At 42.2% G+C, this 115,343-nt stretch carries 119 protein-coding genes and 1 pseudogene (2 of these 120 cut by a window edge); 61 read left to right on the top strand and 59 right to left on the bottom strand.

The genetic code is table 11. The features are described from left to right. The 15 genes from NFS18_RS02130 to NFS18_RS02060 form a co-directional block, all read left to right on the top strand. A protein-coding gene (locus tag NFS18_RS02130; RefSeq protein ID WP_251387230.1) for an RnfABCDGE type electron transport complex subunit G crosses the window boundary here: on the top strand, positions 1-80 show its final stretch. Its footprint begins 532 nt before the window's first position; 80 of the gene's 612 nt are visible here — the last part of the coding sequence; its start codon lies beyond the left edge, outside the window; the stop codon is at positions 78-80. Next, complete coding sequence (rsxE, locus tag NFS18_RS02125) at positions 73-759, top strand: electron transport complex subunit RsxE (protein ID WP_251387228.1); 687 nt, start codon at positions 73-75, stop codon at positions 757-759. Before NFS18_RS02130 ends, rsxE begins: the two co-directional genes overlap by 8 nt. 12 nt (positions 760-771) lie before the next feature. After that, positions 772-1,347 carry an electron transport complex protein RnfA gene (locus tag NFS18_RS02120; RefSeq protein ID WP_251387226.1) on the top strand — a complete coding sequence of 192 codons (576 nt, stop codon included), beginning with the start codon at positions 772-774 and terminating at the stop codon, positions 1,345-1,347. A 14-nt stretch (positions 1,348-1,361) separates the two neighbouring features. After that, positions 1,362-2,171, top strand: coding sequence for an RnfABCDGE type electron transport complex subunit B (locus tag NFS18_RS02115; protein WP_251387224.1), 810 nt, complete (start codon positions 1,362-1,364; stop codon positions 2,169-2,171). A 469-nt stretch (positions 2,172-2,640) separates the two neighbouring features. After that, positions 2,641-2,997, top strand: coding sequence for a NusG domain II-containing protein (locus NFS18_RS02110; protein WP_251387222.1), 357 nt, complete (start codon positions 2,641-2,643; stop codon positions 2,995-2,997). Positions 2,998-3,097: 100 nt separating this feature from the next. Continuing rightward, positions 3,098-3,592 (top strand): Gx transporter family protein, encoded by a 495-nt coding sequence (locus NFS18_RS02105; RefSeq protein ID WP_251387220.1) that lies wholly within the window; start codon positions 3,098-3,100, stop codon positions 3,590-3,592. Positions 3,593-3,651: 59 nt separating this feature from the next. Continuing rightward, positions 3,652-4,263 (top strand): Holliday junction branch migration protein RuvA, encoded by a 612-nt coding sequence (gene ruvA / locus NFS18_RS02100; RefSeq protein ID WP_251387218.1) that lies wholly within the window; start codon positions 3,652-3,654, stop codon positions 4,261-4,263. A 102-nt stretch (positions 4,264-4,365) separates the two neighbouring features. Next, complete coding sequence (ruvB, locus tag NFS18_RS02095; protein ID WP_251387210.1) at positions 4,366-5,361, top strand: Holliday junction branch migration DNA helicase RuvB; 996 nt, start codon at positions 4,366-4,368, stop codon at positions 5,359-5,361. A gap of 118 nt (positions 5,362-5,479) precedes the next feature. Next, positions 5,480-5,890, top strand: coding sequence for a cell division protein ZapA (gene zapA, locus NFS18_RS02090; RefSeq protein WP_122642868.1), 411 nt, complete (start codon positions 5,480-5,482; stop codon positions 5,888-5,890). Positions 5,891-6,015: 125 nt separating this feature from the next. Next, positions 6,016-8,415 carry a U32 family peptidase gene (locus tag NFS18_RS02085; protein ID WP_251387199.1) on the top strand — a complete coding sequence of 800 codons (2,400 nt, stop codon included), beginning with the start codon at positions 6,016-6,018 and terminating at the stop codon, positions 8,413-8,415. A gap of 25 nt (positions 8,416-8,440) precedes the next feature. Continuing rightward, positions 8,441-9,895 carry an FtsW/RodA/SpoVE family cell cycle protein gene (locus tag NFS18_RS02080; RefSeq protein ID WP_251387197.1) on the top strand — a complete coding sequence of 485 codons (1,455 nt, stop codon included), beginning with the start codon at positions 8,441-8,443 and terminating at the stop codon, positions 9,893-9,895. A gap of 37 nt (positions 9,896-9,932) precedes the next feature. Continuing rightward, the gene (locus NFS18_RS02075; protein ID WP_251387357.1) at positions 9,933-11,288 is read left to right on the top strand and encodes a peptidoglycan D,D-transpeptidase FtsI family protein; all 1,356 of its coding nucleotides are present in this window, start codon (positions 9,933-9,935) and stop codon (positions 11,286-11,288) included. 184 nt (positions 11,289-11,472) lie between these two features. Beyond that, positions 11,473-11,817, top strand: a complete 345-nt coding sequence (locus NFS18_RS02070; protein WP_251387195.1) for a hypothetical protein — start codon at positions 11,473-11,475, stop codon at positions 11,815-11,817. A gap of 3 nt (positions 11,818-11,820) precedes the next feature. Continuing rightward, the gene (locus tag NFS18_RS02065; protein ID WP_251387193.1) at positions 11,821-12,759 is read left to right on the top strand and encodes a DUF2953 domain-containing protein; all 939 of its coding nucleotides are present in this window, start codon (positions 11,821-11,823) and stop codon (positions 12,757-12,759) included. Positions 12,760-12,774: 15 nt separating this feature from the next. Continuing rightward, a complete protein-coding gene (locus NFS18_RS02060; RefSeq protein ID WP_251387191.1) occupies positions 12,775-13,158 on the top strand; it encodes a GerW family sporulation protein in 384 nt (127 codons plus the stop codon). Between the two features lie 410 nt (positions 13,159-13,568). Here the strand turns inward: NFS18_RS02060 and rpmB are convergent, their stop codons facing one another. Next, positions 13,569-13,754: a 50S ribosomal protein L28 gene (gene rpmB / locus NFS18_RS02055; protein WP_251387355.1), complete on the bottom strand. Its 186-nt coding sequence runs from the start codon at positions 13,752-13,754 to the stop codon at positions 13,569-13,571. Positions 13,755-14,029: 275 nt separating this feature from the next. Here rpmB and NFS18_RS02050 point away from each other — a divergent pair, with 275 nt between their 5' ends. The 7 genes from NFS18_RS02050 (at position 14,030) to NFS18_RS02020 (ending at position 20,477) form a co-directional block, all read left to right on the top strand. Next, positions 14,030-14,389 (top strand): Asp23/Gls24 family envelope stress response protein, encoded by a 360-nt coding sequence (locus NFS18_RS02050; RefSeq protein WP_251387353.1) that lies wholly within the window; start codon positions 14,030-14,032, stop codon positions 14,387-14,389. Positions 14,390-14,403: 14 nt separating this feature from the next. Then, positions 14,404-16,062 (top strand): DAK2 domain-containing protein, encoded by a 1,659-nt coding sequence (locus NFS18_RS02045; RefSeq protein ID WP_251387182.1) that lies wholly within the window; start codon positions 14,404-14,406, stop codon positions 16,060-16,062. Positions 16,063-16,240: 178 nt separating this feature from the next. Then, positions 16,241-18,301, top strand: coding sequence for an ATP-dependent DNA helicase RecG (gene recG / locus NFS18_RS02040; protein WP_251387180.1), 2,061 nt, complete (start codon positions 16,241-16,243; stop codon positions 18,299-18,301). A 204-nt stretch (positions 18,302-18,505) separates the two neighbouring features. After that, the gene (locus tag NFS18_RS02035) at positions 18,506-18,712 is read left to right on the top strand and encodes an alpha/beta-type small acid-soluble spore protein (protein ID WP_009242677.1); all 207 of its coding nucleotides are present in this window, start codon (positions 18,506-18,508) and stop codon (positions 18,710-18,712) included. Between the two features lie 123 nt (positions 18,713-18,835). Next, the gene (gene rsmD / locus NFS18_RS02030) at positions 18,836-19,405 is read left to right on the top strand and encodes a 16S rRNA (guanine(966)-N(2))-methyltransferase RsmD (protein ID WP_251387178.1); all 570 of its coding nucleotides are present in this window, start codon (positions 18,836-18,838) and stop codon (positions 19,403-19,405) included. Next, entirely contained in the window at positions 19,399-19,893 is a 495-nt protein-coding gene (gene coaD, locus NFS18_RS02025; RefSeq protein WP_251387168.1) for a pantetheine-phosphate adenylyltransferase, read from the top strand. The genes rsmD and coaD overlap by 7 nt, the downstream gene beginning before the upstream one ends. Continuing rightward, positions 19,893-20,477 carry an ATP synthase subunit B family protein gene (locus NFS18_RS02020; RefSeq protein WP_251387158.1) on the top strand — a complete coding sequence of 195 codons (585 nt, stop codon included), beginning with the start codon at positions 19,893-19,895 and terminating at the stop codon, positions 20,475-20,477. The genes coaD and NFS18_RS02020 overlap by 1 nt, the downstream gene beginning before the upstream one ends. A 17-nt stretch (positions 20,478-20,494) precedes the next feature. Here the strand turns inward: NFS18_RS02020 and NFS18_RS02015 are convergent, their stop codons facing one another. Beyond that, positions 20,495-21,445 (bottom strand): transporter, encoded by a 951-nt coding sequence (locus tag NFS18_RS02015; protein ID WP_251387156.1) that lies wholly within the window; start codon positions 21,443-21,445, stop codon positions 20,495-20,497. A 286-nt stretch (positions 21,446-21,731) separates the two neighbouring features. Here NFS18_RS02015 and NFS18_RS02010 point away from each other — a divergent pair, with 286 nt between their 5' ends. From NFS18_RS02010 to rsfS, 36 genes are all read left to right on the top strand, one after another. Further along, complete coding sequence (locus NFS18_RS02010) at positions 21,732-23,174, top strand: aminoacyl-histidine dipeptidase (protein WP_251387154.1); 1,443 nt, start codon at positions 21,732-21,734, stop codon at positions 23,172-23,174. 51 nt (positions 23,175-23,225) lie between these two features. After that, the gene (locus tag NFS18_RS02005; protein ID WP_251387152.1) at positions 23,226-24,068 is read left to right on the top strand and encodes a M23 family metallopeptidase; all 843 of its coding nucleotides are present in this window, start codon (positions 23,226-23,228) and stop codon (positions 24,066-24,068) included. Between the two features lie 46 nt (positions 24,069-24,114). After that, complete coding sequence (locus tag NFS18_RS02000; protein ID WP_251387351.1) at positions 24,115-25,506, top strand: RsmF rRNA methyltransferase first C-terminal domain-containing protein; 1,392 nt, start codon at positions 24,115-24,117, stop codon at positions 25,504-25,506. Positions 25,507-25,692: 186 nt separating this feature from the next. Beyond that, positions 25,693-26,400, top strand: a complete 708-nt coding sequence (locus NFS18_RS01995) for a pseudouridine synthase (protein WP_251387150.1) — start codon at positions 25,693-25,695, stop codon at positions 26,398-26,400. Continuing rightward, entirely contained in the window at positions 26,394-27,041 is a 648-nt protein-coding gene (locus NFS18_RS01990; RefSeq protein ID WP_251387148.1) for an HAD family hydrolase, read from the top strand. Before NFS18_RS01995 ends, NFS18_RS01990 begins: the two co-directional genes overlap by 7 nt. A gap of 23 nt (positions 27,042-27,064) precedes the next feature. Continuing rightward, positions 27,065-29,026 carry a YgiQ family radical SAM protein gene (locus NFS18_RS01985; RefSeq protein WP_251387146.1) on the top strand — a complete coding sequence of 654 codons (1,962 nt, stop codon included), beginning with the start codon at positions 27,065-27,067 and terminating at the stop codon, positions 29,024-29,026. A gap of 4 nt (positions 29,027-29,030) precedes the next feature. Then, positions 29,031-29,810: an SDR family NAD(P)-dependent oxidoreductase gene (locus NFS18_RS01980; RefSeq protein ID WP_251387144.1), complete on the top strand. Its 780-nt coding sequence runs from the start codon at positions 29,031-29,033 to the stop codon at positions 29,808-29,810. After that, positions 29,811-30,389: a hypothetical protein gene (locus NFS18_RS01975; protein WP_251387142.1), complete on the top strand. Its 579-nt coding sequence runs from the start codon at positions 29,811-29,813 to the stop codon at positions 30,387-30,389. It begins immediately after the preceding gene. An 18-nt stretch (positions 30,390-30,407) separates the two neighbouring features. Beyond that, entirely contained in the window at positions 30,408-31,382 is a 975-nt protein-coding gene (locus tag NFS18_RS01970; protein WP_251387140.1) for an RluA family pseudouridine synthase, read from the top strand. A 140-nt stretch (positions 31,383-31,522) separates the two neighbouring features. Next, entirely contained in the window at positions 31,523-32,077 is a 555-nt protein-coding gene (locus NFS18_RS01965; RefSeq protein WP_251387139.1) for a Holliday junction resolvase RecU, read from the top strand. 71 nt (positions 32,078-32,148) lie between these two features. Further along, positions 32,149-33,417: an ATP phosphoribosyltransferase regulatory subunit gene (gene hisZ / locus NFS18_RS01960; protein ID WP_251387137.1), complete on the top strand. Its 1,269-nt coding sequence runs from the start codon at positions 32,149-32,151 to the stop codon at positions 33,415-33,417. Then, positions 33,414-34,070, top strand: a complete 657-nt coding sequence (gene hisG, locus NFS18_RS01955) for an ATP phosphoribosyltransferase (RefSeq protein WP_251387128.1) — start codon at positions 33,414-33,416, stop codon at positions 34,068-34,070. The genes hisZ and hisG overlap by 4 nt, the downstream gene beginning before the upstream one ends. Next, positions 34,060-35,352 carry a histidinol dehydrogenase gene (gene hisD, locus NFS18_RS01950; RefSeq protein WP_251387126.1) on the top strand — a complete coding sequence of 431 codons (1,293 nt, stop codon included), beginning with the start codon at positions 34,060-34,062 and terminating at the stop codon, positions 35,350-35,352. The genes hisG and hisD overlap by 11 nt, the downstream gene beginning before the upstream one ends. A 21-nt stretch (positions 35,353-35,373) precedes the next feature. Continuing rightward, the gene (gene hisB, locus NFS18_RS01945; RefSeq protein WP_251387124.1) at positions 35,374-35,964 is read left to right on the top strand and encodes an imidazoleglycerol-phosphate dehydratase HisB; all 591 of its coding nucleotides are present in this window, start codon (positions 35,374-35,376) and stop codon (positions 35,962-35,964) included. Between the two features lie 15 nt (positions 35,965-35,979). After that, the gene (hisIE, locus tag NFS18_RS01940; RefSeq protein ID WP_251387122.1) at positions 35,980-37,263 is read left to right on the top strand and encodes a bifunctional phosphoribosyl-AMP cyclohydrolase/phosphoribosyl-ATP diphosphatase HisIE; all 1,284 of its coding nucleotides are present in this window, start codon (positions 35,980-35,982) and stop codon (positions 37,261-37,263) included. 128 nt (positions 37,264-37,391) lie between these two features. Beyond that, positions 37,392-37,703: a hypothetical protein gene (locus NFS18_RS01935; RefSeq protein WP_251387120.1), complete on the top strand. Its 312-nt coding sequence runs from the start codon at positions 37,392-37,394 to the stop codon at positions 37,701-37,703. A 487-nt stretch (positions 37,704-38,190) separates the two neighbouring features. Next, the gene (locus NFS18_RS01930) at positions 38,191-38,937 is read left to right on the top strand and encodes a biosynthetic peptidoglycan transglycosylase (protein WP_331477440.1); all 747 of its coding nucleotides are present in this window, start codon (positions 38,191-38,193) and stop codon (positions 38,935-38,937) included. Positions 38,938-39,053: 116 nt separating this feature from the next. After that, positions 39,054-39,275 carry a hypothetical protein gene (locus NFS18_RS01925; RefSeq protein WP_251387119.1) on the top strand — a complete coding sequence of 74 codons (222 nt, stop codon included), beginning with the start codon at positions 39,054-39,056 and terminating at the stop codon, positions 39,273-39,275. 211 nt (positions 39,276-39,486) lie between these two features. Further along, entirely contained in the window at positions 39,487-40,116 is a 630-nt protein-coding gene (locus NFS18_RS01920; protein ID WP_251387117.1) for a hypothetical protein, read from the top strand. 124 nt (positions 40,117-40,240) lie between these two features. Then, a complete protein-coding gene (locus NFS18_RS01915) occupies positions 40,241-40,660 on the top strand; it encodes a hypothetical protein (RefSeq protein WP_251387115.1) in 420 nt (139 codons plus the stop codon). A gap of 20 nt (positions 40,661-40,680) precedes the next feature. Next, positions 40,681-42,027 (top strand): M56 family metallopeptidase, encoded by a 1,347-nt coding sequence (locus NFS18_RS01910; RefSeq protein WP_251387113.1) that lies wholly within the window; start codon positions 40,681-40,683, stop codon positions 42,025-42,027. A 31-nt stretch (positions 42,028-42,058) separates the two neighbouring features. Beyond that, positions 42,059-42,427, top strand: a complete 369-nt coding sequence (locus NFS18_RS01905) for a BlaI/MecI/CopY family transcriptional regulator (RefSeq protein WP_251387111.1) — start codon at positions 42,059-42,061, stop codon at positions 42,425-42,427. A gap of 764 nt (positions 42,428-43,191) precedes the next feature. Continuing rightward, positions 43,192-45,051 (top strand): TIGR03960 family B12-binding radical SAM protein, encoded by a 1,860-nt coding sequence (locus NFS18_RS01900; RefSeq protein WP_251387109.1) that lies wholly within the window; start codon positions 43,192-43,194, stop codon positions 45,049-45,051. Beyond that, the gene (locus NFS18_RS01895) at positions 45,041-45,742 is read left to right on the top strand and encodes a TIGR03936 family radical SAM-associated protein (protein ID WP_251387107.1); all 702 of its coding nucleotides are present in this window, start codon (positions 45,041-45,043) and stop codon (positions 45,740-45,742) included. The genes NFS18_RS01900 and NFS18_RS01895 overlap by 11 nt, the downstream gene beginning before the upstream one ends. A 41-nt stretch (positions 45,743-45,783) precedes the next feature. After that, on the top strand, positions 45,784-46,974 hold the full coding sequence (locus NFS18_RS01890) for a ribonuclease E/G (RefSeq protein WP_251387105.1): 1,191 nt from the start codon (positions 45,784-45,786) through the stop codon (positions 46,972-46,974). A 91-nt stretch (positions 46,975-47,065) separates the two neighbouring features. Next, complete coding sequence (locus NFS18_RS01885) at positions 47,066-47,215, top strand: hypothetical protein (RefSeq protein WP_251387102.1); 150 nt, start codon at positions 47,066-47,068, stop codon at positions 47,213-47,215. Further along, on the top strand, positions 47,212-48,531 hold the full coding sequence (locus NFS18_RS01880) for an aspartate kinase (protein ID WP_251387100.1): 1,320 nt from the start codon (positions 47,212-47,214) through the stop codon (positions 48,529-48,531). The genes NFS18_RS01885 and NFS18_RS01880 overlap by 4 nt, the downstream gene beginning before the upstream one ends. A gap of 32 nt (positions 48,532-48,563) precedes the next feature. After that, positions 48,564-48,983, top strand: coding sequence for a CBS domain-containing protein (locus NFS18_RS01875; protein WP_251387098.1), 420 nt, complete (start codon positions 48,564-48,566; stop codon positions 48,981-48,983). Positions 48,984-49,206: 223 nt separating this feature from the next. Further along, positions 49,207-49,515, top strand: a complete 309-nt coding sequence (gene rplU / locus NFS18_RS01870; RefSeq protein ID WP_251387096.1) for a 50S ribosomal protein L21 — start codon at positions 49,207-49,209, stop codon at positions 49,513-49,515. A 6-nt stretch (positions 49,516-49,521) separates the two neighbouring features. After that, positions 49,522-49,854, top strand: a complete 333-nt coding sequence (locus NFS18_RS01865; RefSeq protein WP_251387094.1) for a ribosomal-processing cysteine protease Prp — start codon at positions 49,522-49,524, stop codon at positions 49,852-49,854. Between the two features lie 5 nt (positions 49,855-49,859). Next, complete coding sequence (rpmA, locus tag NFS18_RS01860; protein WP_251387092.1) at positions 49,860-50,144, top strand: 50S ribosomal protein L27; 285 nt, start codon at positions 49,860-49,862, stop codon at positions 50,142-50,144. A gap of 132 nt (positions 50,145-50,276) precedes the next feature. Continuing rightward, positions 50,277-51,560: a GTPase ObgE gene (gene obgE, locus NFS18_RS01855; protein ID WP_251387084.1), complete on the top strand. Its 1,284-nt coding sequence runs from the start codon at positions 50,277-50,279 to the stop codon at positions 51,558-51,560. Positions 51,561-51,646: 86 nt separating this feature from the next. After that, a complete protein-coding gene (gene yhbY, locus NFS18_RS01850) occupies positions 51,647-51,937 on the top strand; it encodes a ribosome assembly RNA-binding protein YhbY (protein ID WP_251387082.1) in 291 nt (96 codons plus the stop codon). A gap of 8 nt (positions 51,938-51,945) precedes the next feature. Next, on the top strand, positions 51,946-52,557 hold the full coding sequence (gene nadD, locus NFS18_RS01845; RefSeq protein ID WP_251387080.1) for a nicotinate-nucleotide adenylyltransferase: 612 nt from the start codon (positions 51,946-51,948) through the stop codon (positions 52,555-52,557). 4 nt (positions 52,558-52,561) lie between these two features. Beyond that, positions 52,562-53,122 (top strand): bis(5'-nucleosyl)-tetraphosphatase (symmetrical) YqeK, encoded by a 561-nt coding sequence (gene yqeK, locus NFS18_RS01840; RefSeq protein ID WP_251387078.1) that lies wholly within the window; start codon positions 52,562-52,564, stop codon positions 53,120-53,122. Between the two features lie 48 nt (positions 53,123-53,170). Continuing rightward, on the top strand, positions 53,171-53,521 hold the full coding sequence (gene rsfS / locus NFS18_RS01835; protein WP_251387076.1) for a ribosome silencing factor: 351 nt from the start codon (positions 53,171-53,173) through the stop codon (positions 53,519-53,521). Between the two features lie 107 nt (positions 53,522-53,628). On the opposite strand, the gene lexA is transcribed toward rsfS, so the two are convergent. Beyond that, positions 53,629-54,246 (bottom strand): transcriptional repressor LexA, encoded by a 618-nt coding sequence (gene lexA, locus NFS18_RS01830; RefSeq protein ID WP_251387074.1) that lies wholly within the window; start codon positions 54,244-54,246, stop codon positions 53,629-53,631. A gap of 263 nt (positions 54,247-54,509) precedes the next feature. Between lexA and NFS18_RS01825 the strand changes: the two genes are divergently transcribed. Together NFS18_RS01825 and NFS18_RS01820 are read left to right on the top strand one after the other, a co-directional pair. Continuing rightward, positions 54,510-55,589: a tyrosine-type recombinase/integrase gene (locus tag NFS18_RS01825; protein ID WP_251387072.1), complete on the top strand. Its 1,080-nt coding sequence runs from the start codon at positions 54,510-54,512 to the stop codon at positions 55,587-55,589. Positions 55,590-55,629: 40 nt separating this feature from the next. Continuing rightward, complete coding sequence (locus NFS18_RS01820; protein WP_251387064.1) at positions 55,630-56,364, top strand: tRNA 2-thiocytidine biosynthesis TtcA family protein; 735 nt, start codon at positions 55,630-55,632, stop codon at positions 56,362-56,364. 68 nt (positions 56,365-56,432) lie between these two features. Here the strand turns inward: NFS18_RS01820 and NFS18_RS01815 are convergent, their stop codons facing one another. The 7 genes from NFS18_RS01815 to NFS18_RS01785 all read right to left on the bottom strand — a co-directional run bounded on the left by NFS18_RS01815 (position 56,433) and on the right by NFS18_RS01785 (position 62,328). Next, complete coding sequence (locus tag NFS18_RS01815; RefSeq protein ID WP_251387062.1) at positions 56,433-57,092, bottom strand: cytidylate kinase-like family protein; 660 nt, start codon at positions 57,090-57,092, stop codon at positions 56,433-56,435. Between the two features lie 99 nt (positions 57,093-57,191). Continuing rightward, entirely contained in the window at positions 57,192-58,127 is a 936-nt protein-coding gene (locus NFS18_RS01810; protein WP_251387060.1) for an RluA family pseudouridine synthase, read from the bottom strand. 92 nt (positions 58,128-58,219) lie between these two features. Next, positions 58,220-58,732 carry a signal peptidase II gene (gene lspA / locus NFS18_RS01805; RefSeq protein WP_251387058.1) on the bottom strand — a complete coding sequence of 171 codons (513 nt, stop codon included), beginning with the start codon at positions 58,730-58,732 and terminating at the stop codon, positions 58,220-58,222. A 36-nt stretch (positions 58,733-58,768) separates the two neighbouring features. Beyond that, positions 58,769-59,548 carry a YlmH/Sll1252 family protein gene (locus NFS18_RS01800; RefSeq protein ID WP_251387056.1) on the bottom strand — a complete coding sequence of 260 codons (780 nt, stop codon included), beginning with the start codon at positions 59,546-59,548 and terminating at the stop codon, positions 58,769-58,771. Between the two features lie 18 nt (positions 59,549-59,566). Continuing rightward, positions 59,567-60,115: a cell division protein SepF gene (locus NFS18_RS01795; RefSeq protein ID WP_251387054.1), complete on the bottom strand. Its 549-nt coding sequence runs from the start codon at positions 60,113-60,115 to the stop codon at positions 59,567-59,569. A gap of 97 nt (positions 60,116-60,212) precedes the next feature. After that, complete coding sequence (locus NFS18_RS01790) at positions 60,213-60,905, bottom strand: YggS family pyridoxal phosphate-dependent enzyme (protein ID WP_251387052.1); 693 nt, start codon at positions 60,903-60,905, stop codon at positions 60,213-60,215. 22 nt (positions 60,906-60,927) lie between these two features. Then, positions 60,928-62,328 carry an HlyD family efflux transporter periplasmic adaptor subunit gene (locus NFS18_RS01785; RefSeq protein WP_251387050.1) on the bottom strand — a complete coding sequence of 467 codons (1,401 nt, stop codon included), beginning with the start codon at positions 62,326-62,328 and terminating at the stop codon, positions 60,928-60,930. 112 nt (positions 62,329-62,440) lie between these two features. Between NFS18_RS01785 and NFS18_RS01780 the strand changes: the two genes are divergently transcribed. Continuing rightward, the gene (locus NFS18_RS01780; protein WP_251387048.1) at positions 62,441-62,641 is read left to right on the top strand and encodes a DUF378 domain-containing protein; all 201 of its coding nucleotides are present in this window, start codon (positions 62,441-62,443) and stop codon (positions 62,639-62,641) included. 127 nt (positions 62,642-62,768) lie between these two features. On the opposite strand, the gene NFS18_RS01775 is transcribed toward NFS18_RS01780, so the two are convergent. From NFS18_RS01775 to NFS18_RS01535, 49 genes and pseudogenes are all read right to left on the bottom strand, one after another. Then, on the bottom strand, positions 62,769-63,755 hold the full coding sequence (locus NFS18_RS01775) for a D-alanyl-D-alanine carboxypeptidase family protein (protein ID WP_251387046.1): 987 nt from the start codon (positions 63,753-63,755) through the stop codon (positions 62,769-62,771). Further along, complete coding sequence (locus tag NFS18_RS01770; RefSeq protein ID WP_251387045.1) at positions 63,739-64,134, bottom strand: methylglyoxal synthase; 396 nt, start codon at positions 64,132-64,134, stop codon at positions 63,739-63,741. The genes NFS18_RS01775 and NFS18_RS01770 overlap by 17 nt, the downstream gene beginning before the upstream one ends. Before the next feature lie 16 nt (positions 64,135-64,150). Continuing rightward, positions 64,151-65,281, bottom strand: coding sequence for an FtsW/RodA/SpoVE family cell cycle protein (locus tag NFS18_RS01765; protein ID WP_251387346.1), 1,131 nt, complete (start codon positions 65,279-65,281; stop codon positions 64,151-64,153). Positions 65,282-65,298: 17 nt separating this feature from the next. Next, complete coding sequence (locus NFS18_RS01760) at positions 65,299-65,508, bottom strand: cell division topological specificity factor MinE (RefSeq protein ID WP_251387043.1); 210 nt, start codon at positions 65,506-65,508, stop codon at positions 65,299-65,301. A 12-nt stretch (positions 65,509-65,520) separates the two neighbouring features. Then, on the bottom strand, positions 65,521-66,312 hold the full coding sequence (minD, locus tag NFS18_RS01755) for a septum site-determining protein MinD (protein ID WP_251387041.1): 792 nt from the start codon (positions 66,310-66,312) through the stop codon (positions 65,521-65,523). A 25-nt stretch (positions 66,313-66,337) separates the two neighbouring features. After that, on the bottom strand, positions 66,338-66,994 hold the full coding sequence (locus tag NFS18_RS01750; RefSeq protein WP_251387039.1) for a septum site-determining protein MinC: 657 nt from the start codon (positions 66,992-66,994) through the stop codon (positions 66,338-66,340). An 18-nt stretch (positions 66,995-67,012) separates the two neighbouring features. After that, the gene (locus tag NFS18_RS01745; RefSeq protein ID WP_331477436.1) at positions 67,013-69,871 is read right to left on the bottom strand and encodes a penicillin-binding transpeptidase domain-containing protein; all 2,859 of its coding nucleotides are present in this window, start codon (positions 69,869-69,871) and stop codon (positions 67,013-67,015) included. After that, entirely contained in the window at positions 69,864-70,397 is a 534-nt protein-coding gene (mreD, locus tag NFS18_RS01740; RefSeq protein ID WP_251387037.1) for a rod shape-determining protein MreD, read from the bottom strand. Before mreD ends, NFS18_RS01745 begins: the two co-directional genes overlap by 8 nt. A 176-nt stretch (positions 70,398-70,573) precedes the next feature. After that, positions 70,574-71,431: pseudogene (mreC, locus tag NFS18_RS01735) on the bottom strand (rod shape-determining protein MreC); the annotation flags it as partial. 1 nt (position 71,432) lies between these two features. Beyond that, positions 71,433-72,119, bottom strand: a complete 687-nt coding sequence (radC, locus tag NFS18_RS01730; RefSeq protein WP_251387035.1) for a RadC family protein — start codon at positions 72,117-72,119, stop codon at positions 71,433-71,435. Positions 72,120-72,216: 97 nt separating this feature from the next. Continuing rightward, positions 72,217-73,818, bottom strand: a complete 1,602-nt coding sequence (locus NFS18_RS01725) for an NAD(P)/FAD-dependent oxidoreductase (protein WP_251387033.1) — start codon at positions 73,816-73,818, stop codon at positions 72,217-72,219. Next, positions 73,797-75,032 (bottom strand): BaiN/RdsA family NAD(P)/FAD-dependent oxidoreductase, encoded by a 1,236-nt coding sequence (locus tag NFS18_RS01720; protein ID WP_251387026.1) that lies wholly within the window; start codon positions 75,030-75,032, stop codon positions 73,797-73,799. Before NFS18_RS01720 ends, NFS18_RS01725 begins: the two co-directional genes overlap by 22 nt. A 15-nt stretch (positions 75,033-75,047) precedes the next feature. Further along, complete coding sequence (locus NFS18_RS01715; RefSeq protein WP_251387024.1) at positions 75,048-76,352, bottom strand: methionine gamma-lyase family protein; 1,305 nt, start codon at positions 76,350-76,352, stop codon at positions 75,048-75,050. Between the two features lie 37 nt (positions 76,353-76,389). After that, positions 76,390-77,334: a tRNA (adenosine(37)-N6)-dimethylallyltransferase MiaA gene (miaA, locus tag NFS18_RS01710; protein ID WP_251387022.1), complete on the bottom strand. Its 945-nt coding sequence runs from the start codon at positions 77,332-77,334 to the stop codon at positions 76,390-76,392. Next, on the bottom strand, positions 77,335-79,407 hold the full coding sequence (mutL, locus tag NFS18_RS01705; RefSeq protein WP_251387020.1) for a DNA mismatch repair endonuclease MutL: 2,073 nt from the start codon (positions 79,405-79,407) through the stop codon (positions 77,335-77,337). A gap of 82 nt (positions 79,408-79,489) precedes the next feature. Further along, complete coding sequence (mutS, locus tag NFS18_RS01700; RefSeq protein ID WP_331477434.1) at positions 79,490-82,144, bottom strand: DNA mismatch repair protein MutS; 2,655 nt, start codon at positions 82,142-82,144, stop codon at positions 79,490-79,492. A 133-nt stretch (positions 82,145-82,277) separates the two neighbouring features. After that, complete coding sequence (locus NFS18_RS01695) at positions 82,278-82,694, bottom strand: putative ABC transporter permease (RefSeq protein ID WP_251387018.1); 417 nt, start codon at positions 82,692-82,694, stop codon at positions 82,278-82,280. Positions 82,695-82,779: 85 nt separating this feature from the next. After that, entirely contained in the window at positions 82,780-84,219 is a 1,440-nt protein-coding gene (gene miaB, locus NFS18_RS01690; RefSeq protein ID WP_251387016.1) for a tRNA (N6-isopentenyl adenosine(37)-C2)-methylthiotransferase MiaB, read from the bottom strand. 18 nt (positions 84,220-84,237) lie between these two features. Continuing rightward, entirely contained in the window at positions 84,238-84,420 is a 183-nt protein-coding gene (locus NFS18_RS01685) for a DUF4250 domain-containing protein (protein ID WP_251387014.1), read from the bottom strand. Continuing rightward, on the bottom strand, positions 84,398-85,030 hold the full coding sequence (locus tag NFS18_RS01680; RefSeq protein ID WP_251387006.1) for a 5-formyltetrahydrofolate cyclo-ligase: 633 nt from the start codon (positions 85,028-85,030) through the stop codon (positions 84,398-84,400). Before NFS18_RS01680 ends, NFS18_RS01685 begins: the two co-directional genes overlap by 23 nt. Next, on the bottom strand, positions 85,008-85,229 hold the full coding sequence (locus NFS18_RS01675) for a DUF896 domain-containing protein (protein WP_251387005.1): 222 nt from the start codon (positions 85,227-85,229) through the stop codon (positions 85,008-85,010). The genes NFS18_RS01680 and NFS18_RS01675 overlap by 23 nt, the downstream gene beginning before the upstream one ends. 363 nt (positions 85,230-85,592) lie before the next feature. After that, positions 85,593-85,952, bottom strand: coding sequence for a hypothetical protein (locus NFS18_RS01670; protein WP_251387004.1), 360 nt, complete (start codon positions 85,950-85,952; stop codon positions 85,593-85,595). Positions 85,953-86,046: 94 nt separating this feature from the next. After that, complete coding sequence (locus NFS18_RS01665; protein WP_251387003.1) at positions 86,047-87,723, bottom strand: putative polysaccharide biosynthesis protein; 1,677 nt, start codon at positions 87,721-87,723, stop codon at positions 86,047-86,049. 13 nt (positions 87,724-87,736) lie between these two features. Then, positions 87,737-88,243 (bottom strand): rRNA maturation RNase YbeY, encoded by a 507-nt coding sequence (gene ybeY, locus NFS18_RS01660; RefSeq protein ID WP_251387002.1) that lies wholly within the window; start codon positions 88,241-88,243, stop codon positions 87,737-87,739. 2 nt (positions 88,244-88,245) lie between these two features. Then, complete coding sequence (locus tag NFS18_RS01655) at positions 88,246-89,235, bottom strand: PhoH family protein (protein WP_251387001.1); 990 nt, start codon at positions 89,233-89,235, stop codon at positions 88,246-88,248. Then, the gene (locus NFS18_RS01650) at positions 89,232-90,539 is read right to left on the bottom strand and encodes a sporulation protein YqfD (protein WP_251387000.1); all 1,308 of its coding nucleotides are present in this window, start codon (positions 90,537-90,539) and stop codon (positions 89,232-89,234) included. The genes NFS18_RS01655 and NFS18_RS01650 overlap by 4 nt, the downstream gene beginning before the upstream one ends. Before the next feature lie 52 nt (positions 90,540-90,591). Then, positions 90,592-90,873: a YabP/YqfC family sporulation protein gene (locus NFS18_RS01645; protein WP_331477433.1), complete on the bottom strand. Its 282-nt coding sequence runs from the start codon at positions 90,871-90,873 to the stop codon at positions 90,592-90,594. Between the two features lie 81 nt (positions 90,874-90,954). Then, complete coding sequence (gene carB / locus NFS18_RS01640; RefSeq protein WP_251386997.1) at positions 90,955-94,179, bottom strand: carbamoyl-phosphate synthase large subunit; 3,225 nt, start codon at positions 94,177-94,179, stop codon at positions 90,955-90,957. Positions 94,180-94,407: 228 nt separating this feature from the next. Continuing rightward, positions 94,408-95,139 carry a DNA alkylation repair protein gene (locus tag NFS18_RS01635; RefSeq protein ID WP_251386995.1) on the bottom strand — a complete coding sequence of 244 codons (732 nt, stop codon included), beginning with the start codon at positions 95,137-95,139 and terminating at the stop codon, positions 94,408-94,410. Positions 95,140-95,193: 54 nt separating this feature from the next. Then, the gene (locus tag NFS18_RS01630; RefSeq protein WP_331477432.1) at positions 95,194-95,649 is read right to left on the bottom strand and encodes a threonine/serine exporter family protein; all 456 of its coding nucleotides are present in this window, start codon (positions 95,647-95,649) and stop codon (positions 95,194-95,196) included. Then, entirely contained in the window at positions 95,646-96,419 is a 774-nt protein-coding gene (locus NFS18_RS01625) for a threonine/serine exporter family protein (RefSeq protein ID WP_251386994.1), read from the bottom strand. The genes NFS18_RS01630 and NFS18_RS01625 overlap by 4 nt, the downstream gene beginning before the upstream one ends. Positions 96,420-96,525: 106 nt before the next feature. Continuing rightward, positions 96,526-98,499 carry a DUF2207 domain-containing protein gene (locus NFS18_RS01620; RefSeq protein ID WP_251386993.1) on the bottom strand — a complete coding sequence of 658 codons (1,974 nt, stop codon included), beginning with the start codon at positions 98,497-98,499 and terminating at the stop codon, positions 96,526-96,528. Between the two features lie 115 nt (positions 98,500-98,614). Then, positions 98,615-99,166, bottom strand: coding sequence for a LemA family protein (locus NFS18_RS01615; protein ID WP_331477431.1), 552 nt, complete (start codon positions 99,164-99,166; stop codon positions 98,615-98,617). A gap of 67 nt (positions 99,167-99,233) precedes the next feature. Continuing rightward, the gene (locus NFS18_RS01610; RefSeq protein WP_251386992.1) at positions 99,234-99,530 is read right to left on the bottom strand and encodes a Dabb family protein; all 297 of its coding nucleotides are present in this window, start codon (positions 99,528-99,530) and stop codon (positions 99,234-99,236) included. Between the two features lie 84 nt (positions 99,531-99,614). Further along, positions 99,615-100,496, bottom strand: coding sequence for a LysR family transcriptional regulator (locus NFS18_RS01605; protein ID WP_251386991.1), 882 nt, complete (start codon positions 100,494-100,496; stop codon positions 99,615-99,617). Positions 100,497-100,563: 67 nt separating this feature from the next. Next, entirely contained in the window at positions 100,564-101,139 is a 576-nt protein-coding gene (locus NFS18_RS01600; RefSeq protein WP_251386990.1) for a chromate transporter, read from the bottom strand. Beyond that, positions 101,139-101,726, bottom strand: a complete 588-nt coding sequence (locus tag NFS18_RS01595) for a chromate transporter (protein ID WP_251386989.1) — start codon at positions 101,724-101,726, stop codon at positions 101,139-101,141. The genes NFS18_RS01600 and NFS18_RS01595 overlap by 1 nt, the downstream gene beginning before the upstream one ends. A 196-nt stretch (positions 101,727-101,922) precedes the next feature. After that, positions 101,923-102,168 carry a DUF6718 family protein gene (locus NFS18_RS01590; protein WP_251386987.1) on the bottom strand — a complete coding sequence of 82 codons (246 nt, stop codon included), beginning with the start codon at positions 102,166-102,168 and terminating at the stop codon, positions 101,923-101,925. Continuing rightward, on the bottom strand, positions 102,158-102,754 hold the full coding sequence (locus NFS18_RS01585) for a nucleotidyltransferase family protein (protein ID WP_251386985.1): 597 nt from the start codon (positions 102,752-102,754) through the stop codon (positions 102,158-102,160). Before NFS18_RS01585 ends, NFS18_RS01590 begins: the two co-directional genes overlap by 11 nt. Before the next feature lie 135 nt (positions 102,755-102,889). Next, entirely contained in the window at positions 102,890-103,369 is a 480-nt protein-coding gene (gene rlmH, locus NFS18_RS01580; protein WP_251386983.1) for a 23S rRNA (pseudouridine(1915)-N(3))-methyltransferase RlmH, read from the bottom strand. Positions 103,370-103,454: 85 nt separating this feature from the next. Continuing rightward, positions 103,455-104,843: an NADPH-dependent glutamate synthase gene (gltA, locus tag NFS18_RS01575; protein ID WP_251386981.1), complete on the bottom strand. Its 1,389-nt coding sequence runs from the start codon at positions 104,841-104,843 to the stop codon at positions 103,455-103,457. After that, the gene (locus NFS18_RS01570; protein ID WP_251386979.1) at positions 104,843-105,733 is read right to left on the bottom strand and encodes a sulfide/dihydroorotate dehydrogenase-like FAD/NAD-binding protein; all 891 of its coding nucleotides are present in this window, start codon (positions 105,731-105,733) and stop codon (positions 104,843-104,845) included. Before NFS18_RS01570 ends, gltA begins: the two co-directional genes overlap by 1 nt. A gap of 166 nt (positions 105,734-105,899) precedes the next feature. Further along, a complete protein-coding gene (locus tag NFS18_RS01565) occupies positions 105,900-107,081 on the bottom strand; it encodes an iron-containing alcohol dehydrogenase (protein WP_251386977.1) in 1,182 nt (393 codons plus the stop codon). A 156-nt stretch (positions 107,082-107,237) separates the two neighbouring features. Beyond that, positions 107,238-108,686 carry a chitobiase/beta-hexosaminidase C-terminal domain-containing protein gene (locus NFS18_RS01560; RefSeq protein ID WP_251386975.1) on the bottom strand — a complete coding sequence of 483 codons (1,449 nt, stop codon included), beginning with the start codon at positions 108,684-108,686 and terminating at the stop codon, positions 107,238-107,240. 16 nt (positions 108,687-108,702) lie between these two features. Continuing rightward, positions 108,703-109,539, bottom strand: coding sequence for a bifunctional methylenetetrahydrofolate dehydrogenase/methenyltetrahydrofolate cyclohydrolase FolD (gene folD / locus NFS18_RS01555; RefSeq protein WP_251386973.1), 837 nt, complete (start codon positions 109,537-109,539; stop codon positions 108,703-108,705). Between the two features lie 22 nt (positions 109,540-109,561). Further along, positions 109,562-111,232, bottom strand: a complete 1,671-nt coding sequence (locus tag NFS18_RS01550; protein WP_251386971.1) for a formate--tetrahydrofolate ligase — start codon at positions 111,230-111,232, stop codon at positions 109,562-109,564. An 11-nt stretch (positions 111,233-111,243) separates the two neighbouring features. After that, positions 111,244-113,772, bottom strand: coding sequence for an FtsK/SpoIIIE family DNA translocase (locus NFS18_RS01545; RefSeq protein ID WP_251386969.1), 2,529 nt, complete (start codon positions 113,770-113,772; stop codon positions 111,244-111,246). Positions 113,773-113,871: 99 nt separating this feature from the next. Continuing rightward, positions 113,872-114,663, bottom strand: coding sequence for a ClpP family protease (locus NFS18_RS01540; RefSeq protein WP_251387327.1), 792 nt, complete (start codon positions 114,661-114,663; stop codon positions 113,872-113,874). A gap of 220 nt (positions 114,664-114,883) precedes the next feature. Then, positions 114,884-115,343, bottom strand: the final stretch of a protein-coding gene (locus NFS18_RS01535) for an O-acetylhomoserine aminocarboxypropyltransferase/cysteine synthase family protein (RefSeq protein ID WP_251386967.1). 815 nt of this gene lie beyond the right edge of the window; only the last 460 of its 1,275 coding nucleotides appear in the window; its start codon lies off the right edge, out of view — the gene reads right to left on this strand; the stop codon is at positions 114,884-114,886.

Raw genomic sequence — 115,343 nt, 5'->3', positions numbered from 1 at the left:
CAACAAACGCTGTTACCAATGCGGTGGATTCAGCTCTTGTATATTTTCAGAATGTGTTAGGAGGTAGTGTCAATGAATAAGTGTGTTGAAAGACTGTACAATGGTCTGATAAAAGAGAACCCTACCTTCGTGTTAATGCTTGGCATGTGTCCGACTCTGGCGGTTACAACATCTGCAATCAATGGTGTGGGCATGGGACTTTCTACAACAGTCGTTTTAGTATTGTCCAACGTGATAATTTCCTTGATGCGTAAAATCATTCCGGATTCTGTACGTATTCCGGTATTTATTGTAGTTGTTGCTTCTTTTGTAACGATGGTACAGTTTTTAATGGAAGGTTTTGTACCAGATCTGTATGATTCACTCGGAATTTATATTCCGCTGATCGTAGTAAACTGTATTATTCTTGGAAGAGCAGAGAGCTATGCATCTAAAAATCCTGTGATCCCATCGCTGTTTGACGGTCTTGGCATGGGACTTGGATTTACCGTAGGTCTGACAGCGATCGGTCTGGTGCGTGAGCTTCTTGGTTCCGGCAAAGCATTTAATATGCAGGTACTTCCGGTATCCTATGAGCCGATCACGATCTTTATTCTGGCTCCGGGAGCGTTTTTCGTCCTTGCAGGACTGACTGCGCTGCAGAATGTGGCAAAGAAGAAAGCCATGCAGAAGGGCGATACAAAGGCTGCTGCAAAGATTGGCTGCGGAACAGATTGTTCGGAATGCGGCAAAAAAGAAACTTGTGGAAATATGAAATAGGAGGGATAGAAGATGAAAGAATTGTTATTGATCGCAGTTGGTTCAGCATTCGTGAATAACGTTGTGCTCAGCCAGTTCCTCGGAATCTGTCCGTTCCTGGGCGTTTCCAAAAATGTAAAGACGGCAAGCGGTATGGGCGGAGCAGTTATCTTCGTTATTACTATTGCGTCTTTTGTAACCAGTCTGATCTACAAATTCATTCTTGTTCCATCAGGATTTGAATATTTACAGACGATCGTGTTCATTCTCGTAATTGCTGCTCTTGTGCAGTTCGTAGAGATGTTCTTAAAGAAAATGATGCCACCGCTTTATAATTCACTGGGAGTATTTCTTCCTTTGATCACAACAAACTGTGCGGTGCTTGGTGTAGCTTTGACAAATGTACAGAAATCTTATACCATCCTTGAGGGTTTGGTAAACGGTATTGCAACGGCGTTCGGTTTCTTCGTAGCGATCGTGTTGATGGCAGGTATCCGTGAGAAGATTGAGTATAACGATGTTCCGGAAGCATTCAAGGGAACGCCGATCGTGCTTGTGACCGCAGGTCTGATGGCAATCGCATTCTTTGGATTCTCCGGTTTGATTTAAGGAGGGCGTGAGAAATGATGACAGGTATGTTAATTGCCGCGGCGATCGTCGGCGGTGTCGGATTGTTTATCGGCGTGTTCCTTGGAATCTCCGGCAAGAAGTTTGCCGTTGAGGTCGATGAAAGAGAAGAAGCAATCACAGGCGTACTGCCGGGAAATAACTGCGGCGGTTGCGGTTATGCGGGATGTTCCGGTCTGGCTGCCGCGATTGTTGCAGGTGAAGCAGAAATAGGGGCATGCCCGGTAGGCGGCGCTCCGGTTGCGGCTCAAATCGGTAAGATTATGGGACAGGAGGCTGGAGATCAGGCGCGGCAGGTAGCATTTGTAAAATGTGCCGGAACTTGTGAAAAGGCACAGACAGAGTACAATTATTATGGGATTCAGGATTGTACCATGGTAAATATGATGCAGGATGCAGGTCCAAAGGGATGTGATTATGGCTGTCTCGGATATGGAAGCTGTGTAAAGGCATGTCCGTTTGACGCAATTCATATCGTTGACGGAGTAGCTGTTGTAGATAAAGAAAAATGCAAAGCTTGTAAGAAATGTATTGCCGCATGTCCGAAGAAGCTGATCGAGCTTGTACCTTATGAGCAGAAGACATTTGTACAATGTAATTCCAATGACAAAGGAAAAGCTCTGATGGATGTCTGTCTTGTAGGATGTATCGGATGTAAGTTGTGTGAGAAGAACTGTGAAGCAGGAGCGATTACGGTAACAAACTTCCTTGCACACATTGACTACTCCAAATGTACAAATTGCGGTGTCTGTGCGGATAAATGCCCTAGAAAGGTAATTATTCCGAGAGTAGTTCCAGTAGAATAGGCGAAAAAGAAAAGTAATCAGAATGGAAAGACAGGTTGTATGAACTTGTCTTTTCTTTTATTTTATTGTAAATAATCGTTATTGTTCACAGTCGAACTGCGCATAAACTGCGCATTTACGACCCAATACAATGAAGTTTCCAAGCATTTGTGCCTCGCCGCAGGCGATTTTAAATGCACAAACGCAGTTACTTTGCACAGCAGCAGGCTGTGCAAAGGTAACAGTTCAACCCAGGACTTTGCACTGGCTGCAAAGTCCGTGAAATAACGTACAGGTAGAGAAGCATCAAGCCACCACGAAGTGGTTTTGCATGGCTTGATGCCTGTAACAGGAAGCCGAAGGCTGAACTGTTACGTATAATCGAACATAAGGTTGCATTCATAGAAATGATATGATATTATGATTACGGTTTGAATGGAGAGATTTCATCTGTGAGATTCCATTATAATAAAGAACAGAGAGTGTTTCAATGAAGAAAAATGATTGGATTATGGTTGCCGCGGTCATTGTGATCGCCTCGGCATTTATAGGATTTCATTTCTTTGGTAAGAATAGCGGAAATGGATGGGTAGAAGTGCAGGTAGACGGAGAAGTCTATGGTTCTTACCCGCTGCATAGAGAACAGACAATAGAGATTAATGACACGAACCTGCTGACGGTTGTAAATGGTGCTGCTGAGATGAAGCGGGCATCCTGCCCTGACCAGGTGTGTGTACACCACAAGGAGATTTCCAGAAATGGAGAGAGTATTATCTGCCTGCCTAATAAAGTAGTTATATCAATTGTGGATGGTGAAGAACCGGAATTAGATGCTGTTGCGAATTAGATCTTCTATTTAAAAAGATAATAAGATGACATGCAAAAAGCTGTGTTACAGAATCTGTTCTGCATATATTATGAAAGAAAGAAGCGGAGGAAGCAAAAGATTGAAGAATAAAGCGGCATATTTTGGTGTGTTTACAGCGCTTGCACTGATTTTCAGTTATGTGGAAATGCTGATTCCGATTCAGTTCGGCATACCGGGAATTAAACTTGGACTTGCCAATTTGCTGATCGTGATTTTTTTGTATAAGAGAAACGCAATAGAAGCACTTCTCTTATCAGTTGTACGGATCGTACTTGCAGGGTTTATGTTTACAAATCTGTTCAGTATATTATATAGTCTGGCAGGCGGTATTTTAAGTTTGGCAGTAATGGCACTTCTAAAGAATAGAGGAACATTCAGTGTGATGGGAGTCAGTATTGCAGGAGGGATCAGCCACAATATGGGGCAGTTGGTTGTCGCAATGTTGGTTGTAGAGACTTACAGAGTCGGATATTATTTCCCGGTGCTTCTGATTGCAGGTATGCTGACAGGAATGGTGATCGGTGTTGCGGCTAATGAGGTATTAAAGCGGCTGCATAATGTGGTGTTTTATTGAAAGTGCCGTTAACAGAACGGTATCAGCGGACAAAATTTTATAACTATGGGAGGAATGGTATGATTTCATATATCAGAGGTGAACTTGCGGCAGTTGAAAAAGAAAAGGTCATTATAGATGTAGGCGGCATAGGCTATGGAATCTTCATGCCTGAGGCATCCATGGGACTTTTGCCGCAGATGGGAAATGAAGTGAAGCTGCATACATATTTAAATGTAAGAGAAGACGCTATGCAGTTGTTTGGTTTTCTGACAAGGGACGATCTGGAAGTGTTCAGATTATTGATCGGAGTCAGCGGGATCGGTCCAAAGGGCGGACTTAGTATTTTATCAAGATTGACATCAGATGACCTGCGGTTTGCAGTGTTGTCAGGAGATGCAAAAGCGATTTCTGCTGCACCGGGAATCGGCAAGAAGACAGCCGAAAAGGTTATTATTGAATTGAAGGATAAGCTGGATATTGAGGATGTGCTGAATCATTCCGCAGATGGAGGCGCAGAGATTGCAGCAACAATGGATTCGGGAGCGAATGAGATTCAGTCTGAGGCGGTACAGGCATTGGTGGCGCTTGGTTATGGAAGTACAGAGAGTCTGAAAGCTGTTAAGAAAGTCAGTCTTGAGAATGCAACAGTGGAAGAGGTGTTAAAGCAGGCGCTAAAAAACCTATTTTAATACTGTCATTAAATTATATATGAAAATAAGTATTATATGAGGAATCATCGGCTGGAATCCGGCGGTGAAATCAAATAAGCAGTATAGAATACGAGGGAAGCAATGGCAAAGAGAATCATTACAACAGAAAATCTGGAAGAAGATATCAAAATCGAGAATCATCTCCGGCCGCAATATTTGAAGGATTACATTGGTCAGGAGAAGGCAAAGCATACACTGGATATTTACATCCGTGCGGCAAAGGAACGAGGGGATGCATTGGACCATGTGCTATTCTATGGCCCTCCGGGACTTGGAAAAACTACACTGGCAGGTATCATTGCCAACGAGATGGGGGTTAATATTAAGATCACTTCTGGTCCGGCGATTGAGAAACCGGGAGAGATGGCGGCAATTCTGAATAATTTACAGGAAAATGATATATTGTTTGTAGATGAGATCCACCGTCTGAACCGTCAGGTGGAAGAGGTTCTTTATCCGGCAATGGAAGATTATGCTATTGATATTATGATCGGGAAAGGGGCGACAGCCCGCTCTATCCGTCTAGATCTGCCGAAGTTCACGCTGGTAGGTGCTACGACCCGTGCGGGAATGCTGACAGCGCCGCTGCGTGACCGGTTTGGTGTGATTCATCATTTGGAATTCTATACAGAAGCGGAACTGACTACGATCATCATACGCTCTGCACAGGTTTTAGATGTAGAAATTGAAGAAAGCGGAGCGGTGGAACTGGCAAAGCGTTCCAGAGGAACTCCGCGGCTGGCAAACCGTCTGCTGAAGCGCGTGCGTGATTTTGCACAGGTAAAATATGATGGCGTGATTACAAAGGATGTGGCGAATTACGCGCTGGATCTGCTGGATGTAGACAAGTATGGTCTGGATCACATCGACAGAAATATTTTATTGACAATGATCGAGCGGTTTCAAGGAGGACCGGTGGGACTGGATACTCTGGCAGCGTCTATTTCTGAGGATGCGGGAACCTTGGAAGATGTGTATGAACCGTATCTTTTAAAGAATGGATTTATCCAGAGAACACCGAGAGGCCGTGTAGTAACTGAGCTTGCTTATGTACATCTTGGAATACCAACGGATTAAATGATTGTATCCGTGTATACAATTTGATTAAAAGAAATTGGAAAACACTGAAAAAACAGTTGGTTTTTGCTTCTGAATGGTTTATAATAGCATGTAAGAAATACATGGGGAGGAAGCTATGAGTTCAGCGAAACATTTTACAGAAGTTTTAATCGGCGGGAAAGTGTATACCTTGAGTGGGTTTGAAGGAGAAGAATATTTGCAGAAGGTCTCTTCCTATCTGAATCATAAGATCACAGAATGCACGAACAGCGAGGGATACCGCAAACAGAGTGCTGACACGCGCAATGTGCTTCTTGCCCTGAATATTGCCGATGATTACTTCAAAGCAAAGAAGCAGGGGGATTCTCTGGAGAACGACATTGAGTTGAAGGACAAAGAAATGTACGATTTGAAGCATGAGCTGATTTCCGTACAGATTAAGCTGGAGAATGCAGAAAAAGAACTGGCGAAGATGAAAGAAGAAAATAATGATTTACAGATGCAGATTGTGAAGCTTGAGACCGAGATGAAGAATCGCAGAAAGTAAAGAATAGCAGGCTGTCTTCCACATGACAGCCTCTTTTACTATTATCGTTCGCAGCTTGCTGCTGTGCACAGAAATAGCATTAAAAATGAATGTATATACAATCTGTTTTTATATAAGGAGTATAAATGATTTATAAAGAGGGCAAGGGTCAAAAGGTGGAAATACTTGCGCCGGCTGGAAACTATGAAAGTTTTCGGGCAGCGATCGCAGCAGGGGCGGATGCAGTGTATGCAGGCGGTCCTTGTTTTGGTGCAAGAGCCTATGCAGAGAATTTTACAGAAGAAAAACTGCTTCAGGCGATTGATTATGCACATCTGCATGAACGCAGATTTTATCTGACTGTGAATACGTTACTGAAAGATTCAGAAATGGACGGACTTTACGGCTATCTTGAGCCTTTGTATATGGGAGGACTGGATGCAGTTATCGTACAGGATATGGGAGTATTCGATTATGTCAGGACACATTTTCCGAAGATGGATATTCATGTGAGCACACAGATGACAGTAACGGCTGCTGAAGGAGCGAAGTTCTTACAAGAAGAAGGAGCAGTGCGCATTGTTCCAGCGAGAGAACTGTCGCTGGAAGAGATCCGGCAAATGAAAAATCTGACCGGAATGGAAATAGAATGCTTTGTACATGGAGCGCTTTGTTATTGTTATTCCGGTCAGTGCCTGATGAGTAGTCTGATCGGAGGACGCAGCGGCAACAGAGGTCAGTGTGCTCAGCCGTGCCGTCTGCCTTATACGGTAAACGGAGAGAAAAAATACTGGTTAAGTCCGAAGGATATCTGTACACTGGAATTGATACCGGATCTGGTTGAAGCGGGGATAGATTCTTTTAAGATTGAAGGCAGAATGAAACGTCCGGAATATGTTGCCGGAGTTACCGCCATGTACCGAAAGTACGCAGATTTATATTTACAAAAAGGCCGGAAGGGTTTTGCTGTCAGTGAAACGGACAAAGAAGCTCTGATGGATCTATATAACAGGGGAGGTTTTAGTAAAGGATATTATACCCAGCACAACGGCAGAAATATGATGAGTATACAGCGTCCTAACCATGCCGGGGTCGCTGCTGTATCGGTGATTTCCCAAAAGGGAAGGGAAGTAGCCGGAAAGGCGCTGACAGGGATTGGTAAAGGAGATGTGTTAGAACTTGGAAACAGGCAGGAGAACTATACGTTTGGCAAAGAATATGAAAAAGGTTCGGCTGTGATGTTTCTTGCACCGAAAGGACAGCGATTTGAAAAAGGAAGAATCCTATACCGGACTAAAAATGAGAAACTGCTAAATGATCTGGAAGGAGCGTATGTGTTTGGAAAAATAAAAGAAAAAATTTATGGGATCTTAACACTTACTGCTGGCAAACCTGTTACACTGATAGTGGGGCTTGGAGAGATTACGGTAGAGGTGTGCTCGGAACAGGCGGCAGAAGAGGCAGCGAAAAGTCCTCTTGATGAAGAACGTATCCGCAGGCAGATATTAAAGACAGGCAATACAGAATTTGAATTTGAACAGTTGGAGATTCAGATAAAAGGAAATGTCTTTTTCCCCATGCAGCAGTTAAATGAGCTGCGTAGACTGGGATTAGATGCATTAGAAAAAGCAGTGTGTAAAAGCAGACACAGAGACAGGCCGCAGGAAAGCAAAGCAGAAATACAGAGTCCTAAGTCTGACTATGAAAGTATGCAGTATTGTAAAATAAAATTGTGTGTTCTCGTAGAAACGGCGGAGCAGTTAAAGGCAGTTTTTGAATTTCCCGAAGCCAGTCGTGTTTATGTGGACAGTGCGATGAACGGAAATCTGTCAGAATGTACAGAAGTGCTTGAACTGTGTCAGGAAATACGCAGACAGGGGCGGGAGTTATTTCTTGCCATGCCGCATATTTTCCGGGGCAAGACGGAGGAATTGTTTTTAAAGCAGTATGCACAGATTCTGAACAAGGAGTTTGACGGCGTGCTTGTGCGTAATCTGGAAACACTTTGTTTTTTGAAAAAGTGTGCATTTGACAGAACTGTGATTTTGGACCATAATCTATATGTATTTAATCGTTATGCAAAGAATTTTTGGAGACATTACGGCATAGAAGAATTTACGTGTCCATTGGAAATGAACAGCCGGGAAATGAAACATCTGGGAGCTAAGGAAAGTGAGCTGATCATCTATGGGTATCCTCCGGTCATGGTATCGGCGCAGTGTGTGACAAATACCGTTTACGGATGTAATAAAAAGGAAGAACTTGTCATTATGACAGACCGTTTGAATAATTCTTTTACAGTACAAAACCGCTGCCGGGAATGTTACAATGTGATTTATAATCCAATACCTATATATCTGCTGGATCAGTATGAAGAAATCCGGGCATTGGGATGTGATTCGGTTCGGCTGCAGTTTTCAAAGGAAAATAAAAAAGAAACGGAACAGATTCTTCAGGAATATAACTGTACATTTATGGAAGACCTTATATCGGAGCAATTACCGGATAAATATACAAGGGGACATTTCAGGCGGGGGATCTTGTAAGTGAAAATATAAAGCAGGTGGAAATGTGGTTAATATTATTGTAGAGATTTCTAAATATCTCATTATTATATTGATGGCAGTTTATACCTTCTCATGTTTTTCAATATTTACAAAGGAATATGAGGAGGAAGAACGGTCCATATTGGCGCGTCAGGATATTGTAATGTTTTTGATGCAATTTCTTGCGTACCTGGTAATGTATCTGAAAACAGGAGAATTGAAAATGCTTTTTTTCTACGCAGCACAGGTTGTTTTACTGCTTGCGGTGATTCTGCTGTATTCTGTGATTTATCCGACAGTGTCAAAGTTGATCGTCAACAATATGTGCATGTTGATCAGCGTCGGATTGATCATGATTACACGGCTTTCCTATGACAATGCCGTGAAACAGTTTGTATTTGCGGCTGTGGGTGGGATAATCGGTCTGGTTGTTCCTGTGATCATCCGCAAAATGAAGGTACTGGTAGACATGACATATATATATGCAGGCGTGGGGCTTGCGGCGCTGGCGCTTGTTGCGGTGTTTGCTGCAACCTCAGGCGGAGCGAAGCTGGGATTTACTATTGCGGGAATCGGAATCCAGCCTTCAGAGTTTGTGAAAATCCTTTTTGTATTTTTTGTGGCCTCCAGTCTTAAGAAATCTGTGGATTTTAGAACTGTAGTGATCACAACGGCGATTGCAGCTGCACACGTATTGGTTCTTGTATTGTCCACAGACCTTGGCGCTGCATTGATTATGTTTGTTGTGTATCTGGTTATGCTCTATGTTGCAACACAGCAGCCGTTGTATGCAATTACAGGTCTGGGTGCGGGAAGCGCTGCGGCAGTTGTGGGTTATCATTTATTTGCACATATTAAGGTGCGTGTGGCAGCATGGCAGGATCCTTTTGCAACATACAGTGATGGCGGATATCAGGTTGCGCAATCATTATTTGCAATCGGAACCGGAAGCTGGTTCGGTATGGGACTGTGTCAGGGGAGTCCGGATTTAATTCCGGTGGCAGAGACAGACTTCATTTTTTCTGCAATCGCAGAGGAGCTTGGATTGATTTTTGCGCTTTGTCTTATATTGATTTGTGTCAGCTGCTATGTGATGTTTTTAAATATTGCGATGGAAATCCGCAATCGTTTTTATAAACTGATTGCACTTGGACTTGGAACCTGCTATGTTTTCCAGGTGTTTTTGACTATCGGCGGTGTGACGAAATTTATTCCATCTACAGGTGTGACGCTGCCTCTTGTAAGCTACGGCGGAAGTTCCATGCTTAGTACGATGATTATGTTCGGTATCATTCAGGGACTTTACATCATCCGAGAAGATGAAGAAGAGATTATCGAAAAGAGAAGAGAGAGAGCGATTAGAAATGAAGCGGCGAGAAGAGAAAGTAAAAAATCAAGACAGACAAAGGCGCAGCCGGGACAAAAGAACGGAAAACAAAAGCCGCGGTTCGAGGAAGTCCCTAAACAAAGAGTTCGCTAGAATCACATACTTTTTTGTGCTGCTCTTTGTAGCGTTGATGGGATATCTGGTTTATTTTAATGTTGTGCGGGCGAAAGAAATTGTCAACAGTCCGTACAATGAACGTCAAAATAATTTTGCAGAGAGGGTTGTACGTGGAAATATTACAGACCGAAACGGAAATATACTGGCGGAGACTCAGCTTGCAGAAGATGGAAGTGAGTACCGTGTGTATCCATATGGAGATATATTTGCACATGTAGTTGGTTACAGCGATACAGATTATGGTAAAGCAGGACTGGAATCGATGGAAAACTTTGATCTGCTGACATCCAATGCCTTTTTCCTTGAAAAACTGCGAAATGAATTCCAGGATGTAAAGGATATGGGAGATACGGTTGTCACTACACTGGATGCAGATTTACAGCAGACAGCGTACAATGCGCTGGGCGCCAACAAAGGGGCAATTGTTGTGATGGAAGCTTCTACCGGAAAAATACTTGTTATGTTGTCAAAACCGTCCTATGATCCAAATCAGATTGCGGTGCAGTGGGAATATTTGAATGGGGATGCAGAAAACAGTCCGCTTTTGAACCGGGCGACACAAGGAGCATACGCGCCGGGTTCCACGTTCAAAGTGGTAACAGCGTTGGAATTTATGCGGGAACACAGCGATTATGCAAATTATACCTATGACTGCTATGGGGAAATCACTCAGGATGGAACCACGATCCGCTGCTTTGACAACACGGTGCATGGCTTTCAGGATTTGAAAGGTTCTGTTGTCACTTCCTGTAATGCGTCTTTTTCTAATATCGGACTGACTCTGAATCGGACAGCTTACCGGAAGACTGCAGAGGAGCTCTTGTTTAACAAAAAACTCCCATGTTCACTGGATTATACGAAGCCATCTTTTGCAGTGAATGAAAATACAAGCGATGCAGAAATGATGATGACGGCAATGGGCCAGGGAAATACAATGACAAATCCGTACCATATGGCGCTGATCACTGCATCTATTGCAAACGGCGGTACATTAATGGAGCCGTATCTGGTGGAAAAGGTGACAAACTATACAGGGACAGAAATCAGCAAAAATGTGCCGAAAAGCTATAAGCGTCTGATGGCGTCGGAGGAAGCGGCACAGTTAAAAGAATATATGGCTGCTGTTGTAAATGAAGGAACCGGGATGCTTCTTTCAGGTCAGTCCTATTCTGCCGCAGGTAAAACAGGAACAGCAGAGTACAGTATGGTGGATGGAGAGAAGACACACTCTTGGTATATGGGATTTACTAATGTGGATAATCCGGAGCTGGTAATCAGTGTGATTGTTGAAGGATCTGACGGACAGGACGGCGCTAAGGCGGTTCCGATCGCCAAACAGGTACTTGATGCATATTATTACGGCGGCTGATAGTTACTGCTCACTCCCGTTCACGGCAATGTGCAAAAATCCATGCAAAATCGCCTTTGACGATGGATTATTGTCTATAGTGATAGGTTTTCTTACGATCAGCACAGAAAATGCACAGATCTGAGTGAACAGTAATGTTAATGATACTAAATTTTATGAAATTATGATAATTAGGGTGGCAGAAATGCGGATAAAGTGTTACAGTAATTTATATGTAAGTGAATTGTTAAAGAAGCGGAAGAATAAAGTGCTGATGGGGCTGATGGGAAGAAAGCCCCAGCCGGGGGTTACGGTTATCACACTGGCGTCGGGTGAACAGAACCATCTGGAATTCTTTTCTGCTCTTGTGCTGCAGCAGCATTTCTATGATGAAAAGGATTTGTTTGTAGTCGGTCTTGCAGAAGGATATGAGGATGCAGCGGAACTGATCGGACAAATTGTGCAGGAAGTCCTTGATAAAACCAAAGGCACGGACGTTCGCAGTTATATATTGAAAGAGCAGACAAATTTTGAAGAAAGCAGAGCATAAAATATGTTGCATATCATCTTAGCGGTTTTGAGAATTATAGGCTGGATATTATTGGCGGTACTTGGACTCGTGGTATTGCTTTCTTGTATTGTACTTTTTACGCCGCTTCGTTACGAAATCAAAGCAAAATGTGACGGTGATCTGGACTCTTTGGATGGAAGGGTGAAGTTTTCATATTTTCTGCATCTGATAAGCGGCAGTATACGATATGCAGATAAAAGGCTGGTCTGGAAGCTTCGGATTGCGTGGAAGAAACTGAGCAGTGAAGAAGATGCAGCAGAAGCAGTAAAAGAGGCAGCGGATGAAGCTGGAGATGTTTTGGAAGCTGGTCTGGAAAGTGTAGATGAAGCTGTAGATGAAGCAGTGAAGCATTCTGCAGAAGAAAAGTACGGTAAGCCAGCGGAAATCCTGGATATGAAGACAAATGCTGCAGGCGGCATAACGGATCAAAACCGGAATATCTCTCATTTGAAATCTGAAAATGTAACAGAAACTATCAAAGAAGAAAATGCTCCGCAGGAGAAAGTTTCATGTAAATTTGAATCTATTTGTGATAAAATAAAAGAACTGATAAGAAAAAAAGATATTGTCATGGATTTTCTCACGAATGAGATTCACAAAGCGGCATTTGTAAAAGTAATTTCTGAAATAAAACGGCTGTTGAGAAAGCTGATACCGAAGCGGATAAATGGAAATCTGGAATTTGGCTTTGAGGATCCATCGCTGACAGGCAAGGTGTTGGCGGGATTAAGCATATTGTATCCTTATACAGCGGATTATGTGCATGTGACTCCGCAATTTGAGGATAAGGTTTTAAAAGGCGATATATATGTGAAAGGAAGTGTGGCGGCAAGGCTGTTTGTTTCTGTGGGAATGCGTCTGCTGCTGAATAGGAATATTAGAACAACAATAAAACATGCAAAAAGATTCAGATTAGATTAACAAGGAGGAAGAGCTATGTCTGACAACAATATTAGAAATACGGTAGAATCCCTTTTGAGTGGAATGGACGGACTGATTTCGTCTAAAACAGTTGTGGGGGACGCAATTCAGGTGAAGGATACGACAATCATTCCTCTGGTAGATGTATCTTTTGGTATCGGGGCAGGTTCTGCACTAGGAGACAAGAAGGGCAAAGGAATGGGAGGCATGAGCGGAAAAGTGACTCCAAGTTCTGTACTGGTCATCAAAGACGGCGCAGTCCGTCTGGTCAATATTAAGAATCAGGATACGATTACGAAAATTCTGGACATGGCGCCGGAGATTCTGGATCGCTTTACAACAAGGAAAGAAGATAAGATGACAGAAGAGGATGTAGCTGATATCCTTGATGAAGCGTAATGAGTCTTATAACAGGACAGTGTAAAAAACCAGGCAGAATTAATCGATGGAAGTATCAACTCCTGTTTTTGTGCATAGAGTATTAGTAGTATTATGTACAATGACAGGAGTTTTTTGATGAAACGTTTGATTGGATTTGCTTTTATATGTATGGCTATAGGAATGTTCATAATTCTTTTAATGCCTACAACCTCTTTACTGCGCTTTTTTATTTTTATCGGTTGCCTGGTTACAGGATATTTTCTTTTTTGTAAGTAAACGTAAGAGTTCAGTCTTCCGCCAGCACTGTTGCGAGGAGACATTACGGGAATTCTCTGTATTTAAAAAAGACTTAAACCCTACTGGATTTAAGCCTTTTTATTCCGTGTCATCAAAGTATTACATTTGAAAAAATCGATGTCTGTTATATATTAGGCACGCTCAACACGTCCGGACTTCAGACAGGAAGTACATACGTACATCTTCTTAGAACCGCCTTCAGTTTTCACACGAACAGACTTTACGTTTGATTTCCACATTTTTGGTGATTTTCTATGAGAGTGACTTACACTATTACCGAAATGAGCACCCTTTTCACAAATAGCACATTTAGCCATCATTGCACCTCCTAACAATATGAAATAGTCTCACGGACTCACAACACTAATTATCTTAGCAGAAAGAATCTGTGATTGCAAGTCTTTTTTTGAAATAAAACATAGTAATATAATAAAAACATACTTAAAACCGATGAGAAATTCATTTTATGGATTCACATAACCTGGAAAACGTGGTAAAATGTTTCTGGTTATCTTGTAATGAGGAACGAAAAAGCGTATAATAAAATTGTTATTTATGCAAAAATCCAATTAAGAACTGGAGGTAATATATGATGAAAGGTAGTATGAGCACGGATCTGGGCATTATAACGATCAATCCGGAAGTAATTGCAAAATATGCAGGCTCTGTAGCAGTAGAATGTTTCGGCATTGTGGGAATGGCGGCTGTCAGTGTAAAGGACGGCATGGCAAGACTGTTGAAAAAAGAAAGTCTGACGCATGGAATTCAGTTGGATATTTCCGATGACAATCACATCACATTAAGTTTTCATGTGATTGTTTCTTATGGGGTAAATATTCTTTCCGTTTCCGACAACCTTATTAGTAATGTAAAATATAAGGTTGAGGAGTTTACCGGAATGACGGTAGAAAAGATTAACATCTTTGTTGAAGGTGTTCGAGTGATTGATTAAGGAGGATACTTGTCGTGGCAACTAATACGATAAATGCAGAACTGCTCATGAAGATGTTTCTTGCGGGAGCGGCAAATCTGGAAGCAAAGAAGGAATTTATCAATGAATTAAATGTATTCCCCGTACCAGACGGTGATACAGGAACAAATATGACACTGACGATTATGTCGGCAGCAGCGGAAGTAAGTGCACTGGAGCAAAAAGATATGGTCTCTGTTTCAAAAGCAATTTCTTCCGGTTCTCTGCGTGGTGCAAGAGGAAATTCAGGAGTTATCCTTTCCCAGCTTCTGCGTGGTTTTACAAAGGAAATCCGCGAGCATAAAGAGATTAATGTACAGGTTCTGGCAACTGCCTGTGAGCGTGCGACAACAACTGCATATAAGGCAGTTATGAAGCCGAAGGAAGGCACAATTCTGACAGTAGCAAAGGGAATTTCTGAAAAAGCGAGGGAGCTTTCTGAGATAACAGAAGATTTGGAAGAATTTATCCCGGCTGTGATCGAAGAAGCAAAGGCTGTTCTTGCCAGGACACCGGACATGCTTCCGGTTTTGAAGGAGGCAGGTGTTGTGGATTCAGGCGGACAGGGGCTTTTAGAAGTGCTGAACGGCGCTTATGACGCGTTTCTTGGAAAAGAAATTGACTACAGTGCAATCGGGGCAGGCTCCGGTACCACAATGGTAAAACCAGGTACGCAGGCTGAGGCGGATATTAAGTTTGGGTACTGTACTGAATTTATTATTATGCTTGATAAAGAATTTACAGTGAAAGACGAGACAGAATTCAAGGCTTATCTGGAGTCGATCGGAGATTCTATTGTATGTGTGGCAGATGATGATATTGTAAAGATTCATGTGCATACTAATGATCCGGGGCTGGCGATCCAGAAGGCGCTTACTTTCGGTCAGCTATCCAGAATGAAGATTGACAATATGCGTGAGGAACATCAGGAGAAGCTGATCCGTGAGGCTGAAAAGCTTGCAAAGGAGCAGCAGAAAGCGAAAAAGGAGCCCAGAAAATCTGTTGGCTTTATTGCAGTTTCCATTGGTTCCGGTATGAATACCATCTTTAAAGAGCTTGGTGTGGATTATATTATCGAAGGCGGACAGACGATGAACCCGAGCACGGAGGATATGCTGACTGCAATCGATAATGTAAATGCAGATCACATTTTCATTTTTCCTAATAACAAGAATATTATTCTTGCGGCAAATCAGGCGCAGTCTTTGACGGATGACAAAGATATCATTGTTATTCCGACGAAGACGGTTCCACAGGGAATTACAGCGATTATTAATTATATGCCCGAAGAAGACGTGGATACGAATGAAGAAACAATGCTGGAAGAAATCAAGAATGTGAAAACAGGACAGATTACTTATGCAGTACGCGACACTCACATTGATGATAAGGAAATCCATGAAGGCGATATTATGGGAATCGGTGATGCAGGAATCCTTTCCGTAGGTCAGTCTGTAGGAGAAACTGCCAAAGAGATGCTTGCACTTATGGCTGACGAGGACACAGAACTGATCAGCCTGTATTATGGAGAAGACATCCAAGAAGAAGAAGCGGAAAAGTTCGCAGAGGAAGTTGCAGAATTGTATCCGGATGCGGACGTGGATCTGCAGCTTGGAGGACAGCCGATTTATTATTATGTAATATCTGTAGAATAAACAGGCGGAACAGTAAGGTGTAACAGTTTAGCATAGGACTTTGCATTTACTGCAAAGTCCCTAAAAACGTGTGATGAAGAAAGCGAATCATCCCTTGAAAGATAAGGAGATTCGCTTTCAGTTTTTATTTGATAAAATGGGCATTTGTATATGATATATGTGAGTAGTGGGGTAAACTATGAATGAACGTACAAAAATCAGTGAGTTAAAAGGAATTGGAGAAAAAACAGAAAAGATTTTTCAGAAAGCCGGAATTTCTACAATAGGAGAATTATTTCACTATTATCCCCGTGGCTATGAGGTGTATGAAGAGCCCGTGACTGTCACTGAAGCAGTGGAAGGACAAACAGTAACGGTAACTGGAGCGATTTATGGGAAAGTGAAGGTGGGAGGTAATCCGCGTATGCAGATTACAACCTTGTATGTCAAGGATCTTACAGGAACGTTGAAGGTAATCTGGTTTTGCATGCCTTTTTTGCGTAATACGCTGGCAAAGGGCGGTGTGATCACATTGCGTGGGCGTATGGTACAGAAAAAAGACGGTCTGGTCATGGAGCATCCTGAGATTTTTTATCCCAGCTCTAAATATGAAGAAAAAAGAAACTCTTTGCAGCCTGTATATCCGCTGACCGCAGGATTGACAAATAATATGGTGGTGAAAGCTGTAAAGCAGGCGTTTTCGTCCTGTTCTATGGAAAACGGAATACTGCCAGGACATTTACAGGCAGATTATCATTTTCTCCCTTATAAACAGGCTCTGCTGGGAGTCCATTTTCCAGAGAAAAAAGAAGAATTTTATGAGGCACGAAGAAGGCTCGTATTTGAGGAGTTCTTACTTTTTATTCTTTCATTGCGAAAACTGAAGGTGAGAGAGGATAAAGTGCTCAATCATTGCTGCTTTCGGGAGCAGCCGGAAATTGCAAGATTTCTGGAGGCGCTGCCATATGAACTGACCAATGCGCAGAAAAATGTCTGGCGGGAGATTCAGCAAGATATGTCAGGGATCCATGTAATGTCCAGACTGGTACAGGGAGATGTGGGATCAGGGAAAACAATCGTCGCTTTGTTGGGAATGATATATGCCGGACTGAATGGATATCAGGCGGCGATTATGGCTCCCACGGAAGTACTTGCCAGACAGCACTATGAGAATATCAGCAGAATGCTTACAGAATATGGGATTGATTTAAATACAGAGCTTCTTACCGGCTCTATGACAGCAAAAGAAAAGCGGTTAGCTTATGAACGGATCGCATCAGGAGAAGTACAGTTAGTTGTAGGAACCCATGCGCTGATTCAGGAAAAGGTACAGTATCAGAATCTGGCGCTTGTTGTGACTGATGAACAGCACCGCTTCGGCGTGCATCAACGGGAAACTCTTGCTATGAAAGGACTTTATCCGCATATTCTGGTAATGAGCGCGACACCAATTCCAAGAACATTGGCAATCATTCTTTATGGGGATCTGGATATTTCAGTGATTAATGAAGTGCCGAAGAACCGGCTTCCGATTAAGAATTGTGTAGTAGATACAGGATATCGCAACACTGCTTATCATTTTATGAAAAAGCAGATTGCCGGGGGCAGACAGTGTTATGTGATTTGTCCGATGGTGGAAGAAAGTGAAAGTCTGGAAGTGGAAAATGTTACAGACTATACAGAGTCGCTCCAGGAGATAATGGGTGCGGAAATAAAGGTACAGTGTCTGCATGGAAAAATGAAACAGATGCAAAAGGATGAGATTATGGAAGCATTCAGTAGAAATGAAATCCAGATTCTTGTTTCTACGACAGTTATCGAAGTGGGGATTGATGTGCCGAATGCTACGGTGATGCTGATTGAAAATGCAGAACGCTTTGGGCTTGCACAGCTTCATCAGCTGCGCGGCCGTGTAGGAAGAGGAAAATATCAGTCCTATTGCATCTTTATGAGTGCCTCCAGATCAAAAGAAACAAAGGAACGTCTGGAAATATTGAATAAATCCAATGATGGATTTTATATAGCAAGTGAAGACTTGCGTCTGCGCGGACCGGGAGATTTGTTTGGAATCCGGCAGAGCGGCAGTCTGGATTTTAAACTGGCAGATGTATTTCAGGATTCGGAAGTATTAAAGCAGGCAAGTGATGCTGCGGATGAAATTCTTGCAGATGACCCGGAGCTTCTTAAAACGGAACATCGGTTTTTAAAAACTGCTCTGGAACATACATTATCTGATATGGATCTGGAAAAAACGTTATAAAATTATGAATTAAAAAAGCCAGTAATTTCCAGAGTAAAAGAACATTTCTTTCATATACTATCAGTGTAACATAATAAACCGAAAGCAGATGTGTGATAACCGGCTGCATAGAAGCGGCAGATTACATACAAATGCAGCCGGGGAATTTGTTACAACACAAGAAAACAGTGAATACTGTTAAAATGCAAAAGGAGGAAATGCAAAATGGCAAATCGTTCATCAAACCGCGCAGCCGTACCTGAGGCAAAGGGCGCACTGGACAAATTCAAATACGAGGTAGCAAGTGAGTTGGGAGTACCGCTTACAGATGGCTACAACGGAGACCTGACATCCAAACAGAATGGTTCTGTTGGCGGATATATGGTTAAGAAGATGATTGAACAGCAGGAGAAACAGATGGCTGGTAAGTAAGCCAATTGTTTTTTCTAAGATTCAAAACTCAGAAAAAGACACTTGGGAATTGACCCAGGTGTCTTTTTCTGCTAAAATTTTTGATTATGGACAGTAGATTAAATAAATAAGGTGAGGCATTTTATGAGAGTAATTGCGGGAAGTGCAAAAAGATTACAATTGAAAACACTGGACGGATTGGATACGAGACCGACTACAGACAGGATTAAAGAAACACTGTTTAATATGATCGCTCCTTCCATCTTCGGAAGTATGTTTTTGGACTTGTTCAGCGGAAGCGGCGGTATTGGTATTGAAGCTTTGAGCCGCGGGGCAAAGGAAGCCGTTTTCGTGGAGAAGAATCCAAAGGCGATGGAGTGTGTAAGAGAGAATCTAAAATATACAAAGCTATCTCATAAAGCGGTCACGCTGACGAAGGATGTACTGACGGCATTATACCAGCTGGAAGGTGAGAAGAGCTTCGATTTTATTTTTATGGATCCGCCCTATAATCAGGAACTTGAAAAGAAGGTATTGGAGTATCTGTCGGGTTCCGGACTAGTATATGAGGATACGGTTATGATTGTGGAAGCGGCAAAGGAAACCGATTTTTCTTATCTGCCGGATCTTGGCTTCTATATGATAAAGGAAAAGTTATATAAGACAAATAAGCATATTTTTATCGGAAAAGAAGGGAAAGAAGAGATATGTTAAGAGCAATTTATCCGGGCAGTTTCGATCCGGTTACGTATGGTCACATGGATATTATCAAACGGGCATCGGCAATTACCGATGAATTAATTGTCGGAGTATTAAATAATAATGCAAAAATGCCGTTGTTTTCTGTAGAGGAACGTGTTAAAATGTTAAAAGAAGTGGCTAGTAGTCTGACAAATGTGGAGATTGTTCCATTTGATGGATTATTAGTTGATTTTGCGAGACAGATGAATGCAGCATTTATTGTCAGAGGACTTCGGGCAATTACCGACTTTGAATATGAGCTTCAGATGTCTCAGACAAATCATAAGCTGGAGCCAAAAGTGGAAACTATCTTCCTGACAACTAATATTGAATATTCTTATTTGAGTTCCACTACAGTGAAAGAAATCGCGGCTTTCGGGGGAGATATCTCTCAATTTGTGCCGGAAGCGGTTATAAGGAAATTAACAGAAAAGATGAATTTAAAAGGAGAGTGTGACTAATGAGCAGTCGTATTGAACAGATTATTGAAGAAATCGAAGAGTATATCGACAGAGACTGTAAGTATCAGCCGCTGTCGACAACAAAGATTATTGTAAATAAAGAGCATTTGGATGAATTATTAAGAGAGCTTCGGATGAAGACACCGGATGAGATTAAGAGATACCAGAAGATCATCAGTAATCGTGACGCAATTCTGGCTGATGCCCAGGCAAAAGCGGATGCATTGCTGGAAGAGGCTCAGGTACAGACAAATGAACTGGTAAGTGAGCACGAGATCATGCAGCAGGCTTATGCCCAGGCAAATGAGATCGTGACACAGGCAACTGCCCAGGCACAGGAAATTCTGGACAATGCAACACTGGATGCCAATGCAATCCGTACAGGAGCGATCCAGTATACAGATGATCTGCTGGCAAATGCTGAAAGTATCATCGGACATACACTGGACAGCTATACAACCAAGTATGACGGACTGATCAATTCTTTACAGGAGTGTTATGATGTTGTTCGTACAAACCGTGCTGAGCTGGAGATTCCGACAGAGAATACGGGAGCATATGTACAGGAAGATGGAATGGCATAATTACCGGTTCACTTTTTCTAAAAAAATAGTAAATACAGAGTACCTAGTATACTGGCAGTCAAAGCAGCTGCCAGTTTTTCTTTTATATAAGGCAGTATCGGCAAACCTGCCTTTTGCACCATGCACTGTGTCTGGGCGACAGAACATAAACCGCCGAAGGCAGTCAGCCCTAAGATCAGCGGATAGGACAGAGTGACAGGCAGGGGAGAAACAGCAAGCATAACAATTCCATTTGTAACTTCCAGAAATGGAAGAACATAGGAAAGTCCCGGTAGGTTAAATGGCAGACTTTGAAACAGAGTTAAAATAACGGAAAAGAGCATAATATATCCGCCGACTTTTATAAGGGTCTCAAAGCTGTTCATAATAGAGCTGTCAATTTCACGGAAATGAAAGCTCTGCCTGGAAACAGACATCTGGCAGGCGGAAGCGCCGGATGACGCTGAGAAAGAATGCTTGTGCTTCAGATATTTTTTTCTTGTAAAAAAACTGACGATAACAGGAGAAAGCATCAGGATACACAAAGTAGGAAGCATCAGGCGCTCATCCTGCAATGTTTTCCAGACAAGAAAATTGAGGATGAAGACAGGGCTTGTGTTATTGCAGAATGACAGCAGATATTGACCTTCTTCCCGGGAAATGTAACCGGATACGGTTAAATCCGCGGCAGTTTTAGCTCCCATTGGATAGCCGCATAAGAATCCTGTGAGTACTGCAAAGCTGCCGTTTTGTGATACTTTGAAGATACGGGAAAGAATTCCCCCGAAGGCAGAAGAGATATACCGGATACTTCCTGTTGCCAGAAGCAGATTGGTCACAAGTAAAAAGGGAAACAGGGTTGGCAGAATGATCTGAAACCATAGAAGAAGCCCTTCGCTTGCCCCGGTAAACACAGCTTTTGGGCAGATGAGCATAATTAAAAATAAGCATACAATTCCGAAACCAGGATGCAGCTGATACGTTTTCATAATACCGATATACCTCCCGTGTATTTGTAACAGTTCAGCCTTCTGGCTGCACTGTTACTGAATCCGCCCTATTTTAAATTCACCTTCGGTGAAAGGGCGGATTCTATTCTCCATCACGCATTCTTACGGACTTTGCAGCAAGTGCTAAGTCCTGCGCTGAACTGTTACGTGTATTTATTAAAGATATATGAAATAGGTTGATTTTTTATGTACATTGTGACAAAATATACAGTGGTGCTGTTTTATTTTTAGCAGATATATGAAAAATGAAAGGAGCTGTAAGATTATGGCAGTTTTTGAAAATATTGAACCAAAAAAAGTATTTCATTTTTTTGAAGAAATCAGTCGCATTCCGAGAGGAACCTATAACACAAAGGAGATCAGTGACTACTGTGTGAATTTTGCAAAAGAGCGCGGACTTTTTGTGATTCAGGATGAGTGGAATAATGTAATCATCAAGAAGCCGGGAACAGCCGGATATGAGATGAGTGAACCGGTGATCTTGCAGGGACATTTAGATATGGTCTGTGAGAAGACAGCGGATTCCGGTCATGATTTTATGAAGGATCCTATTGAAATCTATGTGGAAGACGGATGGGTAAAGGCAAGGGATACCACATTAGGAGCAGACAACGGAATTGCAGTAGCAATGGCACTGACAATTTTGGACAGTAAGGATATTCCTCATCCGCCGCTTGAAGTTATCTTTACAATTGACGAAGAAGTAGGAATGACCGGCGCCCTGAATATTGATCTGTCCCAGCTTAAGGGAACAATGCTTATGAATCTGGACTCTGAGGAGGAAGATGTTTTGATCGCAGGATGTGCAGGTGGTTTTCGTTTTGTATGTTCTCTTCCGATTGAAAAGACTTCTGCAAACGGGGTAAAAATGGAACTGGAAATCTGCGGGTTAAGAGGCGGACATTCTGGAGTAGAGATTCACCAGCAGCGGGGCAATGCCAATAAGCTGGCAGGCCGTCTTCTCTATCATCTGACAAGACAGATAAAGATCGCCCTTATAGAGATAAATGGCGGAAGCAAGGACAATGTCATTACATCTGCAAATAAATCTGTGATTGTAGCAGAGGATGCAAAAGCAGTTGAAGAGACAGCTGCAAAGCTGTTGGCAAAATGGCGGGATGAATTCGGTAAGGATGAGCCTGACCTGGATATCAAGGTTCATGTTCTGGAGGAAGGTTCTTTTGAGGCTATGTCCGATACGTCTATGAAGAAAGTACTGCAGTTTATCGTAAATTGTCCGAATGGCGTAGATGAGTACAGCCGTCATCTTGCAGGTATGGTTGGGACATCTGACAATCTTGGAGTGATTACAACAGAAAAAGAACGTGTGGATTTTATCGTTCTGACAAGAAGCGGTATCGCTTCTAAGATTGATGAATTTAAAGAGCGTTTCATGTGTCTGGCAGAATCACTGGGAGGCACTTACGAGTTTAACTCAGAATACCCGGCATGGACTTTCAATGCAGAGTCCAGAATCCGGGAGATTGCACTAGATGCATTTGAACATGTATATGGAAAGCGTCCGGAGGTAACAGAGATACATGCAGGTCTGGAGTGTGGGCTGCTGAGTGGCAAGAAACCAGAGCTGGACTGTATTTCTTTCGGTCCTAATATGATGGACGTACATTCTTTTAATGAACGTCTGGAAATTGCTTCTGCGGCAAAAATCTGGGAAGCATTAAAAGAAATTTTAAAACGGTGTAAATAAGACATTCCCCGGTTCATATACTTTAGAAATGTGAACCGGGGATTCAAATTGATGTATAAAAAAATATCACGGCAGCTGATTGCTGTATTCCTTGCAGCAATATTTATTTCTATCGGACTTCATGAAATACGGGCACTGAGCCGTTACAGTCTGTTAAATAAAACAATTGTGGAAACATCAGAATTCCGAAGTCAACCAGTGGCGCAGGAGATGACAGAATTTGTGCAGCAGCAGGAAGAACCAGGAGAGCTTCTAGGTATATACTGGCTGGAAACAAATTTTGGACAGCAGAGATGGCGGGGAAATTACTCAAAAGAGATATTTTACAGCAGAAAGCAGAAATGGTGTAAGAAAAAAGAATGGCAGATGTATGCAAATGCCTGCCGGGCTGTTTGGGATGACCTGAAATATTTTCCGGTTCCGGAACCGGAAGGCAGAATCAGTGCAAAGGTGAGTTTTGTAGATTCATGGATGTATGAACGCAATTATGGCGGAAAACGGGGACATGAAGGATGTGACATCATGGCAGAGAAGAATATCCGCGGATTCTATCCCGTTGTCAGTATGACTGATGGTGTCGTACTGCATAAGGGGTGGCTTGAGCAGGGCGGTTACCGTATTGGGATCACTGCGCCCGGAGGTGCATATTTTTATTATGCACATTTGGATTCTTATGCTGGTCTGAATGTAGGAGATACCGTGAAGGCAGGAGATCTGCTGGGATTTATGGGAGATACGGGATACAGCAGGATAGAAGGAACAACGGGGAATTTTCCAGTGCATTTGCATTTAGGAATCTATCTGACGGATACGGGAGAGGAGATCAGCGTAAATCCTTATCCGGTGCTGAAATACCTGGAATCCCGGAAACTGAAATGTATATATAATGAATAAGTGATCAACAGATGACAAAGGTGTTATTCGATGAAAGAGGAAGATGATGAATTTACCAATTGCTTTTGAAGAAAAAATGAAAGCACTTCTTGGAGAGGAATATGAAGACTACCTCCGTTGCTATGAAGAACCGAGGCATTATGGTCTGCGTGTGAATACAAAGAAGATTTCTGTTGAAGAATTTTTAAAAATCGCGCCCTGGCCTCTGGAACCCGTTCCGTGGATTCCAAACGGATTCTACTATGACGGCAGTGTGTACCAGCCTGCGAAGCACCCCTATTATTTTGCGGGATTGTATTATCTGCAGGAGCCAAGCGCTATGACACCTGCCAGCAGACTTCCTGTAGAACCGGGAGATAAGGTACTGGATGTGTGCGCGGCGCCGGGCGGCAAGGCAACTGAACTGGGGGCAAAGCTTGGCGGTAAAGGCGTGCTGATCGCCAATGATATCAGCAATTCCAGAGCCAGAGGGCTACTGAAGAATCTGGAACTCTTCGGCATCGGCAATATGATGGTGGTCAGTGAAGAGCCGGGAAAACTGATAGAGTTCTTCCCGGAGTATTTTGATAAAATACTGATTGATGCGCCATGTTCCGGGGAAGGAATGTTCCGTAAGGAAAAGAAGATGGTGAAAGCGTGGGAAGAGCACGGACCGGAATTTTTCTCTAAGCTGCAGCGCAGTATTATCACACAGGCTGCGGCAATGTTAAAACCTGGAGGAATGCTTTTGTATTCCACCTGTACCTTTGATTCTCTTGAAAATGAGCAGACAGTCGAATATTTACTGGAGCAGTTTCCAGAATTTGAAATTTGCGAGATGGAAGGTTATGAAGGTTTCTCCAAGGGAAGACCAAAAGAAACTAAGACAGGCATGCAGGAGATGGATAAAACAGTCCGTATTTTTCCGCATCGCATGCGGGGAGAAGGACATTATCTGGCATTACTGAAAAAGGAAGATGCGGAACATTCCACAGAAACTGTCATTGATGTAAAGGCATCAAAACCGATAAAAAGGGCGCCGGAAGAGTTGGAAGAATTTTTTCATGATCTGACGTGGAAGATAGATCTTTGCCGTCTTGATATCCGCGATGAGCGTGTCTACTATATGCCGGAAGGACTGCCGGAATTAAAAGGCGTCCGGTTCCTGCGTTCCGGGCTTTTGCTGGGAGAATTAAAAAAGAAACGGTTTGAGCCAAGTCAGGCGCTGGCAATGTGTCTTGGCAAAGAGACATACAAAAAGATATTAAGTTTGTCAGTGGAAGATGACCGCGTGATCAAGTATTTAAAAGGTGAGACACTGGATGTAGATGACCTGACCGGAAGGAAGGACAAGGGATGGTATCTGGTCTGCGTGGATGGATATCCTCTGGGATTTGGAAAACTTGCGAACCAGACGCTGAAGAATAAATATCTGCCCGGCTGGCGCTGGCAGTCATAAACAGAACTGTCTGGCGTGTAAAAGGGTTACTTTTCACACCTACGGTGCTCAAAGCAACGAATCCGGTCTATTTAAAGTTGCCTTACGGCAAGAGACCGGATTCCAGCCCCGATACTGTACTGGTCCGGGCCGTGCAGCGTAGTGCCTGGCCCGGGTGTGAAAAGTAACGTAAAAGGAGCATATTTTATGAAGCTAAGATTAGACAAATATCTGACAGAAATGGGGCAGGGAACCAGAAGTGAAGTAAAAAAGGCAGTTGGGAAAGGGCTTGTGCAGGTTAATGGCGTCATCATAAAAAAACCGGAGTTTAAACTGGAGACAGAGACAGATGAAGTTCTGTATCAGGGGAATCCGGTGTTTTATGCAAAATACGAATACTATATGCTGAATAAACCAGCGGGAGTTATTTCTGCGTCTGAGGATTCAAGAGAAACAACGGTTGTGGATTTGATCACAAGGAAGCAGCGGCAGGATTTATTTCCTGTGGGAAGACTTGATAAGGACACCGAAGGACTTCTTTTGATTACCAATGACGGGGCGCTGGCTCATCGGCTCCTGTCACCCAAAAAGCATGTGGACAAGACTTATTATGCAAGAATTGACGGAAAGGTTACACAGGAAGACGCGGAGGCATTTGCAGAGGGAATAGACATTGGAGATGAGAAGCTAACGATGCCGGCAATGCTTGTGATCTTACAGAGCAGATGTCAATCTGAAGTTGAGCTGACTATCCGTGAAGGACGTTTCCATCAGATAAAACGGATGTTTCATGCCCGTGGCAAGGAAGTTGTATATTTGAAACGTCTGCGTATGGGAAGTCTTGTGCTGGATGAGAAACTAAAAACCGGAGAATACAGAGAACTGACAAAGAAAGAGATTGAAGAGTTATGCTGACAGGAAAAAAAGCAGTTATTTTTGATATGGACGGCTCACTGGTAGATTCCATGTGGCTGTGGCCTGAAGTAGATGATATTTATATGAAAAAATATAACCTGACGATGCCGGAAAATTTTCACAAGGAGATTGAAGGGATGAGTTTCACGGAAACTGCCCAGTATTTTCTGGACACCTTCCCACAGCTTACTTGTACTGTTGAAGATGTGAAACAAGAGTGGCAGGAAATGACTATGGAACTATACTGTACAAAGGTGCCGTTAAAACCTGGAGCTGGTGAATTTTTACAGCGGATGAAACAGGTGGGAATCCGTATGGGAATTGCCACCAGTAATGCAAGAGAATTGGCAGAGGCGGTACTGGACGCGTTACACATCCGGGATTATTTTGATACAGTGAGGACTTCCTGCGAGGTGAAGAGGGGAAAGCCTGCGCCGGATGTATATCTGAAGGCGGCGGAAGATTTACAGGTGGAACCGTCGGAATGTCTTGTATTTGAAGATATCCCAAGCGGAATTATGGCGGGAAAGAATGCCGGAATGACAGTCTGTGCTGTGGAAGATGAATTTTCCAGACCGCAGGAAGAGGAAAAACGCGCTCTTGCTGATTATTACATCTGTCATTATTCCGAAGTTGTTTAAGAATGAAATAATTGGAGAGAAAGATGAAACAAGATTTTTTGCCCGTTTGCAGGGAGGATATGGAAAAACGTGGATGGAATCAGGTGGATTTCGTTTATGTGATCGGAGATGCTTATGTGGATCATCCCTCTTTTGGGCATGCCATTATCAGCCGACTGTTAGAATCACGCGGATATCAAGTGGGAATCATTTCCCAACCGGACTGGAAAGATAAAAGCAGTGTGACAGTGTACGGCGAACCGAGACTGGGATTTCTCGTTAGTGCGGGTAATATGGACTCTATGGTCAATCATTATTCAGTATCCAAAAAACACCGAAAAAATGATGCCTACACCCCTGGAGGTGTGATGGGAAAGCGTCCCGATTATGCGGCTGTTGTCTATGGTAATCTGATTCGCCAGACTTACAAACAGGTCCCTGTGATCTTGGGAGGAATTGAGGCCAGTCTGCGCCGTATGGCACATTATGACTACTGGTCCAATAAAATAAAACGCTCCATATTACTGGATTCCGGAGCAGATATCATTTCCTACGGAATGGGAGAACATTCTATTTTGGAGATTGCGGAAGCGCTGGATGCGGGAATAGCTGTTTCAGATATTACTTATATCGACGGAACCGTAGTAAAGGTAAAGGACAGAGAAGCTGTTTACGATGCAATAGAATTGCCGTCTTTTGAGGAAATAAAAAAAGATAAACGAAAATATGCAGAGAGTTTTTATACCCAGTACTGCAACACAGATCCGTTTTCAGGAAAACGGATGGCAGAAAGTTATTCGGAGCATTTGTATGTGGTACAAAATCCGCCTGCAAAACCATTGACAACAATGGAAATGGATGATATCTATGCATTACCCTATATGCGGACGTTTCATCCGTCTTATAAAAAGTCAGGCGGTGTTCCGGCAATAGCGGAAATCAAATTCAGTCTGACAAGCAGCAGAGGATGTTTTGGCGGTTGCAACTTCTGTGCCCTGACCTTTCATCAGGGGCGGATCGTACAGTCAAGAAGCCATGAATCTCTGATAAGGGAAGCAGAAGGAATGACAAATGAAAAGGATTTCAAGGGATTTATTCACGATGTAGGAGGACCAACTGCAAACTTTCGTCAACCCTCCTGCAAAAAGCAGCTGGAAAAGGGTGTCTGCACGGCAAAGCAATGCTTATTCCCAAAACCTTGCAGAAATCTGAATGCAGACCATAGTGACTATGTGCGGCTGCTTAAGAAATTACGGGAGCTTCCGAAAGTCAAAAAGGTCTTTATCCGTTCAGGAATCCGGTTTGATTATCTGCTGGCTGAGAATGACTCTGTTTTCCTGAGAGATTTGTGTACTTATCATGTCAGCGGTCAGCTCAAAGTAGCGCCCGAGCATGTGTCTGATGTGGTTCTGGAAAAGATGGGAAAACCGGAAAACCGAGTATATGAAACATTTGTAAAACAGTTTTTTAAAATGACGGAAAAAATTGGGAAGGAACAGTATCTGGTTCCTTATCTGATGTCTTCCCACCCTGGTTCTACTTTAAAGGAAGCAGCGGAACTGGCGGAATATTGCCGGGATATGGGATATATGCCGGAACAGGTGCAGGACTTTTATCCGACCCCGTCTACTATTTCTACCTGTATGTACTATACAGGTTTAGATCCGAGGACAATGACCGAGGTGTATGTGCCGAAGAATCCTCATGAAAAAGCAATGCAGCGTGCTCTCATTCAATATCGTAATCCGGCAAATTACGAACTGGTAAAGGAAGCCCTTCTCAAAGCAGGACGCAGGGACTTGATCGGATTTGATGAAAAGTGCCTGATTCATCCGCGGCAGTTTGTAAGTGAGAAACGTGCGGTACAGGAGAAAGGGAAAAAGAAGACAAACAAAAAGATTCCTGTGCCGCAGAATAAAAACAGAAAAAATGTTAAAAATCAGAGCATGAAGAGTAGTTCAAAAAAACAGATGATCAACAATTGTAATAATAAAAAAAGAAGGTGAAAAAGTGAAAATTGCCATAGTAACAGGGGCTTCTTCAGGTATGGGAAGAGAGTTTGTAAAACAGATCGGATATTTTTACCGCACGCTGGATGAAATATGGGTCATAGCAAGAAGAGGGGAGCGGTTACAGGAATTGCAGTATGTGTCTATTGTCCCTCTCCGTATTTTTGAAGGAGACTTATTGAAACGGCCGGTAAATGCTGCTTTAAAAGAGGCACTTTCAAAGGAACAGCCAGATATCCGTATGCTGGTGAATGCTGCGGGTTTTGGAAAGTGTGGAAGTGTGGAAGAGATTCTCGGAGAAGATAAGAATATACAGCTCGAAATGATCGATCTGAATTGTATTGCTTTATCCCGTATGACATTTTATTGTATGCCTTTTATGTCAAAGGGAAGCAGAATCATCAATCTGGCTTCAGCTGCGGCTTTTTGCCCGCAGCCCTTATTTACAGTTTATGCAGCAACCAAGTCTTATGTATTGAGCTTTAGCAGGGCGCTGGGAGAAGAAGTGAGACAAAAGGGTATTGTTGTAACGGCTGTTTGTCCCGGACCTGTGGATACAGAGTTTTTTGATGTTTCCGGCAGAATTGAGAATGTCTGGAAGCAGATGGTTATGGCAAAGTCTCCGGACGTGGTACGAAAAGCACTGATCGACAGCCGCAGGGGTAAAGGAATGTCTGTATACGGAACTGCCATGAAAGGGGCAAGAATTGCCTCAAAATTCGTTCCTCATAGTCTGATTTTGAAACTGGAGACGATGGGCTGCAAAGGAGACAGACAATAAATGAAAAAATGTGAAAAGGGTACGCCGGGATATCTGGAGTATAAGCTGAAAGCCGAAATACTCCGTACAATTATATATTTTATGCTGGTTGCGGCAGTATATTTTCTGGGTTACAGCCAGACCGGTTCTAACAAGAATCTACTGACGGTCGCTGCGATTGTGGGCTGCCTTCCGGCATGTACGGCACTTGTTGGTGTGATCACACGTCTGCCACATCGTTCTGTTAAACCGGAACTTGCAGCAGAGGTGGAAGAAAAATGCCCTCATCTGTATCTGCTGTTTGAATTGGTTGTTACAAGCACTGAGAAAATCATGCCTATAGATGCAATTGTAATTTCAGGGGACAAGGTGTTTGGCTATACGTCTGATACAAAAGTGGATTTAGATTATGCCGCAAAACATATAAAAAATATATTGGTACAAAACCATTTTCAGAATGTGTCGGTAAAGCTGATGAATCAATATAAAGGTTTTCTTGCCAGGGCAGAAGGGCTGGAGAATATTGCAGCGGTAGAAAAAGAAGACAGAAAAGCCCATGAAATGAAAGTCGCAAACGTAATTATGAATATTTCATTATAACAGGATTGGACAGATACAATGCAGGAATTGAAAGTTACGGAAAATGAATCCGGTCAGCGTCTGGATAAATTTCTCGGAAAGTTTTTACGGGAAGCGCCGAAAGGCTTTCTCTATAAAATGCTTCGCAAGAAAAATATTGTGCTGAACGGGAAAAAAGCAACGGGTCAGGAAAAACTGAATATAGGCGACAGCATAAAGCTTTTTCTGTCAGATGAAACGATTGAGAAATTTTCCGAAAAAGCAGTACAGACTATTTCTGATGTGAAAATAGAAAAATTGGATATCATCTATGAGGATGATCATATTCTTCTTTTTAATAAACCTGTCGGAATGCTCTCACAGAAGGCAAAAGAAACAGATGTCTCCGCGGTAGAGTACCTGATCGGATATCTGCTTCATTCGGGACAGCTTTGTGAGGAAGAACTGCGGACCTTCCGTCCGTCCGTCTGCAACCGTCTGGACCGGAATACAAGCGGACTTTTAGCGGCAGGAAAAAGTCTTGCCGGTTTGCAGGAACTGAGCCGTCTTTTTAAGGAGAGAGCTCTGGCAAAATATTATCTCTGTCCGGTTGCGGGGAAAGTAGAAAAGGGAAAGCATATCTGCGGATTTTTACATAAAGACGAGAAGACAAATAAAGTGGAGATCCTAAGCAGAGAGGTTCCGGGAAGTACCGCCATTGAAACAGAATACCGACCCCTTGCTGTCGGGAAATCCGCGACACTTCTAAAGGTACATCTGATTACGGGAAAAACTCACCAAATTCGTGCTCATCTGGCAAGCATCGGGCATCCGATACTTGGGGATTACAAGTATGGCAATCGTGCGGTAAATGATGTTTATCAACAACAATACGGGCTGAACTATCAGCTTTTGCATGCATATTGTCTGGAAATGCCGAAGCTTAGCGGTTCACTCGGAACTGTATCGGAAAAAATATTTTTTGCGGAACCACCGGAAATGTTTAAACGGATTTGTAAGGAAGAAGGATTGTAACTGTTCAATGTTGAAATGCACAAATTCTGTTACTGTGCACAGCAGCAAGCTGTGAACAATAACGAAGGGGTGAAGTTCATTTTATACAGAAATAGTCTGTTATATGATAGAATAAATATATAATATATGAGGATCTGAAAATGGCAACATGGAGTTCAAGAGGGTTACGAGGTTCCACGCTGGAGGAATTTATCAATCATACAAATGACCGATATGATGAATTGGGGCTTGCTCTGATCCAGAAAATTCCCACACCGATTACGCCAGTGAAAATTGATAAAGAAAGACGGCATATTACGCTGGCATATTTTGACAAAATAAGCACCGTGGATTACATCGGAACAGTACAGGGGATTCCTGTCTGCTTTGATGCAAAAGAATGCAGCGCAGATACGTTTCCGCTGCAAAATATCCATGAACATCAGATGACATTCATGGAAAAATTTGAAAAACAGGGTGGGATTTCTTTTTTGATTCTTTACTACAGCGCCAGAAATACACTTTATTATATGAGGTTTCAGGAAATTAAAGCCTTTTGGGAGAGGGCACGCCAGGGTGGGCGGAAGAGCTTCCGTATAGAAGAGTTGGCAGAGGCATACTTTATGCCTTTCAAAAACAATTGTTATGTCCCTTATCTGGACTACATACAAAAGGATTTGGATGATAGAGAAAAGTCATTAATACTTCCTTCTTGACAATGCCGTAAAAACTTCGTATAATTGTGTATGATTTAGCGATTTACTACGATAAAGTGAAGGTGTTTTTTATGGAACAGAAATTACATACTCCCGAAGGGGTCCGGGATATCTATAATACAGAATGCAGAAAGAAGCTGACGGTGCAGGAAAAGCTCCATAATACGTTACATTTATACGGATATCAGGATATCCAGACACCGACATTTGAATATTTTGATGTGTTCCGCGAAGAGATTGGAACAATTTCTTCGCGGGAACTGTATAAGTTTTTTGACAGAGAGGGCAATACACTTTCTCTGCGCCCTGATATTACGCCGTCTATCGCGAGAGCAGCAGCAACCTTATTTGAAGATGAAGATTTTCCGGTTCGTTTGTGTTACATCGGGAATACCTTTATCAATCATTTCAGTTATCAAGGAAGACTAAAGGAAAATACCCAGCTTGGCGCTGAACTGATCGGTGAGGACTCTATTGAAGCTGATGCAGAGATGATCGCCATGCTTGTAGACGGATTGAAAAAGGTCGGACTGAAGGAATTTCAAGTAAATATCGGTCATGTAGATTTTATCCGTACACTGTTATGTGAGAGTGGTCTTAACGATGAACGGATTACAGAGGTTTATTCTTTGATCGGTAACCGGAATTATTTTGGTGTAGAAGAGGTGCTGGACAGTGAGCGGGTCAGTGAATCTGTGAAAGAGGCATTTCGTGTACTGCCGGAATTGATTGGCGGTGCAGAAGTCTTAAAAAAGGCGGCATTGACCGTATCCGCAAGGGAAGCTCTGGCGGCTATTGACCGTCTGCAGAAGATTTATGTACTGCTTAAGCATTACGGTGTTGAGGAACATGTCACCTTTGATATGAGCATGTGCGGCAGCTATGGGTATTATTCGGGAATTATTTTCCGTGCTTATACATATGGAACCGGAGATGCCATAGTCCGCGGCGGACGTTATGACCACTTACTGGAGAAGTTCGGGAAAAGTATTCCGTCTATTGGTTTTGCGATTATTGTGGATGAGCTGATGAGCGCCTTAAGCCGTCAGAAAATCGCTGTTGACGCAGGACATCGGGATCTTATTGTGTATACAGAGGATATACAGCAATGGGCTTTTACACTGGCAAAAGACTACCGTTCAAATGGAACATGTATTGTGTTAAAAAAGTGTAGGGCAGAGGAAAGCTTATCCTGTTATGAGGACTACGGAAAACGGATTCAGGCAGACAATCTTTTGTTTTTGAAAGAAGATCATGACATTGAAGTCATAAATCTGAAAAGTGGAGAGAAACATCTGCTTCATGCCGAGGAAAAGAAGCCGGAGGGGGAGACGGTATGAGATATTTGACATTTGCACTTACCAAAGGCCGCCTGGCAAACAAAACACTGGAAAGGCTGGAGCGTCTTGGAATTACCTGTGAGGAAATGAAAGATAAAAAATCCAGAAAGCTGATTTTTGTCAATGAAGAACTGAAACTGAAATTCTTTCTTGCAAAAGGACCTGACGTGCCGACTTATGTAGAGTATGGTGCGGCAGATATCGGTGTTGCTGGAAAAGATACGATTGTTGAAGAAGGACGTAAAGTTCATGAAGTTCTGGATCTTGGCTTTGGAAAATGCCGGATGTGCGTCTGCGGTTATGAAGATGAAGCAGAGCTTTTAAAGCATCGTGAATTGATTCGTGTTGCAACAAAATATCCAAACATTGCAAAAGACTATTTTTATAATAAGAAGCATCAGACTGTGGAAATCATCAAAATGAACGGTTCTATTGAGCTTGCGCCGATCGTAGGGCTTTCGGAAGTGATTGTAGACATTGTTGAAACGGGATCTACATTAAAAGAAAACGGACTGATGGTACTAGAAGAAGTATGTCCTCTGTCTGCACGGATGATTGTCAACCCTGTCAGTATGCGGATGGAAAATGACAGGATCAAAGAACTGATTCACAATTTGCGGAATCTGTTACAGGAGGATAACCATGCGGATTGAAAAGCTGAATGAGACGACAAAAAAAAATCTGCTGGAGGATTTGCTGAAACGCAGTCCTAACAGCTATGAGCAATATGAAAAAAGTGTGAGGAAGATTTTGGATACAGTCAAAGAACAGAAAGACAAGGCACTCTTTGACTATACAGCCCGGTTTGACGGAGCGCAGATAAGTGCTTCTACCATTCAGGTTACGGAGGAAGAAATCAAAGAAGCCTATGAAATGATAGATGAGAATTTGCTTTGTATTGTGCGTAAAGCTTTGAAAAACATTGAATCTTATCATGCCAAACAAATGCAGTACAGTTGGTTTGACAGTAAGCCGGATGGTACAATGCTGGGGCAAAAGGTGACGGCTCTTCAGAGAGTCGGTGTTTATGTACCAGGAGGGAAAGCAGTATATCCATCTTCTGTGCTGATGAATATTATGCCTGCCAAAGTTGCCGGTGTAGAGGAAATCATCATGGTAACCCCGCCGGGAAAAGATGGAAAAGTCAATCCGACAACACTGGTTGCAGCAAAAGAAGCAGGTGCCGATAAAGTTTATAAGGTTGGAGGCGCCCAGGCAATCGCAGCTCTTGCCTACGGAACAGAGAGTATTCCAAAGGTGGACAAGATCGTAGGACCAGGCAATATCTATGTAGCACTGGCAAAAAAAGCTGTTTACGGTCATGTGAGTATTGATTCCATTGCCGGTCCAAGTGAAATTCTTGTGCTTGCTGACGAAACTGCAAATCCCCGTTATGTGGCAGCCGATTTATTGTCACAGGCAGAGCATGATGAACTGGCATCAGCCATACTTGTAACGACAAGTATGGAACTGGCAGAAAAAGTGTCAAAAGAGACAGACATATTTACCGCTGAATTGTCCCGTGGGGAGATTATGCGGAAATCATTGGACAATTACGGACATATTCTTGTTGCAGATACCTTGGAAGATGCCATTGGCGCAGCAAATGAGATAGCCTCTGAGCATTTGGAAATCATGACGAGAGATCCGCATCAGGTAATGACAAAAATACGCAATGCGGGAGCGATTTTTATAGGAGAATACAGCAGTGAACCACTGGGAGATTATTTTGCGGGACCGAACCATGTCTTACCAACTAATGGAACCGCGAAATTCTTTTCGCCCTTATCGGTGGATGATTTCTTAAAGAAATCCAGCATTATTTCTTATTCAAGAGAGGCTTTGGAAGCAATTCATACAGATATTGAACAGTTTGCAGAGGCGGAACAGTTGACGGCTCATGCAAACTCAATAAAAGTCCGTTTTGAGGAATAAAGGAAAGAGGGAGAAAGACCGATGGAAAACCGAATCGGAAGTTGTACACGAAAGACAAAAGAGACCGACATTACATTAAGTATCAATCTGGACGGAAGCGGGAGGAATCAGATTGATACTGGAATACCGTTTTTTGATCATATGCTGGATGGCTTTGCACGGCATGGACTCTTTGATCTGAATGTTAAGGCAAAAGGCGATCTGGATGTAGACTGTCATCATACCATAGAAGATACAGGAATTGTATTGGGAGAGGCAGTTGCAAAGGCACTGGGAAATAAGGCGGGAATTAAACGCTATGGCAGTTTCCTCCTTCCTATGGATGAAGTACTTGCATTGTGTGCCATAGACTTATCGGGACGTCCATATTTGAAATATGATGCAGAATTTACAGTACCATATCTTGGTGCAATGGATACGGAAATGATACAAGAATTCTTTTATGCCGTATCATACAGTGCAGCTATGAATCTGCATCTGAAAATCATGGATCAGGGTAATAACCACCACATGGCGGAGGCACTGTTTAAAGCATTTGGCAAGGCGCTTGATATGGCAACGCAGGAAGAACCACGTATAAAAGAAGTTTGGTCTACAAAGGGCAGCTTGTAAAAGGAGTGTAAAAAAATGAGTTATAAAAGATTAACACCATGTATTTTGATTAATGCCGGGAAAGCAGTTCAATGGTTCGATGACCGCACGGTGATTTCAGAAGATGTGGTGTCCCTTGCAAAGCACTATAGCGAGCAGGGAGCAGATGAATTGATTGTTTTCGATTTGTCCAATTCTGAAGAAGAACACGAAGAAGCAATTAATCTGATGCGGAAAATAAACCGTGTAATCAGCATTCCGATGGTAGCAGGCGGGAATATCCGCCGCCTGGAGGATGTAAAAAAATATCTGTATGCAGGGGCAAAAAGGGCTATACTGAATTTTTCCAAGGCAGTGTCGCAGGATATGCTGGAAGATGTGTCAAAGCGGTTTGGAAAAGGGAAAATTGCTGTATCACTGAATGATTTTGACGGACTTTTTAAACGGCAGCATCAGATTTCAGAGTATTCTTCCGAGGTAATTTTCATGCATCGGCTGGATTTGAATTCGGTATTGAATGTGACGGATATTCCGTGTGTGGTTCTGACTGATACCATGGAACAGGCGGAGATATTGAAAATTCTGAAATCTGACGGTGTCAAAGGTGTGTCCGGGCTTTTGGTAAGTCAACTGGATATGGATTTTAACGCATTTAAACAAATTTGTACAGATGAGGGCATTAAGATGACCTCTTTTGAAAGTATGATGGAATTCTCTGAATTCAAGCTGAATCCAGACGGACTGCTTCCGGTTGTGGTACAGGATTACAAGACAAATGAAGTACTAATGATGGCATACATGAATGAAGATGCCTTCAATCATACGGTGAAATCTGGAAGGATGACGTATTTCAGCAGAAGTCGTCAGGAACGCTGGATCAAGGGAGAAACCTCAGGGCATTTTCAGTATGTTAAGTCGTTGACTGCGGACTGTGATAAGGACACATTGCTTGCGAAGGTGGAACAAATTGGTGCTGCTTGTCATACGGGCAATCGAACCTGTTTTTACCAGCCGATTGCGGGGACGGATTATGATTCTAAGAATCCACTTCAGGTATTCGAGAGTGTGTATGATACTATTGCGGACAGAAAGGAACATCCGAAGGATGGCTCTTATACAAATTACCTTTTTGAAAAGGGAATTGACAAAATTTTAAAAAAAGTCGGTGAAGAGGCAACGGAAATTGTCATTGCAGCAAAGAATCCAAGTGCCGAAGAAATTAAGTATGAGATTTCAGATTTTCTTTATCATGTAATGGTACTGATGGTAGAGCGGGGCGTAACATGGGAAGATATTACAAAAGAGATGGCAGACCGATAAAAAGAAAATGAAAGTTCTTTAGACAGACAAAGGGGCATAAAATGTGGTAGACAGACCATGCTTTATGCCCCTTATTACATACAGATCATATAAAAAGGGGTTCTTTTTGGAAAGGGGGACTATTTATTATGAATGATTCTGAAGAAAGAAGACGGGAACTTTTAAGGCAGACACGAAGACTTTATGATGACAGCTGGATTCCGGCGGTACATCCGCGGTATGGGAATCTGTACCGGGAATTATACAAAGGAGCAGAAGAAGAGCCGGAAGGGGGGAGCTTTGTATTCCGTCTGGCACTCGGGATTCTGTTGTTCGTCTGTTATGTGTGGATGGATTATTCACAGGTCCCGGTGATGAATGTAAACAGCGACCAGATTGTCACACAGATAGAAAAACAGATGGATGTGGAAGAACTACAGGAGGTATGGAAAAATCTGTAGTCCGTTTAACATATCTTTCAAAAGAGTAAGATAAGTGTTAGACTGCTGCAAGGGATTTTTACAGTTAGTATGATAGAATGTAACTATTCAGTCCTTCGGCTTCATAGTCACAAAATCCGCCCTATTTTAGGTTCACCTGCGGTGAAAGGGCAGATTCTATTCTCAGTCATGCGTTTTTACGGACTTTGCAGCAATTGCAAAGTCCTGCGCTGAACTGTTGCGATAGAATTCTACGTGTACGTTAAATCTGTAAAAAGTGGGGAATACATTATGTCTGGAAGAGGTAAAATGTTTTATGCAGTCATTACTATAGCAGTGGGGATTACAGGGGTTATCTGTTTTACATTAGCAGCTTTTATTTATTTGTTTATTAGTATTTTCTCGTGGATTTCACTTGTCTTCAGAAAGAATTAAGGAAAAGATAAGTGATAGAAGTGTTCAGATGTGGTAAACTATAAATATACATATTACTTAAGAGGAAATGAATATGAAATGGATAAAGCGCCTGCTTACAGTGCTTCTCATCTGTCTGGCGGTGCTGATAGTTCCGATTGGTATAATCGCCTATAAGGGATATCAGAGATATGAAGCTGTCATGACAGATGAGCCGCTGGAGATAAAAATTAATGAAATACAATCAAATCCTGACTACACGACTTTAGATAAGCTGCCAAAAATTTATCTGGATGCGGTAGTTGCTGTGGAAGATAAACGTTTTTATTCCCATCCGGGAATTGACGCGATTTCTCTGGTAAGAGCGGTACGAAATAATATCCGTGCCAGAGCGCTGATCGAGGGAGGCAGTACGATTACCCAGCAGCTTGCTAAGAATCTGTATTTTGAAGATGACAATGATATTGTGCGGAAAGCTGCTGAGGCAATGCTGACATTAGTGTTGGAAAAACGGTATACAAAGGATGAGATTTTAGAACTCTATGTAAATTGTATTTACTTTGGGGAATCTTATTATTGTATTTATGATGCCAGTATGGGATATTTCGGGAAGGTTCCTGCTGAAATGTCCGATTACGAAAGTACGATGCTGGCAGGTACCCCCAATGCACCATCTGCTTATGCACCGACGGTTAGTATGGAACTTGCAGTAAAACGGCAGGAGAAAGTACTGGAAAGTATGGTAAGGGAAGGATATCTGACACAGGAGGAAGCGGATACCATTACAGAAAATGCAGACGATATTATAAAGGTGGAAGCCTTCTGGCTTCATAGTCACTGAATCCGCCCTATTTTAAGTTCACCTGTTTTTCAAAAGCATGTGATGCACAGGATATTTTTCGGTCGCTTTATAAAGAATATAGATTCATAGATTTTTTGGAAAACATGGCTTCGGAAATGGGTCATGTTTTTCGTTATCTAAGCGCTTTAAAACTTTATGGAAAGGCTTATGTACCTTGTCCGGATGGTTCTGTCATTTATGAAGGCAGCTATGGGGGGATATGGGATGTTTGGCATGATGATATTTATGAACTGGTGGCAGAATGGAACAGGACCTACATTTCAGAAGATAACATAAAGAAACTGGTAAAAGAGTCTTACCTTGGGGGTAGTGATTAGAGTAACCTCCGTCTTCTTCTGGTGTAAAAACAGCAGGACAAGCATATTTAGCTAACATCTATTGACATATATTCGACAATGTAGTATTCTTAGACTAAAGCTATATAGTCCTAATAATAAAAACAAATTGTGAATTGGAAGGTGGGAGGGATATTAGATATTCAAGTTTTTTAATATTAAGATTATAAAACTATTTAGGAGGATTCAATATATGAAAAACAAAATCAAAAAAATTTTATGTATTGTTTTGGGGGGCGCTTTGGTATTTGGGAGTTCAACTATGTCAATGGCAGCATCAACAACTCAGGATGTAGAAAGCAATTCTATTGACAGTAGTTCATTTTCTAGGGCTAAATCGGAAATGTCATCAGAGCAGGCAGAACATTATGAAAAAGTTATGTCAGGGCAAGATATGGAACTCCCTACAGAAATCGGCGAATCAAAAATAGTAAGCCAAGATGAAAATGGAACAATGACTGTCACTCTTGTTGAAGCCAATGATAGTGATAATAATTTGTCAAGAGCTGCGACTACTTCCAGCAGAACTTTTGTATATAATTATACATCTTTAGGTGTTACTAGAGAGGCTTTTAGAGTTGCTCTTGTGTGCAGTTGGAATCGTAATGGAAAGAATAGCTATATTACCAATTTAAAAGGTACATATACCGTTAAAGATTCTTCTTTTAGCTGTTCATGGGATAAGGACTCTTATTCATCTCAGGCTTATCATGCATTATACTTAAATGTATACCATGGAGGATCTAGTACATATTATATTTTTAGTGCAACAGTAGTTCCTACAGATTCACCATACATTTCTTTTGCGGGTACAGCCTATTAAAAAGAGCTTGCAGATTAGTCAGTAGTCTTATATAATTGTAGTATGAACTGTGATGTTTTTAACAAAACATTGCAGTTTTACTATAACTATATGTTTTAATATATGAGAGAAAAATGGAGAAAAAATGGAGAAAAAATACAGAAAAAGAGTCTATTTATGTATTAGTCTATTTGTTATTTTCGTTTTGGCAGGATTTATAGCAAATAATCTTATATTTGCAGATGATGATATCGAATATGAAAGTTTTAATACAGAACATGAAACTGATATGAATAAAAAGGAAGATTACCAAAAAGCTGATTTAGAAAGGATGTTACAGGATACTATCCAAGAGATGGCTGAAGGAAACGCTCCTTTGGTCAGCATACATAATTATGATTTAACAGATCATTCAGAAACTACTGTGAATGTAACATTACATACAGAGCCGTATAATGAAATTTCAGAAGAATCACGAATAGCAATCGTAAATCTGATAATAGGAAGTTTCAATGGAATCTTGAAAGATAATATTTCTATAGATATTGAATACACTGAAGGATAAAACAGATTGGGAAGAGGCTTATGAGAAATAGCGTATTGTTTATGATGTCTTTATCGGGTTCTGCTGTTTATATCCTTTATATATTAATATGCCCGATTGCAAAAAGATTTTTTACTGTAAAATGGCGGTATAATATTTTAAAGCTGGCCTTACTATTTTTCTTGTTTCCGTTCCCTTGCTTTAAATATAAAATCAAGGAATATATCACTGCTATCCCTTTGTTGGAGCTTACGTCAGATCTTTCTACAAAAAGATATTATTTTTCTAATTTGATTATACATTTAGGAAACGATATCTATGTATCTCATAATATTAAAAAAAGAATTGTTTATCTTATTTTTGCAGGATGTGTTGCTGCTGTTATTTTGTGCATACAGTTCTATCAATACTTTAAACTTAGAAAGGTTCTGAATCGGTTAAGCGCTGATAATAATGTTGAAACTCCAGAATATATTTTAGGGTATATTGATAATCTGAGAGCAGTTTTAAACTTACACACGAAAATATCACTTATATTTTCACCGTACATAGAAGTTCCAAGTGTGATTGGATTAGCCAGACCTGTCATTTATATACCTGAACCTTATCTTGACAGATTTTCTCCGGAAAGTATTAAAATTATTATTATGCATGAAATGATTCATGTAAAGAATAGGGATTTGCTTATTAAATTTCTTGCTCTTTTTGCGATTGCATTAAATTGGTTTAATCCATTGTGTTACTTTTTATTCTATGAAATTTGCAATATTAGTGAGATTTACTGTGATGAAACGGTGATACGTAACAAAGAAAAAGATTTCATAAGTAGTTATGGAAATCTGCTTATTAATATATCTGAAGAAGGTTCAATAATGAAAAACAGATTTGTATCAGGAATAATTGATAATGGAGGACGTATTTTGAAAAAGCGAATTTTGGAAATGAAGGCAAAAAGAAAAAGAACTTTGAAAAAAATATCTGTTTTCGTTGGAATACTTATCTGTACATTGGGTACATCAACAGTTTTTGCCTATGATAACGCCCCGAGAATGGAAATACATGGAGAAGGATCGTTAGAAGATTTACAACTAAATGCCTCCGAGTGGTCAGACTTTAATCCAGGAGAGACTTTTGAAGTACTGGAAGATGCACCTTTTGATACATTTTTTACAGATGAGAACGGAAATATTTTCGAAATAGATGATGGCATCTCAAATGATAAAGCTTATTGTACCCACAAGTATGTTTCCGGAACACAATCCTATCATACGACTATTGGAAAAGGATGTAGAATGGATGTTTACAGCGCAGGAAGATGTACTTTATGCGGAAATGTTATCCTAAAAGAACAGTTACATACAACAACATATAAAATTTGTCCACATTAATAGAAAAAAATAATAAGGGGAGGTACATTAGATGAAGAAAAAATATGATTTAACCAATACGGAAATGGAAATCATGGATTTTTTATGGATTCAGGAAAAGGATGTGTCATTTAAGGAAATACTGACTTATGCGAATGAAAAACTTCATAAGGATTGGAAAAGACAGACATTGAGTACTTATTTAAAAAATCTTCAGATGGCTGGTCTTGTAAAAGCGATAGACAGTAAAAAAAATTATAGTTATTATGCAGCATGCACGAAAGAAGAGCATATACATAAATGGACAAAAGATTTGGTAAAAAAATCCTATGGTAATTCGATTGAAAGATTTATGGTTGCATTTTCTGGGGGAAAGAAACTTGATAAGGAAGTTGCAGATCAGTTACGCAAGCTTTTGTAAGAGCGGAAATTTTATGATACAATTCTTAAAGTAAATCTTAAATTGCAGTATACTGTCTCTAGAGATATTAGGGGATGTGTGCAATCAATGAAGAATATCAATGAACAGATAAAGACAGGGCAATTTAAGAAAGTATATCTTCATAACTTCTCGGAATCTCAATGAATGAGATTCTACCTGAAAATTGACAACTGAATATCGTGCAGTAAAATATCATTATTAGGCAGAGAATCCCTTTGGACAGTGATATGTATGCGCTGGACAGAGGGATTTTTTGTGTTCGATTTTAACTGATAACTCAGATCATACAAAAGGGAAGTTGTGCCGGCAGCTTCTTTTTTGTATGGTCTGGGCAAGGTGTCCGGCCAATGAAGTGATGGCAGCGATATATCCAGCCCCTCGCCGAAGGCGGCTTAAAATGGGCTGGATTGGATACTGTTCCTGGAGCACCCGTAGGGTGTGAATAGTAGGCTTTGTATTTGACATTCAGATATCTGAGAAAGATTTTCTTGAACTCCTTCCGCAAAAAGTATATAATACAGTGGGTTAACGTGCTATTTCATATCAAACAATATCATATTCTCATATAGGGTATTAAATGATAGGAAAAGCAGGACAGAATTTTTAAGAATTTGATAATAAAATAAGTGATTTATAGTATCAAATCATGTTATGCAGTGCTATGTATTTTATGCAAGACCATGAAAATGATGTATAAATAATTATGCATAGTGCTGCACAGTAGAAAAAATAAAAGGAGAAACATGAGAAAACTAGCTTTAAATGATGAAATATTACTAAAAATTGAGAAACCTGCCCGTTACATCGGGAATGAGGTCAATAGTGTAATGAAAGACCTTGAAAAAGTAGATGTGCGGTTCGCTATGTGCTTCCCGGACGTTTATGAGATTGGTATGTCCCATCTTGGCATTCAGATTCTGTATGCGTTGTTTAACAAGCGTGAGGATGTATGGTGCGAGCGCGTCTACTCCCCGTGGCTGGATCTGGACAAGGTGATGAGAGAGCAGAGCATTCCGCTATTCGCACTGGAATCTCAGGATCCAATCAAAGAGTTTGATTTTCTTGGGATTACGATCCAGTATGAAATGTGTTATACGAACATTCTTCAAGTATTGGAACTGAGTCAGATTCCGGTTCATGCGGCGGATCGGACTGAGGAACATCCAATCGTTATCGGAGGGGGACCGTGTACTTATAATCCTGAACCTCTGGCGGATTTCTTCGACTTATTTTATATCGGTGAAGGTGAAACTGTTTATAATGAACTGCTGGATACATATAAGCAATGTAAAGCAGAAGGAAAGACCCGTCTGGAATTTTTGGAGGCTGCCGCAGACATTGAAGGAATCTATGTGCCTCAGTTTTATGAAGCTTCTTATAATGCAGACGGTACATTACAGACATTTTCTGTAATCAACAACCATGCGCCGGAGAAGATCAAGAAGCAGGTTGTGATGGATGTAACAGAGTCTGTCTATCCGTCTGCGCCTGTCGTGCCGTATATCAAGGCAACTCAAGACCGGGTGGTACTGGAAATTCAGAGAGGATGTATCCGCGGATGCCGGTTCTGCCAGGCGGGAATGATCTACCGCCCTACAAGGGAACGGGATATTGAGAAGTTAAAAAGTTATGCAAGAGAAATGATAAAAAATACCGGACATGAAGAAATTTCTTTAAGTTCTCTTAGTTCCAGTGATTACTCTCAACTGGAAGAGTTAGTGACCTTTTTGATTGAAGAATATCAGGGACAAGGAATCAATATCTCTCTGCCGTCTCTTAGAATTGACGCTTTTTCGCTGGATGTAATGAGCAAGGTACAGGATATCCGAAAAAGCAGCCTGACATTTGCGCCGGAAGCGGGATCACAGAGAATGAGAAATGTGATCAATAAAGGATTGACTGAAGAGGATATTATAAATGGTGCGGGACAGGCTTTCGAGGGCGGCTGGTCCAAGGTGAAATTATACTTTATGCTTGGACTTCCTACGGAAACGGAGGAAGATATGAAGGAAATTGCCCGTTTGTCAGATCGTGTTGCACGCAGATATTATGAGATTCCAAAGGAGCAGCGAAACGGAAAATGCCAGATTACCGCAAGTTCCTCCTTCTTTGTGCCGAAACCATTTACACCGTTCCAATGGGCGCCTATGTGCACCAGTGAAGAATATGTACACAGGGCTTCTGTTGTGAAGCATGAATTTCAACAACAGCTCAATCGCAAGAGCCTCAAGTATAACTGGCACGAAGCGGATGTGACAGTGCTGGAAGGCGTATTTGCACGGGGAGACAGACGGACCGCAGCTGTGATCGAGGAAGCCTATCGTCTGGGATGTCTTTATGACTCATGGACAGAAAGCTTTAACAATGATCTGTGGATGAAAGCATTTGAGAATACAGGTACAGATATTGAATTTTATACTCTAAGAGAGCGGGATACAAAAGAACTGCTTCCGTGGGATTTCATCGAAATCGGCGTCAGCAAAGCATTTTTAAAGAAAGAATGGGAACGTGCAAAAGAAGGAATCATTACGCCGAACTGCAGGGAGAATTGTTCTGGCTGCGGCGCTGCAAAATTTGGAGGAGGTGTCTGTTATGAAGGTTAGAATTAAATTCCGTAAATACGGTGTTCTCAAGTTTATCGGACATCTGGACGTAATGCGTTTTTTTCAGAAGGCAATGCGAAGGGCGGAGATTCCGATCGCATTTACAGGAGGATACAGTCCGCATATGATCATGTCATTTGCAAGTCCTCTTGGAATCGGACTGACAAGTGACGGCGAATATGTAGATATTGAACTGGGAGAACCAGTTTCAAGCGCCGAGGCAGTAAAACGAATGAATGCCGTTATGACCGAGGGAATGGAAATCGTAAGTTTCCGTCAGATTTCTGAGGAAAAGAAGGCAACAGGGATGGCAATCGTTGCGGCGGCTGATTATCTTGTAAGGGTAAGGAAGGGCTGCCTTCCCGCTAACTGGAAAAATCTTTTCACAGCATTTTATGAACAGCCGGAAATCCGAATTATAAAACAGACGAAGCGCAGTCAGCAGGAAGTAGATATTCGTCCGATGATTTATGAAGCGGAAATCCGCGAAAATGAGTTGTTCTTAAAGCTGGCATCAGGAAGTGTGCAGAATTTAAAACCAGATCTGGTGATGGAAGCATTTCTGAAGTATGCCGGAATTGAAGAAGAGCCAGTCTTTTCATATCACCGTCTGGAGATGTATGCAAATACAGGAACCGAAAAAGAACAGACGCTTGTGACGCTGGAATCATTGGGCAATGAAATTATATAAAATATAGAATCGATATAAAACTGAGGAGTGTTGAAATTGACATGACACGTAAAATTCTGATTACGAAGGAAGACAATTGGATATGGACATGGGAGCTGGAGGATGATGAAATTGCAGAAATCCATTGCAGTCCGCAGGAGAATCCTGACCATCAGAAACCGGCATTAAACAGTATTTACATTGGTAAGGTTCAGAATATTGTGGCAAATATCGGCGCTGCCTTTATCAATATCGGCGGTACCAATTGCTACTATGATATGAGTCAGGCAAAGAATGCATTTTTTACGCAAAAAACCGGCAAAAAACCTCTTTGCATCGGAGATGAATTGGTTGTCCAGATTACAAAGGAGGCTGCAAAGACAAAGGTTCCCACAGTAAGCAGTAATATCAGCTTTACAGGATGGTATGCCGTACTCACTTCCGGAAATACGAGAATCGGCGCGTCTGCAAAGATTCCAAAGGTTCAACGGGAAGAATTAAAAGAACAGCTTCAGAATTTGAAAAATGAAGAATATGGTATTATTTTGCGGACAAATGCAAAGGATGCGCCTTTTGAAACAGTAACAAAAGAAATTAAACAGCTTCAGAACCGGTATAAGCATCTAAAAGAAACAGCCATGCACCGCACCTGTTATTCCTGTCTGGAAACTGCAGTAAAGCCTTACATAGCAGATTTAAAAAATGTGTACCTGGATGGATTGAAAGAAATTATCATTGAAGATATAGAACTTTTTGAAGAGGTACAGACATATTTTGAGACAGAACAGCCGGAATATCTGTCCATGCTTCGGAAATATGAGGATCAAATGCTTTCTCTGTCAGCCCTTTATAATCTGAAAAAGGTACTTGAACGTGCCATGAATGAGCGTGTCTGGCTGAAACATGGCGGCTATCTTGTGATACAGCCGACAGAAGCGCTGACCGTTGTGGATGTTAATTCTGGGAAAGATATTTCCGGGAAAAATACAGCGGCAAGCTATTTGAAGATTAATCTGGAGGCGGCACGGGAGATCGCACATCAGATGAGGCTTCGGAACCTGTCCGGTATTATTCTGGTGGATTTTATTAATCTGAATGATGAAAAGGCAATGCAGACATTGTTAAAAGAATTTCGTTACCATCTGTCGAAAGATCCGATTCAGGCAACACTTGTGGACGTGACTGGTCTGCAGCTTGTGGAAGTAACAAGAAAAAAAGTACGGAAGCCGCTGTATGAATATCATACGAAGTAAATGAAAAGAAAGACATAACAATTATGAGTAATTGAGATTTCTGCGAAAGAACAGGAGTTTATTTATGTAAGCGGAGGGAGACTGGGATATTTTGAAAAAGAAGAGATTTACAACAGATTTAGATGGTTGTATAATAAGAAACCGTAAAATAAAAGCTATTTATGGGAAAAGATTTGCCGCTTTGGCAAAACAGTTATCATTAAAGACTGACAGAGAAAATATTGGAGGATACGAATTATGAAGAAGGTCGTGAAGTTCGGAGGAAGTTCACTTGCGAGCGCTGAACAGTTCATGAAGGTAGGCAGTATTATCCGTGCAGATAAATCCAGAAAGTACGTTGTGCCGTCTGCTCCGGGAAAGCGTTCATCCGGAGATACTAAAGTGACAGATATGCTGTACAGCTGTTACGGTGCAGCGATCCGTGAGAAGAAATTTAAAGAACAGTTAGACGCAATCAAAGCTCGTTATCAGGAGATTATTGACGGTTTGGAACTGACTATTTCTCTGGATGGGGAATTTGATGTGATCTGTGAGAATTTTGGAAAAAAAATTGGAAGAGACTATGCTGCTTCCAGAGGAGAATACTTGAATGGAAAAATCATGGCTGCCTATCTGGGCTTTGAATTTATCGATGCTGCAGAAGTGATTCGTTTCCGTAAAGATGGAAGTTTTGATGAAGCTACAACGAATACATTATTGAGCACACGCCTGGAAGCATCGGAAGGTGCTGTTATCCCGGGCTTCTATGGAGCAAAAGAGGATGGAACTGTTGTAACATTTTCCAGAGGCGGTTCTGATGTAACAGGTTCACTTGTAGCTCTTGCCGCAGGAGCAGACCTGTATGAGAACTGGACAGATGTATCCGGTTTTCTGATCGCAGACCCGCGTATTGTTAAGAATCCAAAATCGATTGAAACCATTACATACAAAGAATTACGTGAGCTTTCCTACATGGGAGCAAGCGTGCTTCATGAAGACGCTATTTTTCCGGTACGAAAAGCAGGTATTCCAATTAATATCCGCAATACCAACGCGCCGGAGAACAAGGGAACTTTGATTGTAGAAGGAACTTGCAGACAGCCGAAGTACACAATTACCGGAATTGCCGGAACAGATGGTTTTGCATCAATTACCATTGAAAAGGCGATGATGAATTCTGAGATCGGTTTTTGCCGTAAAGTGCTGGAAGTATTTGAGAAAAATGATATTTCTATCGAGCATATGCCGTCAGGAATTGATACAATGACTATTTTCGTACATAAAGATGAATTTGAAGAGAAAGAGCAGCAGGTGCTTGCAGGCATTCACAAAGCAGTACAGCCAGATCATATCGAACTGGAATCTGATCTGGCGCTGATCGCCATTGTAGGACGGGGAATGCGCGCTACAAGAGGAACAGCAGGCAGAATTTTCTCTGCACTGGCACATGCCCATATCAATGTGAAAATGATCGACCAGGGCTCCAGCGAGCTGAACATCATTGTAGGTGTACGCCATGATGATTTTAAAAGTGCAATACGTGCACTCTATGACATTTTTGTAGTGACACAAATTTAACAACAGAAGAGACTTGCAGGAGGGTGTTGGCTATGAATATCTTGTTTTTTTTGAAGCCAAAGAGTGACGTTGCTTATATTCATGACTATTGTACCTTAAGACAGGTGTTAGAGACGATGGAATATCACAGATACAGCTGTATTCCGATGCTGAACAGGGAAGGAAAATACACAGGAACCCTGACAGAAGGAGACTTACTTTGGTATATCAAGGCACAGCAGGCAATGGATTTAAAAAAAGCGGAGAATATATTTATTTCAGATTTTCCGCGAAGAACAAATTATACTGCTGTTTCTGCCGATGCTGATATGGAGGATCTGCTGCAGAAAGCAATGAATCAGAACTTTGTTCCAGTAGTGGACGATACGGAGAATTTTATCGGAATCATCACAAGAAAAAGCATTTTGGAATACTGTTATCAACAGCTTCAGACTTTGAAAAAACAGGAGTAGAAGAATGGTCATACAGTAGCAGTGCAGCATAGGAGTTTGCACTTGCTGCAAACTCCGTAAAAATGTGTGATGGGAAAATACTTTTACAATATTTTCCCGGAAAACTGTTGACTTTACAATGTTCATATGCTATTCTTTAGAAGTATGCCGCACAATGAGGTTTAAAAGTTCTGTAGTTTTACAGACACCATAATTGGCGAGTAATGATAATAGGAGGTGCCCCATGTACGCGATTATAGCAACAGGTGGTAAACAGTACAAAGTAGCCGAAGGCGATATCATTAAAGTAGAAAAGCTTGGTGTAGAAGCTGGAGAAGCTTATACGTTTGACCAGGTCCTTGCAGTAGGCGGTGACAAGTTCGTTGCAGGATGTCCGACAGTTGACGGAGCAACAGTTACAGCTTCCGTGATCGGAGACGGTAAGGCGAAGAAAGTCATTGTATATAAGTATAAGAGAAAATCCGGATACCACAAGAAAAACGGACACAGACAGCAGTACACAGCTGTCAAGATCGAAAAGATCAACGCATGATCAACCATGATCCATGCAACAGTTTATGTGAATGAAAATCATGCATATACAGGGTTTGATTTTATCGGTCACGCAGAATATTCAAAAGCGGGAACTGATATTGTCTGCGCAGCAGCCTCTATGCTGGTGATCAATACACTGAATGCGATCGAACGCTATACGAGTGATGAGACAAGCTGTGTTTCCAATGAAGATGAGGGGATGATCGAATTCCGATTCAGGGAAGAACCCACGCATGACGCACAGTTGTTGGTCAAGACCATGCTTCTCGGGTTAGAGAGTCTGGAAGACAACAACGAATACGAACCATACATTGATATTATTTTCGAGGAGGTGTAACTACCATGATGAAATTGAACCTTCAGTTTTTCGCTCATAAAAAGGGAGTTGGTTCCACAAAAAACGGACGTGACTCTGAGGCAAAGAGATTGGGTGCCAAAAGAGCAGACGGACAGTTTGTTAAAGCTGGTAACATCCTTTACAGACAGCGCGGAACAAAGATTCATCCGGGTCTGAATGTAGGACGCGGCGGAGACGATACTTTGTTTGCACTGGTTGACGGTGTTGTAAGATTTGAAAGAAAAGGAAGAGATAAGAAACAGGTTTCTATCTATCCGATAGCTGAATAATCGACCGTTATAGAAGGCAGGAATATTTTTCCTGCCTTTTTTTAAGATATTAACTGTTATCATCAGGCTTTGAAAATGGAATGATAAAGATACGAGAATATCTGTTTTATATAGATTACAGGAGGATGTTTTATGTTTGCAGACAGAGCAAAAATATGGATTCGTTCCGGGAATGGTGGAAACGGTCATTGCAGCTTCCGCCGGGAATTATATGTTGCCAACGGCGGTCCTGACGGCGGAGACGGCGGAGACGGCGGAGATCTGATATTTGAAGTGGACAAGGGCTTGAATACACTTGTGGATTACCGTCATAAGAGAAAATATGCTGCAGGCGACGGTGAAGAGGGCGGTAAACGACGCTGCCACGGAAAGAATGGGAAGGACCGTGTCCTAAAAGTACCGGAAGGAACAATCATTAAAGAAGCAAAGAGCGGTAAAGTTATCGCCGATATGTCCGGTGATAACCAGCGCCAGGTTGTTTTAAAAGGCGGCAGAGGCGGTTTGGGAAACCAGCATTTTGCAACTGCAACGATGCAGGTGCCGAAGTATGCACAGCCCGGAAAGCCGGCTATGGAACTGGAAGTAACATTGGAATTAAAGGTAATCGCCGATGTAGGGCTGATTGGATTTCCAAATGTAGGAAAATCCACACTGTTATCCAGAGTGACTAATGCAGAACCGAAGATTGCCAATTATCATTTCACAACTCTGAGCCCGAATCTTGGTGTAGTAGATCTGGACAACGGCCGGGGATTTGTTATGGCAGATATTCCAGGGCTGATCGAGGGGGCTTCTGAAGGTGTAGGACTTGGACATGAGTTCCTGCGCCATATTGAACGTACGAAGATGATGATTCATGTAGTTGATGCAGCCGGAATTGAAGGAAGAGATCCTGTCGATGACATTTATAAGATCAACAAAGAGCTGGAAGCCTATAATCCAGAAATCGCAAAGCGTCCGCAAGTGATCGCGGCAAATAAGACGGATTTGATTTATATGGAGGATGAAGACCCGGCAGAATATCTTCGTAAGGAATTTGAACCAAAGGGAGTCAAAGTATTTCCGATTTCCGGTGCTACAGGAAAAGGCATCTCCGAACTGTTGTATTATGTAAGTGAACAGCTGCAGCTGATGGATTCTAAGCCAATTGTATTTGAGCAGGAGTATTTCCCGGAGGATGAGCTTATTTACGAAGAACTGCCGTACGAGGTGACAAAGGAAGACGGTATGTACATTGTAGAAGGTCCGAAGATTGAGAAAATGCTTGGTTATACGAACCTGGATTCTGAAAAAGGATTTGCCTTCTTCCAGCGTTTCTTAAAAGAAACTGGGATTTTAAAAGATCTGGAAGCAGCCGGAATTCAGGAAGGGGATACTGTTAAAATGTATGGATTACAGTTTGATTATTATAAATAATGCAGCAGAAAAAGTGAGTATTGAAAGAAACTGTACCGCAATGAAGAACGGTTTGTATTAATTTTTATTTAAAAGGAGAAACGTAAATGACAACAAAACAGAGAGCATATTTGAAAAGTCTTGCAATGACTATGGTTCCAATTTTTCAGATTGGAAAATCAAGTATGACGCCTGGATTGACGCAGGCGATCACAGAGGCTCTGGATGCACGTGAACTGATTAAAATCAGTGTACTGAAGAACTGTGCCGATGATCCTTGCGAGTTGGCAGAACTGGTGGCTGAGCGTACCCGTTCACAGGTGGTTCAGGTCATTGGTAAGAAAATTGTCCTTTACAAAGAAGGAAAAGACAACAAGAAAAAGATTATATTACCGTAGGTGAGACTATGAAAATAGGAATTATGGGAGGCACCTTTGATCCTATACACATCGGGCATCTGCTGCTCGGGCAGTTTGCTTATGAGGACTTCGGACTGGACCAGATCTGGTATCTGCCAAATGGGAATCCGCCCCACAAACAGACAGAAGAGGGGACCAAAGCACTGAGGCACCGGATTGAGATGGTGCGTCTTGCTATTCAGGACATGCCTTATTTTAAGCTTTGTCTGCTCGAAGCAAAGGAAACTGAACATTCTTACACATATAAAACAATGAGAGAATTGAATGCACAGTACCCGGAGCACAAATTTTATTTTATTCTGGGTGCTGATTCACTGTTTGAAATTGAGAATTGGAAGTATTTCCGAGAGATTTTCCCAACCTGTACAATTCTGGCTGCAATGCGGGATGACAAGAATGTGGAAAAGATGCTTGCACAGATGACTCATCTTGTAGAACAGTACGGCGCTGAAATTGAGCTTTTAAGAGCTCCTCTTTTGGAAATTTCTTCTACAGCTATCCGAAGCCGGGCGCGTAATAATCTAAGTGTATATTATATGGTTCCAGATACTGTGGCGGAGTATATCGTGAAAAATGAATTATACCAAATGCGAGGATGAACAGATGGCAGACTTAGAAGCAATCCAGAAAAAACTGGATAAAATATTGAAAAAAGAACGTTATGCACATACACTGGGTGTAATGTATACTGCGGGGGCTCTCGCCATGTGCCATGGCGAAGACATTGAAACCGCAATGACAGCAGGGCTTTTGCACGATTGTGGTAAGCTTTCGCCGGTTGAAAAACAGATGGAAATGTGCAGAAAATATCAAATTAGTCTGACAGAAACAGAATTCATGATACCTGCACTGATTCATGCGAAACTGGGGGCTTATCTGGCAGAAGAGAAATATAATATTCATGACAAACGGATTTTGGATGCAATCTTGTATCATACAACAGGAAAGCCGAATATGAATTTGTTGGAGAAAATCATCTATCTGGCAGATTATATTGAGCCGGGCAGGAAAATGATACCGGGACTTCCAGAAGTGCGGAAGCTCAGTTTTACAGATATCGACCGTGCCGTGTGCAGATGTTCAGAACTGACATTAGGATTCTTAGAACGTATGGGACGTACAATTGATCCAATGACAAGACAGACCTACGAATATTACAGATAAACAAATTGCATTATGTAGTGGAAAGATAGAAGAGAAGGAGAGAAGCAGATGAATCAGGCAAAAGAAATGGCGAAAATTGCTTATGAAGCATTGAATGATAAAAAAGGCGAAGATATCAAGATTATTGATATTGCCGAAATTTCCGTAATGGCAGACTATTTCCTGATTGCAAATGGTAACAGTGACAGTCAGGTACGTGCTTTGGTAGATAATGTAGAAGAAGAAATGCATAAGGCTGGATATAGCGTGAAACAGCGAGAAGGCTATGGAAGCGGAAGCTGGGTACTGATGGACTTCGGTGATATCATTGTGCATATCTTTGATAAAGAAAACCGTCTGTTCTATGATCTGGAAAGAATCTGGAGAGATGGAAAGCTTGTAGATGTAGAAAGTTTGTAGCTGTAGGTGGAACTAATAAATATTAACATATGATATATAGTAAGCCTGAATGATTCATCCATACGGAATGTATTGAAGTATGAATCGTTCAGGCTTAAGTTTCTTTATCATCGAAAAAATCTCATCACACCGATAACTTTTCCCAGAATCGTAACATCAGGTACAATGATCGGATCCATGAAATCATTCTCTGGCTGAAGACGGAAAACACCTTCCTCTTTGTAAAATGTCTTAACGGTTGCTCCGTCTCCGATCATGGCAACAACCAGATCACCGTTATCAGCAGTATTCTGTTCCTGTACAAGTACATAATCCCCGCTGAAAATACCAACATTGATCATGCTGTCACCTTTAACAGTCAATAAGAAAGTCGGCTTGTTCGGAAGCATCTCCACCGGAAATGGAAAATAGTCCTCAATATGCTCCTGTGCAAGCAAAGGCTGACCGGCAGCCACATATCCAAGCATTGGAACATTCGTCATCTCACGGCGTGTGAGATTAAATGTATCATCCAAAATCTCAATAGCACGCGGTTTTGTCGGATCACGTCTGATATAACCGTTCTTCTCCAGTGTCTCAAGATGAGAGTGGACAGAAGAAGTAGACTTCAGATTCACTGCCTCACAAATCTCACGTACAGCTGGCGGGAATCCACGCTCCAGGATCTGTGACTTAATATACTGAAGAATCTCTTCCTGCTTTTTGCTTATCTTACCATATGACATAATATGTAACACCTCCTGTTGTAATTACAAATACTTATCCTTATATTACCACAATGCATCTGGAAAAGCAAACACTTGTTGCGAAAATATGTTCGTATCAGTGCAAGGCGCCGTGTGAACAGTAACGGCTATTTCACATAATTCAGTATTATATATCTATACGACAAATACCGATTTTTCCAAAAGATGTAGACAGAAAAACAAGGATATGATATACTAAATCATGAATTTTATATGATAATAAATAAATTGAGGTATTAATTATGTCCAACGAATCCACACAACAACATCAAAAAACATATCATGAACAGACCTATATTGATAATACATTACGCCTTCGTGAAATATTAAAGACGCTGCCGGCTTTTGCAAAGGATTATTTCCGTGCAGTTGAACCTACAACTTCTGCAAAAACCAGAATTTCCTATGCATATGATATACGTGTCTTTTTTCACTTTTTAATGGAGTGTAATCCTGTGTATAAGAATTATAAGATTGAAGACTTTAAAGTGTCAGATTTGGAGCGTTTAGAGCCTGTTGACATTGAGGAATACCAGGAATATCTGAAAGTATACAGAAATCCTGATGAAAAACAGATTACAAACACAGAAAAAGGGCTTTCCCGAAAAATGTCTGCACTGAGAAGCTTTTATGGATATTATTTTAAACGGCAGATCATCAGCAAGAATCCTACACTACTTGTGGATATGCCTAAATTACATGAAAAAGCAATTATTCGTCTCGATACAGATGAAACTGCATCTTTATTGGATTTTGTTGAGCATGGCGGGGATGAACTGACAGGACAGAAAAAGGTATATTATGAAAAAATGAAAAACCGGGACCTTGCTATCATTACTCTCCTGTTAGGAACAGGCATCCGGGTGTCTGAATGTGTAGGGTTGGATATACAGGATGTGGATTTTAAAAATAACGGTATTAAGGTCACCCGAAAAGGCGGTAATGAGATGGTTGTATATTTTGGCGAGGAAGTAGAATATGCGCTGAAGCAATATCTCTATACGACACGTAAGACTACTGTTCCGCTCTCCGGCCATGAAAATGCTCTTTTCCTCTCTACTCAAAGAAAGCGTATGGGTGTGCAGGCAGTTGAAAACATGGTTAAGAAATATGCCCGTCAAGTGACTCCAAACAAAAAAATTACCCCTCACAAGCTCCGCAGTACATATGGTACGGCGCTTTATAGGGAAACAGGTGATATTTATCTTGTAGCAGACGTACTCGGACACAAGGATGTTAATACAACAAAGAAACATTATGCAGCCATTGATGAAAACAGACGCCGCCAGGCTGCAGGAGCGGTTAAGCTGCGGGAACCTTGATTATATAAAAAAATTTATTACAATTTCAGGAGGAATGACCATGCAATTACAGCGATTATTGAGTTATACAAGAAAAGCCGTTGATGAATACCAAATGATTGAAGAAGGTGACCATATTGCAGTCGGTATTTCCGGCGGTAAAGACAGTCTGACTTTACTCTATGCCCTTCATGGTTTGAAACGATTTTATCCGAAACACTTTGATCTGAGCGCAATTACAATAGATTTGGGATATGAAGGTTTCAACTTATCTCCCATTCAGGAACTTTGTAAAGAAATGGAGGTTCCCTATACAATTGTAAAATCCGACATTTATAATATACTTTTTAATATCAGAAAAGAATCTAATCCCTGCTCATTGTGCGCTAAAATGAGGAAAGGAGCTTTAAATGAAGCTATTAAGGCTCTGGGATGTAACAAAGTGGCATATGCTCATCATAAGGATGATATCATAGAGACTATGCTGCTTTCACTTATTTTTGAAGGCCGCTTTCACAGTTTTTCTCCAAGAACCTATCTGGACCGTATGGATTTGACGGTCATTCGCCCGATTATGTTTGTAGATGAGATGGATGTCATCGGTTTTCAGCATAAGTATAATCTTCCGGTCGTAAAGAGCAAGTGTCCGGTAGACGGTTATACAAAACGCCAGTATGCGAAAGAACTGGTCCGCCAGCTAAATACAGAACATCCCGGTGCAAAAGAAAGGATGTTCCATGCAATCTTAAGCGGAGAAATCCCAGGCTGGCCGGAGCGGGTGCCGCATATTCGTTAAATACAAATTAGTAGAAAAACCACTATACAGCAGCTGCAGCAAAAGCTGTTACTGTATAGTGGTTTCTATTAGAATATCTTGAAATTATGATTTTTATCGTTCTGGAAAGATTCTTTCATCTCGACATATTTCTCAATCATCTTTGCAGTGCCCTCAATCCCTAAATCTGAACTGCTTACACAAAGTTCATAGCTGTCTGTATCACCCCAGCGCTTGTTTGTGTAGTAGTTATAGTAGCTTGCACGTTTTTTATCTGTCTTGATGATCATATCCTTTGCTTTATTATCCGGCAGATCGTAGTGCTTGGCGACACGGCGGATTCTGTCGTTTAGATCAGCACGGATAAATATGCTTACTACATTATCATAGTTTTCCAGTGCGTAATCTGCACATCTTCCGACCAAAACACAGGGACCTTCTTCGGCAATCTTCTTAATTGCATCAAACTGAGCAAGGAAAACCTTATGGTTGATAGGCATATCTGTGTATGTACTTCCTGTATATCCCATAGAATAAGTGTCCATTACAAGCGAATAAAGAAAGCTGTTTGTCGGCTTCTCATCATGAGTCTCAAAAATTTCCTCACAAATACCGCTCTCTTTTGCTGCTCTTGCAAGCATCTCTTTATCGTAGATCTTGATTCCCAAGTCTTTTGCGATGATTTCACCGATATCCTGTCCGCCGCTTGCAAATTGTCTTCCGATTGTAATAATTGTGTTTGTTTTCATAGCAGTCACTCTCCTTCATGTGGGACACCTATCTATATATAGATGGTTCATGCACAAAAATAATTATGTAATATTTATTATATAGCAAAATCCGTATATTTACAAGTCCTGCAATTTCTTTAATAAATTCTCAAAGTATTCTGGCAAAGGAGCATCAAATTCCATATACTCTCTGGAAGATGGGTGGCGGATTCCAAGAATTTTTGCGTGCAATGTCTGCCCATTCAACTTATATGAAGATTTCGCCGGACCGTAAACATCGTCCCCAAGAATCGGATGTCCGATACTGGCCATATGTACACGAATCTGATGTGTACGCCCAGTTTCCAATTGACATTCGATATATGTAAACTTTCCAAAGCGTTCCAGCACCTTATAGTGTGTTACCGCTCTTCTGCCGTTTGGCGCTTTGGTACTCATTTTTTTACGATCTGTAGGATGTCGTCCGATTGCAGCAACAATCGTTCCGGTATTTTCTTTCATATTCCCATAGATGATCGCATGATATTTCCGTGTGATAGAATGTTCTTTTAATTGTTCTGCAAGAATTCTGTGAGCTTTGTCATTTTTGCAGATGAGAAGCGAACCAGTTGTATCCCTGTCAATCCGGTGGACAATTCCCGGACGAAGTATGCCATTAATTCCGGATAACTGTCCTTTACAGTGATACATGACCGCATTGACTAATGTACCGCTGTAGTGTCCCGGAGCAGGATGAACCACCATTCCCTTAGGTTTATTTACTACAAGTATATCTTCGTCCTCATATAAGATATTCAAAGGAATGTCTTCCGGAAGAATATCCGGCTCTTCCGGTTCGGGAACGGCAATTTCAATTATATCTCCGGCTGAAGTCTTATAATTGGATTTTACCTGTTTTTGATTGACAGTCACATTTCCGTCAAGAATCAATTTTTGAAGATAAGAACGCGACAAGTCAGGCAGTTGCTCCGCCAGATATTTATCCAGGCGTACCGCAGCCAGTTCCTTCGCTGGTATTAATTTAATTGTTTCAGATAAATCTTCATAATACATTTTGCTTACACTCTCTTCATATCTAAGCTTCATAATCAATAAACAAAAGTGTGCTTCATATACACTTATACCACTGCCTTAAAAAGTCTGATTTATCTGTCAAACTTCAAAGAAAAACTGCTCAGCTCATCATCCTTATAAATAAAAAGAATCAGTATTGCAAATAAAAAGCATGCAATAACAACATAACAGTCTGCCACATTGAAAATCGGAAAATCAATCAGACTAAAGTAGAAAAAATCAATTACATAATTCAGAAAGATCCGGTCTATCATATTACCAATTGCTCCTGCACAGATTAATACCGCGCAGAACTTCAAAGGAAAGAAACGCTTTCCAGAAGGGATCTTTCTATAAAAGAAAAGTATTACAAAGGAGACAAAAACTGCCCCGATCGTAAATAAAAACTGTTTTCCCTGAAACATGCCAAATGCTGCTCCACGGTTTTCCAGATATTGAAGTTCAAATATATCTGGAATCAGAATAAATGAATCCTGATTCTTTAGATTTACAACTGCAAGCCACTTGGTAAACTGGTCTGCTGCAACGAGTACAACAATCCAGACAAAGGCATACAGATATGATTTTAATATTTTTACTTTCATAACAAGTTCCCTTTCTTTTGCAATATTCAGATTACATCAGATATATTTCAATATGCTGACACAGATGCGATTCTTCCGGGTAATATTTCCTGTTCCGCAGAACTTAAACTTTCCCATCCCGCGCACGGAAATTATATCCTGCTCTTTTACCTGATATCCATTTGAGGTGACAAGTTTCCCGTTTACAAATACTTTTGCACCTTCAATTAATCCCAGAAGCCTGCTGCGCGACGAGGCAAAAGCCAGTGCGAGCAGGCTGTCCAGACGAACCGAAGCAACAGTGCCGTTAATTGTTTCATATCGCGGCTCATAACGAAAATCTTGAAACTCCACTTCCGCAGTCATGACTGTTGTATGACGGATCCGGGTTAGTTCATCTATCAGGAAATCTTTCATTTTAAAATTTACAAACACAAAAGCATTTTTACCGTCAATTAAAATATCCCCTGTTTTGCTTCGGTCAATTCCAAGGTTTAGCATTGCGCCGAGATAATCCCTGTGACTTAGCTCCTCCGCAAATTTCTCATATAAAGGACTGATACGAAGAACGCATATTTCTCTGCTAAAGAAAGAACGAATATCTAGTTCTCCACGCAAAGAAAGAGCATCAGGTAGAAATGCCGCCATCTGACGCTCTGCTAAATCGTATCCGCCGAAAAGGACATACCCTGCACAAAGGGTATTTTTCGGAATGGAATGCAAAATATTCAATTCGTTCAGATTAAGAAAATCTGAATAAGTGATAATGTCCCGGTTATACGCAAGTCTTGATAACTCCAGCAGACGCTTTTCCAATATCTGTTCTTCTTTCATCATTGTCATATATCTATGTAATTAAAATCTGCCGCGCACAGTCGGCTGTTCCATGGAACCGCTTAAAAGATCCTGCAAATCACCAGTTATATCTACATTAGTCGGTGTTACAAGAAAAATATAATTGGAAATTTTCTGCAGATTACCACTGATTGCAAAAGTAGCGCCGGAAATAAAGTCTATGATACGCTGTGCGATCTCTAAATCCATACCTTCCAGATTCAGGATAACTGTACGTCCCGCCAGAAGTGTCTCTGTAATCTCTCTGGAATCATCTACAGATGTCGGTTTTACAACACAGACCTCCATACTTGCATTGTTGGTTCGTCTTGATGCCGGCTGGCGCATTGGTGTTACCTTACTGCTGTTTGCAGGTGCAAACCGGTTTCCGCTCTCTTCTACATCAAAATCATCATAGTCATCACGGCTGCTCTTCTTCATTCCGCCAAAAAGAGGCTTATGCGGCTTCTCTTCTTCATATTCATCATCATAAAATTCATCATCATAGAAATCATCGTCATAATCATCATTTAATTTCATGATATCTAGAAATTTATCAAACACACCCATGTTATACTCCTATCTTGTGTTACCTAAATCAACACGTTATTTTATAAAAGTACTTTCGTACCAAAGTATCCGTTACAAACTGAACGTACAATCGAAATTATATTGAATATTCTCTTATTCCAAAAATACCGGTTCCTACCCGTACCATGGAAGCCCCCTCTTCAATTGCAACTTCGTAATCATTGGTCATCCCCATCGAAAGTATACTCGCATTAACATTATCAATGTTTTTGCTCATAATGTCAACAGATAAATTGTGTAAATTTTTAAAAATTGTCCGGTTTTCTTCTGCATTTTCTACAAAAGGAGCAACTGTCATCAGTCCTTGAATACAAATATGCGGGAATGTAGAGACTTTTTTTACAAATGGAAGTACATCTTTCATAGAGATTCCAAATTTGCTATTCTCCTGTGCAACATTTACTTCAATCAGAATATTGACTTTGCAGTCCTTTTTGGCTGCCTCCCTTTCAATGACCTCTGCCAGCTTCAGGGAATCTACAGAATGGATGCAGGCAACCTTATCTACAATATATTTTACTTTATTTGTCTGTAAATGCCCGATCATATGCCATTGAATATCTTTTGGAAGCACTTCATATTTATCTGTAAGCTCTTGTACTTTATTCTCGCCAAAAATACGCACTCCTGCATCATACGCCTCTTGCAGCGCCTCTACAGGCTTTGTCTTACTGACCGCAATCAGAGTCACGTCTTCCCGTCTCCGGCCGGAACGGTCACAGGCCGCCTGAATATGCTGTTCTACTTCTGCAAGCTGTTTTCTTATCATTATCCGTCATTCCTTTCAATATTTATTGAAATACTACTTCCTCTTCTTTCACGGTTGTTCCATCCTGTACGATATGGTCATACGCAGAAAGACCATAGGAAGTCCCTTCCTGTACAATATAGTAATCGTCATTGTCACAGAGGATATCTACCACTTTGAATACGGCGTATCCCTGATTGATATTGTATACACCCTGAAGCTTTCTTTCTTCTTTTAATTCTAAAGTATCATTAGATTCCGGTTTCACCAGTACAGTATGTTCTTCAAAATCTTTTGGATTCAAATATGCATAGCCGTCATCAGAAGTATAATACACTTCCGCAGACACATATTTAGCTTCATTTTTATACTTGACCATAACTCCCTGGGAACTGCCTGATCCGCTTGTCGTCAGATAATCTTCAGGAACTGTATAAAATGATTTTTCAATCACGGAACTCTTCGGTATCTTCAAACCGCTCTGATCTTTCAGAATTAGTTCCACATTCAAAAAACGGTCTTCACAATAACGGATCATGGAATCCTTAAACTGTAAATGCCCATAATACTGTTTCCCTTTTTTCAAAACAGAAAAATCTGCCCATGCCGTTTCACTGTCTTTATCTATTCGCACTTTGACCATAGAAATGTCAGATAATTGTTTTGCCGTGTCCTTATCTAATTTGACATACACATCCCAGTTCTCAGAAGTTACAAGTCTGTATGCCGGACTTCCGGCTTTCACTTCCATCTGGTCTGACAACTGGACGGCTTCATAGCTGCCTTTGTCAAAAACGGATTCATTTAAGTCTTCTTCAGTCAGGCTTTCATATCCATCGTATGTAAGCACCATAATACCATCCTGGGTACTTGGATAAGATGTGGCTGTGATACCACTTGATGCGATCAATGCGTCCATTTGTATATTACGGGAGTGATTCATCGCATTATGCAAAGTATTCACATATTCATTTTTCATTGTATATACAGTAGAAAATTTGTCTGTAGTAAAATTCTCATTAAAATTCTGTACCTGCAGATTTAATGCTTTTTCTACTTCTGCGCTTAGGGTTATATCTTCTGCTTTTGTTTGTTCCGGACTGTGAAGCTTCTCAGAAGAAACAGCATAAATATTACTTCCCGCTTTTACCTTGCTGTTTTCATTCTGATAATAACTGATATAACCGTTACTTTCTGCATTGACAACTGTTTCCTGACGGATAACCAGTCCGGTATAAGAATAATCTTTAACAATACTTCCCTGACGTACTTCATAAACAGAAATCCGCTTTGAAGTCGCATATGTAAAAATGGTAACAATGAGATATATAAACACGATCGTAAAGATTAGAATTCCGATATTCATTTCACGTTTTGTCTTATATTGATTTATATTAATTGTTTTTTTCCTGGTGTTTTCTGCCTTTGTCTTTTGATGTCCCAAAGTATCTACCTCCAGAATATTAATTTAAACATAAGTAAGTATAGCATTTTCATATGTATATTTCCAGTTTTTCGTGAAATAATAATGATAGCATAAAAAAGGAGGAAATAACATGAAGTGGTTTGACAACACAGCTCTTACAATTGTGATCATCGGAGCGGTTAATTGGCTCCTGGTCGGTATCTTCCGTTTTGACCTTGTAGCATTCCTTTTTGGAAACTTAAGCTGGCTTTCCAGAATTATTTATACAATCGTAGGACTTTGCGGATTGTATCTCATCAGTCTCTATGGAAGAATCAACAGACTAGATTAATCAAAAATGATCTGTTTGATAATAAAAACAGAAAAACCGCTGCAGATTGAATGCTCCAATCTGTCTCAGCGGTTTTTTGTTGCCAAGCAGACTCAAAATAGTCCGGTCGGACTGTTTTGAGTCTGCTTTAAACTTTTGGAATTCCCGCACTTAAAAGCTGGGACATGTTGTCGTACAGCATCGCCTTGTCAGAAGCTCCCATAAGGACAGAAATATAAGGATTACCTGACAAATCTTCATCGTAGAGAATGACACAATTGCCCGCCTGATCTGTTGTTCCGGTTTTTCCGCCCAGTACCCGTATTCCCTCAGGAGCCGCTGCTGCTCCCGATGAATAAAAATTGCTGGCCCTCCATTCTATGTTTCGCACAACACCGTCAGCGCCGATAAGTGTTCCCGTATAAGACTTCATGGCCAGAATATCCAGATAGCGCTGATCCAGGATTGCCGCATTGAAAAACAAATACAAATCATATGCGGTCGTATAATGATTTTCATCATGGAGTCCATGAGCATTTGTAAAATGGCTGTTTGTTGCGCCAAGCGCCCATGCCTCTTCATTCATCTTTTGCGCAAAAGCCTCTTCACTGCCGAATAAATGCTCTGCAATTGCCACACCTGCATCATTGCCGGAGGCAAGCGTCAATCCGCAGATCAGATCATAAAGAGAAACCTGATCTCCTGCCTGCAGCCAGCAGAGAGAGGCATCATCGTCAAAAGTGACTGCATTCTCACTGACTGTTACAATATCATCCATATTCCCATACTTCAAGGCAACATAGGCTGTCAGAACCTTTGTTGTGCTTGCCGGAAACAATCTCTGATGAATTCGGTCTGCATAAAGCACCTTTCTCTGGTTCAGATCAAATAATCCGGCAGCATGTGCCTCAGGATATCCCTGATATGCTTCCAGAGGAATATCCTGTGAGGTTACACATAAGTTCTGTGCGAAAAAATCACCCCGGTAAATATTTTGATTAAATTCTGTTGTTTCATAAATGGAGGCATACGAAATCTGTTGTTTTTCTGCACTGCATCCTTCCAGCATCATACCCGAAAACACAAAAATACAGACAATAAATGCTGCTTTTTTTAATTTATTTATACATTTCACGCCAGTCCAAATCTCCTCTGTCTAATGCAAGTATCAATGCTTCAGCTGTGGCAATATTAGTTGCCATCGGAATATTATACATGTCACAAAGTTTTACAATATCATTTACATTCGGTTCATGAGAACGCGGGGTAAGCGGATCACGGAAGAAAATCAGCAGATCCATGTCATTGTGCTCAATCTGTGATCCCAGCATCTGCTGTCCTCCTAAATGTCCGGGAAGATATTTGTAAATGCTTAAGTTCGTAACAGATTCTACAAGCATGCCCGTTGTCTCTGTCGCAAAGAGATTGTGTTTGCACAGAATTCCTCTGTATGCAATACAGAAATTCTGCATCAGTTTCTTTTTGGCATCATGTGCAACCAGTCCAATATTCATAAAAAGCCACTCTCCTCTATTGATATTTATTCGGCTGAAGTCCAACATTTAATACGAATCCGATTCCAATGAAAAGACAGATAACAGAGGTCTTTCCATAACTCACAAAAGGCAGGGAAATACCTGTATTCGGAAGAGTCATCGTCGCCACACCGATATTGATGAAGCTTTGAATACCAATCAGTCCCCCTACTCCGGAACAAATAATCCTGCCAGCAGTATCTCTGGCCCTCATACCAACGATTATACAATCTACCACTATTAATAATATCAGAATTATGATGACACAACAACCCACAAATCCCAATTCTTCTCCGATAATTGCAAAAATAAAATCTGTCTGAGGCTCAGAAATAAAATTTCCATTTTTTACAGATACGGTAGAGTCTGTTTTGTATCCTTTTCCGGTCAGTTGTCCTGAACCGATTGCCATGATCGAATTGAGCTGCTGATAGGCTTCTTCCGACTCATATTCTTCCGGATACAGCCATGCCAGAATACGGGTCTGCTGATACTCCTTTATCAGGGGCTGGTTCGGCTGAATGACAATAATAAACAAAATAACAGCTGTCGGTACCGCGATCGCAAGTACCGTTCCGATGAACTTATAATTCAGCCCCGCCATATACATCAGCACACAAAACAACAGCGCAAGACAAATGGTATTGGACAGATTCGGCTGTTTATAAACCAGAATCAGTGAGGGAACTAACAATGCCACTGCCTGAATGATAGTTTTCTTGTCGCTGACGATCGTTTCTCTGTCTGATAAAAACCTTGCAAAAAAAAGGATTAAAATCAACTTCGTCAAATCCGAAGGCTGGAACTGTACAAATCCAAGGTTCAGCCAGCGGGTTGCACCGTTTACATTCTCTCCAAAAAGGAGAACCGTTATGAGCATGACAATATTGACCGCATACATTACCCAGTAAAATTTTAAAATCCAGTTGTAATCGATCAAAGAGACCACCGCCATGGCAATCAGTCCCAGAATCACTCCCTGAAGCTGCTGAATCTGATAGGATTGCTGTGCGCTTCCCACAACAAACACCCCAATAACGGAAAGAGCTGTCACGAGCAATACCAGACTGATCCGGTAATGTTTGAACCGGTAATGCTGTTTTAATTTTTGAATATATGAATTCAGTTTTTCTGTTAAACCTTTCAATTTTTCTCTCCTGTATATCTAATAAGAATCTCAGAACGTGTAATCTGAACTTCAATTTTCCTGGAATTAAGATCCATATATTTTGCCAGGGTATGGTAGATGTCCGAAGACAGTTGCTCCGTAATATCCGGTGTACATTCTATCCTGTCTGCACCAAGCAGCGTATGGAGGCGTTCTTTTGCAATCTGAACAGAGGGCACACTCATATCTTTCTCCTCCTAATTCTTTTTTAGGAGATGAATCAGGCGTCCAACGATTCCGTCTGCCTGTTTAAAATCAGGAACCGGAACTTTTTCCCCCATCAGTCGTTTACAGATATTTTCATAGGCATGTCCCGCCATACTGTCACTGCCGATGATCGCCTCGCCCTGATTTGTCGCCACAACAACCTGCTCATCATCCGGAATCACACCAAGAAGATTCACAGCCAGGATTTCAGTTACATCGTCTACAGACATCATATCTCCGCGGCGTACCATATCAATACGAATGCGGTTGATGACCAGATCATTTTTTTTGATGCCGCTTGTTTCCAGCAGCCCGATGATCCGGTCGGCATCACGGATTGCCGATACTTCCGGTGTTGTTACAATAATTGCATGTTCAGCTCCGGCTACTGCATTTTGAAATCCCTGTTCGATTCCTGCCGGACAATCCAGAAGTATGTAATCAAATTCATCTTTTAATTCGTCTACCAGCTTTTTCATCTGTTCCGGAGAAACAGAAGTTTTGTCCTTTGTCTGTGCAGAAGGCAGAAGACAAAGTTCAGGATACCGTTTGTCCCGGATCAATGCCTGTTTCATCCGGCAATTCCCTTCAATCACATCGACAAGGTTATACACGATCCGGTTTTCAAGCCCCATCACTACATCCAGATTCCGAAGCCCCAGATCTGTATCAATTACGACAACCTTTTTTCCTGCCTGTGCCAATCCTATTCCGATATTCGCTGTCGTTGTCGTTTTACCGACCCCGCCTTTTCCTGATGTAATGACGATTACTTCTCCCATTTTCTGTTCTTCCTCCTGAAACTTCTTATTCATTCGACCAGTCCGCAAGCGGATCCAAATAAATCCGGCTGCCGTCGATTGTTGCAATCTTCGGCCCTTTGATCCCCAGACTTTCCTGATAAATTGCCTGACGCCGTGCTTCTACGTCTCCAATGCGGAGAGACTGGGGCTGCATAGACAAAGCAACAATGTACGTGTCTCTGTCCCCAGAGGCTCCTGCATGTGCAGCGCCATGCAACGCTCCTATGATTACGATGTTACCTTTTGCAGCAACGGTAGCTCCCACTTCCACATCTCCCAATATAACGATGCTTGTGTCAGATTCTACTACCTGCTTTTTGCTGAGAGTACCTTTGTAGAATTGACCGTCCCTTTTGTGTACGTTGGACACCGTTTGTTCTACAATGCTTTTGTACGCCATCTCCCCGGATGCTTCATTGTCGATGATGCAGACAACATCAATATCCGTTGTCTGTGCTATCAGATCCAGTACTGCCTGCTCTTCTGTAAAGTTCAGATGTCTTCCTGAAAATTGGACTGCCATCTGAGCGCCCTGAAAAAATCCGGCAGCTTTTTGGAATTTTTCTTCCATGCTTTTCATAAGTATATCAAAAGGGACTTCCGCATCCATATAAATTCCAAGTCCATATCGATTACTTTTTAAAGTGACCAGTCTGTCCATCCTCTCTCACATCCTTTTTTAGTCTGAAATTGCATTACCCAGTTCTGCTGCGGAGCCTGTGATAACTTCACTCATCTTGTCAGGTTCATATTTTGCGCGGAAAATATCTCTTCCGATTTCTGCTGCATAAGCTGATGTATATCCATTTTTAATTCGGACAGCTACCGCAATCTCCGGATTTTCTGCCGGCGCAAAACCAACAAACAGACCATGGTCCGGATGGAGGCTGCTCTGCTGGGCAGTTCCGGTCTTCCCGGCAACAGACACACCGATTCCTGCAAAACTCGGAGTATTCAAGATCATGTCTGTCATACCCTGATGAAGAAGATTCCACGTTTTATCAGAAACCTCGTCCAGCGTATCCTCTATAACAGGTTCATATTTCTTGATGATCTGCCCATTCGGATCCGTTGTTTTACCAAGCAGCGTCAGCTTATGAAGTGTCCCTTTATTTGCCACTGCAGCAACATACCTGTTCAGCTGACTGACTGTATAGTTCGCAGTACCCTGCCCAATGGCAGATTCCACAGCATACCTGTCAGAAATTTCCGGCTCGGATTCCGGTATCTCGATTCCGGTTTGTTTACCCAGACCAAACATATCTGCATATTTGGCAAGAACTTCTATCCCCTGGTCGCTGTCGTAATAGCCATCTTTGTCCAAACTAAACTGGTAACCGACTTCATAGAAATAATTGTTGCAGGAAACATCCAATGCCCTTACCACGTCCAGGGAACCATGACCGCTCGGATAAAACCAACACTTTGGACTAGGTGTTACTTTTTCAAATTCGCCGCTGCAATATAACGGCGTATCTCCTTCCACGATTTTTTCTGTCAGGGCAGCTGTTGCACTGACCATCTTAAACGTAGAACCCGGCGCTGTTTTTTCCTGGGTCGCATTATTATAAAACGGACGCGATAATCCGGTAACAAGCTGATTATAATAATCGGAATCCATTGTATTAGACAGCCGGTTATTGTCATATCCCGGATACGATACACATGCAAGCACCTCCCCGGTATCGGGGTCACTTACAACTGCAGAACCGGTACATGGTTCCAGTGCAAGCTGCCCTGGTGTAATCTCCAGGCTGGCGATCTTACTTCTCAGCCAGTCATAAGAATCTATAACTCCTGTTCGCAGAGCATTGTAACTTCCTTCATCCATCGGCAGCACCCCCTGTTCATAGGTGATGGCACAAATCTGGGCTCCGCTCACTCCTCCTGATTTTATAAGATATTTATAGAGAAGTTTGTCGAAATTCATATCTGAACTCAAATATTCTTCCAAATATTTCAAAATCGCCTGATATACTTCCGAAGCATCCGAATATTTTTCCGCAGAAATATATTCTCCGAGAAGCGATGTATCGATCCAGTCCTTAGAAATTGCATAATTTAGAAATTCATTTAAACTGATGCTTTCATCCTTTGCCCACCGCACATACACCGGATCTGATGTATCGATCTTGTCAGAAACAAGAATTCCGCTGGCATCCTGCAATACATTGATGGAGATATAATCCTGATACGCCTTCATCTCTGCCTGCAGGTTCTGATAAGGGGTCGTACTTCCCATCTCTGCTATAATTTCAGAAAGAGCACTTTCCTTTCTTGCCTTAAAAATACTATATACCTGCTTTTCTACTTCTCCGGCAGCAGCGTCTGAAAAATGTTCCTCATCTATAATTTCATTGGCAATAAATGCATTATAAGCGTCATCGACCGGAATGATAATTTCCATAGTATCAGATGTGGCGCTTGGATCATAATTCATTACATTTCTCAATTTGCTCAGGACAATTCCAGCCAGTTTTTCCTCAATGATCTGATATGTCCATTCCTGCAGATCTTTGTCAATGGTCAGATAGACATCATTTCCGGCGCCTTGTTCTTTATAGCTGACAGTGTCGATAATTTTTCCCACAGTATCCGTATAAAAAATCATCTCACCTTTTTCTCCCTGAAGTACACTGTCCAATGTCTGTTCCAGACCGGATTTTCCAACGATATCGGAAAGACTGTATTTCTTTTTCACTTCCTTGTCAAGGGCATCATATTCTTCCTGCGAAATCTTACCGGTATATCCAAGAATAGATGCAAAGTATTTACTGTCTGTGTATCTTCTCAAGGACTCTTCTGAAATATCAACCCCCACCAGCTTGTCCATATTTTCCATGATGGCTGCTGCTGTTTCATCGCTTACATCAGATGCCAGTACTGTCGGGATGTACTTCTGAAAACTGTTCAGACTGATAGCATAACGCATATTCACAAGCTTTAATACATGTTCTTTGTCCAGATTACTAATGTCAATACCATATCCGTATGTTTCATCCGTACACAGATAATTCATCAGCTCGTCCGGCGTAGAATTTCTTTGTTTTTCCGTCAGATCATCTACGTAAACTACACCGTATGCATCTGCAATAAATCGGAGAAGCAGCGTTTCATTCGTCTGTGTATACTGATATTTGCCGGCAGAATCCAAAACAATCCCGAAACTGTTGATAACAGTATCGCCATGAGATTCCACAATGCCGATAATCTGTTCCATAATATGATTCAGTCTCTTATTCCGGTTTTCTCCTGTTATATTGTCTTCAAATGTAACGGCATAAGCCAAGTCATTATAAGCCAGCAGATTTCCGTTTCTGTCATAAACATTCCCGCGTGTTCCGGGAATGGTACGTGTTTTTCTTATCTGAAGTTCATAGTTATTCAGATAGTACTCTCCTTTTACAATCTGCAGATAAAACAACCGGCTTACTAAGATCGCAAAGAGAATACAGAACACGAGAATCAAGACAAACATTCTGGAATCCAGTAACTGCCGGGCATTTTCCTTGATTCGATTCCAAATTCGATTAAACAAACTTATTTGCACTCCTTTTTTCTTCTGCTTTTAACCTCTGGTTTACAAAAAGTATCAGCGGATACAGCCCAAGTGTCACTACTATAGTATATATGAGCTCAGGTATGATAATATGACTTAAATAATGTAAAAAATTAAATTCACTTCGTAAAAGAAACATCAGGATATATACAGTAAGACCGTACACGAATTCACTTGCAGCAGTCAGAATCAACGGCAGTTTAATATCTTCATCATAATACATCTGTTCAAACAATCCATTAACATAGCCGACCAGCAGATATATCAGTGCATAGAGACCGATAATATTTCCAAACTGGATATCCATCAAAAGACCTGAAAAGAATCCGATTAACATCCCCTCCTTTGTCCCTCTCATAAATCCAAATGCCGCTGTTACAATAATCATCAGATTTGGTTTGACCGAGCCAAGGGTCAACCTCGGAAACAATGTGCACTGAAGCATATAGCAGACAAGCACAAACAGAGCTGTTGAGATGATACGTTTTCTTTTTAATTTTTTCATATAAACATCTCCTATTCTGTTTCTTGTGCACCGGCATCTGTATTTGTACCAGGATCAGGATCAGCGTTTGTATCTATATCTGCATTTGCTTCTGTATCCGCAGCTTCATCTGCATTGACATTCACATCTTCTTTCGGTTCAGATACAACTGGTTCCTGTTTTTCTTTTGCAGGCGGTTCTGTTGTTGCTTCTGCTTTCGTTTTTGTAATGACAAGTACCTCCTGAAGATTTTTAAAATCTACAACAGGTGTAATATATCCTGAACGAGTCAGGTTGTTGGAATCCACACTGATTTCACTTATATAGCCGATGAGAATTCCCTGTAAATATTTGTCACTGATATAAGAAGTGACAATCTGGTCTCCGACTTCTACGGAATTGTCGTTATTTTCCATCTGTTCAAAACGGATTCTTCCAGAGCTGATCAGGGACAGATCTCCCCTGACGATACATTTATCGGAAGTTGTCAGCACCATACCGCTGACATTGCTGGCATCATCAATAACAGCGCGGACAGTTGCCCATGTCGGACCTACTTTTGTAACAATACCGACCAGACCGCTTCCAGCCATGACATTCATATCTTCTTTGATTCCGTGGAGACTCCCCTTGTCAATGACAAATGTACTGAACCAGTTGCCGGAATCCTTGGCGATAACATGAGCTCCTACTTTTTCATATTCGGCATAATTCTGATCCAGTTTGTATAACTCCTGAAGACGCTCCAGCTCGTATTTATCTTCCTGAAGATTATTGTTCTCTACTGTCAACTCGTCGATCCTGGCCTGCAGTTTGTCATTTTCTTTCTGAATTTCCTTTAATGTCTGGAAATTATCACTGACATCCCCAAGCCATGTTCCGATCTGTGTAATACCTTTCTGCATCGGGATCACAGTCACATTGGCGATCACCCGGAAAGGTCCCGACGCTTTCTCTGAAAAAAAGGAAAGTGCCATCAAAAGCACACAGATTAAAGAGAGACACAGCAGCCAGTATTTATTTGAAACCGTACTCCGCTTCTTTTTCTTTTTCATACTAAAAGTACCCCTGTTCTTTCAAACTTATATAACGGTTATCTCCTATGATAATATGGTCCAGAAGTTCCACCCCGATCATATAACCGGCTTCCTGTATTTTCCTTGTCACAAGAATGTCTTCTGTGCTGGGAGCAGGATCCCCGCTTGGATGGTTGTGGAGCAGAATAATAGACACAGCATTCTTCTGAAGTGCTTCGATAAATAGTTCTCTCGGTGATACAAGAGACGCATTGACTGTCCCGATTGATATCTCACTTTCCCCAATCAGACGGGACTTCGTGTTCAGCAATAGAAGCTTCATCCGCTCCTTTTTCTGATGACGCAGATCTTCCATATAATATCTTGCTATCGTTGCCGGCATGCTGAAATCCAGCTCTTTTCCGGCAGATGCCTTGGCAAGCCGTTTCGCCAGCTCACACAAACAGAGAACCTGAATTGCTTTTACCTTGCCGATTCCTTTGAACTGCAAAAGCTGGTCATAGGTCCAGCTGTGAAGATTCAGAATTCCTTCCTTGTGAATCTCGGGATGTAGAAGCCGCCCCGCAAGTGTCAGTGCACTCTCTCCCCTGGTTCCGGTCCGAAGCAGTACTGCCAGAAGCTCTGTGTCTGTCAGATTGGCTGCGCCAAACCGCTCACACTTCTCATAAGGTCGTTCTTCTTCGTAAAGCTCTTTTATTCTTTCCATACACAGTTCCTTCTGTGTATGACACAATACAACGATTTATTCTACCATATTTAAAAAAATGTGTATAGAGTAGTCAGCTTAAATTTTTGTGAAGGATTTATGAAAAGGAGGAAAATCGCTGAATTATTGCTTCTGCTGCCTTCATGCCGTCCATGGCTGCCGAGGTAATCCCTCCAGCATAACCGGCGCCCTCTCCGCAAGGATAGATTCCCTTGATATTACATTCATATGCTTCATCCCGGCAGATCCTGACAGGTGACGATGTTCTGCTCTCCACACCAGAAAGAACCGCATCCGCACGGGCAAATCCTTGAATCTTTTTGTCCATTCTCTGAATCCCCTGTATGAGTGATTCTGCCAGTTCATCAGGAAAAATCTTCCGTACATCAGCAAATTTCCACATACCTTTAATCTGTGGTGTAACATCGCCCAGTTTTTCTGTTTTTCGGTTATTACAAAAATCTCCAAAGCATTGTACCGGGACTGCCCCCGCTCCTGCTTCGTAAGCGGATTCTTCTAACTGACGTTGGAATTCCATACCCGATAATGGTCCGTCTGAGCCGAAATCTTCCGGGGTTACCGTTACAATGACGGCACTGTTGGCATTATCCCCAGCCCTGTCCTGATAGCTCATTCCATTGACAGCAAGCCGGTTTTTCTCAGAAGAAGCATTCACTACATAACCTCCCGGACACATACAGAATGTATAAACACCTCTGCCGTTATCCAGATTCTCTGTCAGCTTATAGGCTGCCGGCGGCAGCGCCTCCGCGAGTTCTTTTCCATATTGTGATTCTTGTATCATACGCTGAGGATGTTCGATCCGCACACCCACTGCAAATGCTTTGGGCAAAAGCAGCATTCCTCTCTCCACCAGCATCTGAAAGGTATCTCTTGCACTGTGTCCGATGGCAAGCACCAGCATTTCTGCATCAAAACGTTCTGTCTGATTTAGAACCACCCGTTTCAAAACTTTGGTCTCTCCTTCTTTTTCTAATTCCAGATCGGTCACTTGCGTATAAAAACGGATTTCTCCGCCCAGAGACAGGATTTCATTGCGCATATTCCGGATCACATCCATCAGGATATCTGTTCCGATATGGGGCTTTTGCTCGTAAAGAATCCGTTTTGGCGCGCCGAAACGGACAAACGTCTCCAGCACATAGCGGTTTCTGCCAGACTTATCTTTTACAAGAGTATTTAATTTGCCATCCGAAAACGTGCCGGCTCCGCCTTCACCAAACTGCACATTAGAATGCGGATTCAGAACATTCGTCGTCCAGAAAGCTTCCACATCCTCATACCGCTCTTCCACAGGTGCGCCGCGTTCTGCAAGAATCGGGCGATATCCCTCTTTTGCCAGCAGATAGGCGCAAAAAAGCCCCGACGGTCCCGCGCCTGCAATTACTGGACGATTCTTAAGCTTTTCTGTTCCATGTCCTGGAATCCGATAATTTTTTTCTTCTACTTTCTGTATATTGTTCTTTAATTTCTTTAGCAAACGCTCTTCCTGAGCCACATACACGTCAATTGTATACACGTATAAAATCTTTGTTTTCTTTCTCGCATCAATGGATTGCCGGAATATCCGGTACTCCAGAAGATCTTTTTTTGAAATACGAAGAAATTTTAAAATTGCCTGTTCCAACGCTTCTTCCGTATGTCCGGGAGACAGTTTTATCTGGTTGATCCTAAGCATCCTGCCGCTCCTTTCCCTGCCAAAACACCGCTTGCTACCGCAAATGAGATATTATATCCGCCGCAGATTCCATCCACATCGAGAATTTCTCCGGCGAAATAAAGCCCCTGAACATAAATAGATTCCATTGTCCTGACATCCACTTCCCTTGTATCAATTCCGCCGCAGCAGACCTGTGCCTGTTCAAAAGTATTGGTGGCTTCTACTTCCGTTTCAAAACACTGAATCAGCCCGGCAAGTCTGTGCAGTTCATTTTCAGAAAGACTGCCTGTTTTTCTTTCCGGCTTTATGCGGCTTTCTCTGATCCAGAGTTCTGCTAATTTCTTGTGGAACAGACCGACAAAAAATTCACTCAATGTTTTTTCAGGTCTGCTCTCGATCCTTCTCTTTAAGAAGGTTAAAAATTCTTCCGGTTCAAAGTCCGGCATAAAATTCAGGACAGCTTTCACCTGTTTTTTCTCATACAAAGCCCTTGCTGCATAACGGCTCACCTGAAAAACCGGAATTCCGGAAATCCCATAATTGGTAAGCTGGACTTCTCCGGTATCTTCTGCCGCCAATCTGTCATTTACATAGAGAGAGACTTTTGCCTGCACACGGACACCAGACACAGTCTTATAAAATGTCTCCTTGCATTTGAGCTGGACAAGAGCCGGCAATACAGGAATCAGATGATGTCCCAGCTTTTTAGCAAGCGTATACCCTGATCCGTCTGAACCGGTCACGGGAGCCGCTTTGGATCCCGCCGCCAGGATCACTGCGTCTGTTCTTAGAATTTCCTGCTCCGTTTTCAGATAGAATCCTTTCGCATTTGGAAGGATCTCCAGACATTTTGTATCTGTCAGTATCTTTACCCCCAGACGTCTGCATTCCATACGGTATGCGTCCAGCACAGAAGATGCCTGATCGGAATGGGGATAAAAATATCCATTCCGGCTCTTAGAATAAATCCCCATCTCCAGAAAAAATGCAATAATCTGGTGGACATCAAACTGTTTCATGACACTCCACGGAAATTCAGGGTTATCGGAACGATAACAGTCCGGCGTCTGATAAAGATTCGTAAAATTACACCGTCCATTTCCTGTAGACAGTATTTTTTTGCCCACACGGTCTTTCTGCTCCAAAATCGTCACTTCTGCACCTGAGCCCGCTGCAAAAATGGCTGCTGTCATTCCCGCCACGCCGCCTCCGATGACTGCAATACGTTTCATAATTTATACTCCTGTTTATATTCTCTGTAACATTTCGTCTGTTACAATTCCTGCATCTACAAGCTTCTGCAATGACATCAAAATTCCGAATTTAGCATGGGGCCATGTAAGCCCGCCCTGGAAGTAAACAGCATATGGCGGTTTTATCGGGCCGTCTGCACTCAATTCGATTGATGAGCCCTGAACAAATGCTCCTGCCGCCATAATAACATCGCTGTCATATCCCGGCATTGCCCATGGAACAGGTGTTACATAGCTGTCTACCGGCGCCGCCGCCTGAATTCCCTCACAAAATGCAATAACGCCTTTGGGCATGCCGAATTGTACGGCCTGAATGATATCATGGCGAGATTCACTTCCGTCTGGAATCACAAAATATCCCAGCTTCTCATAGAGATTTGCCGCAAATACAGCCGCCTTTAATGCACTACATACAACTGTCGGCGCAAGGAAGAATCCATGATAAAAGGATTTCATAACACCTAAGGAAGCACCTACTTCTTTTCCCAGCCCCGGAGAAGTCAGACGATATGCGCAGTTCTCGATCAAATCAGCTCTTCCCGCCACATAACCGCCGATCGGAGCAAGACCGCCGCCCGGATTCTTGATCAGAGAGCCGACGATCATATCTGCCCCTACGTCACTTGGTTCTACAGTTTCTACAAATTCTCCATAGCAGTTATCTACCATACAAATAACGTCCGGCTTAATCTTTTTAATAAATGCGATCAGTTCTCCTATCTTCTCTACAGAATAACTCGGACGGGTCTGATATCCTTTGGAACGTTGGATGGTAACCAGCTTTGTTTTTTCGTTAATTGCTTTTTCAATAGCCGGGTAATTAAAATAACCGTCTTCTAAAAGCTCCACCTGACGATAGATGATTCCATATTCTGCAAGAGAGCCTTTCGATGGGCGTATCCCGATCACTTCCTCTAATGTGTCATATGGCTTTCCCACCGGGGAAAGTAGTTCATCTCCCGGACGAAGACTGGCAGAAAGTGCCAGCGCCAGGGCATGGGTTCCGCAGGTAATCTGCGGACGCACAAGCGCTGCTTCTGTATGAAAAGTATCGGCATACACCTGTTCCAGTGTGTCTCTTCCAGGGTCATTATATCCGTATCCATCTGCATAATGAAAGCATTCTGCATTGACACGATTCTTCTGCATTGCGTTTACCACCTTCAGCTGATTATACTCTGCATTGTCATCAAAGCTTTTAAAACGGTCTTTCAAAGCTCCTTCCAGTTTCTCTCCGACATGGAATACTTTCTCTGAAATTCCCATTTCCTGATACATGTCACTTACTTTATTTCGCATGATAAATTCCTTTCTATTCTTTTGTTATTAATGAATTTCACAGAATTCCTTTCTGTTTTAAGGATTCCAGCATACTTTCTAAAATTCTGTCCTCATCATAGTCGAATGCTTTTTTATCCAGCCAGATAACATCTTTTTCTCGTTTGAACCAGGTAATCTGCCGTTTTGCAAAATGTCGTGTATCCCGCTTGATCATTTCCACAGCGGTATCCATCGTATATTCTCCATCCAGATATGCCAGAACTTCTTTATATCCCAGTCCCTGCATGGAAACCATATCTCTTGTATAGCCCTTGTCCCGCAGTGCTTTTACCTCATCCACAAGTCCTTCGTCTATCATCTGGTCTACCCGCAGATTGATACGCTCATACAAGTGCGCACGTTCATCGTTCAGTACAAAATAAGCTGCCTGATAAGGCGATTCTTTCTGCCGCTGCTCTTCGTTATGCTCAGAAATCGGTGTACCTGTCTGTAAGAAATATTCCAGGGCACGGATGACGCGCTTTACATTGTGGGCATGAATTTCTTCAGCAGACTTTGGGTCTGCCGCTTTCAGCCTGGCATGAAGCGCCTCTGCGCCGTGTGCATCTGCAAATGCTTCCATTTCTTTTCGGAATGCGTCATCTCCGTCATTTTCCGTAAAATCAATGTCATACAAAACTGCCTGTATATAGAATCCGGTTCCGCCTACAAGTATCGGAATTTTCCCCTTATCATAGATTACTTTCATAGCCTGCTTTGCCATTTCCTGAAACCGGACAACGTGAAATTCCTCGTCCGGTTTCAATACATCTATAAGATGATGGGGAACACCGCACATTTCCTCTGGGCGGATTTTAGCGGAACCGATATCCATTCCCTGGTAAATCTGCATGGAATCTGCAGAAATGATTTCTCCGTTTACTGCTTTTGCAAGTCCAATGGATGCCTTCGTTTTCCCTACTGCAGTAGGTCCGGTCAATATGATTAATGGTCGTTTCATTTATACTATCCTCTTGAATTTCTTTTCCAGTTCCCGTTTAGACATAGCAATGATCGTTGGTCTTCCATGGGGACAGTGATAGGGATTCTCGAGTAACAAGAGCTCTCCTATCAATGTATCTACTTCCTGTGCAGATAGACGGTTATTCCCCTTTACCGCAGCTTTACAAGACAGAGACGCAACCTTTTCGTCAATCAGATCCGGGGACATGGATGTAGTCAGTCCGTCTGCCAGTGAGTCCAGCATTTCGATAAATAATTCCTTTTTTGCAATTCCAAACAAGTTCCCTGGTACGGCGCGCACTGCATATTCCTCACCGCCGAAATGTTCAATCTCAAATCCGATTTTTGTAAATTTGTCCATATGAGCTTTCAGCAATTCCTCTTCCTGCATGGACAATGTCAAAATCATCGGCGGGCTTAAGTACTGAGATGTAAACTCCCGGTTTTTCATTTCCTTTAATGTACGTTCATACAGTACCCGTTCATGGGCGGCATGCTGGTCTATAATGTACAGATTGTCATGGAACTGTACAAGCCAGTATGTGTCAAACACTTGTCCGATTAGTTTATATTCAGCTCTGATATCACGTTTGAGCAGCTTTTCTTCAAAAAAGTCAAGCTGCTTTGGTTTCAGTAATGTTTCGCCGGCTTTGAAAGAGACAGTTTTCTGTTCTGGCAGATCTATACGGTAATTACTCTCTTCTTTGACTTTTAACTCTGCTTTTGCGGACTCAGCACTAATTTCATTTAGGATTTTATTGCCTCCAGGAGCTTTTGTATGCTTTACCGCCTGTTCAATTCTTGTACTCTGCTTCTCAGTGTTTCCCCGGAAAATCTCACTCTTTGCGTTCACTTCTGCAGAAGAGGCTCGATTATGATAAGATTGCACACGCTCCTGCATTTTACGGATAAAATAATCCTCGTCACGGATCTCTTCCTTTTTTTCTATTTTCGGTTTCAGCAGAAACGGACTCGGCTCTGTTTTTCCTGCATTCTCAGAAGCAGCAGATTTCACAGATGTTTTTGCCTGTGTCACCGGCAAAATGTCTACTGCCTCAGGCACACTTACCTGTGGGATCAATTCTTCTGCCAGAAGCCCTCTGTGAATCCCCTCATAAACTGCGTCATAGACAGTCTGCTGTTCCTGAAATCTCAGTTCCATCTTTGTTGGATGTACGTTAACATCTACTTTCTCTCCATCTATATGAAAATGCAGGACAAAGAATGGAAAACGATGCTGCATTTTAAAGTCTTTATAGGCATCCTCTGCAGCCTTGGATATCATATTACTTCTGACATAGCGTCCATTTACAAAAAAAGTTTCAAAATTGCGGTTTCCGCGGGCAATGACCGGCTTTCCGATAAATCCTGTGATATAGATGCCTGACTGTTTAAAATCTATTTCCTGTATATTGGCGGCAATTTCTCTGCCGTAAATATTGTAGATTACTTCCTTTAACTTACCGCTTCCGGAGGTACGCAGCTTTTCCTGCCCGTTATTTAAGAAACGGAATGCAACTTCCGGATGTGAAAGAGCCAGCCTGGTCAGCAAATCCTGTACGTGTCCGGCTTCTGTCATAGCGGTCTTCAAGAACTTCCTCCGTGCAGGCACATTATAGAATAATTGTCGCACCTGAAATGTAGTTCCATCGGAAGCACCTGTTTCCTCGAAGGAAATCTCCTTACCGCCTTCAATAACATAGCGTGTTCCCAGTACGTCATTTTTGGGCTTTGTCACCAATTCTACCTTGGTAACGGCAGCGATACTGGAAAGAGCCTCTCCGCGGAATCCCAGAGATGAAATATGAGCCAGGTCTTCCACATGCTCAATCTTACTTGTAGAATGACGCAGAAATGCATTACGGACGTCTTCTCTTGCAATTCCGCAGCCATCATCTGCGATCCGGATCAGAGTTACGCCGCCGTCTTCAATTTCCACTGTCACATGGTCTGCTCCTGCGTCAATGGTATTTTCTACCAGCTCCTTTACAATAGATGCCGGACGTTCAATCACTTCACCGGCAGCAATTTTATCAATTGTAATCTGATCCAATACTTTAATATGCGCCATCTGTTCCTCCTTCTTAATTACAAACCAATTCATCAGACTGATACTGAATCCGCAAACTTTCCCATTTCTTCCCAAAGTATCATTACCAGCGGTTTTTCAGTTTATTCTGTAGTCTGTAAATCGTATTCAATGCATCAATAGGCGTCAGATTGCCGACATCAATCGCTTTTAGCTCATCCAGTACATCATCATCTTTCACCGTATCAAACAATGAAAACTGCGCCAGATCCACTTCATCGTACTTTTTTGCTTTCTTTTTCGTATGTTTCACCACATCTTCTTTGCCGGCAATCTCGCTGACTCTGATCGTAATATCTTCATTGACCAGCTCGTCCACAATTTCTTTTGCCCTGTCTATCACTGTATCTGGTACACCTGCAAGCTTTGCGACCTGGATTCCATAGCTCTTGTCAGCTCCGCCTTTGACGATCTTTCGCAGAAATACAATATCGTCACCCTTCTCCTTCACGGCAATACAATAATTATTTACATTGTCAATCTTGCCTTCCAGCTCTGTCAGTTCGTGATAATGGGTAGCGAATAATGTCTTCGCTCCAAGTAAATGAATATCACTGATATACTCTACCACTGCCCACGCAATGGAAAGTCCGTCAAATGTACTTGTTCCTCTGCCGATTTCGTCCAGGATCAGCAGACTCTTAGATGTAGCATTCCGCAGAATGTTAGCAACCTCTGTCATTTCCACCATAAAGGTGCTCTGTCCAGATGCCAGATCATCAGAAGCTCCCACGCGGGTGAAAATACGGTCCACCAAACCAATGTCCGCCTGTCCCGCCGGAACAAAAGAACCTATCTGTGCCATTAATACAATCAGTGCCGCCTGACGCATGTAAGTGGATTTACCTGCCATATTCGGCCCCGTAATAATGGATATCCTCTGTTTTTTATCATCCAGCAGCGTATCATTACAGATAAAGGTTCCATTTGAAATCATCTGTTCCACTACCGGATGCCTGCCGTCTTTGATATCAATCCTGCCATTCTCATTGATCTTTGGACGGACATAGTTATTTCGTTCTGCCACAAGGGCAAGAGATGAAAATACATCCAGCTTTGCCACAGCCTGAGCTGTTTTCTGAATGCGTTCCACCTCGCCTGCAATGGTATCACGTACCACACAGTACAGTTCATATTCCATTGCATACATCTTGTCCTCTGCGCCGAGAATAGTATCTTCCAATTCTTTCAGTTCCGGTGTAATGTAACGCTCGGCATTTGCCAGTGTCTGTTTTCTTGTGTAATAATCCGGCACAAGGTCTTTATAAGAATTTGTTACTTCCAGATAGTACCCAAATATTTTGTTATATTTGATCCGCAGATTCTTGATTCCAGTCTTTTCCCTTTCAGCTTCCTCTAACTTTGCCAGCCAGCTCTTTCCGTCTGATTTAGCGCGGCGCAAAGTATCTACCTCTTCACTGTATCCGTCCCGAATGATATTGCCCTCTTTCATGGCAATGGGCGGTTCATCGGCAATTGCCTGTTGTACAAGCGCACACAGATCCTCCAGCGGATCCATTTTCTGATAAATCTCCTGCAGCAAAGAAGCCTTCGTCTCCTTTAATAAATATGAAATAGGCGGAAGCATGGAAAGAGAACTTGCAAATGCAGTCAGGTCTCTCGGATTTGCAGTTCCATATGTAATTCTCGTGATCAGCCGTTCTAAATCATAGACCGGGGACAGATATTCCCGTATCTCTTCCCGCGTGATCGCCTGCTCCTTTAATTCATCAACTGCATCCAGACGCCTGAGTATTTCGTCTTTTTCGATCAACGGCTGTTCAATATATTTACGCAGGGTGCGCGCTCCCATAGCAGTTCTTGTTTTATCCAGAACCCAAAGCAGAGAACCTCGCTTCTGCTTCTCACGCAGTGTCTCACACAACTCCAGATTCCGTCTTGTCGAACTGTCCAGCATCATATATTTACCTGTTGTATAAGGAGTAATATGTGTCATATGTGACAGACTATTCTTCTGAGTCTCCAGCAGATATTGAAGAAGCGCCCCTGCACTGATGACACCGCAGTCATAATCCCCCAGTCCAAGTCCGTCCAGTGTAGATACATGAAAATGTTCTTTTAATTTTTCTTTACAGACCGCATCGTCAAAATAATCCGGCTCCAGAGAAGAAATTACAATGTGAAGACGTTCTTTCAGATCATCCAGATTCATTCCGCTCATGTAGAAAGATTCATTACAGATGATCTCCGATGGCATAAAACGTGCAATCTCATCCTTTAGTTTCCCGCTGTCAGGCAGTTCTGTCACAAAATAGTCACCTGTTGTAACATCCGCAACTGCAATTCCATAACGGTCTGCAATATAGACGATACACATCAGATAATTATTTTTCGATTCATCAATTGCCTGGGCATCCAATATAGTTCCCGGTGTAACTACACGGATAACCTCACGCTTCACGATTCCCTTAGAATTTTTGGGATCTTCTACCTGCTCACAGATGGCAACCTTATATCCTTTTGCCACAAGCCTGATTAAATATCCATCCACAGCATGGTACGGAACACCGCACATAGGCGCCCGCTCTTCCTGTCCGCAGTTCTTTCCTGTTAATGTAATTTCCAGTTCTTTTGATGCTGTCAGTGCATCCTCAAAGAACATTTCATAAAAATCTCCAAGCCTGTAAAATAATATACAATCCGGATACTGTTTTTTTGTATCCAGATACTGCTGCATCATTGGTGTATATTCAGCCACGATGATAATTCCTTTCTATCTTCATTTTATTCAATCACCTTTTTAGGTTTCTTTTTTCCTAATTTTGTATTATAACATTTTTTGCGACATTAGAAAACCTTTTCATCTCTCAAGATTTTCTATCCAAAATTTTCTATAATACATGGAATTCCGGCTTCATCTCTTTATAAAGCCAGTGAAGCAGATAAGCGGTCAGAAAAATTCCGATCACGCATAATCCAGAAAATAAAATCATAAATGGAATGCAGATCTGTCCGAAAAGCTGAAACGGCTGGTCCGAATAATCCCAGACATGCCACTCCATGATCTTATTTACAAAGATTCCTGTAATAAATTCCCCTGCCGTCACAAAAACCGTACACCAGAGCACTTGTCTCCAAAGCGGCTCTCTCCATCTGGTCCAGATCCCCTGCGCAGCGAAAAACACCAGACAGAAGCCTCCCAGCACGAACATAGACCAATGAGAAAATCCACGGAATGCCATCTCTATTCCATAATAAATACAGCCGCCCAGCGTCCATAAAAACAAATACTCACTTATTCTTTTCATGGAAAAAACGTCCTCCTTTATTTGTTCAGGTGTCGGCAGATAATCATAAAACACCTGACTTATAGTGTGGACGTTTTTCTAAAAATTATTTCATGATTCTTTCTCCAATATAATAGAATCCACGACATTCCGTCAGTCTTACAAAGACGATCGTTCCAATCAGTGAATCGTCCCCCGGAAAATGTACGAGCAGATTGTTGCTCATTCTTCCGGTCACCAATGTTTCGTCATGATCATTCACTGATTCTACCAGAATTTCTTGGATTGTATCCGTGTATACACTACATACTTCCGCAGAAATACACTGCACTTCCTTCAACAATCTGTCAAACCGGTCTTTGACTATTCCTGTTGGAACCTGTTCTTCCATAACTGCCGCCGGTGTTCCGGTCCGTTTGGAATATTGAAATGTAAAAGCGCTGTCATAACGGACTTTCTGCACTACATCCATGGTTTCAAGGAAGTCTTCCTCTGTCTCCCCCGGAAAACCGACAATTATATCTGTTGTCAGAGAGATATCCGGCACTTTGGCTCGAATCTTCTCTACCAGATGCAGATATTGTTCTTTCGTGTAACGGCGGTTCATTTTTTCCAGAATCCGGGTACTTCCTGATTGCAGCGGTAAGTGCAGATGTTTACAGATCTTCTTGGATTTACTCATCACCTCGATCAATTCATCGGACAGATCCTTTGGGTGAGGCGTCATAAACCGGATCCGCTGTAAGCCTTCAATCTTCTCAATCTCCTGCAAAAGCTGCGCAAAGCTCATAGGCTCATCCAGTGTCTTGCCGTAAGAGTTGACATTTTGCCCGAGAAGCATTACTTCCACAACACCGTCTGCCACAAACCGTTCGATTTCACGGACAATATCTTTCGGATTCCGGCTTCTCTCTCTGCCACGCACATAGGGCACGATACAATAGCTGCAAAAGTTATTGCAGCCAAACATAATATTGACGCCGGACTTAAAAGAATATTTCCGTTCATTCGGCAGGTCTTCAACAATTTTGTCTGTATCTTTCCAAATATCAATGACCATCCGCCCCGATTCCAGACGGGTAACGATCAGTTCCGCGAATTTATAAATATTATGTGTGCCGAAAATCAAATCCACATAACGGTAGCTTTTTTTAATCTTTTCAACTACCTCCGGCTCCTGCATCATACATCCGCACAGCCCGATCATCATATAAGGATTCTTTTTTTTCATCCGGCTGAGCTGTCCGAGCCGTCCGTATACACGCATATTTGCATTCTCACGCACTGTACATGTATTAAAAATGACAAAGTCCGCTTTCTCTTCCTCCGGTTCTTCCACATATCCCATCTGTTCTAAAATTCCGGTCAGCTTTTCAGAATCCCGGGCATTCATCTGACAGCCGAAGGTGGTCACACAGAAAGTAAGCTTCCGTCCGGCTTGTCTGGAAAGTTCCTCTGCCAGCTCCCTTCCCTTTTTCATAAAATAATACTGACGCTGCGGTTCCTCTTGGGGAACGCCTGTATTTATGTATTCCAGTTCATTCATCTTCATTCATCCTTTTTATCACACAAATTGGTTTCTATTTTCATCATATACATAGTCGATCATGGAAAGTTTCTCGGTCAGTTCTTCTTTCTCCACGTTCAGCCCTTTACAAAGCTCGTCCAATGATGAATAGTAGTCTCTTAATTTGGTATTCACAACACTTAATAGCATCACCGGATCATTCGGCAGTCCTGTCTGCATGCACCTCACCCTTTCTCAATACTCCCTGTTCTGTCACAACTACATCTACACCAACATCATGCTCTTCCACAGGAATTTCATCTACACACTGAGTGGAAAAGGCAAGTCCGATTTTCCGAAAACGTGGATATGTATACAGATATGTATCATAAAATCCGCCTCCGTATCCAATCCGGCGGCCAGCCTTATCAAAAGCGGATCCGGGTAAGAGTATCACCGGAAGTTTTTCCATATTGCGACCTGTATCTACTTCTTCCGGGGATATAGGAATGATTCGGTCTTGCAGATGCTCCGTATTTGGTTCCAGAATCCCCTGATATCCGGGGGTTAAGTCATTCATGCTGCTAATCTTATAAAATTCCATGTGGTTTTCCCCAAGGACTTTCGGAATTGCCACAGTTTTCCCCATTTTCAAAGCTGAATGGATTATATCTTTTGTATCCACTTCCTCACGGAATGTCACATAACAAAATACTATATCCGCACATTGAAAAAACGGATGACAAAGCACCCGTTCGGTGATGATGTGGCTATACTCCCGGCGGATATCCAACGGAAGCGCTTTCCGCCTTTCCAGAGCGTTCTTTCTAATTTCCCTTTTTGTTTCCAAATTTCTCACCTAGATTGATAATACTTCCGTCCTTCTGCTGAACGTCGATATTATTAAGCTGTCCTCTTAAGTTGCGGCGGATCGTATCCAGATACTCCTGCCGGAGAAGCTTCTGCTCTTTCTTTTCCGCTTCTGTCAGCCCTTCCGCCTTTGATTTTCTATACAATTCATTTATTCTCTTAATTTTTTGTTCGTCCATAATCAAATATCCTCGCTTTCTGCAAAGATATCTTACACTATTTTCAGGTATTCGTCTACCCTCCTCATAGAGAAAATTCAATCACACGAGACAAAAAACACCATTACGGTTTGGGAGTTTCACTGTGAGAAAACTTTTACAGTTCAGCATAGGAGTTTGCACTTGCTGCAAACTCTGTAAAAACGTGTGCTGGAGAAATAGAATCTGCCCTTTCACCGTAGGTGAACTTAAAATAGGGCGGATTCAGTTGCCATGCATACGACAAAAACGTCCAGTGGACGTTTTTTAGTGACTATGAAGCCGAAAGGCTGAATAGTTACTGAAAACTTTTACAGACCGGACAATCGAGTTGATAATACAACATTAACTTGAATAATTTTCCAAAAAACCATATAATTCCCGTGTTGTTTCAAGATATTTCCCCGTACGTACCTCTTCCTGCACTTCCTCCGGCAAATCCAGCATGCTGATTTCCGTCATTTCATACAGAGTTTCTTTATCACTCAAATAAACTACTACATATCCGTGCAGTTCCATCACATAATATCCATCATTTTTCTGCGCTTCTCCTTTTGTCGTTACAGTCTCTACTCTTTGTTCCTCTTTAAGGCGGGCCTCCTGCCGTTCCATCACATATTGATAGCTGAGCTGATAACCAACCCCCAGACAGAATACAAACAAAAAAACAGCCGCAAAAAAACCAATACAGTAGCTTTTTTTCATCAGGACTTCACTCCTTTTTTCTACAGTATTGGTTTTTCCGTATAGTTTTATACATTATCTGATGAAACATCCATGCCAAACTGCGGTCTTATATTTATCTGTCAGGCAAAAGATGCAGCTTTCTGCAGATTCTGTAAATCCGGTGTCCCTGAGGCAAATCTTTGATATCCGCGCGGGAAAGAACACCCAGCTTCAAAACCCCGACCGCATATACAACCATTGCCGCAAGAACTGCGATGATCGCCGGGATAAATCTTCCACCGATAAAGATATCCAGAATCAGGTGAACAATATATGTTACGATTCCCATGAGTACAGCGGCAATCAATGGTTTGATAAATGTCCGGTCTATCTCCTGCTCATACCCGCATGTCCTATGTATTGCCCGGTCATTTAGCAGACACATACACAGAGCAAACACAATATTGCTGATTACCAGTGCGTAAATATTCCATTTGAATACAACCAGCATCAAATACAATGCTATAAGATGTACAACAAGTGAAATTCCTGCATTTTTTGCTGCCGTAGTCATCTGATCCAGTCCCTGTAAAATAGAATTGGATACCGTTGACCAAGAATAAAGCACAACTGTCACCGCTCCCAGCGCGAGCATAAGAGCCGGGGTTTTACTTGCGTCATTATACAGGAGAACCATCAGCGGAGATGCCAGAACAACAAATCCAACAAAACATGGAATTGCGATCATCAGTGTAAAACGGATTGTCTGATCAATTTTACTATAAATCTGCTTTCTTTCTCCTGTCGTAACAGCCTTGGTCATACTAGGAATTACTGAAGCTGCCAGACCGTTTGCCACTGCCAGAGGCACACTGATCAGTGGATTATATTTACCTGTATATATTCCCTGCATTGCCATATATTCTTTTTCTGTAAATCCCTGAGCTGACATAATGTCGTTAAAAATCTTTAAGTCCAAAATCTGATTGATATTATAAATAGCCGTGCTGAAAATAATCGGAATACTGGTCAGAATCAGAATTTTTAAAATTCTCTGATACCGCTCTTTTTTACGTGACCTGTCTGTTGCAATTCCACGTTTGATATTTCCTTTGAACATATAAAAACAAAACAACAAAAATAAAAGTGCAGATACTGCCCCTATTACTGTTCCAAGGGTTCCTCCCGCCGCTCCGTAAGCCGGACCTAATAGCTCTTCCCCGTTTTTTTCTCCGGCTTTCATTCCAATCTTATATAAAATACTTGCGCCGGCAATACTGACAACTGCATTAACCAACTGCTCAATAATCTGAGAAACCGCCGTCGGCATCATGCTTCCCAATCCCTGAAAATATCCTCTTAAAACTCCCAGCACAGCAACGATAAACAATCCCACCGCCAATACTCTAAGGGCATATATGCTCAAAGGAGATTTCATAATATTTGAAGAAATCGCGCCAGCCCCGAAAAAAATCACCAGTGAAATAAAAACTCCCACTGCCAGAGAAAAAGCCATGGAGCATAAAAATACACGAAATGCATTGCGTCTCTGCCCCATTGCAATTCTTGCAGAAACCAGTTTGGAAACTACCGTTGGGAGACTTAAGCTGGACAGCATCAATGCCATCGCATATACTTCAAAGGCATAACCGTAAAATCCGTTTCCCTCGTCCCCGAGAATATTGGTCAGCGGGATTCGGTATGCAACACCGATGACTTTTGTCACCACCATCGCAACTGACAGAATCATTCCCTGCATCAGGAAATCATCCTTCTTTTTTCTTTTGTGGTTCATCTGTGGCTCAGCCATTTATTTCCTCCATTTATTCTCGCGGGATTTGTACTTTTTCCATGATTTCCCGTTGTTTTTGCTCCATAACAACACGTTCGTCCTCTTCCATGTGGTCAAAGCCAAATAGATGAAGCATACTGTGTGCGATCAAAAAGGCAAATTCTCTTTTCGGAGAATGTCCGTAAGCCTCTGCCTGTGCGATCACCTTATTTTTGGAAATCACAATATCTCCCAGCATCAGTTCTCCCGATTCCGGATTGAAGGCATCCTCTGCCTGTTTTTCAAAAATTTCAAATTCCCCCGGGATTTCATATTCCAGCATAGGAAAAGAAAGGACATCCGTAGACTTGTCCAATTCCCGGAACATTTTGTTCATTTCCTGTATCTCATTATCTGTTGTCAAAAGAAGATTGACCTCCGCTTCATAAGGACAGCCAATATAATCAAGCGCGGCTTTTATGACCATTTCAGCCGTATTTTCTGCATCTACATCTTCCGGCAATACCAGACTTCCTTCCTCTTCCACATATAAACTCATGATTAATTCCGTTTGCCGCCCTTAGGGCTTCGCATTCCTTTCTTCTCGTACTCTTCATATGCTTTGACAATCTTTTGTACAAGGGGATGACGCACAACGTCCTTACTGGACAGTGTACAGATACTGATATCATCCAGATTCTTCACAACCTTCACTGCCACATCCAGACCGGATACAGTGCCCGCCGGTAAGTCCTTTTGTGTAGAGTCACCGGTAATGACCACTTTGGAGCCGAATCCGATACGGGTCAGAAACATTTTCATCTGTGCGGGCGTTGTGTTCTGTGCCTCATCCAGTATGATAAATGCATTGTCCAGTGTACGTCCTCTCATATAGGCAAGGGGCGCTACCTCTATCAGTCCCTTTTCAGAATTCTTAATAAAGCTCTCCGCTCCCATAATCTGATAAAGGGCGTCATATAATGGCCGAAGATACGGATCGATCTTGCTTTGCAGATCCCCGGGAAGGAATCCCAGCTTCTCTCCGGCTTCGATCGCGGGACGGGTCAGAATGATCCGCTCCACCTCATTACTTTTAAATGCAGTGATCGCCATCGCCATCGCCAGATACGTCTTACCGGTTCCCGCAGGTCCCAGCCCGAAGGTGATCATATCTTTGCGGATGGCATCCACATATTTCTTCTGTCCCAGTGTCTTTGGTTTGATTGGTCTTCCCTGTAAAGTGTGGCAGATCAGATCTTTATCAATCTCTACAATTTTCTCTTCATTATCCTCAAATACAAGTGATATAGCGTAATCTACATTCTGGTCGGTAATAGTATTGCCCCGTGCAGACAGTTCCACAAGCTGCGTAAGAACACGCCTTGCCTTGTCGGCATATTTTTGTTCTCCTAATATTTTCACCGCGCCGTCCCGTGCGATCAATGTTACGCAGAAAGTACGCTCGATCTTCTTCGCATACGCGTCAAATTGCCCGAATATATTTCGTTCATGCTCTGTCGGTATATCGATCATTAGTTCCGATAGACTCATTTCAATTCGTCCCTTTCAATTTCAAGTATTTCCGTATCCGCCGCTTCAGTAATCGGTTTGTTCAGATATAATATGCCTTTTGCAGCGGCAGAATTTTCGCTCACATGTATTTTAACATCATTTTTATAAATTTGAATACCCTTTTCTGTTAAATCTTCTAAAAAGCTGTTAAATTTTTCCGTCAAACATACTTGAAGCTCTTCTTTTGTATATTTTTCCGGTTTTGTTGTATACGGTTTTATATGGATTTCTCCATAGGAGACCGGAAGGTAAAAGCTCTCTCCCAGTTTTAGCTGATGTTCCGAAGTATACAACTCACATGTTTGATCTTTAGTTTTTGTAAAACCGACAGAAATCATACGTGAACCAAGTTTGATATACCATGCTTTTCTCTGTTTTTTTGAATTATAATGCTTCTCCTGATAAGTAAGAGGCATAGAATCCTGATAAATCATCTCCGTATCTGCATAAATATCTGCATCTGATTCCCGGTATTGATAATCAATGATTTCTTTTGCGTCATTTAAGACTTCAACTCTTCCCGAAACGAGAATATCGCCCTTTTTCACTGTATCACCAACATGAACCAAAGGTGTACCGCTGCGTGTGATCATAGAGGTAATGATACCGTCTTCGGACGCAACCAGATCTGTAGGCTGCAGGGAATTACCATCTTCCTTTTTTCCGGCATTCTCTTCCTGGCTGACTTGACCAGACACGGCACTGGCTGTATTTTGCTTTATATCTTCCTCGTTTTCCTGAAAAGTATCTTCATTTTCTTTAATCTGTATCCGCAGCCTGCTTCCGTCAATGGATGCTGAAACCCAGACAATATCATTGTATTGTGCACGTATGTCCTTTACGATCTGCGAACAATCTACTTTACGCTTTGGCATTGCAGGAGTTACATTTTTAGTTTCCAAAAACTCCAGCAGTGTTTCATTCGTCCACTTTTCATTTCCTTCAAAATGAATATCCCAGATGAAGGAGGAATAGCAAAAAAGCAGGCAGATACAAAGAATGATACCTGCCAGAAATGCCTGTCTCTGCCGGTTGCGGTAAATAAAAAAAGGCAGGCCGTATCGTTGGACAAGAGTCACCTTTGTATGGGTTTTGCGGGCAAGGGGGCGGAGTTTTTGAAATCCCTGCAAAGTCATATACAATTCGTATGTATCGCCTTTTGGTTCCAGTCCCCATATATAAATCTGATGATGGCTGCACAGGTTCAGGAAACGTTCCGTTGAATAGCCCTGCACCTGTACTTTTACATATCCACGTGTATAACGCAAGATTTTTTGTATCACAATTTCTGTTTCCTTTCTGCCTCATACTTGTTTTGTGTCCATATCTTATCTGTCAGCAAAACTCAAAGGAACAAATACATCCTATAATTTTCATCTCATCATTTGTATAATATTCTATCTGCAGATGCTTTCCGCTTAACCGAATTTGTTTCCCTTTTGTCTGTACCCGGATCAAAGTGTCCGTATATTCGATAATTCCGCGGTAATTTTCAATACAAACTTCACTTGTTCCCAAAACAGTAATTACCGAAGCACCAAGAACAACGTCTTTCGGCATATTTGCGGCAGAAACAAGTCGTTCTTTCAAATGTTCACTTTCTTTTTCATGTTTCATAAAAACGCCACACATACGTCTTTTTATAAAAAGTGTATGTGCGGCGTTTTTGTCCTATTCCGCAATCATGCTGAACTACAACTATTTGTCTGTAATCTCGCTGTGAATCTCTTGGATAGATTTTACTTCGCTGTTGCCATTTTTCTTAATCGCACGGATTCCGCTTGCTGCTGCTTTCGCTGCCGCCATAGTTGTCACATACGGAACTTTTTTCTTGATAGCGCCCTTTCTCAGATAGCTGTCGTCGTCTTTGCTCTCTTTTCCTGACGGAGTATTGACAATAATGTCAATTTTACCGTTTGTGATCAGATCCAGCATATTCGGACGGCCTTCCTGCAGCTTTTTGATGCTCTCCGCTTTGATTCCATTCTCATTGAGTAGTTTTGCAGTTCCTTTGGATGCGATGATCTCAAATCCTGCGTCTGCAAAATCCTGTGCTACTTCTACAACCTCTCCTTTATCCCGGTTGCTGACAGAAATCAGAGCCGTTCCCTCAAGCGGTAATTTCGTCTGTGTCGCCTCCTGTGCCTTATAGAATGCCTCTCCGAAGGACTTGGACAGACCTAATACTTCTCCTGTAGAACGCATTTCCGGTCCTAAGAGCGGGTCTACCTCCTGAAACATATTGAATGGAAAAACAGCTTCCTTCACACCATAATACGGAATATTCTGTTCTTTCAGCGCCGGAACCGGTGAAGGCTTTCCAGTCAGTTCTGCTGTCACAATCTCAATCGCCAGCGGCACCATACGGATATTGCATACCTTAGAAACAAGTGGTACGGTTCTGGATGCACGTGGATTTGCTTCCAACACATATACTTTGCCGTTCTCGATGGCATACTGCATATTCATCAGACCTTTGACATGCATTTCTTCTGCGATTCTTCTTGTGTATTCTTTAATTGTCTTTACATTTTCTTCAGAAATATGTTTGGACGGGATGATACATGCAGAGTCTCCGGAATGAACTCCTGCCAGCTCAATATGCTCCATTACAGCCGGAACAAATGCATGGGTTCCGTCACTTACCGCATCCGCCTCACACTCTGTTGCATGTCCTAAGAAACGATCGATCAGAATCGGACGGTCCGGCGTTACACCGACAGCAGCTTCCATATATCCAGCCATACTTTCCGCGTCATATACAACTTCCATACCGCGTCCGCCCAGTACATAAGAAGGACGGACCATTACCGGATAACCAATTTTCTCAGCGATCGCCAACGCTTCCTCTACGTTTACTGCCATTCCGGACTCCGGCATCGGAATCTCCAGTTTGTCCATCATTTCACGGAAGAGATCACGGTCCTCTGCCAGATCAATAACGGACGGAGCGGTTCCTAATATCTTCACACCATTTTTCTCAAGATCAGCAGCCAAGTTAAGCGGTGTCTGTCCGCCAAACTGTGCGATCACGCCTACCGGCTGTTCTTTCTTGTAAATGCTCAGAACATCTTCCAGTGTCAACGGTTCAAAATACAACTTATCTGAAGTATCATAGTCTGTGGAAACAGTCTCCGGATTGCAGTTTACAATAATTGTCTCAAATCCAAGCTTCTTAAGCGCCAGAGAAGCGTGTACACAACAGTAATCAAACTCGATTCCCTGTCCGATACGGTTCGGTCCTCCGCCTAAGATCATAATCTTCTGCTTTCCTGTGCTGATGGGATTCTTATCTTTGGCATTGTAGGTAGAGTAATAATATGCTCTGTCTTTTGTTCCGCTTACATGAACGCCTTCCCATGCCTCTTCTACACCAAGACTGATTCTCTTATTGCGGATGTCTTCCTCATCTACTTCTAAAATCTGGCTTAAATACTTGTCAGAGAATCCGTTCTTCTTTGCAGAAACCAGCGCTTCATCTGCCGGAAGCTGTCCTTTAAATGAGAGCAGAGTCTCTTCCTCTTCCACCAGTTCCTTCATCTGCTCAAGGAAATAATGTTTTACCTTAGTCAGTTCGTGGATTTCTTCAATTGTGGCGCCTTTTCTCAAAGCCTCATAAATCACGAAATATCGCTCGCTTGTAGCATGGATCAACAGTTTCAGAAGTTCTTCTTTGCTTCTGCCGTCAAAATCCCTTGCATGTCCCAGTCCAAAGCGTCCTGTCTCCAGTGAACGGATAGCTTTCTGGAATGCTTCTTTGAATGTCTTACCGATGCTCATAACCTCACCGACTGCACGCATCTGTGTACCCAGTTTGTCTTCTACACCCTTGAACTTCTCAAATGCCCAGCGTGCGAACTTAATCACAATGTAATCTCCATCCGGCACATATTTGTCCAGTGTGCCGTACTTTCCACACGGAATATCCTTCAATGTCAGTCCTGTTGCCAGCATTGCAGATACAAGGGCAATCGGGAATCCAGTAGCCTTAGAGGCAAGGGCGGAGGAACGGGAAGTTCTCGGGTTGATCTCGATAATAATATCTCTGTCTGTCTTCGGGTCATGTGCCCACTGTACATTACAGCCGCCGATTACCTGGACAGAGTCTACAACTTTATGTGATTTTTCCTGCAAACGCTTCTGTACTTCTTCTGAAATAGTGAGCATCGGTGCAGAACAGAAAGAATCTCCGGTGTGAACGCCAAGAGGATCGATGTTCTCAATAAAACACACGGTAATCATATTGCCTTCTGAATCACGTACAACCTCAAGTTCCAGTTCTTCCCAGCCTAAGATAGATTCCTCTACAAGCACCTGACCTACAAGGCTTGCCTGTAAACCACGGGCACAGACTGTCTTCAACTCATCGATATTGTATACCAGCCCGCCGCCGGCGCCGCCCATTGTATAAGCAGGGCGAAGAACGACCGGATATCCCAGTTCATCAGCGATTGCCAGAGCCTCGTCTACTGTATAGGCAACTTCGCTTCTTGCCATCTCAATGCCTAAGCTGTCCATCGTTTTCTTGAACTCGATGCGGTCTTCGCCGCGTTCAATCGCGTCAACCTGGACTCCGATGACTTCTACGTTATATTTCTCTAAAATACCTGCTTCGGCTAATTCGGAGCATAAATTAAGACCGGATTGTCCGCCGAGATTCGGCAATAAGGCATCTGGTCTTTCCTTTGCAATAATCTGCTCTAATCTATTTACATTCAATGGTTCAATATAAGTAACGTCAGCAATCTCCGGGTCAGTCATAATCGTTGCCGGATTGGAATTCACCAATACAATTTCGTATCCCAGATTTTTCAATGCTTTACAAGCCTGTGTGCCGGAATAGTCAAACTCACAAGCCTGTCCGATAATAATCGGGCCGGAACCGATGATCAGTACTTTGTGGATGTCATTTCTCTTTGTCATCTGTCTTCCTCCTGTCTTCACTCACAATATTTTCAATTGGGTATTATACATGAAAAAAGATAGACAGGCAATGCCAAAATACATCTTTTATACAAACTCTTTTTCAGAAAATCTAAAAATTTTTTAGATTTATTTCTCTACTTATGTATACTTATCCCGTGCGCTTATAAATCAGAAGAAACGATTGCTATAACCACCCGCATAAAACAGATATGCTGTTCCGATTTTTTACGGTAACTCTTTCCGTTTTAATAGATTTAATCGCTCCTTCTCTTCTTTACTCACCCGATAAGATTCCCGTATCTTCTGAATAGACTTATTATGTGTAAAATCATCCATCTCATTATTTTCAAGAAATCTTCCTGTCTTCTCTGGGAATTTGATATAACAGATTGAGACGAGCCATGCCGCAGCCATCTTTACATAATAGCCGTTATGATGCACCACGTTGCAGATATGCAAAATGTCATCGATATGCTCTTCGTCAATAAAATGTGCCAACAGCGCAACCAACAAAAAACGAAGCTCAAATTCCGAATTGCTGCTTTTGTATTTCAAAATATATGAATACCAGTAATCTTGCTCCTTCTGCATAAACTTCATATTCATGGTACAAGTGTCACAAATTGCCCAGTTACTGATTTTCGGCACAAATGTATCCAGATAAACGGTCCGCTCCTTTTTATCCATCTTTGCGTAACCGAGGATGAGCCCCAACAGAATCAGTTCTTCATGATAAGAGGATTCGTTGACACCGTCCTCTGCCTCATTCAGATATTCATAAAAATCTCCTTTTACAACCTCCTTTGCGATGATCCGAATGGCTGGAATACGCACGCCAAGTATATGCTCCACCCCTGGCAGTAATTTTTGATTGAACGCTTTGTAATCTTCCTCAGGAAGACACTCAAGTCTTTTTCTCACCTTCCTGATTTTGTCTTTCTGTTCTTTTCCCGTCATATCTGTCTTCCTTTTCCCTTTACTCCATATTCTTGCTCTGTGTTACTTACTCCATTACTTATTTGAGACTTTCCAGTTAATTTGCTTTAACACCTTAAAAAATGTTCCCACCAAAAAAATTGCCAACGCTATCATCCCTGCTATTTCCAAAGTCTGAACCAGATAATAGGCGCTCGTTCCATTCTTTCCGGCCATAATATAATAGACGATCCGGTACATCCCCGCTCCCGGAACGGTCGGCAGTATTCCCGGAATCAGGAAAATAGTGACCGGAGCATACAGCACCCGTGCAAATGTATGTGACAAAAAAGCGATCACCAGCGCTGATAAAAAGGATGCAATAACTGCTCCCATCTCACATTCCATACATAATAAATAAACTCCGCCTCCGACTGCACCAATGATTCCGGCATAAGGCAGATGCTTCTTCGGACATTCCAATAGTACTGCAAAACATGCGATGGCAATAAAACTTCCCACAGTTCCCAGAACCAGATTTATAATATTCAAAACAATCCACCTCCCGGCTGTAAAATTCCCGTAACGGCCATTCCCATACCCACGCCTAGTGCAATCGCCACCGCGGTCATAAAGGCCTCCATAGACCGGGCTGCTCCCGCCAGATAGTCTCCCTGCAGGGAATCACGGATTGCGTAAGTAATCGCCACACCGGGTACGATAGGCATAATACTGCTGATGATGACAGTATCCATATGCAGACCCGGAAATATTGATTTTAAGAAAATCGCAGTCAATGCGGCTCCAAACGCACTGAAAACATTTAAAAGAAATCCCTGTATCCGTAAATATTTTCCAATCGTAGTAACCAGCGCCAGTGTCACCCCTGCCAGGGCGGCTCCGCCGATTTCAGGGAAGCTTCCGCCAAACAACGGTGCAAATCCGGCACAGACACCAATTGTTGCCAGATTGTATATCACTCTTCTGTACTGTCTGCCCCCTATTGCTTTCAGCTCTGTATAAGCCTCTTCCAGCGTCATCTCCCCGGCACAGTAACGGCGCGATATGGAATTGACACACCCAATCCGGTTCAGATTTGTTCCCCGGCTCTCCACACGTTTAATTACGGAAATGTTTTCCATGTCGGGGTTGTCCAGTGTCACAAATATACCTGTGGTCAGTACAACAGTTTCCACAGTCTCCACATTAGCGGTTTTTAAAATACGGACAATCGTCTCCTCCACCCGGTAAGTCTCCGCACCGCTTTTTAACATCGTGACTCCCGCCAGAACCGCCGTATTCATTAACAGTTTATAATCCATAGTAATCTCCACAATTTTTCAACCCTGTTATATAAAAAGAAAGGCGGTCACAAAACAGTCATTGTTTCTGCTCTGAACAGCCTTTATGTTAAACTCTCCGCAGCTGCTACCAGCTGCCGCCCCCTCCGCCGCCGAAACCTCCGCCGGAAAACCCGCCGCCCCTGGTCCCTCCGGAAGAACCTCCTGAAGACTGCGGCGGTCTGGGTGTAGAAATTGTTGTTGTTATATGTTTCATATCACCGTGCAGCATATGGCGCATCATATAATAATCAAAGTACGTCCTATTACCGCTTCTCGTCTCATACCATTCGGGCGCCGGCAGAGTAAGGTCTTTCATCTTATCCAGTAAAATATCTGACAGGCCAAACACATAAGCAAAAGGCAGAATATGATAAAATAACTGGGGCGAATCCTGTGCGATTACTTTCATACGTTCCAGTTCTGCTGTTTCGATAAAATCTCGCAGACCGACCAGATATCCCATCCATTCCACACATTCCTCTGTCCGCTTCTTCATAAATCCCGTAAGTATAAGCCCGGCAAGGGATGTTACAGAAGCTGCCGCAAGTCCCGGAAATAAATTGAGAAGATTTCCGCGAAGCATTTCGATTCCATAAACCAAAACCAGTGATGCCACAGAAGTCACGCTCATTGCTACTGCCACACTTCCCATGGCCAACCGAGGACTCCTCGCCCTGGAATACCAGTAATCCACAGTCTGGTTGAAAAGAAGCATACCAATCAAATAAAGAACCGACAGCAGGAATACCAGTCCATTGGCAGTTGTATACATGACCAGACTGATAGTAAACCCAACGAATGGGATGCCGCTTAATATAGAACTTACTGCACGGGCAATCTTAGAACTGTCCGTATACACTCTGTGAGAGTAATTTTTTGCAATCTGTTTCTTAGTTTTGGCAAAAATATCTGCTGTCTTATATTTCAGACTGGAAAGAACCACATCCTCGCCCACAGGAGCATATTTCCCAAAAATCCCGTCAAACAAAGTCTTCTCATACTCCGGTGCATCGTCCGGCAGATCTCCCAATTTTGTGAAAGCAAGTGTGGATTTTTGTGTCTCCCGGATTTTTAAATACCCTTTATCTGCCCAGTAAAGAAGCAATGATATGGTATCAGTATCAGATACATTCCCATCTATAATATACCCCACTGCCGCACTGTCCATCCCGCTGGGCGGATGGAACTGTATGGATGGAATAATCTGTTTGTCCCTTCCAAAGAAGAAAAACATGACAGCCATAACCAGAACGGCGCCGCCGGAAATCAAGATCAGCAGCAGATTTATCGGTCTTGTTGTATTTACGGCAGTAAAATACCCTTCCTCCAGAGTAACATAAAAGGACATTCCTGTTCCAACCGGAAGCTCCTGTAAAAGTTCGCCGGATACAGTATTGCCATTCCATGTCAGACGTACAATCTCCCTGCCATCCATACGTTCACCATAACGACCGCAATATATCTGTAAGGAATCCGTATTGATTTTTTTCGGAAATGAAATGGAAAATGTACTTCCCACAGGAATCTGATTCTGCCATCCTGTTGGAAAAATGTTGTAATAAGCATTGTTATAGCCTTTACCGGTAACCGGAGTTACATCGTACTGTAATTGATATTCCTGAGCGCCAACAACAATTTCGTCGGCACTCCCCAGACGAAACACCTTGTTGCCGTTATCCGTACTGACCTCTATGGGTACGGAAGCCTGCGTTTTCTTAGAATCAAATTGTGCATAATACGGAATCTCAGCAATACTTCCATCCTCCCGTATCTCTGTAACAATCCCTTTTTGCGGTACATAGCGGTAAATCCCATGCCGGGGATTCTGAAAATCTACATGGATTTCTTCAGAAACCAAATAGGAATTATCTTCCCCTATCTGAATCTGTGTATGATATCCCGTTGTAGTCATATACACATCTTCTATCACGGTCTCCTGCCCACCATTTGATGAAGAAAACAGACCCATCAGACTCAAATTACCGCTTGTAAAAAAAAGTAAAATCCAGACTGCAAGATAAACAAAGCTTCTCCGATAATTTCTAAAATAAACTTTCATATACTCCCTCATTCAGTTTCGTTTTCTTATTTCTATACATCTCGTAACAGTGCAGCCGTAAAACCACACTTTACATCCACCGCCGGATGTTGTATTGCACCGTGGATTATGAATATTAAAAAGATATTTTTACATTATCACGTTCCTGTATATCCCGAACTTCATATAATGGTTTTCTGTGGAAACCGAACATTCCAGCGACCAGACTGCCTGGAAACACTTCCGTTTTTGTATTGAATTTGTTCACAACACCGTTATAATACCGGCGAGCTCCTGCAATCTCTTCTTCAATATTAGAAAGCTGTCTTTGAAGCTCTACAAAATTAGTATTTGCCTTTAATTCCGGATAGCTCTCTGCAATTGCAAATAAAGAACGCATACTTCCTGTCAGCAGGTTGTCGTTCTCGATCTTCTCCTCCGGTGTAGTCGCTGTCAATGCCATGTTTCGTGCATTCACAACCTTTTCCAGTGTTTCAGATTCGTACTTTGCATACCCTTTAACTGTTTCTACATAATTTGGAATCAAGTCATAGCGTTTCTTCAATGATACATCCATTGCGGAAAATGCTTCCTCTGTCTTATTTCGAAGTGTTACAAAACCGTTGTAAGAGCTGATGAGCCAGATAACAGCCAGTACAACGATGGTAAGAATTATAATCCAAATCATAATCTTTTCTCCTTGTTTTGTTTGATGCTATAGTCTGTTATTACAATGATTTATATACAAATTCCCCTTAATAATCCAGACATGCACGTTCTGTTACATAAGGTCTTATATAAGTATCTGCCGCTGCCATGTGCGCCGGATGCACAGCATATACCCCAATATCCTCTGCACTTTCCAGTGTACTGACAAGTGCAATGTCATGGGTACTGGAAGTAAGCGGATTATCTACAAAGTCCAGCGACAAAAGTCCGGGCACTTTTCCCACAAGAGCGGTCAGATTTTCCGCCATTGCTTTTTTCAGAGCCGGTTTTTGCTCCTCTGTAATTTCAGGTTTAAATTTCCACATTACAATATGATGTACCATAACTGTTTCTCTCCTTTTCTACATGCTTTTTATGACTCTACTATAAAGAATGAAGGAGCATTCGTCAAGAAATTAATTTCCGGTTTAAACTTCCACATCACAATGCAAAAGTTCTTGTATCACCCGGATTTGTTTTGATACATATTTATTCTTATGAATAACAAGATTGAAACTGCGTTTTACACAAATATCTTTGAGCGGCAAAACGATCATTGTTCCATCTTTTATTTCCTGCTCTACCATCCTTTTTGAGAAAACGGCAATGCCCAGTCCATGGGTCACTGCATTTTTAATAGATTCCGTATTTGTACTGCAAAATGTCCTATTCAAATAAAGCCCCTGTTCATCAAATAACTGCTCGAGCTGGTTGCGCTGTACACTTCCGCTCTCACGGCTGACATAATCCTGTCCCTGAAGCATGTCCAGCGTAACAACCGGTTCTTTTGAAAGCGGATGTTCCCTGCCGCATACGATGACTAGCTCATCTTCACACACCGGAGTCACGAAAAGATTCTCATTTAGAATGGTTCCCTCTACAATTGCCAGATCCACTTGATTACACAGAACTGCCTGTTCAATTTCAGAGGAATTAGTAACAATCACATCAAACCTGCAGCTTGGCATCTGTCGTTTGGCTTCATCTAATATCTCATGTATCAGGCAGGTTCCCACAGTTACACTACAGCCGATATTCAAATGATACTGCTTTCCAGCCTGATCCATAGCAGCTTCCAGCTGCCAAAAGGAATCCAGAATATGACGGGAAAAAGAGAGCATAAGCTCTCCTTCTTTCGTCAGATATAACTTTTGAGACAGACGTTCAAATAATTTTACTCCATAATGCCGCTCTAACTCTGCAATCGCCTGACTGATACTTGGCTGGGAAATATGCAATATTCTCGCCGCTTTACTCATGCCTCCTGCATCCGCTACCGTTGTAAAAATTGATAAATGCCGTATCGTCATAACCCGATCCCTTTTCCCTTTCCTATGTTAAAAATCATGTGAAACGATTTTTCTGTTTTTATATCACCTATATTACTGCCCCCATAATCGCATAAATGGCGGTTCCCACAACTCCGCTTCCCAGAATGATCGCGATCGCGCTTGCTTTATATTTCCGCAGGATATACAGCGCGGCCGCAAAAATTCCCAATTCTACCCAGCGGATATTACTCAATACCACCTCCTGAAGTTCTGCCTGAAAGAGTCCCAACAGCAAAATAGATGCCCCCGCAGATGCGATCAGCGCTACAACTGCGGGACGCATTGCGCCAAGTACAACCTGCACGCCGCTTACCGTCCTATATTTGTAATAAAAATGAGCAAGGATCAGGCAAATGAAAAACGATGGAATGATACATCCGATCGAACACAACAGAACTCCGGGGATTCCTGCGATCCGCATTCCGACGAAAGTTGCAGAGTTGATAGAAATCGGTCCCGGCGTCATCTCTGCAACCGTGATCAGGTCTGAAAACTCTTCCAACGTCATCATGCCATAAATATTTACAATCTGATCCTGAATCAGAGGGATTGCCGCATAACCGCCTCCAACGCTGAACATTCCTACCTGTATAAAAGCAAAAAACAATTTGAATAATAGCATTACACAATCCCTCCATCCTTTGTTCTAACCATTCCGAATGTTTTTACCAGAAGGTCAATAATCCCAATTCCAAGACAGGTCAGAATGATGATCATTGCACTGACATCTAACAAATAAGTTGCAATAAAGGCAGTAATCATCATGGCAATGTACAATATTCTCTTTGTATTCCATACATTATGTGCCAGATTCCATACTACATCGAAAATCACGGCTGCAACTCCGGCTCTCATCACTTGCAGTGCTGTGCCGATATAGGGATTGGTGCGAAACTGCTCATAAAACACTGAGATAACAGAAATAATGACCATCGGCGGAAGAATTGTTCCAAAAATTGCAGTCAATGAACCAACAACTCCCGCAATCCTGTATCCGATGATCACGGATGCGTTGACAGGTAAAGGTCCCGGCGCCGACTGGGTAATCGCAGTCACATCCAGCATCTCATCCTCTTCCAGCCATTTCAACTCTTCTACATATTTTTTCTTCATCAGAGATACGATAACAAATCCCCCGCCAAATGTGCATGCACTCAGTACAAACATTGACTTAAACAAAACCCATAACTTACTGTAGTCTTTCTTCATAATAACCTCCATACTTTTTCGTTCTGAAAAAAGTATAGCATAGTATAATCTATATGTGAAATACATAACTTTTATACTTCCTATAGGTAATTAACTATGAATAAATCAAATTTTGAGAGGTTTCTAATTAAAAGTAATAACTCACTTATGATATGGTTCTCCATAACAGATGCAAGTGAGGTTTCTGCTTAAAATATTAAGAAACCGCCTCTAACTCAGCAACCTTATCAATATAGGTTTTCATATCATCAATATAGGTGTATGGTGCATATTCTGGATACATTTCTGGCGAATCTAACACTACTATCTGTACATTTTTTTTGCGTATTGCTTCTAAAGTTCCCGGAAGGCATCTCGCTTCATTTGGTGTTTTGCAGCTATACGCAATACAGCCTTGTTTATCAAATATTTTCGCAATAACATATATCTTTTTATCTCCCATTTTTATCACCTCGCATTTCTTCTAATTTTTCTATGAAATCCCATTCTGTATGAATTTCTTTATCTACATACAATTGATACATTGCTCTTCCAATATCCGCATTATCATATTTATAAATATACTTATGACTCCATATATTATATTGAAAGTCCGCCCCACACCATAATTGAACTTCTATCGGATATGCTCTGTTATCTCTTTGATAGTACAGATGTATCGCCCTATATCCATCATCTGTCTGTTTGCCATTTCTTAAATCCACTACACGAAAATAATCTGGAAATTCCGTTGGATACTCTTCCAAATGTAACCGAAACCCTAATACATCATTGAAGCATTGTTTAAAGCCACCTTTATTACGAAGTGTTTTCTCAAATTTTCTGTATATAGAATCATCACTTTTGAATCTTGATCCAATCAAATTTTCTTGAACCAAAATATCTACATAATTTGCTCTATACCTTCCTATATCTTGTATAATCCGGTCAATAGGAGTTTTACTTAATGAAATCTGTTTTAAACTTTGTCCTAATGTAGATGTATATGATAATTCGTCAAGAATTTCTTTTGGGATAAAATTATTCATTACTTTTCCCCTCCATTCACGGCATGTTTATATAAAAGGTGTGCATTACTACAAAGTAATTGCTCAATATCTCTTAATTTTTCCTTTCTAAAGGACTTGGATTCTATATATAATAACCAGAGTCAAAAACCTCATTTACTTATGATATGGTTCCTGTTTAATGATCCGGTAACTCCGATAAATCTGTTCCAGCAAAATCACCCTCATCAATTGATGGGGAAATGTCATTTTTGAAAAACTCAGCGCATAATCTGACCTCTGAAGAGCCTCTCCGCCCAGACCAAGCGACCCTCCAATGACAAAAATAATATGGCTGTTTCCCTGTATCCCAAGACTGTCAATCTTATCTGCCAGTTCTTCTGACGTAAGCTGCTTTCCCTGAATCTCTAGTGTAATGATATAGGCATCCTCTTTGAAATACTTCACGATCCGCTCTGCTTCTTTAGATTTGATCATTTCTATCACCGTTTCACTTGCATTCTCTGGTGTTTTTTCGTCTGCCACCTCTACGATTTCCAGTTTGCAATATTTACTTAGCCGTTTACTGTATTCTCCGATTGCGTCCCGCAGATATTTTTCTTTTATTTTTCCGACTGTAATTACTGTGATCTTCACCCTTCTCTCCTTGCTATCCGAACATTCTTATTCTAAAAAGTGCGGATATGATTCACACACCCGCACTTTCCAAATACTTCCATTCTTATTTATCTCTCAGATATTCATCAATTCCCTTTGCAGCAGCTTTACCTGCACCCATTGCCAGAATAACTGTTGCGGCTCCTGTAACGGCATCTCCTCCTGCATATACGCCTTCCTTGGATGTTTTGCCATTATCTTCGTCAGCCACAATACATTTCCACTTGTTGATCTCCAGACCTTCTGTCGTAGAAGAAATTAACGGGTTCGGAGATGTGCCAAGTGACATGATAACAGTATCTACATCAATAGTATATTCAGAACCGGGAACTTCAACCGGACGTCTTCTTCCTGAAGCATCAGGCTCGCCAAGTTCCATCTTAATGACTGTCACACCTGTTACATTTCCCTTATCATCTACATGAATCTCCTTCGGATTGGTCAGCAAATCAAAGATAATGCCTTCTTCCTTTGCATGATGTACTTCTTCCACTCGTGCCGGAAGCTCTTCTTCGCTTCGACGGTATACGATATGTACTTCTGCACCAAGACGGAGCGCTGTTCTTGCCGCATCCATTGCAACGTTACCGCCGCCTACTACAGCAACTTTTGTTCCTGCTGAAATCGGCGTATCATAGCTGTCGTCAAATGCCTTCATCAGGTTGCTTCTTGTCAGATATTCATTGGCGGAGAATACACCGTTCGCATTCTCACCCGGAATACCCATGAACTTCGGAAGTCCTGCACCGGAGCCGATAAATACTGCTTCAAATCCTTCATCTTCGATTAACTGATCGATCGTTGTAGACTTGCCGATGACAACATTTGTCTCGAACTTAACACCTAATTCTTTTACTTTCTCAATCTCTTTTGAAACAACCTTCTGCTTCGGAAGACGGAATTCTGGAATTCCGTATACAAGCACGCCGCCCAGCTCATGAAGAGCTTCAAATACAGTCACCTCATATCCAAGCTTTGCAAGGTCTCCTGCACAAGTCAGACCTGCCGGACCGGAACCGATAACGGCAACCTTATGTCCGTTCATCTTTTCTGCGCCAATCGGCTTGATATCATGTTCCAGAGCGTAGTCTGCTACAAATCTCTCCAGCTTACCAATAGAAACCGGCTCACCCTTGATGCCGCGGATACACTGACCTTCACACTGGGATTCCTGCGGGCATACACGTCCGCAGATAGCCGGAAGTGCAGAAGCCTGACCAATGACTTTATATGCTTCCTCAATGTTGCCTTCTTTTACTTCTTTGATAAATCCAGGTATATTGATAGATACCGGACATCCCTGAATACACTTCGCATTTTTACAATTGATACATCTGGAAGCCTCTTCCATTGCTTCTTCCTGATTATATCCAAGACATACTTCTTCAAAATTCGCTGCACGCACCTTTGGATCCTGTTCTCTTACCGGTACTTTCTTTAATACATCTCCCATTAGTTGTCACCTCCGCAATGTCCGCATCCGCCGTGATGTGTATCGCCTTCCTGAAGCTTCAGCATTGCACGTCCCTCTGCGGTCTTATATGTCTGGCTTCTCTTCATTGCCTGATCAAAATCTACCAGATGTCCGTCAAACTCTGGTCCGTCCACACAGGCAAACTTAATCTCATCTCCAACCTGCAGACGACATGCGCCGCACATTCCGGTTCCGTCTACCATGATCGGGTTCATGCTGACAATCGTTGGAATCTCCAGCTTCTTAGTCAGAAGACATACGAATTTCATCATGATCATCGGTCCGATTGCTACACAGACATCATATTTCTTGCCTTCATTCTGTACCAGATCTTCTACGACAGCCGTTACCATACCGGAACGTCCATAGGAACCATCATCAGTTGTTACATACAGATTACCCGCAACAGCATCCAGCTCTTTCTCAAGGATTACCATATCCTTTGTCTTGGCACCGAGTACAACGTCTGCCTCGATTCCATGCTCATGCAGCCATTTTACCTGCGGATATACCGGAGCAGCTCCTACACCGCCGGCTACGAAAAGCATCTTTTTATTCTTAAGGGATTCTAAGTCTTCCTCCACAAATTCAGACGCACATCCAAGAGGTCCCACGAAATCCCGGAAAGTGTCTCCTGCCTTTAAAGCGGACATCTTCACTGTAGACGCTCCAACCTCCTGAAATACAATTGTGATCGTACCCGCTTCACGGTCATAATCACAGATTGTCAGTGGAATCCTCTCTCCCTTATCATCCATCTTTACAATCACAAACTGACCCGGCTCACAATGTTTGGCAACACGCGGTGCTTCCACATCCATGAGATAAATCTTATCAGCCAGTTTTTCTGCTTTTAGAATCTTATACATGATCTTCCTCCTTGTATTTTGTAAATAAATACCCTTTTATTATCATACGCTATTCCCAATTAATACGCAAGTATTCTTTACTGGAAAAAAGACAGATATCCATTTCGATACCTGCCTTAATCGCTGCTTTGTCAAATTCTAAAGAACTTGCCTCTGACAGCTTCTTTTAGAAATCAACTTCTGTTCCATAATAAATACAGGTGAAGAGTCTTTCCATTGTAGCCGGGTCAATTGCACGCGGATTGGATCCTGTACAGGCATCTCCTACTGCAAGCTCGGAAATCTTAGCAATCTTCTCTTTGAACTCTTCTTCAATGATTCCGAACTCCTTCAAAGTCTTCGGAATGTTAAGCTGAATGTTGAACTCATCAATCTTCTCACACAGACTGTTGATCAATGCTTTCTCAGAAGCTCCCTGAAGTCCTGTTTTTCTTGCAATCTCTGCATAGCGTTTTGCTGCTACAGGATCTTTTGCATTATATTTGATTACATATGGAAGATACATTGCGTTAGCGCAGCCGTGTGTAATATGTCCTGTTGAGAATGCCGCGCCTGTCTTATGAGCCATGGAATGAACAATACCCAGCAGTGCGTTAGAGAACGCCATACCTGCAAGACACTGGGCATCGTGCATCTCTGCTCTCGCATCCATATTGCCTCTGTAAGAAGCAGGCAGATAATCAAATACCATCTCGATTGCCTGGATGGCAAGCGGGTCTGTGTATACACAATGTAATGTGGATACATAAGCCTCGATCGCATGTGTCAGAGCATCCATACCTGTATAAGCCACCTGTTTAGCCGGAAGTCCCTCAACAAGCTCAGAGTCAACGATTGCAACATCTGGTGTAATATTGAAATCAGCCAGCGGATACTTCACGCCTGTCTGATAATTTGTAATAACTGAGAATGCTGTTACTTCTGTAGCTGTTCCAGATGTAGAAGGAATTGCACAGAATTTTGCTTTCTGTCTCAGTTCCGGGAAATTGAATGGAATGCAAAGGTCTTCAAATGTAACATCCGGGTACTCATAGAATGCCCACATAGCCTTAGCTGCATCAATCGGAGAACCTCCGCCCATAGATACGATCCAGTCAGGTTCAAACTTACGCATAGCTTCTGCGCCCTTCATTACAGTCTCAACTGACGGATCTGGTTCAACACCTTCAAAAAGTTCAACTTCCATTCCTGCCTCTTTGAGATAGTCCACAGCTTTATCCAGGAACCCCTGGCGCTTCATAGAACCGCCGCCAACAACAAGGATCGCTTTCTTTCCTTTCAGGTTCTTAAGTTCTTCAAGACATCCTTTTCCATGGTAAACGTCTCTTGGTAAAGTAAATCTTCCCATGATATGCATCTCCTTATGTAGTGTTTTGTTATTTTTTTAACGCTATAATTATACCACTCTGTCCCTTTTTTAACAAGCAAATCTACATATTTTTCAAGTTAAATATTGCACAAAAAACCTCTCGCATTTTTGTTCATAAATACAAGAGGTTCTTAATTATTCATATTCCAAAAGATAATTCCGTTTCGTCACCTGCGTCATCTTACCACTCTCACTGATCAGCACCGCCGATAATATCGTTGTACCCTCTGGCATATCAATCGGTCCTGTATATAAGGCGGACCCAGCTGACGGAGTGGTTCCGTCCGTCGTATAATATGCCCTATACCCATCCGGCACCTGTATGGTAATCTGCGTTGCTGTTGTATACTGTCCGGTAGATGGTGTCACCGCCGGAGCGTCCTCAATTGGAATCTCAATCGTATAAGTTCTGACAGCGATCAGACTTGGTATCCCTTTTTTATTATAAGCAACGGCCCTGATTGTCGTTGTACCCTCGTCCAACAGCACCGGTTCTTTGTATTTCGTACTGGACTTCGTTGGCTCTGTATCATCCGTTGTATAATAAATGGTTCCCTTTCCAGTCAGTGTCACCTGCTGTACCTCCGGATATGTCCCCTCGTCAAGACTAAATACCGGCATCTCAGATACATAGTCGCTTACTGCAGCAAGTACCTTATCATCGCAACCCTCTAAAAGACTGGAAATCTTATCCTTTTGTTCTGTTTTAATATAGAAATCAATTGCTGCCTGATATAATTGGGCATTGGCCGGCTGGGCATCAATTGCCTTTAAGAAAATATCTTCTCCTTTATCTTCCGTCTTCTGTTGAATATACATCTGTGCCATCCCTGTATAAGCCTCTGCTTTCTTGGAGTCCTTTCGGATAGCTCTCTGAAATGCTTTCTCAGCAGAACTGTATTCTCCAGTCTGCAATGCACGGTATCCTTGGTTGACCACACCTGTGTAAGAATTCTGGTAAATAATAAAACCACTTGCGCCGAGAATAACAAGTATAAACAAAAACACAGTAAGCACAGCCTGCCGGCGCTTTTTCAAAGCACGTTTCTTACGGATCATCTGTTGCCTGCGCCTTTCCTCTGTATCCCGCCTTAAATCTCCTGTATTCTGACGGATACGTCCTGTTTCCCGCCGCACATTTCCAGTATTCTGACGAACTCTGCCTGTGTTCTGGCGGACACGCCCTGTATTAGAATGCATTTCCCCTGTTCCCCGCCTGTCACGGATTTCTCTGCTGTCCCTTGATACCCCATTAACTGTACGGACTCTGGACACACCATTGTTCTGTCTCCAGACTTCTGTCTGTCTGACTGGTCTTGCCGGATGTCCCGAACGGATATTATCCAGTTCTCCCTGGCTTAAAACACGGGTCGCATTTCCAGCCTCCCGTCCAAGCTGTTCCCGATATCTGCGGACATCCTCCGTACGAAGCGGTCTCGTGGCACCCTCAACAGACCCTCTCACCTCTCTGGTAAGAACGTCTTCTAACGGATTGTAATCCGGCACCATCTGTACTTCACACCTACAATCGGGGCAGATGAGCATACCTTCAGGTATATCCGCACCACAATTTGCACATCTCATCGAGTACTTCCTCCTGTTACCGCGCAGTCTCTACGCAGTTGTTCATCAACATTGCGATTGTCATCGGTCCAACACCTCCCGGCACCGGGGTAATCGCAGATGCTTTCTCTTTTACTTTATCAAAATCTACATCGCCGCACAGCTTATTCTGATCATTCCGGTGCATACCCACATCAATCACAACAGCGCCGTCCTTAATATAAGAATCATCGATCATCTGCCGCCTTCCAACAGCAGCGATCAGAATATCTGCACATTTTGTAACTTCTTTTAAATCTCTTGTATGTGAATGCGCTATTGTAACTGTTGCATTTTCCCGTAAAAGCAAAGCCGCCATAGGCTTTCCCACAATATTACTTCTTCCCACAATGACACAACGCTTTCCAGCAATGGAAATACCCGAACGCTTCAAAAGCTCAATAATTCCAGCCGGAGTACAGGAAAGAAATCCTTTTTCTCCAAGCCAGAGCCTTCCTACACTGACCGGATGAAATCCATCTACATCCTTATCCGGTGAAATGGTACGGATCACCTTATCTGCATCCATATGAGCCGGAAGTGGAAGCTGAACAAGAATTCCGTTGACAGCGCTGTCCTTATTGAGCTGTTCTACCAGTACCAGCAGTTCCTCTTCTGCTGCAGTTTCCGGCAGTTCGTATGCTTCGGAACGAATTCCGACATAAGCACATGCCTTTTTCTTATTATTGACATATACACAGGAAGCCGGATCTTTCCCCACCTGAACAACTGCAAGACAGATTTCTCTGCCCGTCTTTTTCAACTCTGCCACTTCTGCTTTTAATTCATCCTTGATATCCTGAGAGATTTTCTTTCCATCAATTATCTGTGTCATGCGATTCTCCTATATCTAAAATCTAAAACAAACCTGTTATCTTACCTTCATCTGTCACATCAATGTTATTTGCCGCCGGAATCCTCGGCAGACCCGGCATTGTCATGACCGCTCCTGTCAGAGCAACGACAAACCCTGCCCCCGCACTGACATAAACCTCACGGATATGAATGTCAAAATTCTCCGGGCGTCCCAGTTTTTTCGCATCATCGGATAAGGAATACTGATTTTTTGCCATACAGACCGGTACATTTCCAAAGCCCATAGATTCAATCTTCGCAAGCTGTTTTTCAGCAGCCGGCTCATAAATTACAGAACGTGCACCATAAATTTCTTTAGAAATCACCTCTATTTTCTCTTTTAAAGTCAGCTCATCTGCATACAACGGATGGAAATGGCTTTCTTTTGTCTCTAATGTTTCCAGTACCTTCTCAGCCAGCGCGATTCCTCCTGCGCCGCCTTTTTCCCAGACTTCGGAGAGGGCAAACTCACAGCCTCGCTGTTCACAGAACTTACGGATATACTCATTCTCTGCTTCTGTATCTGTAATAAAGGAGTTCAGTGTTACAACAACCGGGACATCATACTTTTGAATATTTTCAATATGTTTCTCTAAATTTACAATTCCTTTTGCAAGAGCCTCCAGATTTTCCACACCCAAATCTGCTTTTGCAACTCCACCATTATACTTCAAAGCACGCACAGTTGCAACAATAACTACTACATCCGGTTTTAAACCTGCCTTACGGCACTTGATATCCAGAAATTTCTCTGCCCCCAGATCTGCTCCGAATCCAGCCTCCGTAATCGTAATTTCTGACATTTTCAACGCCATCTTTGTAGCACGTACGCTGTTGCAGCCATGAGCAATATTCGCAAACGGTCCGCCGTGTACCAAAGCCGGTGTGTGCTCCAATGTCTGAATCAGATTAGGTTTGACAGCGTCTTTTAACAGAGCAGCCATTGCTCCTGTCGCCTGCAGGTCATCGGCAGTCACCGGCTCCCCTGCAAAATTATAAGCAACAATAATCCTTCCGAGCCGTCGTTTCAAGTCGGCTAAATCGTCGGCAAGACAGAGAATTGCCATAATCTCAGACGCTACCGTAATGACAAAGTGGTCTTCTCTGACCATACCGTCCATTTTATTACCAAGTCCTACGACCACATTACGTAAAACACGGTCATTCATATCCACACAACGTTTCCATACTACTTGACGCGGATCAATCTTGAGCACATTCCCCTGCTGAATATGATTATCCAACATTGCCGCAAGCAGATTGTTGGCAGATGTAATAGCATGAAAGTCTCCGGTAAAGTGCAGATTCAGATCATCCATAGGAACTACTTGTGCATAACCGCCCCCGGCTGCGCCGCCCTTGATACCGAAGCATGGACCAAGAGACGGTTCACGCAGCGCGATCACAGCTTTTTTATTCAGCTTTGCCAGTGCTTGTCCAAGCCCTACAGTTGTCGTAGTCTTTCCCTCTCCTGCCGGAGTCGGGTTGATCGCTGTTACAAGCACCAGCTTTCCGTCTTCATTGTCTTTGATCCTGTCCCAGAATTCTTCGGAAAGCTTTGCCTTGTATTTACCATAATATTCCAAATATTCTTCGGCAATTCCAGCTTTCTCAGCCACTTCTCTGATATGAAGCATCTTTGCTTCCTGTGCAATCTGAATGTCTGTCTTCATCTGTCTTCCTCCTATTTATTCTCTTGTAAATATTGTTCAAATTCCTCTTTTGTCATAAGTACCTTTCGTGGTTTGGTTCCTTCCTCCGGACCGACAACACCTGCTTCTGCAAGCTGATCCATAATACGCGCCGCCCGGTTGAAACCAATTTTGAACATTCTCTGAAGCATACCTATGGATGCTTTCTCTTTATCAATGATCAGTCTTCCCGCATCTGCGAAGTAATTATCTCTGCCATCTGTACTTTCCCCTCCCGGCACAGTAGTCTGCCCTGCACCGTCAGCTTCTATATCTGCATTCATATGTGCTTCCAGTTCATCCGTGTAATTTGCATTTCCGTGATTTTCAATCAAATAATCTACAACCTTCTGTACTTCCTTGTCAGAAACAAAAGAGCCTTGTACACGAACAGGTTTTGGATATCCAGTCGGATAAAAAAGCATGTCTCCCTTTCCCAGCAGCTTTTCCGCGCCATTCATGTCAATGATCGTTCTGGAATCCACGCCGGATGACACGGCAAATGCAATCCGGGACGGCATATTTGCCTTGATCAGTCCTGTTATAACATTGACTGATGGTCTCTGGGTCGCCAGAATCAGATGCAGTCCTGCTGCTCTTGCAAGCTGTGCCAGGCGGCAGATCGCGCCTTCCACATCTTTAGGCGCAACCATCATCAAATCTGCCAGCTCATCTACAATAATAACAATCTTTGGCATCTTCTCGGGCACTATTTCTTCCTCAGCCGGTTTTATCTTCGATATTTTTTCGTTAAATCCTTTCAGGTCACGGACATTATATTCTGCAAACAACTGATATCGCTTCATCATTTCAGCAACTGCCCAGTTCAGCGCTCCCGCAGCTTTTCTCGGGTCAGTGACAACCGGAATCAGAAGATGCGGAATGCCATTGTAAACACTTAGCTCTACTACCTTCGGGTCAACCATGATCAATTTGACATCATCCGGATTGGATTTGTAAATAATACTCATGATCAACGTATTGATACAGACAGATTTACCAGATCCCGTAGAACCGGCAACAAGCAGGTGGGGCATCTTGGCAATGTCTGCAACAACAACCTTTCCGGCTATATCCTTGCCCACTGCAAACGTAATTTTAGAATCACTGTTTTGAAATTCCTTTGCTTCCAGAAGATCACGCAGCATAACCGCTGAATTTTCAGCATTCGGAACTTCAATTCCGACTGCCGCCTTCCCCGGAATCGGTGCTTCAATTCTAAGATCTGTAACTGCCAGATTCAGTTTGATGTCATCAGCAAGCCCCACGATTTTGCTGACTTTGACCCCTTGCTCCGGCTGTAGTTCATACCGTGTAACAGAAGGTCCGCAGCTAGCATTGGTAACATGTACCTTGACGCCAAAGTTCTGTAACGTCTGTTCAAGCTTCATAGCGGTAGCTCTTAAGTGGCTGTCTGAATCTCCCCCGCCGGCTTTCCCATGCTTCAGAAGACTTAATGGCGGCACCTTATATTCCTTTTTCACCAACACTTCCTGTGCTCTGATCTCTGCTTCCATATTCACAGGCTCTGTCTTTGCTTCTTCCAATTCCTGACGTGCTTTTTCAGTTCTGGATTTTAAGGATTCTATCTTTGAAACAGAATGGAGATCCTCCGTTTCTTCCATATGTACAGGTCCGCTTCGGTTAATCACAAATTCAGGTTCTTCCGGCTGTGCCTTCCCCTCCGGTTCCTCAAAAATTGACGGAAACGGTTCTGCCTGCATGGTATCGTCTGTCGGATTCAGCTCCTGAAGTTCCGGTGACTTATGGGTCTCCTTTTCCTGTGTCAGCGTTGTAGCAAAAGAGACGCCGGAAACTTTATTTCTTTGTCGTTTTGCCGTCTTCGCAGATGTCATATTTTTCTTCTCATCTAACTGAACATCTCTTGCTTTGTGCCGCTCTTCTTTTCGTTTTGAGAAACGTATCGCAGCAGTCTCATGCCGTTTTCTGGCATCTTCATATACCCGTTTGCTTCCGTGTCCCAATGGTTTTAATAATGATTTTTCTGTAATCAATATGATAGAGATGATCATCAGCAGAATCAAAACAATATAAGTTCCTGCCACGCCGATCGCCGGACAGAGCAGTGAGATCAGACATCCGCCTAGCAATCCGCCCGCTTCCTTACCAATACTTGCCTGCCGGTAATATTCCAGCAAACTAGTACCCGGTTCATAAGAATTGATCACCAGTTCTAAAAAAGCAGTCAGCAATATGGAAAATACAATTACTGCCCCTGCCTTTATACATGCATGCGCATTGCCCCTGTTGGACATCAAAAAGGCTGTGATTCCAAATATAAGTACGGGAAGCGGATAGGCGATCCATCCGAAAATTCCAAACATCACTGCGGAAAATATATCACCAACGAACCCACCCATTCCAAAATTACTTATCAAAAGAAAAATACAGACAGCCAGCACGCCGAGAATAATAATCTCACCGTGCAGCACTGTATTTTCCTGTGTTTTTTTCTTTTTACCTCTTGTGGTTGATTTTCTTTTTGTTGACTTTGCAGCCATCTATATTCCTCCTTGGGATTTGAACATACTATATCTAGTATATCATCGATTCAAAAATCTGTCATTAAAAATTTTCAGTTCGATTAAGAGCCCCATATTTTACTCTTTTTTTGTATTTCTTCGTTCATCTATCATCTTATGCAGTTTCTCCATTGCCTGACTGATACCGCCTACTTCATCAATCAGACCTTCCCTTACCGCATCTTCACCTTCCAACATCGTTCCTACATCCTTTACCAGTTGAGTAGGATCCAGCATTAGTTCTTCCAGGCGCTTCTGGCTGATACGGGAATGCTCTGCAATAAATCCTGTGATCCGGTCCTGCGTTCTCTCCATATTACGGTAACTTTGATACACACCGATAAACATTCCGCTGGAACGCACCGGATGCACGATCATCGTTCCGCTTGGCACGATAAAGGAATAATCTGCCGATACCGCCAGCGGTCCGCCGATGGAATGACTTCCACCCAGCACAAGGGATACGGTCGGTTTGCTCAAAGATGCGATCATCTCAGCAATAGCAAGTCCTGCTTCCACATCTCCGCCCAGTGTATTGAGCAAGATTAAAATTCCTTCCACTTCATCACTGTCTTCTGCTTCTGCCAGTTTCGGCAATAAATGTTCATATTTTGTTGCTTTCGTATTTCCAGACACTGCCTCATGTCCTTCAATCTCACCTATAATCGTCAGAAGCTGGATTCGGTGACGCTCCTCCCCATTTTCTAAATGAAGTGTCCCTGTTTCCTTAATCTCCTCCTGGTCCGCAGCACGTTTTTCCTGTGCCTCCTCCTGAGCTTCTTTCTCCTTCACACATTGCTTCTCTTTCTGCTCGTTTGTACGCTTCTTCTGTTCTTCCTGCTCCTTTTCTCGTTTCTCCTGCTGATCCATCCGCCTTGTCCGATGACAATCCGTTATGTTATCATTCCATTTCATGCAATCCCTGTTATCATTCTTACTCATACACACTAACCTCCGAAAACTTTTCTTATCTTCCTTATTTCTCGATTTTAGTATGCGTTAAGATTTATAATTCATACCTAAATACCTACTATATTTCACATCAAAAATGGTATGAATGCAAATTGTATACATCCATACCATTTCATTTTTATTGCAATGCCTGCTCCACATCCGCAATAATATCTTCTACATTTTCAATACCTACACTGAATCGAATCAAGTCAGGCTGCACACCTGCTTCAAGCAGCTCCTGATCATTCATCTGACGATGGGTATGGCTTGCAGGATGAAGCACACAGCTTCTCGCATCTGCAACATGAGTCACGATAGCCACCATTTTCAACTTATCCATCATTTCAACAGCCGCATCTCTGCCGCCTTTCAAACCGAACGTAATAACACCGCATGTTCCGTTCGGCATATATTTCTGTGTCATATCATAATACTTGTCACCAGGAAGGGACGGACAAGATACCCATGCCACTTTCTCATGGTTCTTTAAATATTCTGCAACCTTCACTGCATTTTCACAGTGGCGCGGCATACGCAGATGCAGTGTCTCCAGACCGATATTCAGTAAAAACGCATTCTGTGGAGACTGAATAGAA

The organism is Mediterraneibacter agrestimuris (assembly GCF_943193195.1).
Classification (GTDB): Bacteria; Bacillota; Clostridia; order Lachnospirales; family Lachnospiraceae; genus Schaedlerella; species Schaedlerella agrestimuris.
Note: the sequence above shows the minus strand (reverse complement) of the source record. Positions and strands in the feature narration are given on the sequence as shown.

Bases quoted from the DNA above. Each gene is read 5' to 3' on its own strand.
- NFS18_RS02075 (WP_251387357.1), top strand. From the start codon at position 9,933: ATGGGATATCTGGTTTATTTTAATGTTGTGCGGGCGAAAGAAATTGTC.
- radC (WP_251387035.1), bottom strand. From the start codon at position 72,119: ATGGAAAGAATAAAAGAGCTTTACGAAGAAGAACGACCTTATGAGAAG.
- NFS18_RS01935 (WP_251387120.1), top strand. From the start codon at position 37,392: ATGAATGATTCTGAAGAAAGAAGACGGGAACTTTTAAGGCAGACACGA.
- NFS18_RS01670 (WP_251387004.1), bottom strand. From the start codon at position 85,952: ATGAAAAAAAGCTACTGTATTGGTTTTTTTGCGGCTGTTTTTTTGTTT.
- mutL (WP_251387020.1), bottom strand. From the start codon at position 79,407: ATGGCGCATATTAAAGTATTGGATCAGATTACAATTGATAAAATTGCT.
- rsxE (WP_251387228.1), top strand. From the start codon at position 73: ATGAATAAGTGTGTTGAAAGACTGTACAATGGTCTGATAAAAGAGAAC.
- NFS18_RS01920 (WP_251387117.1), top strand. From the start codon at position 39,487: ATGAAAAACAAAATCAAAAAAATTTTATGTATTGTTTTGGGGGGCGCT.
- gltA (WP_251386981.1), bottom strand. From the start codon at position 104,843: ATGGGAGATGTATTAAAGAAAGTACCGGTAAGAGAACAGGATCCAAAG.
- NFS18_RS01985 (WP_251387146.1), top strand. From the start codon at position 27,065: ATGAAACAAGATTTTTTGCCCGTTTGCAGGGAGGATATGGAAAAACGT.
- NFS18_RS01895 (WP_251387107.1), top strand. From the start codon at position 45,041: ATGAAGGTTAGAATTAAATTCCGTAAATACGGTGTTCTCAAGTTTATC.
- NFS18_RS02110 (WP_251387222.1), top strand. From the start codon at position 2,641: ATGAAGAAAAATGATTGGATTATGGTTGCCGCGGTCATTGTGATCGCC.
- NFS18_RS01880 (WP_251387100.1), top strand. From the start codon at position 47,212: ATGAAGAAGGTCGTGAAGTTCGGAGGAAGTTCACTTGCGAGCGCTGAA.
- NFS18_RS01890 (WP_251387105.1), top strand. From the start codon at position 45,784: ATGACACGTAAAATTCTGATTACGAAGGAAGACAATTGGATATGGACA.
- NFS18_RS02035 (WP_009242677.1), top strand. From the start codon at position 18,506: ATGGCAAATCGTTCATCAAACCGCGCAGCCGTACCTGAGGCAAAGGGC.
- lexA (WP_251387074.1), bottom strand. From the start codon at position 54,246: ATGTCATATGGTAAGATAAGCAAAAAGCAGGAAGAGATTCTTCAGTAT.
- NFS18_RS01605 (WP_251386991.1), bottom strand. From the start codon at position 100,496: ATGACGATACGGCATTTATCAATTTTTACAACGGTAGCGGATGCAGGA.
- lspA (WP_251387058.1), bottom strand. From the start codon at position 58,732: ATGAAAGTAAAAATATTAAAATCATATCTGTATGCCTTTGTCTGGATT.
- NFS18_RS01595 (WP_251386989.1), bottom strand. From the start codon at position 101,726: ATGAAGAAAGACTACAGTAAGTTATGGGTTTTGTTTAAGTCAATGTTT.
- NFS18_RS01995 (WP_251387150.1), top strand. From the start codon at position 25,693: ATGAAGCTAAGATTAGACAAATATCTGACAGAAATGGGGCAGGGAACC.
- NFS18_RS02120 (WP_251387226.1), top strand. From the start codon at position 772: ATGAAAGAATTGTTATTGATCGCAGTTGGTTCAGCATTCGTGAATAAC.
- NFS18_RS01915 (WP_251387115.1), top strand. From the start codon at position 40,241: ATGGAGAAAAAATACAGAAAAAGAGTCTATTTATGTATTAGTCTATTT.
- mreD (WP_251387037.1), bottom strand. From the start codon at position 70,397: ATGAAAAAATTAAAAAGAAAACGTATCATCTCAACAGCTCTGTTTGTG.
- NFS18_RS01540 (WP_251387327.1), bottom strand. From the start codon at position 114,663: ATGGATCAGCAGGAGAAACGAGAAAAGGAGCAGGAAGAACAGAAGAAG.
- NFS18_RS01570 (WP_251386979.1), bottom strand. From the start codon at position 105,733: ATGTATAAGATTCTAAAAGCAGAAAAACTGGCTGATAAGATTTATCTC.
- recG (WP_251387180.1), top strand. From the start codon at position 16,241: ATGAATGAACGTACAAAAATCAGTGAGTTAAAAGGAATTGGAGAAAAA.
- NFS18_RS01550 (WP_251386971.1), bottom strand. From the start codon at position 111,232: ATGAAGACAGACATTCAGATTGCACAGGAAGCAAAGATGCTTCATATC.
- rsfS (WP_251387076.1), top strand. From the start codon at position 53,171: ATGAATCAGGCAAAAGAAATGGCGAAAATTGCTTATGAAGCATTGAAT.
- NFS18_RS01990 (WP_251387148.1), top strand. From the start codon at position 26,394: ATGCTGACAGGAAAAAAAGCAGTTATTTTTGATATGGACGGCTCACTG.
- NFS18_RS01585 (WP_251386985.1), bottom strand. From the start codon at position 102,754: ATGAATAATTTTATCCCAAAAGAAATTCTTGACGAATTATCATATACA.
- NFS18_RS01900 (WP_251387109.1), top strand. From the start codon at position 43,192: ATGAGAAAACTAGCTTTAAATGATGAAATATTACTAAAAATTGAGAAA.
- hisB (WP_251387124.1), top strand. From the start codon at position 35,374: ATGGAAAACCGAATCGGAAGTTGTACACGAAAGACAAAAGAGACCGAC.
- NFS18_RS01645 (WP_331477433.1), bottom strand. From the start codon at position 90,873: ATGAAACATGAAAAAGAAAGTGAACATTTGAAAGAACGACTTGTTTCT.
- hisG (WP_251387128.1), top strand. From the start codon at position 33,414: ATGAGATATTTGACATTTGCACTTACCAAAGGCCGCCTGGCAAACAAA.
- NFS18_RS01975 (WP_251387142.1), top strand. From the start codon at position 29,811: ATGAAAAAATGTGAAAAGGGTACGCCGGGATATCTGGAGTATAAGCTG.
- NFS18_RS01820 (WP_251387064.1), top strand. From the start codon at position 55,630: ATGCAATTACAGCGATTATTGAGTTATACAAGAAAAGCCGTTGATGAA.
- NFS18_RS01610 (WP_251386992.1), bottom strand. From the start codon at position 99,530: ATGGTACATCATATTGTAATGTGGAAATTTAAACCTGAAATTACAGAG.
- NFS18_RS01800 (WP_251387056.1), bottom strand. From the start codon at position 59,548: ATGATGAAAGAAGAACAGATATTGGAAAAGCGTCTGCTGGAGTTATCA.
- NFS18_RS01825 (WP_251387072.1), top strand. From the start codon at position 54,510: ATGTCCAACGAATCCACACAACAACATCAAAAAACATATCATGAACAG.
- NFS18_RS01635 (WP_251386995.1), bottom strand. From the start codon at position 95,139: ATGACGGGAAAAGAACAGAAAGACAAAATCAGGAAGGTGAGAAAAAGA.
- NFS18_RS01910 (WP_251387113.1), top strand. From the start codon at position 40,681: ATGAGAAATAGCGTATTGTTTATGATGTCTTTATCGGGTTCTGCTGTT.
- NFS18_RS01560 (WP_251386975.1), bottom strand. From the start codon at position 108,686: ATGAGATGTGCAAATTGTGGTGCGGATATACCTGAAGGTATGCTCATC.
- rpmB (WP_251387355.1), bottom strand. From the start codon at position 13,754: ATGGCTAAATGTGCTATTTGTGAAAAGGGTGCTCATTTCGGTAATAGT.
- nadD (WP_251387080.1), top strand. From the start codon at position 51,946: ATGAAAATAGGAATTATGGGAGGCACCTTTGATCCTATACACATCGGG.
- NFS18_RS01615 (WP_331477431.1), bottom strand. From the start codon at position 99,166: ATGATTTGGATTATAATTCTTACCATCGTTGTACTGGCTGTTATCTGG.
- NFS18_RS01815 (WP_251387062.1), bottom strand. From the start codon at position 57,092: ATGAAAACAAACACAATTATTACAATCGGAAGACAATTTGCAAGCGGC.
- NFS18_RS01790 (WP_251387052.1), bottom strand. From the start codon at position 60,905: ATGATAAGAAAACAGCTTGCAGAAGTAGAACAGCATATTCAGGCGGCC.
- NFS18_RS01905 (WP_251387111.1), top strand. From the start codon at position 42,059: ATGAAGAAAAAATATGATTTAACCAATACGGAAATGGAAATCATGGAT.
- NFS18_RS01695 (WP_251387018.1), bottom strand. From the start codon at position 82,694: ATGAAAAGAATAAGTGAGTATTTGTTTTTATGGACGCTGGGCGGCTGT.
- rpmA (WP_251387092.1), top strand. From the start codon at position 49,860: ATGATGAAATTGAACCTTCAGTTTTTCGCTCATAAAAAGGGAGTTGGT.
- hisZ (WP_251387137.1), top strand. From the start codon at position 32,149: ATGGAACAGAAATTACATACTCCCGAAGGGGTCCGGGATATCTATAAT.
- NFS18_RS02070 (WP_251387195.1), top strand. From the start codon at position 11,473: ATGCGGATAAAGTGTTACAGTAATTTATATGTAAGTGAATTGTTAAAG.
- NFS18_RS02060 (WP_251387191.1), top strand. From the start codon at position 12,775: ATGTCTGACAACAATATTAGAAATACGGTAGAATCCCTTTTGAGTGGA.
- NFS18_RS01590 (WP_251386987.1), bottom strand. From the start codon at position 102,168: ATGGGAGATAAAAAGATATATGTTATTGCGAAAATATTTGATAAACAA.
- NFS18_RS01725 (WP_251387033.1), bottom strand. From the start codon at position 73,818: ATGCTTAGGATCAACCAGATAAAACTGTCTCCCGGACATACGGAAGAA.
- NFS18_RS01810 (WP_251387060.1), bottom strand. From the start codon at position 58,127: ATGTATTATGAAGATTTATCTGAAACAATTAAATTAATACCAGCGAAG.
- NFS18_RS02065 (WP_251387193.1), top strand. From the start codon at position 11,821: ATGTTGCATATCATCTTAGCGGTTTTGAGAATTATAGGCTGGATATTA.
- folD (WP_251386973.1), bottom strand. From the start codon at position 109,539: ATGACACAGATAATTGATGGAAAGAAAATCTCTCAGGATATCAAGGAT.
- minD (WP_251387041.1), bottom strand. From the start codon at position 66,312: ATGGGAGAAGTAATCGTCATTACATCAGGAAAAGGCGGGGTCGGTAAA.
- NFS18_RS02115 (WP_251387224.1), top strand. From the start codon at position 1,362: ATGATGACAGGTATGTTAATTGCCGCGGCGATCGTCGGCGGTGTCGGA.
- NFS18_RS02010 (WP_251387154.1), top strand. From the start codon at position 21,732: ATGGCAGTTTTTGAAAATATTGAACCAAAAAAAGTATTTCATTTTTTT.
- NFS18_RS01930 (WP_331477440.1), top strand. From the start codon at position 38,191: ATGAAATGGATAAAGCGCCTGCTTACAGTGCTTCTCATCTGTCTGGCG.
- NFS18_RS01665 (WP_251387003.1), bottom strand. From the start codon at position 87,723: ATGGCTGAGCCACAGATGAACCACAAAAGAAAAAAGAAGGATGATTTC.
- NFS18_RS01545 (WP_251386969.1), bottom strand. From the start codon at position 113,772: ATGGCTGCAAAGTCAACAAAAAGAAAATCAACCACAAGAGGTAAAAAG.
- NFS18_RS01795 (WP_251387054.1), bottom strand. From the start codon at position 60,115: ATGGGTGTGTTTGATAAATTTCTAGATATCATGAAATTAAATGATGAT.
- NFS18_RS01970 (WP_251387140.1), top strand. From the start codon at position 30,408: ATGCAGGAATTGAAAGTTACGGAAAATGAATCCGGTCAGCGTCTGGAT.
- NFS18_RS02005 (WP_251387152.1), top strand. From the start codon at position 23,226: ATGTATAAAAAAATATCACGGCAGCTGATTGCTGTATTCCTTGCAGCA.
- rplU (WP_251387096.1), top strand. From the start codon at position 49,207: ATGTACGCGATTATAGCAACAGGTGGTAAACAGTACAAAGTAGCCGAA.
- NFS18_RS01865 (WP_251387094.1), top strand. From the start codon at position 49,522: ATGATCCATGCAACAGTTTATGTGAATGAAAATCATGCATATACAGGG.
- hisIE (WP_251387122.1), top strand. From the start codon at position 35,980: ATGAGTTATAAAAGATTAACACCATGTATTTTGATTAATGCCGGGAAA.
- NFS18_RS01685 (WP_251387014.1), bottom strand. From the start codon at position 84,420: ATGCAGACAGGACTGCCGAATGATCCGGTGATGCTATTAAGTGTTGTG.
- NFS18_RS01675 (WP_251387005.1), bottom strand. From the start codon at position 85,229: ATGGACGAACAAAAAATTAAGAGAATAAATGAATTGTATAGAAAATCA.
- coaD (WP_251387168.1), top strand. From the start codon at position 19,399: ATGTTAAGAGCAATTTATCCGGGCAGTTTCGATCCGGTTACGTATGGT.
- NFS18_RS01565 (WP_251386977.1), bottom strand. From the start codon at position 107,081: ATGGGAAGATTTACTTTACCAAGAGACGTTTACCATGGAAAAGGATGT.
- ruvA (WP_251387218.1), top strand. From the start codon at position 3,652: ATGATTTCATATATCAGAGGTGAACTTGCGGCAGTTGAAAAAGAAAAG.
- NFS18_RS01655 (WP_251387001.1), bottom strand. From the start codon at position 89,235: ATGAGTCTATCGGAACTAATGATCGATATACCGACAGAGCATGAACGA.
- miaB (WP_251387016.1), bottom strand. From the start codon at position 84,219: ATGAATGAACTGGAATACATAAATACAGGCGTTCCCCAAGAGGAACCG.
- carB (WP_251386997.1), bottom strand. From the start codon at position 94,179: ATGACAAAGAGAAATGACATCCACAAAGTACTGATCATCGGTTCCGGC.
- NFS18_RS01625 (WP_251386994.1), bottom strand. From the start codon at position 96,419: ATGGATTATAAACTGTTAATGAATACGGCGGTTCTGGCGGGAGTCACG.
- NFS18_RS02015 (WP_251387156.1), bottom strand. From the start codon at position 21,445: ATGAAAACGTATCAGCTGCATCCTGGTTTCGGAATTGTATGCTTATTT.
- NFS18_RS01620 (WP_251386993.1), bottom strand. From the start codon at position 98,499: ATGAAAGTTTATTTTAGAAATTATCGGAGAAGCTTTGTTTATCTTGCA.
- ruvB (WP_251387210.1), top strand. From the start codon at position 4,366: ATGGCAAAGAGAATCATTACAACAGAAAATCTGGAAGAAGATATCAAA.
- yhbY (WP_251387082.1), top strand. From the start codon at position 51,647: ATGACAACAAAACAGAGAGCATATTTGAAAAGTCTTGCAATGACTATG.
- ybeY (WP_251387002.1), bottom strand. From the start codon at position 88,243: ATGAGTTTATATGTGGAAGAGGAAGGAAGTCTGGTATTGCCGGAAGAT.
- NFS18_RS01780 (WP_251387048.1), top strand. From the start codon at position 62,441: ATGAAGTGGTTTGACAACACAGCTCTTACAATTGTGATCATCGGAGCG.
- yqeK (WP_251387078.1), top strand. From the start codon at position 52,562: ATGGCAGACTTAGAAGCAATCCAGAAAAAACTGGATAAAATATTGAAA.
- miaA (WP_251387022.1), bottom strand. From the start codon at position 77,334: ATGAAACGACCATTAATCATATTGACCGGACCTACTGCAGTAGGGAAA.
- rsmD (WP_251387178.1), top strand. From the start codon at position 18,836: ATGAGAGTAATTGCGGGAAGTGCAAAAAGATTACAATTGAAAACACTG.
- NFS18_RS01760 (WP_251387043.1), bottom strand. From the start codon at position 65,508: ATGAGTGTGCCCTCTGTTCAGATTGCAAAAGAACGCCTCCATACGCTG.
- NFS18_RS01600 (WP_251386990.1), bottom strand. From the start codon at position 101,139: ATGCTATTATTCAAATTGTTTTTTGCTTTTATACAGGTAGGAATGTTC.
- NFS18_RS01750 (WP_251387039.1), bottom strand. From the start codon at position 66,994: ATGGACAGACTGGTCACTTTAAAAAGTAATCGATATGGACTTGGAATT.
- NFS18_RS01965 (WP_251387139.1), top strand. From the start codon at position 31,523: ATGGCAACATGGAGTTCAAGAGGGTTACGAGGTTCCACGCTGGAGGAA.
- NFS18_RS02050 (WP_251387353.1), top strand. From the start codon at position 14,030: ATGAAAGGTAGTATGAGCACGGATCTGGGCATTATAACGATCAATCCG.
- NFS18_RS02000 (WP_251387351.1), top strand. From the start codon at position 24,115: ATGAATTTACCAATTGCTTTTGAAGAAAAAATGAAAGCACTTCTTGGA.
- NFS18_RS01925 (WP_251387119.1), top strand. From the start codon at position 39,054: ATGGGTCATGTTTTTCGTTATCTAAGCGCTTTAAAACTTTATGGAAAG.
- NFS18_RS01715 (WP_251387024.1), bottom strand. From the start codon at position 76,352: ATGCGAAATAAAGTAAGTGACATGTATCAGGAAATGGGAATTTCAGAG.
- zapA (WP_122642868.1), top strand. From the start codon at position 5,480: ATGAGTTCAGCGAAACATTTTACAGAAGTTTTAATCGGCGGGAAAGTG.
- NFS18_RS01875 (WP_251387098.1), top strand. From the start codon at position 48,564: ATGAATATCTTGTTTTTTTTGAAGCCAAAGAGTGACGTTGCTTATATT.
- NFS18_RS01720 (WP_251387026.1), bottom strand. From the start codon at position 75,032: ATGAAACGTATTGCAGTCATCGGAGGCGGCGTGGCGGGAATGACAGCA.
- obgE (WP_251387084.1), top strand. From the start codon at position 50,277: ATGTTTGCAGACAGAGCAAAAATATGGATTCGTTCCGGGAATGGTGGA.
- NFS18_RS02085 (WP_251387199.1), top strand. From the start codon at position 6,016: ATGATTTATAAAGAGGGCAAGGGTCAAAAGGTGGAAATACTTGCGCCG.
- NFS18_RS01770 (WP_251387045.1), bottom strand. From the start codon at position 64,134: ATGAATATTGGACTGGTTGCACATGATGCCAAAAAGAAACTGATGCAG.
- hisD (WP_251387126.1), top strand. From the start codon at position 34,060: ATGCGGATTGAAAAGCTGAATGAGACGACAAAAAAAAATCTGCTGGAG.
- NFS18_RS02020 (WP_251387158.1), top strand. From the start codon at position 19,893: ATGAGCAGTCGTATTGAACAGATTATTGAAGAAATCGAAGAGTATATC.